Source organism: Rhizobium cauense (assembly GCF_019511525.1).
In the GTDB taxonomy this organism is placed as follows: domain Bacteria; phylum Pseudomonadota; class Alphaproteobacteria; order Rhizobiales; family Rhizobiaceae; genus Rhizobium; species Rhizobium cauense.
The window spans coordinates 1-115343 of record NZ_JAEUAT010000020.1 but is presented as its reverse complement, the minus strand read 5'-3'; the positions used below and the strand labels follow the sequence as shown (position 1 = coordinate 115343).

The window sequence follows — 115343 nt, the reverse complement described above, 5'->3', positions numbered from 1 at the left end:
CGATATACGAAAGTCTATTGAGGCAATGCCAACGTCTAGCTACGCGTGACCTAGATCGCAATTGAGAGCGATCGAAAACCCTCCTACTACTGTGCATCGCGGTCCTTGTTGAACGACGATGTTGGCTGGTCCACTGTCGCGAACACACCGAACATTTGAGTGCATCGAATTCCACACTCCTGCCCTTTTCCTGACCCGAAGCAACAGCCTCGGATGTCATTGCATATCTTGACGGCAGTTGGTTGGTCGGAACGACCATCAGCGGCCCTGTTCGAATTCAGTTTTCGTCGCGAATTTTTGGGGAGAACATCATGCGTAGCTTAATTATGTGCCTGATGCTGGCAACCGCCAGCATGACTGCCACAACATTAGTTTCAGTGCTTCCTGCGCAAGCCGTGTCAACCGTTCACGAAGCACCGGTTCCCATCCACTACCGAACCGCAAAGATCGAGGGTGTTGACATCTTCTACCGGGAAGCCGGTCCTGCTGACGCTCCGGTCGTCCTGCTACTCCATGGTTTTCCGACGTCCTCTCACATGTTCCGGAATCTGATCCCGCTCCTTGCAGACCGATACCATGTTATCGCGCCGGACTATCCGGGTTACGGGCAAAGCGCCTCCCCCGATCGAAGCCAATTTGCCTATACGTTTAGCGGCGTCGCAAATATCGTAGACAAGTTGCTGGATCACCTGGCCGTCAAACGCTACGCAATGTACGTGATGGATTATGGTGCACCTGTGGGTTACCGCCTGGCGCTAAAACATCCCGAACGTGTCAGTGCGTTGATCATCCAGAATGGAAATGCCTATGAGGAAGGACTGAAGGAGTTTTGGGATCCCATCAAGACCTACTGGACCGATGGGTCAGAGAAGAGCCGCGAAGCGCTCTCCAGTCTGGTCACGCTGGAGACGACAAAGTTCCAGTATACTGATGGCATGGAAGACGTGTCGCGCATCAGCCCTGACAACTGGGTTCATGACCAGGCTTTGCTGGACCGGCCGGGGAACAAGGACATCCAGCTTGATATGCTGTATGACTATCGCACCAACGTGCCGCTTTACCCCGCTTTCCAGAGCTTCTTCCGTGAGCGCAAACCACCCACACTCATCGTTTGGGGCAAGAACGATTTTATCTTTCCAGAGGCCGGCGCTCATCCCTATCTCAAGGATCTTCCGGATGCCGAGATTCATATCCTGAACTCAGGTCACTTCCTGCTTGAAGAGAAGCTCGACGTCGCTGCTCCGCTCATCAACGACTTCCTGGATCGCAATATCGCAGGAAAATGACCGCAAGGCGCGGTCGCCGGCGGTGTGACCAGAGTTCCGCCAAGCTGAGGTCGCACCGCCAAAACAGTGGTTCTGACATGCCGTACTTTGGAGATCACCAATGCCTTACCATTTTTTGGATGTTGCAATCACTCCGACTGTGCGGCTGGCCCAATCTGAAATGGGTGCCGATCAGATCTGGTTGGGCGACCATGATCGAGAGTCCGATAGTTTTACTGAAAACGAACTAGCCTTCATCGCTGCTCGAGACAGCTTCTACATTGCATCGGTGTCAGAAACCGGATGGCCGTATGTTCAGCATCGTGGAGGGCCACAGGGATTTCTCAAAATCCTTGACAACAAGACGCTGGCTTTTGCGGACTACAGGGGTAACCGCCAGTATATTAGTACCGGCAATTTTGTCGCAAATGATCGGGCGTGCCTTTTCCTAGTCGACTACCCGCGGCGCGCTCGCCTCAAGATTTACATGCACGTCGAGAAATTGACACTCGATGCCGACCCCGTAATGACCAACCGTGTTTACGATACCGGTTATCGAGCAAAGGCCGAACGGATTTTCCGACTACGACTGGAAGCCTTCGATTGGAATTGTCCGCAGCATATCACTCCTCGTTATACCGAACACGAAGTCGAGAAAGCTGTGACGCCACTGCGTGAGCGCTTGGTTCAGCTGGAATCGGAGAATGCAGAACTGCGTGCTCGGCTCAAGGACCCGGGAGGCAAGTAATGGATGCGGTGAATTTCGCCTGTCAACGGATCAAGGACACTACCATGGATCACCCTTCAGCATCGCCCCAATTGGCACCTGAAGAAGACCTCATCGAAGCGAGGGCATTCATCGACCTCTTCATGCTTACACCCCAGACGGTTATAGACGAGAACGCGTTTCGCTGCATGCAATTGGGTCGAGGTTGCGCAATATCGCTGCCTGCCGCCCCTGCCATCGGTCTTAACCGTATCCTCGGTCTTGCCGCACTCGAGGACCTCGAAAAGGCGTATGAGTGGATGGTTAAGAAGGCGGGCCGTCGCTACCTGCAAATCAACGCTGCAGCTGCTCCTCGACAGACCCACGATTGGATAAGGGAACGGAGGCTCCTTCCCGAGGGCAAGGGATGGGCAAAGCTGCGACGAGCAGCCCCGTCGGCTCCTCTTAGTCATGCCGGCGAGATCACCACCCGAAAGGTCAGAGTTGATGAGGCCGAGATCTTCGGCTCGATGATGTGCGCCGGATTTTCCTTTCCAGCGAGCCTGGCGCCACTTTGGTCTGCGATCGTCGGCAAGATAGGCTGGACCTGTTTCTTTGGTGTGCTGAACGGCAGGTTGATTGCGACCGGCATCATGTATGCTTCAGAAAGATTGGCTTGGCTTGGTGGTGGCGCAACGGTTCCCGAGTTTCGCAATCGGGGGGCACAGAAGGCGCTGATAACCGCGCGTTTGAACGAAGGCTTGCGTCGGGGCGTAAAGACATTCGTCGTCGAAACCGCACAGCCTTCTGACGACGAGCCAAACATCTCACACGCCAATCTTCTCGCGAGCGAATTTGAACAGATCTACACAAGAATGAATTACCGCTTTCCGGATAGCTTGTAAGGCCTTGTCGCCCAGAGGTTGGCAGCCGCTGGCGAGGGCGTCGCGCCGATATCGCGACCGCCACTTGCTCCACCACGCAATCCATGCCTCTATGACACTTAGAGGGATGAGCTTCAACGACATGGCCTCACGCACGAAAATGGCCGCTTAGCGGCGGTTCCAGGCAGGGCCAGCCCCATCCCAAGGCACAACGCAAGACTTGAGGATGGGTCTATTGCGCAAGAATCCAACACGGGTCGGCCCCGGCTACCCACAGGTCGTCGTGCTCGTCGGTGCGACGGGTGACCTGTCACGGCGAAAACTGCTAACTGGGTTGTTCCACCTCACCAATGCGGGTTTCATCCCGGGCTGCCGCATCATCGCCGTCTCCCTCGACGATATAGACGCCGATGGGTTCCGCGCCATTGCCCGTGACTCGCTCGACAAGTTTTTGACGCGTAAGTTCGCGGAGCCCGAGTGGCAAGAGTTCGCGGCGTCGCTTGACTACGTACCACTGGCGGCCGGCGCTGATGCGCTAAGGGAAGCCGTTAGGCGGGCGGAGGAAGCGCTTGGCCCTGAAACAAGGCGCGTGCATTATTTATCCGTGCCACCAAACGCCGCCCTTCCTGCCGTACAACTCCTCGCGCAGGCCGGGCTGACCGAACGTTCACGTATCATCATGGAAAAGCCGTTCGGAACGGACCTCGCCAGCGCCGTTGAGCTGAACAAGAAGCTGCACGAAGTATTCGACGAAAGCCAGATCTTCCGCATTGATCATTTCCTTGGCAAAGAACCTGCGCAGAACATCTTGGCCTTCCGATTTGCTAATGGGCTGTTCGAACCGATCTGGAACCGCAACTTCATCGACCATGTGCAGATCGACGTTCCGGAGACGTTGGGTCTTGCCACTCGTGCTGCTTTTTACGAGACCACCGGCGCCTATCGAGACATGGTGGTGACACACCTCTTCCAGATCCTGGCTTTCATGGCAATGGAGCCACCGACTGCCTTGGAGCCCGCGCCAATATCGGAAGAGAAGAACAAAGTGTTCCGCTCCATGTTGCCGATCGAGCCGCGAGACGTAGTTCGCGGCCAGTATATCGGCTACCGCAAGGAACCTGGAGTCGATCCCGAAAGCGACACTGATACCTTTATCGCCCTCAAATGCGCCATCGACAACTGGCGCTGGGCTGGCGTGCCCTTCTTCTTGCGCACCGGAAAGCGCATGGCCGAGGGGCAACGCATTATCTCGATCGCATTTCGTGAGCCGCCGAAGTCGATGTTCCCAGCAGGCTCCGGCGTGGGAGCCCAGGGACCGGACCATCTTACATTCGATCTCGCGGATGCCTCCAAAGTCTCACTTTCCTTCTATGGCAAGCGCCCTGGCCCGGGCTTTCGGCTCGACAAACTGTCGCTACAATTCGCCATGAGTGAAACCGGCCTCATCGGCGAGGTTCTGGAGGCCTACGAGCGTCTGATCCTCGATGCGATGCGCGGTGACCATACGCTATTCACGACGGCCGAAGGTATCGAGCGGCTCTGGGAGGTTTCCCAACCACTGCTCGACAATCCGCCACCCGTGCGCCTCTACGATCAGGGGGGGTGGGGACCGAAGTCCATCCACCAACTCATTGCCCCGCATGCATGGCGCCTGCCGTTTGAGCGGGCCTGGCGGGATTCGGCAAAGGGAAACTGACGGTCGAACAAAGCTAGGACATTCGACGAGAGTGTCAGTCCCTCCTTGATGAAGGCCTGAACTTCACGACGCAGGATATGAGGCCGAATAGGTGCGACACGACCAGGACACTCCGCGCTCGCGACTTCTGGCCACCCGAGCCGTTACGGGGACGGCACCTGCGTCGCATGGAATTTCGAAGTTGGGCGGAACGAATGGCGGCGCTCCGCGTTTAGCGCGCACGAGGCAGGGGTTTCCCTCACTTTGCTCCTGTCCCGGTCCAGATGTCCCTCAACTCCAAGCCCCGCTTCGCCATCTGCGGGGCTCTTTTCCTGCGATAGCGACGAAGAACGACCACTCCCACGTCCATCTGTTTGTCGCAACGACGGGCGTCGCCGCTGCATAACGCGATAGTTTGCGCGGGATATAGCCCAACCTAGCGGCCGTCTGATCCTTCTTTGGCAATGCCAGTCTCGCGAAGCCGGATTTTGATATACTCGCAAACAGTTGTAATACAAGGGATTAAATCGATGGCTGATGAAACGCATATCACTCATGCATTCGAGGCGACGTTTAAAAGGTCAGCCCGGACGATCGAAGGAGGCGAATCGGTCTTCACTCTTTTAACCGGCGGCCAGGTTCAGATATCCAGAACTGGCGCAGCAGACATGCCAACGTCGGACTTAGCCTGACCGATCTGCCCACCGATTTTGCAAAGCAGGGGGGTGCAGCTTTCGGTGCCGGCATCGATCCAAAAATCGTCAGGCACAGTGTCTTCCTTGAGACAGTCCATGCAAATGCCCAAGCAGTCTGCATCGAAAGCGCTCGTGCTCTTTTGCATCCGGCAACAGTCGCACAAAATCGTCGGGCCTTTGTCGGGGCGCCGTGGGGGGTATATCTCAACAAGCGGTGCAGTGGTGGCATTGGCCGTATCGTTCGGCATAGCAACCTCCTTCAGCGATTAGCCTGGAGATAATAGATGGCCGGCATCTTCGCTAGATGAACGCTCGTTGCCGGTCCTGATTTTTTCGCTCTTTGCGCGGCGCTTCGCCTTTGATCATTCCATGACACAGACGATGCTGACAACGCGCTGGAATGCTGCGTTGTCAGCAGGAAGGTGGCCTCGCGCTGACGGCGCTCGGCCGAACGGTCAGCAAGTGACGACGGCCTGAACGGTTACGCCGCATCGCAGCAATGACCTTCAGCCCCTCAAACGCAATTACTGGCTGGAACATTTCATAGCTATTACGGTTTGGTGTGCGAGGATATAGCATGAGCCCCGCTCTCCCTGTTCTTGGAGAAACGGACGAGTTCCGTTTTAGCTGGCTCAAACAAGTCCTCGTATGAAGAAGCCCTAGCCACACTTGGATCGATTGCCCTGTCGCTGCCAAAGCAGTTGGATCTAGGGCTTCTTCAAGATAACACGTCTTGTTGCTCGAAGCGCTAACCGCGTGTCGACTTCCTTCTGCACGAGTTGCGCTACCGGTGATAGTAGCTCGCAACGTGGTGCAATGACTTCCATCCCGAGCGCAAGGCGCCTTCGAAAACCGATGCACAGCGTTACGCTGCGGACGTGGGGCACCGGTTAGCTCTTTCAGCCCGGTCCAGTTCAGCCGGGGCTCCTGACCCCATTTTTGGCTGCACGTCCAAATCACCCGCATGAGCATCTTCGATCAGTGACCGTCGCGACCGTCCAGTTCCTTCAATGCGGTTTGGATCTCGTCAATCGTGACAGGCTCAGGTGTGCCAGGAAGGTGCCTCAGGCCGGGCATCGAATCCACCGCGTAGAAATCCGAGGCCCATGTCGCAAGGATCGTTCTTTTGTCATCGATCCCTACGGATCCTGCGCGCAAAATGTCAATCGGCCGCTCGACCTGCATCCCCGGAACCAGAACGAGCGGTCCCATCGCCATGGCATCGGTGGCTGCCTGCTGCAACACATTAGTCATGGTTCTACCTCCTCACCGAAGATGTGGATCAGAGTTCGACGCGAGCCGGACGCGGCGATGCTGTTGGGCGCCAGCAAGTCGTGCTTCTCGGCAAAAGCGACAAATAGGCCCCGTGCGGTCTCGGCCTCTATCTCACCACGCACTGCTGCGATGCAGGCCTTCAAGGCTGCGACATGCGCACTGTCTCTCAACCGGGCTGGCCACTCGCAAAGGTGGCGATAGGCTTCCGTCGCACTGCGAATCTCAGCTGGGAAGCCGAGTCCGACGAGAATGGACACAGGGTCTTTGAACATATCGGGTTTCATAACTCGCTCCTTTCCACCCGCAATGTCATGTCACGGGGGGCGCCGTGCCGACGGCGCCCCTTGAACAACTCTAGTCAAGCGGCGCTCTGCGCTTCTATCTGCGCGGGAGCATGTGACGGTGGCAGACCAGCGTCGGAGTGGATGTCAATCTTTCTCGGCTTCAGGGCTTCGGGAATTTCGCGGACGAGATCGATCGACAAAAGGCCGTTCTTCAGCTCTGCAGCATTTACGCGAACATGATCGGCGAGTTCGAAGCGATGCTCGAAGGGTCGGCCCGCGATGCCGCGATGCAAGTAGCCTTCGGACCCCATCTCCTGCTTCTTGCCGCTTACGATCAGGAGATTGGACTGGAAGGTGATGTCGAGCTCATCCTCGGCAAAACCTGCCACGGCGACCGTGATCCGGTAGCTTTCATCATCCGTCTTGACGATATCATAGGGCGGCCAATCGCTGATCGAGCGGGCGCGCTGTGCGTTTTCGAGAAGGCTAAAGACCCGATCAAAGCCAATGCTCGAACGGAAGAGCGGTGCATAGTCATAAGATGTTGCCATAGCCATATCCTCCTTGAAGCAACATGGTACGGAAGCGCCGAAATACTGCGCTACCAGCAAACCAGCCCTGTGGAAAGCAGCTGGCTGGACGTCGATTTGGTTTCGGTGATTTTTGGTTTCAAGGGATCGCTTAAAAAAAAATTTGGCAGCTAGCCGAGGCCTTGGCTTGTTAGCGCCCTGGGGAATATTATGGCAAAGAAATGAACGGCTTGTGCGGGGCTCGTTGTCTCGTACGGGGACGGGCGGAAGAGACGGCTACTGGTTCCTGCCGCTATGGTTTCTCAATCCGTCACACTGTCGAGATTTAGGAGGAATGGCCACCCAGTCGCCTTGAGCGGTCGATTACACGCAATTGAGGATAGTATTCCGAGGGAAAAATCAACGAAGGGAGGGGTGGTTTCCACGCAATGAACCGTCCCATACCGTACGTACCCGACAGATTCCTATTAAAGCTATTATGGGAAAAAGCTTTTGAAGGCATGGTGTGAGCACTTGCCTCGATGCGGTGCTAATAGGCTAAGAAAATCGACGGCTTGACTTTCGGTCATCATGAGTAGCAATCGACGAGCGTCACCTGAGAGAGAAACGTGAACAGGATAGGCTTTGCTTGTGAGTGATAGGGTTGGCAACCTGGGCCGGGTTTCTGTGGCGATCATCGGTCTCATGTATTTTGCCTTCGCTATATCGATAGCCTTGTGGCTTTTAGCGACCTACCGGACAAGCATCGTCACGGGGGAAGAGCGCGTCACGGCAGCATCCAAGATCGTGACCGCCAATGCTATTTGGCTAAATTCGCTGGCACGGGAACGATTGCGGAGAATAGACGACTCCCTTGGCGAGCAAGTCACCTCGGCAAGTCGTAATCGTGTCCATCACCTCAACGCTGCGGTCGCAGATCTGCCTCCCGAAGTTACCACCTATGTCGTGGGCGCGACCGGAACAACGCTCTTCTCGAACGACCGCAACATCAAGCCGATGGATGTTACGGATCGGGACTACTTCGCGAAGTTGCGAAACGGAGCCGATGAGTACGTGTCCTCGATGATGATCAGTCGACTTACTCAAAGACAGATCTTCGTGTTCAGTCGAAGAATTGAACGAAACGGTGTGTTCGCGGGGGTCGCCGTGATCGCCTTCGACGGCAACATTTTGAAACCGGTGTGGGATGCGGCCGCACTGGGCCCGAATTCCACAGTCGGATTGATTCATAGGAACGGCAGGCTTGTCGCTCGCCATCCGGAGCCCGACGGCCCCGTTGACATGAGCAAATACGTTCTTTTCACCGACTATATGCGCAAGAAAACCTCCGGAACGTACACCGCATCTTCTCCGGTCGACAAACGTGAGCGCTTAGTCGCCTACAAGATCATCGAGCGCACACCGTTTGTGGCAATCGCATCCGCCGATATGGGTGTCGTCATGCGGCCGTTCTGGAACGATGCAAAGATCGCAGCCTTGTTGTTATCCCTTGCGACGGGCGCGGTTTTGGTAGCGACCAGCCGCATCCGAAGCCTGAACCGCTTGGAAGCCGCCCACGTCAACGCGCTCACGAGCGCACTGCAGACAAACAAGGAGCTGATGCGCGAGATACATCATCGCGTCAAGAACAATCTCCAGACAGTAATGTCCCTGCTTCGCCTCCAGGGTTTCGAGGCCAAGGCAGTGAATGATCTCAGCGAGCGAATTGCGGCCATGTCCTCAGTTCACGAGCAGATGTACGGGTTCGACGAATTTACATTTGTTCGAGCAAAAGAGTTCATACCTGGATTTGTCAGGAAGATCGTAGGCTTCCACCCGCAACCGATCACTGTCAGTTTCACCATTGATGACATCTCCATCGGTGCCGACGAAGCCACTCCGTTCGCACTGCTTGTGAACGAGCTAATCGTCAACTCCATGAAGTATGCTTTTCCCGGACGTGAGACTGGACATATCTCCGTTGAACTGACGCGATCCTCAGACAAATGCATTCTTGTCGTGGCTGACAACGGCATCGGCATAGAAGGGAGTACAAAGTCCGGAATGGGAACGAGTTTGATCAAGGCGTTTGTTAAACAGCTGCAAGGAAGCTTCCACTACACATATGCCGGGGGCGCAAGGTTCGAAGCTGTGCTAAATCTCGAGGGGAAATAGCAAGCCCTTTTTCCTCGACGAGATGCCAGCCAATCTCCACCCGGCCGGGATAAATGCCGGCCAGGGAGACGTCCAGCGTCAGGTCGTGGTGGCCGCGCAACAGGATTACGGGATCTGCAGCGCGTCGTCATGCTCGAGATCGAAGACGATTCCGGTGTCGTCGCCGATCGGAGGCGTATCTCCATCCATCTGCAGACCGGCGGGTGAGCGTACCTTAATGGCCAAGCGGAACGATCGAGCATAGTCAACGCCAAGCTGAAGATCTCGTCGCAGCCTCTTCCACCATTCTTCAAGAGGACCGACTGAAGACGAAGACATCGGACGCTCGCCGCCGGAGCCGCCCTTGGCATTCTCGACATCGAGAAGATCGTCCTCTCCATCTCGCGCCAGAGCACCAACCAACGAGGCCGAGCACGGTGGATGCGTCATAGCAAGCCTTGCTGCTGGCCACGTCTCCCTCGCCAGCGGACTCTCGTCTTTCTTGAACCTCAAGCAGGAGCTATCCGTTTTTACGTGGGGCCTCCGAGATCTTCTGCGCAATGAGCGCCAATTCGATACGATTCTTCGCGTCGAGCTTTCTGAGAAGCCTCGACACGTGAAACTTCACGGTCCGCAAGGTCGTGCCCGTCTCTGCGGCAATTGCCTGATTGCCCATTCCGCGGCCCACACATTCCAACACGTTGCGCTCCTTTACCGACAGCTCGCTAAAGGGATCGCCATCGGTTCGAGATTGTGTGCGCCCCTTCATTGCGGCGACCAGTTTGGAACCCATGGTGGGCGAAAGATACGTGCTGCCGCGTTGAACGGTCGTAAGCGCGTCTATCAACTCCTTTGCGGCAATCCCCTTTAGAATATAACCCGACGCGCCGGCCTCCAGCGCTTCCAGGACGTCTTCGTCATCCTCCGACACCGTCAGCATCACTACCTTCACATCGGGCCATCGCTCATGGATTTCTCGCGCCGCGGCGACCCCGCCGCCCGGCATCGAAATATCCAGAAGCACGATCGCCGGCTGGTGGAGCGCTACCAGGTCCAGAGAATCCTGCCTGGATGCACCTTCAGCAACAACCCGCAGGTTTTCGTTCAGGGCAATCGTCTGCGACACACCCATGCGAAAGAGCGCGTGGTCGTCGACGACGATGACAGAAGCCGGCTCCGTCATTCAAATCCCTCCTCCAGCTCAAAGTACATCGTCAGCCGAGTTCCAGTGTCCGCACAAACGATCTGCAGGCTCCCACCAAGGCTCTCGATGCGTTGCCGCAAACCATGAAGGCCCATTCCTCCGCCGGTGCGGGCACCTGGCTTGACAAAGCCCGGCGGGGGTCCCCTGTCTGAAACGATCACTGTCATGCTCGCTGCTTTCATCTCGCACCATACCTCCTGACCATTTCCGCCTGCGTGCCTGTAGGCGTTATTTAGGCCCTCCTGCACAAATCGGAAAAGGCAGATCTTCAGTGCCGCCGGAATTTCCCGGTCAGTGCCAACGATCGTGGAGACGACCTCTGTGCCCGACCGACCCTCGTGCATCTTGACCGCACGCCCGATGATGCGACCCGGTGGGAGATGCTCGATGTCCGGCAAAATAAGCGATCGGGCAATTACGCGGATCTCCGCCAAGGCGCTATCGAGCGTCTCCTCGAGTACGGTCAGCGGCGCCTCGCGATCCGGATCGGACCTCGACTGACGGACCTGTTCGACCTGGAGGCGCGCGAAGGAGAGAAGCTGGGCCGGGCCATCATGGAGATCTGCGCCGACGCTGCGCATCAGCTTCTCGTTTCGTTCGGCGAGCTGCATTGATGCGTGCCGTGCGATAGCCTGGAGCTCAGCCAGCTTGTGCGAATTGGCCTCCGCGTCTTCCGCGCGCTGGCGCAAGGCGCCTCGCTGCTCCTCTATGGTGATGCTCCCCCGGCGAACGATCGCGAAAAGGCAGAGCAGGATCGCGCAAGAAGCTAGAGCCACTGACGCCCAACTCACCAGCCGCACGCGCGCCACCTCGTGATCAAGCGTTGCGGGATCCTCCTGGATCTCCGCGACCGCAATGATCCTGCCGGACGAATTGTCACGTAGCGGGCTATAGATCTCCAGGTAGCTCGTCCGGAAATCGCGAGCGATATGCTCACCTGCGTCGAGGTCGGCAAAGGAAAGAGAAACCTCACCCGACAGTGCACCCCGAGCTCCAGGAGGGAGTATGAACCTCTGTCCAATCAGATCCGGTGCTATCGAATAGGCGATCGTTCCATCCGGCGTCCAGATCTCGACATGGGGAAAACGTCCCTGCAACATGGGATCAGCAAAAAGGTCTTGGAGTTTTTTGATATCTTCAGGTGAAAGATCGTCCGCCGAGGCTAGCTTCTGAACGAGCGGTTCCGTCATGCTCTGAACAAAGGTTGCGACCGCACCGGCTTTGCTGCGGATCGCATTCTGCTCGACGATGCCAGAGATGAGATAACCCGATATCGCTGTCGCGAGAAGGATCAAGACGCTGCTTGCACACAGAAATTGAACCGACAGGGGTTGTCCCCTAAACCAACTTTGCGCCCCTTTGAACCACAATCCCTGTCTCCCCGATCGTGAAAGCAGCTATTTGCCGGAACAGACCCAACCACATGATTGCAGGGTTCGCCTGAAAAGTAAAAGTCTGGCTTCGAGAAGCGTTTCACTCTCGCAAAGCCAACCTCTTCGTTACCTCTTGGTGGGCCTCCCCAGGGTGTGCGCAGTAGGCCATAGATCGCCTGAAACAGCCGGGAGGGCTCCACTTAGCTGAGGGTCACGGTTTGGCGCGTTCTGCGATCAAAGCCGCTACCCTGCGGCGTAAAATCGAAAATACTACGTTCAGCAGCTCCATGATATCCGACGGGCCTTGCCTGTTGCCTTCGCCGATTGGCGCATATCGGCATCGGATGCCAAGCGATCCGTCGTTCCCTCATTGACGCGCCGCTGTGGCCGGATTTTTCAATAGCCGTTGCCAGTGCATAGTATTAACGAGGCTGGGAATGCTGAAATCAGTTCTGTCGCGGGCACTGGAGGCGCCCTCGAGCGCAAATCTTTGGGTGCGTCAAGTTCAACCCCGTCATAGCCGAGAACGCGAGAGGGCGGGGGACTTCTCAAGAGCGTCCGGAAAGGGCGCTCGTTTGAAGAAGATGAAACTCACCTCCGAGCCTAGGTCGCAAAGGGCCCGGTTTGGGGGGCCTGCGCCAACAATTCACACTGCCGCCGCCCGTGGGTTCACCAGCCGTCTGCCTCCCATGCTACCCGCGACGAAAACGGCCGTCGGTGGAAAACCGGCGCTGGCCTGCGTCATCTGATGTGCTGAGAGGGAACAAGTACAGACCTCGCAGGTTCCACTCGAACGCCGATAATGCGAGCCGGACGCGCGGAGACATACCGAGTGATGACGACAGCATCCCCATCGACCGCCTCCCTTCATCCTCCGATGATCTATTACGTCAACCCACTTCTTCTTTCCGGGAGGGACCGATGGCTGGAGATCTTCGACCACGCCGCGCTCCTTGGTTTCGATACCGTGCTGTCAGCTCCGCTCTTTAAAAGAACCGCGGATAGCCTTTTCTCCGAAGTGGTCTACGATGAACTCGATCCTGCTCTAGCCCTTCCCGGCGATGCGGAAGATGCGCTTGCGATGCTGGCGGGCGAAGCCGACAGGCGCGGGATCAATTTCATGGTGGACTTGGCGATTAGCGCAGGTGTCGACGGCAATACGGCTTCGCCCGGTCTCGACCCGAGGCGGTCGCCGGTCTCACCGCGACGGAATGCAAACTTTTCTTCCGCGCCTGTAGAAATCGAGGACTGGCAGGCGCGGCTAGCAAGCTATGCGTCCATAGGGATTGCGGGCTATCGCGCTGTCGGACTCGATAGCCTTTCAACCACGGTTTGGCAGCAATTGATCGCTTCCTCTAAGGCTATAGACCCGGCGATCCGCTTTTTTGCGTATACGCCGGGAACTGATTTCGTGCTGCGGAACGCCCTCGTCGGCTGCGGGTTCGATGCGACGTTCTCCTCGCTTGCCTGGTGGGATCTGCGTGAGGGCTGGCTCCTTGATGAGCATCGGTTGCAGCGCTTGATCGGGCCGCAAATCGCCTTTCCGGAAGCCCCCTTCGGGCGGAGGATAGCGCATGGCACCGAAAGTCGCGAGATCCGAGAGCGGAAATCGCTCCGCGCGCTGTATCTGGCAGCCGAGATCGGCGACAGTCTGCTTGTTCCGATGGGCTTCGAGTTTGGCACCATGCTGCCGCTCGATCCGACACACGGACATGGTGAAGGGCTTCGCATCTTGCGGGCCGAAGGCGCCTTCGATCTTACTGGTGAACTGCGCGAGTTAATCTCGGCCCGCAGCAGCGCCGTAAAACACTTTGTCAAGTGCGAGATGATGAACCAGGCGACTGTCATCCTGCAGGCCGATCGGCCTGACGTCAGGAGCGCCAGTGATGTGCAGCTGATCGCCGTCAACAGGGACCTGCGGCGGCCCGCCACCATTACTCGAACAATCCTGACCCGCATCTTGTCCCCCTTCGCGCCAGTTGATGAAACTGCGGCCAGTCGGCGCCTGGAGCCTGGAGAGGCCCGTGTCATCGCCACGAGAGCGCTACCGCCCGTCGTAGCCGACCAAGGACAACTTCAGCTTAGGCATGCAACATCATCGCCTCGTATAGCCATCGAGAAAGTCTCGCCGCAGGTCGACGACGGTCGCTTTCCGGTCAAGCGCATCGTCGGAGAGACTGTCACGGTCGAAGCCGACATATTCGCGGACGGCCACGATCTCCTTTCGGCGGCCCTTCTCTATCGCCCGCGTGGACAGGCGGAGTGGCGGGAAACGCCTATGGTTCTTTTCGAAAACGACCGATGGCTAGGTAGCTTCGCGCTCGACCGCGTTGGTCGCTTCGAGTTCTGCGTCGAAGCGTGGAAAAATCCTTTCGCGATCTTCCGCTACGAGCTTGTAAAGAAGCACGAGGCTCGGCTCGATCTGCGACTGGAGTTGATAGAGGGTGAAGATCTGATCCGGCGCGCAGCGGCGGAGCCGGCCGAGACGATGGCAGACGAAGACCGGGCGGAGCTCGCCTCATTACTGATCAAACTTGAACACACGGAGGGCGTGTCCAAGCTTGACATTCTGCTTGCCCCGCGACTGGCCGAGCTCATGGAGCAAGCCGATCGGCGACCTTTTACCTCCCGAACAAGGACCTATGGCCTGGAGTCGGAGAGGCGCGAGGCTGCTTTTGCTAGCTGGTATCAGATCTTTCCCCGCTCCCAAAGCGGTGACCAAAACCGTCACGGCACGTTTGAGGATGTGATTGCCCGGCTGCCAGCCATCCGCGATATGGGCTTCGACGTTCTATATTTCCCTCCAATCCATCCGATTGGCCGTACCAACCGAAAGGGGCGCAACAATTCGCTGATCGCCGCACCCGGAGATCCAGGCAGCCCCTACGCAATTGGTTCGGACGAGGGTGGTCATGAGGCCATTCATCCCGAGCTCGGTGAATTTGGAGACTTCGAGCATCTCGTCGAGGAGGCGAGGAAGGTGGGACTTGAGATTGCCTTAGACCTTGCAATTCAGGCTTCTCCCGATCATCCCTGGCTGCGTGAGCACCCGGGCTGGTTCGACTGGCGCCCCGACGGCACCATCCGCTACGCGGAGAATCCTCCGAAGAAATATGAAGACATCGTCAATGTTGACTTTTATGCGAAAGACGCAGTTCCCGCGCTTTGGATAGAGTTGCGTGACATTGTCGAGATGTGGGTCGAGGAAGGCGTCCGGCTTTTCCGCGTCGACAATCCTCACACCAAGCCTTTTCCGTTTTGGGAGTGGCTGATTGGGGACATTCGCGCCCGCCACCCAGACGTCATCTTCCTGTCTGAGGCTTTCACACGGCCGAAGATCATGTACCGGCTTGCCAAGGTGGGTTTCTCGCAATCCTACACGTACTTTACCTGGCGGAACGAACGGTGGGAGCTCGAACAGTATATGGTCGAACTTATCACCAGTGAGGCCAGGGAGTTCTTCAGGCCGCATTTTTTTGTCAACACACATGACATAAACCCTGACTTTCTGCAGAACGCTCCACGTGCGGCCTACCTTATCCGCGCCGCGCTTGCCGCTACCCTGTCCGGTCTCTGGGGCGTCTACAATGGCTTCGAGCTATGCGAGGGACGCCCCGATGCCAAGCGCAAGGAATACGCCGACAGCGAGAAATACGAGATCCGTGCCTGGGATTACGATCGTCCGGGCAACATCAAGGCAGAGATAGCGATGCTCAACCGCATTCGCAGGGATAATGAGGCATTACACTCGCATCTCGGCCTGACGCTACTGCCGTCGTCCAACAACAACGTGATGTTTTTCGAGAAGGCCAGCGTTGGTCGCGACAACGTCCTCCTCGTTGCCGTGACCCTTAATCCGCATGCGATCGAGGAAAGCAACGTCGAGTTTCCGTTCTGGCGATACGGACTTGGCGACAGGGCAACGCTTGCATTTGAAGATCTTGTCAGCGGCGAAAGCTTCAGACACAGCGGCAAATGGCACACGATGAAGTTGGATCCGGCTCATTTGCCGTTTGCCATATGGCGCGTCAAGGCAGGAGAGGCGTGAGATGGACAACGTCTTGATGGAAGACAAGGTGACAATGGCCCACGATCCGCTCTGGTACAAGGATGCAATCATTTATCAATTGCATATAAAATCCTTCTACGACGCCAATGGCGACGGCATCGGCGATTTCGATGGCCTGTACCAGAAGCTCGACCATATTGCGGCGCTTGGTGTCAATGCCATATGGCTTTTGCCGTTCTTTCCCTCGCCGCGCCGCGACGATGGATACGATATTGCTGACTACCGCAACGTCAGCCCTGACTACGGCACGCTCGATGACTTTGTCAGGTTTGTAGCTGCCGCGCACGAGCGCAACCTCAAAGTCATCATCGAACTTGTCATCAATCACACCTCCGACCAGCATCCCTGGTTCCAACGTGCCCGGCAGGCCCCGGTTGGAAGCTCTGAACGCGATTTCTATGTCTGGTCCGACAATGATCAGAGATTTCCTGAAACCCGCATCATTTTCCTCGACACGGAAAAGTCAAACTGGACCTTTGATCCGATCGCCGGCGCCTACTACTGGCACCGATTCTATTCACATCAGCCCGACCTCAATTTTGACAACCCGAGAGTGATGGAGGAGCTCGTCGATATCATGCGATTTTGGTTGGAAACCGGAATTGACGGCTTCCGACTTGACGCGATTCCTTACCTTGTCGAGCGCGAAGGCACCAACAACGAAAACCTGCCGGAGACCCACGTGATCCTCAAGCAAATCCGGGCAGCCCTCGACGCTACCCACCCAGGCGTAATGCTCCTTGCCGAGGCAAATCAGTGGCCCGAGGACACGCGGGAATATTTTGGCGACGGCGACGAGTGTCACATGGCGTTCCATTTTCCGTTGATGCCGCGCATGTACATGGCCATCGCCAAGGAAGATCGCTTTCCAATCACCGACATCATGCGCCAGACCCCTGACATTCCAGAGACATGCCAGTGGGCGATTTTCCTCAGGAACCATGATGAGCTCACTCTAGAAATGGTGACCGATGCCGAGCGCGACTACCTCTGGGAAACTTATGCCTCAGACAAACGTGCGCGGATCAATCTCGGTATTCGCCGCCGCCTGGCCCCGCTCATGGAACGCGACCGGCGACGGATTGAGCTGATGAACGGACTGCTTCTGTCGATGCCCGGCACACCAGTCGTCTATTACGGCGACGAGATCGGCATGGGTGATAATATCTATCTCGGCGACAGGGACGGAGTACGCACGCCGATGCAGTGGTCACCGGACCGCAATGGCGGGTTTTCGCGTGCAGACCCGGCACGCCTTGTCCTGCCGCCGGTGGCCGATGCCCTTTACGGTTTTGAGGCGCTCAACGTCGAGGCTCAGGTTGGAGACGCCCACTCGCTGCTGAACTGGATGCGGCGCATGCTGGCGTTACGCGGCCGGCACGCCGCCTTCGGACGTGGCACCTTACGATTTCTGAGACCAAGCAACCGCAAGATCCTCGCTTACCTTCGTGAGCATGGCGATGAGGTCATCCTTTGCGTGGCAAACCTGTCGCGCCTGCCACAGGCTGTTGAACTCGATCTGTCGGCCTATGAAGGCCGCGTCCCGATCGAACTCACGGGCATGTCACCTTTCCCTCCGATCGGGCAGCTCACTTACCTGCTAACCCTGGCACCCTACGGCTTCTTCTGGTTCCAGCTCAACAGTGAGGCAGACGGCCCGGCCTGGCGCACCGCACCGCCGGAGCAACTGGCGGATTTCGTGACATTGGTGTTCCGGCGAAACCTTGCGGAGCTTGTGGAGCAGCCTGAACATTCAGCAACCTTTAGTCGCGATATCTTACCGTCCTACCTTTCCAAGCGACGCTGGTTCGGGGCCAAGGATCAGGCCCTTATTGAAGCACGTCTCGTGTCGGCAACCCCCATACCCTTTGCCGACGGTGTTGTTCTAGGGGAGCTTGAGGCGGTGCTTCCAGATCACATTGAAACCTATCAGCTGCCGCTTGCCGTTGAATGGGACGATACACCGGCCAACGTGCTCGGCCAGCAGCTGTCGCTTGCGCGCATCAGACAGGGTCGTCGGGTCGGTTTCCTCACGGATGGATTTGCGGTCGAGGCGATGGCACGCGGCATCCTGCGGGGACTATGCGACAGATCGATTGTCAGCGGGCGTACGGGACAGATTGAGTTTATGGGAACCGACCAGCTCGACTGCCTGGCGCTGTCCGACGACATGCCGATCCACTGGCTCTCAGCCGAGCAATCCAATAGCTCGCTCATTGTCGGATCACTGGCAATGATCAAGCTGATCCGTCATGTTTTCATCGGCACGCATCCTGAAGTGGAGATGACGCGCTATCTGACCAAGCACGGATACGAACATACCGCGCCGCTGCTTGGCGAGGTCGTGCGCACCGACGGCGAAGGCCGGCGCTCGACACTGGTCATCGTGCAGGGCGCCATTCGCAACCAGGGCGACGCGTGGAATTGGATGCTTTCTAATCTGAGACGGGTAGCCGACGAGATCGTCATCACCGAGGCCGCTGTGGAGTCAGCCGATGAGCAGCTTCGCCCGCTTTTGAACTTTGTGGCTATGGTTGGAGAACGACTGGGCGAGCTGCATGTGCTCTTGTCACAGCCAACGACAGAAGAGGCCTTTTCCCCGCGTCGAGCAAATGACGTCGATGTCGAGACGATCCGTAAGTCGGTCACGGGGGAAGTTGCATATGCTTTCTCCAAGCTCGCCGATCTCGGCGAAGACGTCGATCGGACGATGGAGGTGCAGGTCAGTTCGCTTCTTGAGAAACAGGACGCTATCATAGAACTAGCCAGCGCTCTCGCGGATGCAGCGAGGGAAACATTGCTGACCCGTGCCCACGGTGACTTCCACCTCGGTCAAATCCTCGTCACTGAAGGCGATGCAGTAATCATCGATTTCGAAGGAGAGCCCGCGCGCAATCTTTCTGAGCGTAGGGCCAAGACCAGTCCGCTTCGCGACGCAGCGGGGCTTTTGCGCTCCCTCGACTACCTGTCGGCGACCGCGATGCTTGAAAATGATGCGATATCCGACCATCACGACACGCGTCGACGGGAGGTCATTGCGAAGTTTGGCTCCAGCGCCGAAAAGGCCTTCCTGCACTCCTATGCACGAGCGCTCTCAGCGGCTCCAGATCTTCCAAGCTCTCAGGAGGAGATCGGACGCGTTCTCGACGTGTTCCTTCTGGAAAAAGCCGCCTACGAGATCGCCTACGAGGCTCGCAACCGGCCGAAATGGCTGCCAATACCATTGAACGGTTTCACCAGAATTCTGGCTCGCCTCTCGGAGAGCCGCTCATGACCATAGATTTTGCCGACATTTTCTTCGGTGTGGAGGCCGATGCGATTGGAGCCCTCACCGAGGGACGCCATGGTGACCCCTTCTCCATCCTTGGACCACATGGCACGAATGGCCGTCACTACATTCGGCTCTTTCTGCCGGGGGCGTTGGGCGTCGACATCATCGCGCGGGACAGCGGAGGGCTTCTCGCTTCTGCCGATCTCGTCCATGCGGCTGGCCTCTTCGTGGCTCAGATACCGGAACCGGCCTCCTATAGCATACGGGTACATTGGCCCGATGCCATCGATGTCACGGATGATCCATACAGGTTTGGTCCGCTGCTTAGCGACCTGGATCTTCATCTAATCTCGGAGGGCACGCACTATCATCTGTCGCGTGCGCTTGGCGCCAACCCGATGACGATTGACGACGTCGCCGGTGTACGCTTTGCAGTGTGGGCGCCGAACGCGAGGCGGGTGTCGGTCGTGGGCGACTTCAATAGTTGGGATGGGCGGCGCCATCCCATGAGACTTCGCCCGCAGGCCGGTGTCTGGGAAATATTCATTCCGCACTTGACGGTAGGCGAACGCTACAAGTTCGAGATCATCGATCAAAAAGGCAACGTTCTACCTCAAAAAGCCGACCCGGTGGCCCGGGCGGCAGAGCCGGCGCCATCGACTGCATCAGTGGTTGCTTCGGCCAAGCCCTTCACTTGGACCGACGCTGCCTGGATGGATGCTCGGCGTACCGGTCAGTCCGCAACAGCAGTCAGCATTTACGAGGTGCACGCAGGATCGTGGCTGCGTGACATGAGCGAAGGGGCACGGCCTCTCGACTGGGTCGAGCTGTCTCAGCGAATAATCCCATATGTCCGTGACATGGGGTTCACACACATCGAGTTGCTGCCGATCATGGAGCATCCCTTTGGTGGATCATGGGGCTATCAGCCGTTGGGACTGTTTGCGCCAACCGGCCGCTACGGTACGCCTGAAGATTTCGCTTACTTTGTCGACCGTTGCCATGGCGCGGGGATCGGCGTCATTCTGGACTGGGTCCCGGCGCATTTTCCGTCCGACGTCTGGGGCCTGGCGCGTATCGATGGCACTGCACTCTATGAGCACGAAGATCCGCGCGAGGGGTTTCATCAGGATTGGAACACGCTGATCTACAATCTCGGTCGCAACGAGGTGAAAGGCTTCCTGATCGCCAGCGCGCTGGAGTGGCTCGAGCACTACCATATTGATGGGTTGCGCGTTGATGCCGTGGCGTCAATGCTCTACCGTGACTATAGCCGCGCAGAGGGTGAGTGGATTCCGAACCAGTATGGCGGGCGTGAAAATCTTGAGGCAATTGAATTCTTCAAACACCTCAACAGCATCGTTCACGACCGCTATCCGAACGCACTGATGATTGCCGAAGAATCGACCGCCTTTCCCAATATCACCAAATCGCCTCGAGATGGCGGGCTTGGCTTTGATCTGAAATGGAACATGGGATGGATGCACGACACGCTTCAATACATGTCCGATGACCCTGTCCACCGCAAATATCACCACGGCTCGATGACGTTCGGGATGATCTATGCCTATAGCGAGCGCTTCATTCTACCGTTTTCCCATGACGAGGTTGTTCATGGAAAGGGATCATTGGTTGGAAAGATGCCAGGCGATGATTGGCTGAAGATGGCCAATCTTCGTGCACTGTTTGGGTTTATGTGGGGCCATCCCGGCAAGAAGCTGCTCTTCATGGGATGCGAAATCGGCCAGACAACCGAATGGGATCATGATGGGTCCGTAGAATGGGATATTCTTGACGATCCCGTTCATGCGGGCTTGCAGCGTTTGGTGCGGGATCTCAATCGCATCTACCGCCACTTTCCCTGCTTGCAATACGGCGACGATGAACCCGACGGGTTCGAATGGGCGGTCGCTGATGATTCCGAAAACTCTGTGCTTGCAATGTTACGTTATGACAGGAACCGCAGTTCAGTAGCTCTGGTCATATCTAATTTCACGCCGGTCTCGAGAACCAACTACCGAGTGGGCGTTCCTTTCGGAGGGATTTGGCAGCAGGTTTTAAACACTGACGCTTGTGTCTACGGCGGCACGGGTGCATGCGCTGGCGACTGTTGCAGCGAGGAAATAGAAGCGCACAGTCGTAAACAGTCCCTTCGCCTTGACCTCCCTCCCCTATCGACAACGATATACGTTCACGAGAGAGCCTAATGCTTCGACGATCCGCTTCTCAAGCGTTAGACTGCAATCAATGTTGTAACGGCTGCGCACCGCTTAAGGTCGGCTGTTTCTGTGAAACCGGCATCTAAACCAATTCGCCTCGGGGTTGCAGGTGATCACAAACCTTGAAGCCGGAAGACCTTACCTGCTGCTCCAGGCGATGGGACTTCTCATCATCAGGCTGGGGCTGGTCGAGAATTCTCAAAGGTGGAATATGCGCCGAAGCAAATCATTGCTGCTGGAAGTAAAGATCGAACCCGGCGTCCCGATGAACCCTTTACCTTTTCGGGTTAGATGAGCTCATGTCCATATACATCGGGGTAAAGTGACGGTTCAATGAATGGCGCATCATTTTTTCTGGGGGTGAACTTCATCGTCGCCGCGTCTTTTAGCGCGGTGTTTGTTGTTGTCGCGACCCGCAGCCGCTCTCGCAAGGCAGCGCTCTGGATCGGGGGCGGTTTCGGCGTGGCCTCGCTTTCAGCAATTTGCGAACTACTCGTAGCTTACACCTCTGTGCCGAAGCCCTGGGCCCTCGGCGCGTTCGCTACCGTCTTGATTGGCATGGTGATGCTTGGTGTGGGAATCGGAAAACTTCACGAGAAGCGGATCAGCCCCTGGATTCCCGTCACATTTGTAGGCGCGAGTCTCGTTCTCTCTTATTTTATATACGATCTTCCCCGCGGAACTTTCATCCACACGTTCTTGTACCAAACCCCTTTCGCCATCGTGATCCTGACGACCGCTGCAGCGGTGCTTTCCTTACGCAAACGCTCCTGGATCGTGCGGTTCCTGGGTGCACTGTTGTTTTTGACCGGGATGCATTTCTATGCGAAGGCAGTATTGGCGGTATTCGCAGGCTCCGGCGCGACAGCGCGCGATTACGTCCACACAAACTATGCAATTATCTCACAAAGCCTAACGGCGGTTCTCGTGGTTGCAGTAGGCCTAACGCTCCTAGCAACCCTTACCCTCGAAATGATGGCAGATCAGCGCAACGTTTCAGAGACGGATGCGCTTTCCAGCCTTGCCAACAGGCGCGGCTTTGACCGCATGGTTCAATCCATACTCGCCAGCTGGCCCGATGGCCCTCATGCAATCATCTTTTGTGATCTCGATCACTTCAAGGCGATCAACGACACTTATGGTCACCATATTGGGGACCTGGTGATCCGGGAGTTTGGGCAGCAACTGCGCGGTCGTTCACCAACGGGCGCTGCAGCCGGTCGCATCGGCGGAGAAGAGTTCGCTGTTCTTCTTCCTAACACGGGACTGGATGCTGCGGTCCAGTTCGCCCAGACCCTACGATCTGCCACAATGAGGCTGGCGAATTTACCTGATACAGTTAACGTCACCGCGAGTTTCGGCGTCGCAACGTTTGCTTCGGCCGGCGAATTGACAGAGGCGTACAGAAAAGCTGATATGGCGCTCTACAATGCGAAGAACGCCGGTCGAAACCGGGTAAAGATAATGCAGGCGACGTCCTGAGAATGCTGGAATTTCTGCATCCCTGCAGACGCACGAGCCCTCGTCAAGGACGATTGATGAGAATTGAAGCGCAACGCACCTCGACTTCTGGAAGTGCCGGCTGACCTACTACAAATTGTTGTCAGCCATCACCGAAGCACGATCACGGTCGTGAGAGTCGCCGTCTTTCGGCAAAGGCGTGAGTGGCCATGCAGCCGCCGGTTGCCACAAGCGAAGATAATTCACCGGGTCGAACGGCGTCTGGACCTTCGCATTCCGATCTCAACTCGCCAGTAGATATTCGACCCATCTAGACACGCAGCTCGTCATCAAGCAAACCACAGCTCGAGACCGACGGGTTGCGCCAAAAGGTTTCGGCCGTGACTACCGCTGTCGATCACCTCGTGACGAAAATCTAGAATGTGCTAGCCTTGACGAGATTTACCCTTGGAGGCGGATTTGTATATCAAGACAATAGAACCTGATGAAGCGAAGGACGATATCGCCGCTCTTTATACGTCTGAGATCGCGTCGATGGGGAGGGTCATGCAGGCGACGCAGTGCTGGTCCGCTCGTGCCGATGTCATCGTGCCTATCGAGAGCTTACTTCATCAAATTCGGGACGGGTTCTCACTAGGGCTGCTGAATTTCAGGCTTATCACATTGGTAGCCGCCAAATTCGTGCCGTCGAGCTACTGTTCACACGTTTATTTCCACAGCGTTTCCAGCATGATCGGCCGTGATCAGGCTCTGGCTGTATACCGAGACTTCCGAAAAGCTGGACTGAGCACCCAGCAGGTCGAGATGCTGGCATATGCTGAGCAGATCAGTCGCAATGCCTCAGAGATCACAGATAAAAATATCCAACGCCTGCGCGATGTTGGCTTCACGGACATCAACATAGCCGATATTGCGCTTGCGGCTTCGTATCGCAACTTCATGAGCCGTTACTTCGATGCCGTGGGAGCTACGATTGAGCCAGAATTTCTCGATCCCGACGATGAGGTCAGAAACGAAATATCAGTCGGGCGCAAATCGTAAAAAAAGCCGGATAGTGTCTTCATGCTTGGCCAAGGATAGAGTTCGCGGCTGCATTCCTTACAGCCGCCCTGCCACGAGCTCTCAGAATGTCGAGGCAAAGGGCGGGGATCCGACGACGTCTATCAGTGCTGATAAGGAAGTGAGGACGTTCGCGAGCCAAATGACGCAGCCGGACAAAAGGCACAAATTCAAACTTTTCGTTGAGCGCAGCGGCTTGCTGCTCCCAAGGTCGCGTGCCGTTCAAAAGGCTTTCCGCCTGGAACCGCTTGCCGCGGAGCGACAAACGCGTCTTGCAGGCCAGCGCAGCCGACTTGGGATTCGAGCTTTACGTTGCAGAAGTACGAAACGGGCAATGACTGTCTTAGGAGCTGTTGTCGCCGGCGAGAGATTGCGGAGAATATTTGTGAAAAAGGAATTGCAGCGCGCCTTCGAAGAAGGGCGACAAGCTTATCGTGACGGCAAGCCAATTGATGCCAACCCTAATCTTCCAGCTCATTCCCTGCGGTACACCGCCTGGGAGGACGGATGGCAGGCGCAGCGAAAGGCCGAACAAAAGTGAGCCGGAATTGCCCGATGGCATATCAGCGCGTTTTCGGTTGCAAGATGTTCGCCCAAGATCTGAGAACGAGCCCGGCAATACTTTTAAGTCTGCCAAGGAAGGTTTCCGCGATGCCCATCACACCTTCAGCCAGACATGTTCGACGCCTCCGCGAACTCGCGAGCATGAACTGGCATGTTTGCAAACGTCGCCGAGATCGTCACTAACTGGTATGGTCGCCCGACGAACAAGGAGCTTCTTCCGCCGCTGGTCGACGACGCCATCTACGGTTGGAACACCGGCAGCTTCGAAGGACAAAACGATGTTTCGTGCCCAAGATCGTGGTGGACCAACTTTCTTTGGTACCGCTCAGAAAGGCCTGATGCGGACCCTGTGGCGCCCCCTAGAGAAAGTGATGAATCCTCCCAGGCAACCGAGCCGAATGAGGCCACGGAGGCGGGGATTAGGATCGACTTGACCCGGATTGGCGGTCAGCAAACTCGCATTCGACATAGGCAATTGTGCGCGAGCTAGCCAAGTATTTACCCGTAACCGGAAGACAGGGCGATCACCGACAAAGCGATAAGAAAGCCAGCTATGTCCGGCGTGCGGAGGAGTGAATGCTTAGACCCGCGCTTACCTGGCGCATTACCCCGCGCTGCGCGCCAACTTCACGAGAAGGCAGATTTTCCGAAGAGAGCCGTCGCCGGATCTCAACGGCGATCGTGGTCATATCGTAGGGCTTGGGGTGGAAGGTCGCGTTGCCCTCCAACCCCGCCAAATCGACGGCTCGTCCAGATGTAACGAGAACCGGGACAAACGGTCTCGTCTTCTGAACAAGTTGCGCCAGCTGCACGCCATTAAGTGCACCTGGCATATCCACATCAGTTACAACCGCATCGATATCGTCATTCAAGCCCAGTGCCGCGAGAGCCTCAAGGACGTTCCCGCATTCGATAACGGTGTAGCCTTCGTCGAGAAGGTATTCCGCCAAGGTGAAGCGGATGAGGGGTTCGTCTTCCACGACAAGTATCTTTGCCACTGCTCGCATACTCCGTTTCGGATGTTAGTCAAACGCGTTGGGCGACGAAATCATCTATCGAGTGAGAATTGTATTTGACTATATGTTTAATAAATTGCGAACGATCTCTCCGGGTCGGCTTCTCACCGATGAACGAGACGTTGGATCGACTTTTTTTCTCGGCTACAGACGCGTTGGCCGACGATGTATTGCATAGTGCTCTGTGCGGCTTCTGCGATCACTTTATGCCCGCATTCTGGATAGCGGCGCTGCGGCCATCGTGTCGCCGCGCACGCAGCCGGTTTGAAATCGCCGGTCTTGACCGTGGCGCCGGCCTTGCCCACGATGCCAGCAATCACCCCTTCCTTTTCTCGTATGTCCACCTCGCCGGCGGGCGACGTTAGCTCACTTCGGGTAGTCCTCGCGACGGACCGGACCATGCGCGTGCACCAGAGGTCTTTGCCAAAGCGTCCGGTGGTGCTGATCCTGGTATTGCGGCAGAATTGGATGCAGATACCCCGGTCAGGCATCATAAAGCGCATCCGCTAGACACCTCGCAGAACAGCAAAGCCTTCGGAACCAGGGGACGTTGCTCTCACACTTGTGAGCGACAAGGCTAGTTTGTTTATGAGTCAGCTCAGACGCACACCTGATCTTCTTGTCGCGCAGCCCTACGTCCGCAAATGGCGTTTCTCGAAATGCGCCAGGCCATCAGCAACAATGGAGCTGGAGATGAGAAATCATTCACATCTGGAACTTTCACGCCGGGACTTACTTGTGTCTTCGGCTGCAACAATTGCGGTCACGGGAGTCGCTGCGCGAGGAGCAGCGGCACAGTCCGCGAGGAAAGAAATGGAATTTAAGACGAGTGTCTCCTTTAGTGTAAATGGCAAGATGCGAGATATGGAGGTCGACAACCGAACGACGTTACTCGACGCATTGCGTGAGCACCTCCATCTCACCGGCACAAAGAAAGGCTGCGACCACGGTCAATGTGGGGCGTGCACCGTAATGGTGGACGGACGTCGCATCAATTCCTGTCTCACTCTTGCGGTTATGCACGAGGGTGGCGACATCACGACAATCGAAGGGCTCGGCCAGCCGGGGGACTTGCACCCCATGCAGGCCGCGTTCGTCAAACACGACGGTTTCCAGTGCGGGTACTGTACGCCAGGACAAATTTGTTCCTCCCTGGCGGTCCTCGAGGAAATCAAGTCCAATATCCCGAGCCACGTCACTACCGACCTCTCGGCACAGGCTGAATTGAACAAGTCGGAGATCAGAGAGCGGATGAGCGGCAATATCTGTCGCTGCGGCGCTTACTCGAACATCCTTGATGCCATTTCGGAAGTCGCGGGGATTCAGGCATGAGAGCGTTTACTTGCGAGCGAGTCTCGACTGTCGAGGCAGCGGCCAAAGCTGCCGCAGCAAACCCCGAGGCAAAATTTATCGCAGGTGGCACCAACCTTCTAGACCTGATGAAGTTGGAAATCGAGCGGCCAACACACCTCATTGATGTCAATGGTGTCGGCCTGGATAAAGTAGAAGCAACGCCCAATGGCGGCCTTCGGATTGGCGCACTGGTTCGCAACACCGACCTCGCCAGTCATGAGACAGTTCGGCGCGATTACGGCCTTCTCACCCGCGCTTTGGTAGCTGGCGCGTCCGGTCAGCTGCGAAACAAGGCGACCACGGCAGGCAACCTTCTGCAACGGACCCGCTGTCCGTACTTCTATGACACCAACCAGCCGTGCAACAAGCGACAGCCGGGAAGTGGATGCTCAGCGATCGGCGGCTTCTCACGTCAGCACGCGGTGGTCGGCAGCAGCGACTCCTGCATCGCCACCCATCCAAGTGACATGGCCATTGCCCTTCGAGCACTCGACGCGACGGTGGAAACCGTAAAGGCTGACGGCAGCACGCGCTCGATACCGATCGCGGATTTTCATCGACTTCCGGGAGATACACCACACATCGAGACAACGCTCGAGCAGGGTGAGTTCATTACGGCAGTCGCCTTGCCACCTCCAATCGGAGGCAAGCACATCTACCGCAAGGTACGAGATCGGGCTTCCTATGCGTTTGCGCTCGTGTCGATAGGGGCGGTCATCCAACCAGATGGGACAGGCCAATTCGCCGTCGGGGGTGTGGCTCATAAGCCATGGCGGACGCCGCCTGGCGATGAGAAGCTAAAAGATGGCGCGAGAGCTGCGGCCAGCGAAGCACTCGCTGAGGCACGTCCTACCGAGCAGAACCGCTTCAAGATCGACCTCGTCGAGAGGACGCTTGGCGCGGTGATTGCCGAGGCAAGGGGATAACAACGATGAAATTCGACAAACCTGCTACCCAAAACCCAATTGATCAGATGAAGGTCGTTGGACAGCCCATCCCCCGTATCGACGGCCAGCTCAAGACAACTGGACGGGCGATGTACGCTTACGAATGGCACGACCCAAACATTCCTTACGCTTACGGGTATCCACTAGGAGCCTCGATCGCGAAGGGTCGTATCCGCTCAATCGACTCAAGCAAGGCGAAAAAGGCTCCAGGCGTAATCAGCGTTGTAACTGCGCTAGACGTTGGGAAACGCGAAAAGGGAAAATTCAACACGGCAAACCTGTTTGGCGGTGATGAAGTTCAGCATTACCATCAGGCGGTCGCTGTCGTGGTTGCCGAGACGTTTGAGCAGGCCCGCGCCGCAGCCTCCCTGATCAAGATCGACTACGAAGTCTCGGACGGCAGTTTCGATCTGAAGGCCGCCAAGGACACGGCGGTTAAGCCGGACGAGAAACAGCAGCCTGATACTGCCGTTGGCGATTTCGACGGCGCGTTCAAAGCCGCACAAGTGACCTTGGACGAGAATTACGCTACGCCGGATCAATCGCATTCCATGATGGAGCCCCATGCATCCATTGCGGCCTGGGATAATGAAAAGCTGACTGTTTGGACGTCCAGCCAAATGATCGACTGGTGGCGGTCCGACCTTGCCACGACCCTCGGTATCGACAAAGACGACATTCATCTCATGTCGCCGTTTATCGGCGGTGGATTTGGCGGAAAGCTATTTCTGAGAGCTGATGCCGTGCTTGCTGCTTTTGGAGCGAAGGCTGCGGGTAGACCGGTTAAGGTAGCGCTTCCACGGCCTTTCATTTCGAACAATACGACACACCGTCCAGCCACGATCCAACGCATTCGAATTGGCGCGGGCCGTGATGGGAAGATAACGGCAATCGCTCATGAAAGCTGGTCGGGCGACCAGCCTGGCGGTCAGCTGGAGACCGCGGTAAACCAGACACGTTTGCTATATGCGGGACAAAATCGGATGACCGCCATGCGGTTGGCGACCCTGCATTTGCCGGAAGGCAATGCTATGCGGGCTCCAGGTGAAGCCCCCGGCCTGATGGCGCTTGAAATTGCTATTGATGAGATGGCCGAGAAACTCGGAATTGATCCTGTAGAGTTCCGCATTCTCAATGACACTCAGGTCGACCCGGAAAAACCCGAGCGCCCCTTCTCGCAGAGGAACCTTGTCGGATGTCTCAAGCTTGGTGCGGAGCGTTTCGGTTGGAGCAAGCGCGGTAAGCCCGGTTTGCGGCGGGAAGGGAACTGGCTCATCGGTTTGGGTGTGGCGGCCGCGTTCCGAAACAACCTGCTTTTACCATCCGCCGCACGTGTACGTCTGGGACAAGATGGCACCGTCACGGTGGAAACCGATATGACGGACATCGGGACTGGCAGCTACACAATCATTGCGCAGACCGCGGCTGAAATGCTTGGACTGCCGGTTGATCGGGTCGCTGTACAACTCGGAGATTCCCGTTTTCCCGTTTCTGCGGGTTCCGGTGGACAATTTGGTGCGAACTGTTCCACCTCGGGGGTCTATGCGGCCTGCGTCAAACTTCGCGAGGCTATCGCTCAGAAGCTCGGGTTCAACACCGACGACGTCGTCTTTGAGAACGGCCAGGTGCGGTCCGGCAATCGTTCGGTAGCGCTTGCGGACGCTGCAGGTCCGGACGGTCTTTCGGGGGAGGACGGCATGGAGTGGGGCGACTTGAGCGAGACCCATCAACAATCCACCTTTGGCGCACATTTCGTCGAAGTGGGCGTGGACATAGCCACCGGGGAAACTCGAATCCGGCGAATGCTCGCCGTGTGCGCGGCTGGTCGTATCCTAAACCCAATCACAGCCCGCAGTCAGGTGATCGGAGCGATGACCATGGGGGTAGGCGGAGCGTTGTCCGAAGAACTGGCGGTCGATACGCGTCGCGGCTTCTTCGTCAACCATGACCTCGCTGGGTATGAAGTTCCGGTGCATGCCGACATCCCTCATCAGGAGGTCATCTTCATGGACGAGGCGGACCCGATGTCATCCCCTTTGAAGGCTAAGGGTGTAGGAGAATTGGGTCTCTGTGGCGTTTCCGCGGCCGTCGCGAACGCGATCTTCAACGCCACCGGCGTGAGGGTGAGGCACTATCCTGTTACGTTGGACAAGCTGATCAGCGGGCTGCCAGACGTGGCTTGAGTAGAACCGGGTGGCGGCTCGAGTGCAGCCGCCCACCCGTTAAAAACCGCTGCTGCGTTCTTGCGCAAAAGCCGACTGCATCGTGGAGCCCATCCCAGCCTTTCACCACCGCGGGCGGCTCGGGCGATGTGTCGTTAGTGCTTTCGCGTTTTGGATCCGAGCGATCTCGTCAGCATTGCCTATTGGCCGCCGTCTCGCCTTCTTCGCTCCACTGGCAGGCGACGCTCAGGAATGTCTCCACTACTTTTGGATCAAGGACATGGAATGTGATCCGCTGGGCTTGCCGTTTCAGCTTCCTGCACTGAGAGACAGCCGTGCGCAAGCCAGCTCGCGGCGCGATGCGTCTACTCCGGAGCGTGCCCTTCGAAAGGAGGACCCGCCTGTCAGCTCGCTCGGTCCTTGTCGGGCTTCCCGGCATTATCGGACTGGCCGCTCCGAGCCGGCGGCCGCTCCGTTTGTTCGGTGTCGGATCCATCCGACTGATCCGGCAAAGGGATCGGCTCCAGTTCCATTTCCGGCGGGCTCGGCTTCCACGTCGGCGTGGGGGCCGGTGCGTTGGTTGACTTGTCGCTGGCGTTACTCATGAGGGCTCCTTTCCTGTCGAGGCGAACCGATCGTCGTGGAAAAGGTTCCAGAGAGACATCAGGCATGGAGCAAAAAGATTCCGGAGGATCTTGCGCGGGTACACCGTGCAACGGCTGGAGGTTTGCGTGGTCCCGGAAAAGCCATTCGATCGCACGTTATGAGAGCGTCCACCGACGCTCAAGGCCCCGATCGCGAGGGCCGGGACCGCATATGGCGACGACATGCTACTTCTCGAGCGTCCGTTTTAAAAAGGCGAGCGCCCTTCCAGCGCCTGAAGCCGATACCGTGTGCCCCACCCCAGGCTCGACGCTTAGCTCTACGCTAAAGCCCGCGGCCTGTAGTTGAGCTGCCGCAAGCGTCGAGGCGGCAGCAGGGATTGTCGCATCGTCCTGCCCGTGTACGAGAAGGATCGACGTTTGTCTGTACGCGGCCGAGATCTGCTGGGGTGGAAGAAGGCCAGCGAAGGATACGAGAGCGCCAACCTTCCATCGTCCGGAGGCTACTGCATCGAGCGCAACAATCGCTCCCTGGGAAACCCCAACGAAGGCGACCCTGTCATGAGCATTGGAAAACCCTTGGACGTCGACGATCTTCTTGATCAACGCATCGAATGCTTCGCGCGCGGTTTGGATACACGCCTGGTCGAGCGGATTGCCCTCAGTAGAAAACCACTGACGACCTCTCCAGTGATGCATCGGCGCATCCGGTGTGGCGAAGCGGGTGTTTGGCATGCTGCTGCGCCAGGAGTTCGCAAGCGGCATGAGTTGGGTCCCGGAGGCGCCGATGCCATGGAGACAGATTATAAGGTGTTCTTCGGCGCCCATAGTCTTCCTAAGCAAAACTGTTCCAGGTCGCGCCCGACACTTTGACGGGAGTAGCGCTCTCACGCCGAACCCGCCATGACGCTGCCGCCGGCGGACCTCTGTACCCGGGGATTACGCGGTAGGGGTGCAGACCTTAGATGGGATGTTGGTCTTCGTTCGCCAACGACGTACCGCAGCCAGTACGCTAGCGGACTCTAATATGCACGACATTGAAGGAGTTTCCCGGTCCAACCATATAGAGCGAAACACCCAAGGATGATCAGTTATGGTGAGCAGGCTCAAAAGGACCCTGACAGTGCAACAACGCGCGGCTGCCTTCGAACACACGAACAAGGTCGCGGCCGACGCGGCTGAAGAAGAACGTCGCGTCCGCGAGGAGAAGAACATGCGACTCCGCAAGTTACGCATTGCCAGTGGCGACCAAACTTTGCGCGAAAAGTAGAATCTGACTGGCTCTGGTGGATGCAAGAGCCGTCCACATGTCTTCAGCGGGAAGACCTCGTAGCTAAACCGGGCGAACCGATCGCCAGTGGCGCTGGCAGAGCCTTCCTTTCCTATGACACGCGCAGCGAGCTCATTCTATGCTTTCGAAACGCAGTCATCGCCTCAGGTTTGCATAGAGTTGTTGCAATTCACGGGGTCCTACGCGCCCTGCTCATGACGAACGGGATTTGCTGTCAGCTGAATACGTGCTTTGCCAGGTCTGGCGATCAATCGCAGCTCTTCCTGCTCGAGGCGGTATTAGATCCCTCGGCAGATCGCGAGGTGAAAGGGAACCTCTAGAGCTGTTCCTGGTCGTCTCAGCCTGGTCGCTGGACATTGACGATCCCTGATCTGACGCTAGTTCATCTTCATCGTCAATGACTTGATCAGGAGATGACACATGGAACAGGCAGGTATCGGCTGGATCGCCGCGATCATCATCGGAGGTATCGCAGGGTGGCTAGCTGAGCAATTTATGAAGTCCAATATGGGCGTCATCATGAATATTCTCCTTGGCATCGTCGGAGCTATCGTTGCCAATGCAATTCTTTCGATCTTCGGCATTGTCCTTGGTGGTTGGCTTGGCTACTTGATTGCCGGTTTCGTAGGGGCCTGCATCCTCATCGCAATAGGCCGAATGTTTAGGCGCTGAAGCGAATGAGCGTAAAACAATCCCCTCTCCCAGAGGGTGTTGAGGATCACGGCCCTTTTCAGCGCAGAATGTGGTTCGCCCAGCGTATCGCGTGGGCGATCTTTGCGGTGATCCTCGTCGCATGTCTTCTTGGAGCTTTCGGTCGCGGTGGCTTCCTATCTCGGGCGAGCATCCAGTCTCGAGGGGGGCAAATTGACTATCCTTTCATAACCCGCTGGAATGCACCTGATGATCTGAAACTCACGTTCGCTTCCTCATCAGGAGATCACATCTTCTTTGTGGACAGCCGCTTCTTCGACGCACTCTCTGTCGAGAGGATCGAGCCGCCACAGAAGGTCACGCTGGTCAGGGATGGGCTTACGGGTTATGTTTTTCCCGGCGGACAATCCAAACCTACAAGAGTGACGCTGCGCCTGCAGACACAAAAGCCTGGGCTTCAAAGGATGACTTTCGGCTTCGAAGGCGAGGTTGTCGAACGCTCTATCCTTGTGTTGCCGTAGGGAGGGAAAAGCATGGACGCTGTCATTCGCGGTTTCGCGATCTACTTCACGCTCCTGGTCATCATCAGGCTCTCTGGCCGGCGCACGCTGGCTCAGATGACACCTTTCGATCTTGTGATCGTTCTCGTCATTTCAGAGACAACCCAACAGGCTATGCTCGGCGAGGATTTCTCCATAACAAACGCCATACTTCTGATCTTGACGCTGTTTACGACGGATATTGCCTTGTCCTACGTTAAGCGATGGTCACCAAAGGCAGCGCATGTGATAGACGGAGTTCCGACCGTGCTTGTAACCGACGGGAGCTACGACGAGCGGGCACTACGCGGATGCCGCCTCGATCACGAGGACGTCATGGAAGCCGCCCGCAGCCAAGAAGGAATCCAGAAAGTTGCAGACATAAAGTTCGCAATCCTCGAGGTAAGCGGCAATATCAGCATCGTTCCGAGGGAAAAAACATAGCCAAGCACTCCTACGAACTCTCTCTGCAACCTGACCTCAGAGCTACCCTGTGGGCATCGCCCACCGCCTGATTTCAAAAACTCCCCCCGCTGGCCTGAGGCTGCCCGCGTTCAGACCGAGGCCGATCCGTCGTGCCTGCTACCGTCCTCGCCGTGCGAGCTCGCGCTGGTGGAGACTGGGATCAAAATCGTGCAGCGCACGCCGTCTGTACCGAGCGCGAAGGTAGTTTTGGCCTTGAGCTGATAAGGCAAGGCGTTTTCGATCAGCTCGCGACCTTGGCCGGTTCCAGCTGGCGGTGCGTCTGCTGGCGGCATCGAGACGCCCCTCTCCTGCCAATCGATGTGCAGCCACGGCTGATCGCTCCCGTCCGAGTGCTGCAACGCCCACCGAACGGCGAGTTCGCCGCTGCTCTGGCTGAGAGCGCCGTATTTGACGGCGTTGGTTGCCAGCTCATGGAGCGCCATCGCAAGCGTCTGGACGGTCGATGACCGCAACCGAATCCCCTCGGGACCTTCAAGCAGGACACGATCAACGGCACCATCCATCGCTCCAAGTTCACCTTTGATGAGCTCATCGAAGGTGACGCGGTCATGCTCATTCAGGCGCGACAGTAGACCTTGAACTCGGGCGAGCGCCTCCAGACGATCATTGAAACGCCTCTTGAAGTCACCAAGATCGATGCTTCTTTGAGCGGTGTTATCAGCTACTGAACGGATAACGCCCATGAGATTGCGCGTCCTGTGCTGAAGCTCGGCAACCAGCACTTCCTGTCTCTTGTGAAGGCCACGTATATCGTCAACGTCAGTTGACGTGCCGAGCCATTCAACAATCGTGCCTTGCGAGTTCCGCACCGGCGTGGCGCGGGTGTGAAACCAGCGATAGGTGCTCGTGCCAGCATGGCGGATGCGGTATTCGACCTCGAACCCGCCCGTTTCGAGAGCTTCGGACCAACTCGTCTTTGCCCTGTCGCGATCATCAGCATGCACAGGCTCAAGCCACCCGAAGCCATGACTGTCTTCTTCGCGCTGGCCGGTATACTCCGTCCATTGCGGGCTCGCCCAAGTCCAGTTCCCTCCATCGACTGCGCGCCAGACTAGCTGCGGAATGCCCTCCAGAAGAGCGCGTTGGCGTTGTTCGGCCGCGGCAAGTGCCTGCTCAGTTTCCTTGATCTCGGTGACGTCGTGGCCAATGCCGCCAATGTGGACGACACGCCCGGCATCGTCCTTGATTGGGAAGTCGGTGTTGCGCAACCATCGAATAGCGCCGTCGGCCGGCCGCTGAATGCGGTACTCGAATGTGACCCATTCACCTTCTCGCACACGTTGCAGGTTGGCGGCGGCACGTTCGCGGTCCTCCGGAACGATAAGCTCCAGCCAACCCACCATATTGTCACCGCGAAGGGCAGCTTCGCGATCAAGACCATAGATCGCTTCGAAGGCGGGAGTGAGATATTCCCACTGGAGAGTTTCGGCATCGCGGATCCACAATATATCTTGCGACGCCTCTCCGAACTGACGAAGACGCTCCTCGCTCTCCCGCAGCGCTGCTTCGACGCGAGCGCGTTCGGAAATGTCGACGAATGTGACCACAGTCCCATCGATGCGATCTTCGACCGTCCGGTATGGTCGCAGACGCATCGCGTAGCGCTGGCCGCGCCTGCTTCCCACCTCGCGCTCAATTGGAATTAAGTCCTTCAGGACCTTGCCTGCATCCTCTTGAATGTCGTCGTAGTTAAGCTGATGAGTGAAGTCAGTGATCGCCCGACCGATGTCGTGCCGCGTGATATTGAAGAGCTCAGCGACCGGCGAGGTGAACATCTTGATGCGCATGTCCGCATCGAGGAAAAGCGTACCGATCTCGGTCGCAGCCGATAGATTCTGTAGATCGCTGTGGGCGGCTGATATGCTCTCGAGCTTGCTCTTCAGCTCGGCGTTGACTGTATGCAGCTCCTCGTTGATGGACTGAAGCTCTTCCTTCGAAGTCTCCAGTTCCTCGGCGGTTGAGCGATATTCCTCGTTCATTGACTGCAGCTCTTCGTTGGCAGCGCGAAGCTCCTGCATTGAGGACTCTTGGCCGGTTCGACTTACGAGCAGCGCCTCCTGTGCAGCTTTTAGCTCTGCGTAGAGACGCCGCACCTCGTCGGGTCTGGCTTCAGGAACAACATCGGGTTCCTCTCCGTCCTGAACCTCGCCACCATCAAGGAAAAAAATTAGAGCCTGCGTTGCCCTTTGCGCTTCATTCGTAACGGGCGTCACATTCATCGAGATGCGCCGCCTTTGTTGATCGAAGGTGACAACCGTCGGCAAGGTGGTGGTCGGTTCGCCCTGATCAATGGCGCGCGACAGGGCCAGGCGCAGATCAAGACGCAGTTCGGGCCTGACAACTGCTGGCAGAAGTCTGGAAATTGGCCCGGCAGAATGGAAAATGAAGCGTCCAGCGGTCGGTGAGAGATGAATAATGTTTTGCCCATCGTCGACGAGGGCGCTTGCTGGCGCGTTGTGTTCGAGCGCGGCGACGTGCAAGGCTGCCGGGAGGGCTGCGCGTTCCGTACCCACCGAAGCTGAGCGCTCAGTATGACTGACCTGCTCGGGCGCGGCGAACTGCGGAAGGATCGGCAGAAGGTGGCTTGATTGCGGTCGCGCGCTGTAAATGCGCGCCTGACGGTCAACGGGCGCAAACAGATCGGTCGCGACATCGGCCGTTTCCGCGGAGCCCAAAAACAGATATCGACCAGGTTTGAGGCCGTAGTGGAAGATCGAGCACACCTGCGCCTGAAGACTGCGCTCAAGATAGATCAGCAGATTACGGCAGGAAATTACATCAAGCCGCATGAAGGGTGGCTCTTTCAGGATGCTGTGCTTTGCGAACAAGACACTTTCCCGCAACTCCTTGCGCACGCGAAAATGTGTCCCGTCGTCAATGAAGAACCTGGCTAACCGTTCCTGGGAAACGTCAGCCTCGATTGCTCGTGGATAGCGTCCCTCTCTTGCAGTCGTTAGTGCCTCTTCGTCGAGGTCTGTGGCGAAGATCTGAAAGGGGATCTTCATTTTCTGTCGCGACATCTCCTCGTGTAGCAGGATCGCAACGGAATAAGCCTCCTCACCCGTCGCACACCCGACGACCCAGATGCGAATACTTTCCTCTGTCTGCCGGTCGGCGACGTCGACAAGCGGCTTCATGACCTGTCGCGCCATGGCCTCAAAGGCATGCTCATCCCGGAAGAAGGTTGTAACCGAGATCAGCAGATCGGAGAACAGGTTCTGCGCTTCCTCTGGGGTCGTCAGCAGGTAATCCGCATAGTCAGCGAGGGTATCTTTCCGACACACCTGCATTCGCCTGATGACGCGGCGCATCACGGTGGCGCGCTTGTAGCCGGAAAAATCGTGGCCCGTGCGCGTCCTTAAAAGTGCGACAATGCGGCGCAAATCGTTTGCGGCTCCGATCATGTCAAGAGAGCGAACCGCCTCTTTGCTGTGGGCTACTTCGATCAGATGCTCTGCCAATCGAGCAAGCGGCGCAATGAAATCGACCGCGCCTGTCTCAATGGCGCTTTGCGGCATCGACGGAAAAGCAGCTTCCGACGGGTCTTGAACCATTATGACACCGCCAGCTTCCTTTACGGCGGTTACTCCCAAGGCGCCGTCCGAACCGGCTCCTGATAGGACCATCGCGATCCCGTCCCCGCGAGCGGCAGCAATGGAGCGAAAAAACATGTCGATAGGCGCTCTCTTCGCCCGTGGCTCGGTGAAGGGACGGGCGGTAACGTTGTCTCCGTCGACTACAAGTTCGCGATCTGGCGGAATGACATACACACAATTGGCTCTGAGTGTGGGAGACGCCTCTATTGGTCGCACTGGCATTCTTGTATGTTGCGCCAGCACCTCGCTCAACGCACTCGGTTCATCCGGAGACAGATGAAGGATGATCACGTAAGCCAGTCCGAGATCGGAAGGCAGGTTGCGAAAAAGATCCTGCAGCGCGGCTACGCCGCCAGCCGACGCACCGATGGCGCAGACAGGAACATGCTTTCGGCTAGCAGGAATAAGAAAATCGTCGTCGGTCATCACGCTTGCTCACCTCAATCCTGCACCCTCAGTATCGACTAAATACAAGGTTCGTCAAACCCAAACGAGGTACTACTTAAGGGCGAGAAGGATGGGGGCAGAAGGGAGGGTTGCAGGGATGAACGTCACTCACGGACTGTTCAAGCTCGGCCCGCGCTTCATGAGCCGCGATATCGGTTTCGTTCAGTCCCTGCGACTTCAGCTCCATAAGCTGGACAAGGGCCTGTCGCAGGACCTCAGCCTGGGCCCTGTATTCGTCGGCACGTTGTGCGTAGGTCTCGGCCATCCCGTTTCGACCGGAGACATCAGCGTCGCGTGCCATGCGGGAGACCAGTTCTGCGCGTTCCTCTATGATGCGCAAGGCGACGCGCATGGCTTCGTCGACGACGTCCTGCTGCTGTGATAACAAGGCCTTGCCGGTGTAAGCATGGCCGACCTGGCAACGAAACCGCAGGGGGCGCGCTTCGTCTATCTCCGACATCACGCCGCCGCAATCCGGACAGGTGAGCGCGATGGGATGCCCCAGCTTCTCGATCGTGTCGACTGTGGAAGCGGCACCAGCAGCAATTTCAACCTCGAGGCGCAATTCAGGTGGTGTGGCGACTGGGGGGCCCGCCTCTTCGCCCACCAACCTGGTGATTGCGAGGGCGATATCCTCTTCTGCGCCGCTCAGATCCACAGGTGTTGCTTCCAATGCTGCAATCGGCATGGCAGGAGATGCCGCAATATTCGGCGCCTGGACAAGGGCGATGCCACCGCATCGTTTGATAGTAGCAAGCCCGGATGCGCCGTCGTTCAACATGCCACTCAAGATCAAGCCAATCACCCGGGAACCGGCAGTCAGCGCTGCAGACCGGAACATCGGGTCGATAGCCGGTCGTGCAAGATTTTCCCTCGGCCCGTTGCCCAACTTGAAATGGCCATCGAGCAGAAGCAGATGATGATTGGGTGGGGCGATATAAACCCTCGATCGCTCTATAGGCATGCCGTCCTGTGCCATGATGACGGGAAGAGGACAACCAGACGCGACCGCACTATAGACACCGAGACTTCCGGATGGAACATGTATGACGACAATGACCGCAGCCTTGAGGTCCGTCGGAAGCCGTCCAAGGACGGACGTTAGCGGTTTGATAGAACCCGCTGAACCACCGATCACGACGATATCTCTGTTTGTCATCCGAGCCTCTCCTGAGCTCTAACTCAGATCTCCGCCGAAGGTTGCGTTTTGGGCACTGCCGTCAACGGGTTTGATCAGCGGGAGGAATCTGGCAAAGGAGAGAGCGATGACCATCAGTGTGGTAGGCCAGCGCCTCCGTGACCTGACCGAGCTTGGCTTTGGCTTTTCTTGTCTCCGACACAGTCTTTGGTAACGGGAAACCGCCGGTTATGTGGATTGCGGCCTGGCAGAAACGGTGATGAACCCGCCATATTCCAGTGCAATCAAAAGGGCCGAGGTGTGAAGCGCTTGGCATACGCCGCCGTCCAAAGCTGTTCTCGTAACATCCGCCACCGAGAACCGCTTTAGAAGGACGCGCTCACTGGGATCATCGCTTGGAGCGCGTTTTTGCGTGGCGTTCGTGGCAAGCACGATATGGCTGCGATTGGTTTGGATAGCTGGATTTGGCGCTAGCATCCCGCAGTAGCTCCAGGTTTCTGCTTCAAAGCCGGTCTCCTCCAACAATTCACGCTTCGCTGCCTCTATCGGTGTTTCCCCTTCGTCCAATCCGCCTCCCGGCACTTCCAGCGACATAACGCCAAGTCCATGCCGATACTGCTCGATCATGAGAATTTGGTTGCTTTCATCCAGCGCTATAACGTGAACCCAGTCGGGATAGGAAAGGACGTAGTAAGGTGCAATGACATGGCCTTCCTCGGTGACACACTCGTCAGCCCGAACATTCAGCCATCGATCCTTGTGGACTTGGGTCGATGATTTCACGTGCCATGGTTTTAAACTCACAAGTCACTCCCTCTCATATCGCGGGTGAGCGAGGCGCTCCAAAGCAGCCTGATCGGCTGGAATTTTGAGCCGTGGGTGGCCTTCGCATCGGGTTGGCTCGTGTTCGGTTCGGGCCCTAGCAGACTTGCGGTGGCGGCTCTACGGCATAGTGTCTCTGACCGCGATGGCACAAATAAACCTCCCGCTCCGGGTTAACGTCAATAACGAATCCCGACGAACGGAGCATTGCCTCCATGGCCGACTTATTTGGTATGAACCAATTCGTAGGATCGGACGCGTAGCGGTCCTCGATGAAAAAAAGACTGGGATAGTTTGGCCGGTCAAAGACCGACCATTCCGAGAAATCATAATTTTCCTGCAAGTCGGGAATGGTCTCGTCGCCGCGCTGAAGACACTGAAACAGCAACTGGTCGCCCACCACATGCTCGTGGAGAAGATCGAGAGCCAAGAGCGGATGGCGCAAATGGTAGAAGACGCCCATGAAGATCACGAGATCGAACTTTTCCCGCAACCTGCCCACGTCATAGACCGACATTTGCCGAAGCTCGACGTTGAGACCTGACTGATCAGCGGCAAAGCGAGCCTGGCGAAGATAATGGCCATCGGCGTCGATGCCGACAACGCGACCAGCGTTACGCCGCTTCATCTCAAGTGTATAGAAACCTGCGTTGCAGCCCACGTCCAGGACACTTCGGCCTTCAAGATCCTCCGGGATGGCGTGCTTGAAGCCTTGCCACTTGAAGTTCGGGTAGTCGCCCAGAAAGTGGTGGGGCGCCGTCTGCACACCGCAGATATCGAGGTTGTGAAACCATGGTCCGAGCTCCGCGACCTGTCTTTGTAGCGCGACCTTTTTGCTGTCAGCCATCGCTTCCATGTCACACCGACCCGCGGATTTCGCCGGCTGAACCGGTTGGGGTGGATGAGGCAGGTATTGCATGCGTCTCATGAGGAGCAAGCGCAGCTGAAAACCACGCAGCCGTCTGCTGCAGACCCTCGGCAAGCGGGACCTTCGGCTCCCACCCCAAAAGTTCTCTGGCGCGCAGGATATCTGGACGCCGGCGCTGGGGGTCGTCTTGGGGAAGAGGTCGGTAAACAATTTTGGATGCAGTCGGTACGATGGCCAATACCATCTCTGCCAGCTCATTGATGGTGAACTCGCCGGGATTTCCAAGATTAACGGGCATGCCCGGATTGGGTTCAATATCCATCAGCGACATCAAACCGCTAACGAGATCACTGACGAAACAGAAAGAACGGGTTTGCTCGCCTGTCCCGTAAATCGTCAAGGGTTCACCTGAAATTGCCTGGACCAGCAGGTTTGAGATAATGCGTCCATCGCTCGGCTGCATCCTGGGACCATAGGTGTTGAATATGCGCGCTACGCGCGCGCTTACCGCTCCTGCCCTCAACATGTCGAAACAAAGTGCCTCAGCGGCCCGCTTTCCTTCGTCATAGCAAGCGCGCGGGCCGGTGCAACTGACATTGCCACGATAGTCCTCCCGCTGGGGGTGCTCAGCCGGGTCGCCATAGACTTCGCTTGTAGAAGCCTGCAGAAAGGAGGCACCGTGCTCCTCGGCAAGCTTCAGCAAGTTGCCGGTGCCCGCAACGCACGTCATCATGGTGTGAATAGGATCGGCTTGATACTGCGGCGGAGAGGCGGCACAGGCGAGGTTGTAGATCTGATGGAGCGGCTCATTCATCTCGGCCAGATCACAGATATCCTGTTCGATCAGGCGAAAGTTCGGGTGGTTCATCAGCGGCCTGACATTTTCTACGGATCCGGTTATATAGCTGTCGACGCAAACCACCCTTTTTCCGCGGGCCAGGAGCGCATCACACAGGTGGGATCCCACGAAGCCGGCGCCTCCCGCGACAAGGACGGCCTGACTTTTTCCGTTTCCGGTTTTCTGGAGCATGCACTTTCTCCTCATGCTGAAATCGGTCGGCGGGCCATTGCGCCCGTCGAAAGCGCATTGATGGCAGTTGCCAAGCCTCGAGCGCGCGCCCGACCGGTGTGGCCGGCGAGCACGATTGCCTTTGCCCGCTCGGCCATGATCCTGCGTTCGGTCTCATCTATTCCGGTCACCGCTTTGACCACGTCATCTGACTGTCGTGCGACAACGATGGCTTTCCCCTCGGGCAAAAGATCCCCGAGTCCGCGCCAATCATCGCTGATGATCGGAGTGCCGCACGCGGCAGCTTCGAACAAACGTACGCTGGGTGACCAGCCTGCCTCTACCATATCTGCGCGCGTAACATTCAAGGTGAAGCGCTGACGGCTATAGAAGCTTGAATGCTCGCGCGGGGGTAAATGGTCAATCCGATCAATGTTAGCCGGCCAATCAATATCGCTTGGATATTGCGGACCGGCGACCACGAAACGCAAGTTGGGAAGGCGGCGGGCAGGCTCGATCAGCAGTTTTTCCAGCACCGGCTGGCGGTCCGAACTGTAGGTACCGATGTAGCCGAGGTCCCAGGTAAAGGTTTCGCCGGTGGCAAAATAGCGACTGGCATCCACAGAGCAGTAGAGCGCATTTGCCCGTCGTACTCCATAGTCCTGCTCCAGCCGCTCGAGCACTTCACCGCCTGAAAAGGAAAAGTAAGCGTCGAACAAGGGCATCTGGCGAAACGAAATGTATTCCTCGTCGCCGCGGTTCAGCTTGGCAAGGGTTACCGGTGTATCGATGTCATAGAAGCACAGGCGCCTCGGTGAAAGCGCTTCGATCGCGTCTATCACACCAACGCCGTCCGGGACGTAGGAGCCGATGATGACAGCGTCGGCGGAGCAGAGGTCCTTCCCATACTTGCTGGTAACCTGCTCTACGCGCGAGTAGTACTCAAGTCGGCAAAAATCCGGCTCTGGCAGGTCGCGGTGACTTTTATACCATGGCACGTCGCGCTCAAGGAACAGCACGTCGTGGCCCTCCTCGCTCAGGCCCCGGATCAGAGATCGGAACGTGGTCGCATGGCCATTACCCCAGGACGACGAAAGCGAAAGGCCGAGGAACACGATTTTCAGTCGATCCGTCATCCGACGCCCTCCACCTGCTTTGCCGCGTGCTCTTTGAAGATGGCCTCCACGCTCAGCGAGCGGCTTTCGTAGGTGTGCTCTGCAAGTACCCGTTCCAAAGCCCTGAGCCCGATTTGCGTCGCACGTTCACCTGTCAAGCCCGACAGAATGTCCGACACGTCCTGTCCGTCTCGGGCAACGAGGACTTCCTCGCCAGGCCTAAGGAACAGCTCGATCCCTTCCCAGTGGTCCGTGATCAAACAGGCGCCAGCACCGGCAGCTTCGAAAACTCGAGTGGCCGGCGAATATCCATTCCGCGCCATGCTTTCGCGTGACACGTTGAGGACTGCTTTCGGCGTGGCGTTGAATGCGTTGTGGTCCCGAGTGGAGACGTGCCCGATGTAAGATACGTTTTCTGACATCAGTTTGTCGTGCCAGCCGGAACCACCGAGCATGAACCTCGCCTTCGCAAGCTTTTTCGCCGGCTCCAGGAAGAAATTTTCGACCCGAGCCTCACGATCTGGCAGGCGATTGGCAAGAAAGCCAAGGTCGGCGGCGAAACGTCCATCCTTATCGACAGGATAATGGGTTGTGGGGTCGAGGGCGTTATATATTGGAATGCAATCGCGTGCGCCCAAAGAGCGGTAGGCGTTCACAACGGGATCGCCACCGCCATAAGTCAGCACAAGGTCGATGGCGGCCAGAGCCCGTCTCAATGGATGCTCGGGTGCTGAACGCAGTTCCGCAAGCGTGGCTGGAGCATCGACATCCCAGAAGATCTTCAGCGCGCCACGTCTCGCAGCCAGCAAGACCTGGTCCAGGAGTAGATCATCTTCAAAGCCGACACCGCTTGCCTTAACGACGATATCGGCTTCGGCTGCCCGCAAGGCGACAGCCTTCATCGCTGGTATCGTACCCTCGTAAACGACGACCTGGCACCATTCCGGCGGCTCGATATCGCGGTTCTTCTGCCGGTCAAAGACGTTTGGCTCGTAAAAGGTGATATCATAACCTTTTGCCGCAAGCGCCCGGAGCAGCCCGCGATAGTATGTTGCTGCACCATTCCAGTAGGCGGAAACAAGGCTTGATCCATAGAATGCGATTTTCATGGAGCGACACCTCCCATCGCGGCGTTGACAGCTTCAAGGCGTTGACAACGCGAAGGTAAGAGACGAACGAACCCATGATCGATTGACAGAGGAGCTGATACGTTACGCAGATTGAAGATTGTCCCAGTGACATGTGGATGATCGTTGGAAGGCCTAAGCATGATTTGACGACCTCCCGAGAGACAAGTTTTCCGTCACACGCTTAGTGCCGCACTCAGCGAGGATGGAGAGGAGTTCATCCACACGATGTGAACAGGTGTGGCGGGCTAGAATGGTATCCCGGCCGGAGCGCGCAAGCGAGGCGGCGAAATCGCGGTCTGAGAGGATGTCGCGAAGGCACGCCTTCATTTCCTCTCCATTTCGAGCGACCAGGTAGTCCTCGCCGGTGCGGAACAGGTGCTCCGCGTCATTCCATGGCGCCGAGATGAGCGGAATACCGCAGGCCAACGCTTCGAACGGGCGGATGGTCGGTATGCCCGGCAGGTTCTCGACGTAAGGTCGGCGCGGGACATGTATAGTCACCTTGTGCTGGGCAAAGGCGTAGGGAACACGCCGATTGGCAATCCAGCCGCCAAAAGCGATGCCAGCCTCGTTCAACGCGCGCAACGCGTGCTCGGGATAGCGCACCCCGTGGACCAATGTCTGCAGCTGCAGGTCCATGGCAGGCTTTATGAGGAACTCCATGAGTTCAGAGGAGCGTTCATCGTCGCCCCAGTTGCCAACCCAGATGAGATCACCAGTCTTCTGAACGTCCGGCATCGGCTTGAATATGCTGGTATCTGCAGCCTCGTGCCAGGTGAACACCGTTTCACCCCACCCCGCGCGGAGGTAACGCTGGCGGAGTGTCTCCCCAAACGCGAGGATCCCATCGTACTTCTGCAGCTCCAAAGCCGCGATATCGCGCTCTGAGGACACGGCTCTATGGTGCGTATCATGGAAGAAGAGAGTGAAGGTGCCGCCACTGGATCTTATCCGACCTATCTCTGCAACGAGCGCAGGATCGGTCCACTCATGAACCACCACTACATCGGCATGAGCTAGGCTGGCCTCGTGATCATGGTCGGGACCATAGACTTCCGCGCGAAGGTCGGCGAATGCAGTGGCGAAATCCGCCAGCGCTGCGTCTCCCTGGTCCTGAAGGAGATTTTTCCTGCTCCAGGCATCAACTGGTTCAAAAGCTACCGCTTCATGACCTCGGCGGATGAGGTCACGCATTATCCCGCGAAGGAAATGTGCGTTGCCGTGGTTCCAGTCCGATACAAGTGAATGGGTGTAGAAGACGAACCTCATGATTACTCCGCGGCTGAACGCGTCGGATCGCGCTGAAGCAGTCCCGAATAAAGATCTGCCATTGCCCTGGCCTGTGAACCGGGATCAAAACGGCGCGACCGCTCTGCTGCCTTAAGAACGAGTTCGGCTCGCAACTGCGGGTCCTCGACCAGTTGGTTCACTGCTGCGGCAATGGCCGTGCTGTCGGTCGGGTCGGCAAAGATCGCTGCGTCCCGCCAAAGCTCGTGGTAGGTCGGGATGTCTGCAAGCACCAGAGCAGCATGTGATCTCGCGGCCTCTAGAGGCGCGAGACCGAATGGCTCGTAGATGGACGGCGAGACGAATATCGCAGCACGTCGCATGAGTGACAAGATATCCTGATGAGCCTGCTCGCCGAGGTGTTTGGCATGCCTGATCATGAGGTGCTGCCCGTTAGGACCGTTGTTTGCGCCAGCCATGATCACAGGCCAGATGATCTCCTTAGCTGCCTCGTCTAAAACCCCACCATTCTTGCCGTCATCCCACCACCGCCCGGCGGCAAGGACAAAATCGTCCTTCGACTTGGCTGCTGGTGCCGTGCGGCTGGAATTGTAAACCACGTGAAGTCCCCTGATCTGACCATAGGCATGCTGCAGCATCGCAGCGTGGCTATGGCTCGGGGCCAATGCGATATCAGCCCGGTCGAATCCGCGGCGATTGAGAGCCTTGTGCCACCGCCAATCCTGCGGAAGGTCCTGCCTGCGTACGCCTGCAAACCATGTCGCAACGCAAGAGTGGGACATTGCCGCCACAGGTCGCTCTGTCACCAGCCCATCGGCCTGCGATGGCAAGTTGAGATGGACAAGATCCACATGCTCCTGCCGGCAAAGCTGCCCAAGCCGAGGAGCTACACCAGCCAGCTCACTCTCGCGCTGAACCATCCAGTCAAGCGGTTCATCAATCCAGCGCAGCGTTCCTAGCTTGCTTGCCTCTTGTATCTGCCTGGCAGAAGGTTGTGGCCCGAGGCCCGCAAACACAAAGGTAAAGCCAAGGGGATCGAGCGCTGCAGCTAGATCCATTGCATAGCGCCACACGCCGCCAACGGCATCGACTGTTATGAGCACCCGTGCTGCTCTTGGCGACTTGGACCGGTTCATGCCAATACCTTCTGTTTTTCCAAAGCAACCGAACCGTCACCCAGTCGGTTTTGCACGAGCCAATCCGCAAGGTGCCGAATGCCTTTTCGCCAGTGAACCTCGGCCTTCCAGCCAAGCTCTTTTTCCAGTCCTCGGGTGTCAGCGACGAAGAAGTATTGATCGCCTCGACGCCAATCGCCGAACTGCGTTTGGAGCGGCCGACCGATCAGCGTTTCGATTTCACGTAACACGCTCAGGATGCTCACAGTGTTGTGCGGTCCGCCACCGAGATTGAATGCGCGGCCGTTAACGCTGCCGATTGAGCTGAGCAAAGCGCGGTAGGCAGCCACAGCATCGTCCACGTGCAAGATGTCCCTAACCTGCTTGCCGTTACCGTAGATGGAGATATTCTGTCCAAGGAGTGCTCTGATCAGGAAATGCGCCACCCAGCCCTGGTCCTCAGTGCCGAATTGGCGCGGACCGTAGATACAGCTCATTCGAAGAACAGCTGCCGGCAGGTCAAAGGATTTGGCGTAGTCCAGCACATATTGATCGGCAACACCCTTGGAGCAGCCATAAGGCGTGCAGAAATTGATGGGGCGGTCTTCACCAATCCCGTAATCGCGGATTTTACGGTCTGAAGGGACATACCTATCTCCCATCTCCAGCATCTGGATATCCTCAAGAGCGCCGTAAACCTTGTTGGTGCTCGCGAAGATAACCGGAGCTCTCTTTTCAGATTTGCGCACCGCTTCGAGAACATTGATGGTACCGCGGGCGTTTGTTTCGAAGTCATCGATCGGGTGTACGAGACTGGCAGTAACAGCCGTCTGAGCAGCGAAATGAAAAACAGCTTTGGCGTCGGCAAACGCTGCTTCTATGCTGCGTAGATCTCTTACGTCGGCCAAAACCGGATGGACACGAGGCCCATAGTGCTCCGTGAGCCACGCCAGGTTCTGGTCGACACCCGAGCGTCCAAGATTGTCGAGGATGATTACATCCTCCCCATCCTCCAGGTAGCTCCTGGCAACATTGGAACCGATAAAGCCGCTTCCCCCAGTCACGACGATCGGTGCGGCCCCGGTTGCTACATGGGGTGTTGCCAGACTGGCGACCCGCTCCAGCCTTTCGACCCCGCCCTCAAGCAGCAACCGAGCCAGAAGCTTCGGCTGGTTATCATGGGTGACGGCGCCGAGGTGATAATGACGCGGATCGAACCACAGCCCTTCTTGCACGGGCACGTCGGGCGCCACGTCCTGCCAGGAGTACCAGTACATCCTGTCCGCCTTCACCTTGAGCGCCTTCATAAAACGCCGGGCCTGCTCCATTTCGTCGCTGCGCCAGGTGGAGTAGCCTGTTTCGGTTATCCATATCTGCGCCTGCGGATTGAAGCGGTCCAATATCTTACGCATCTCGCCCAGATGCATGTCCCAGCCACCCCAAGTCCCTTCCTCGCTGTCCCAGGTCCCTGGGAAGCCGTGGAAGCCCACAGCGTCGACGACGCCAAGCACTCCCCGCTCACCCATGAGGTTCAACCAGTATGGATCGAAGGGGCATGGCCCACCGAGAACGGGTTTGAAGCCACGGTGCTTCGCCCAGTACGCAGCCCCGCCCACCATTTCCGAAAACAGGAGAAAATCGGCGTCGTCGCGCCAATCCCAATCGAGAAGATTATTTGGTTCGTTCCAAAGCTCGATGTGGCTAAAGCTCCGGCCATAACGCGTCAGGACATGATCGACGAAATCGGCGTAGGCCTTTAGCTCACGAGGAGCACCGGAGGCGCGTCCGGTTCGCGACATGGACGGCGGCGTGTAATGGATGCAAGGCAGGAGGTCGATATCCCTCCCCAGACGGGGAATCAGCCAATCAAACCATTCTGAACCACCCGGAGCGAGGTACTCCGCCCAAGACAGATGGGTTCGAAGGTAGGTCGCACCACTTGCCAGAATGTCGGGAAGAAGCTGCTCGGCGCGGTCGTACTCGCCGGGCCGAAACCACTCCACGAAACCATAAGACCTTTTCGTCCATTGTGCGCCGGCTGAAGCGGATGAACTCATGATACCAATCCCCGATCTTCCAATTGCCGCTTCATTTCCGCGCCGCGGTCGATCGCACCAGTCGTTCGCACCCAGTGCGCAAAGGGACCGAGTGAATTTTCGAGACGATGCTGCGGCTCAAAGCCCAGAAGCTCGCGTGCTTTCGCGATATCTGCGAAGCAGTTTCTGATATCGCCTGAGCGAGCTCTATTCATTATGTCGGGAGCGATGTTTGGAACGGCCATAGCGTCGGCGAGCAACGTAGCAACTTGCGTGATCGTATAGGCTTGACCGCTTCCTACGTTGATCACATGGCCGGACGCCGCAGGCTTTTCGAGCGCCAGGCGAAAACCGCGGGCAACGTCACGGACGTGAACGAAATCACGGCGCTGTCGACCGTCTTCGAAGATCATCGGAGGCTGGCCATTCGCAAGGCGCGAAGCAAAATTAGCAAGGACGCCCGTATAGGGATTGGACAAAGCCTGGCCCGCACCGAAGACATTGAACAGACGGAGCGCCACAGCTTCGACGCCATAAGCTTCACCAAATAAAAGGACCTGCCTTTCCTGCGAATATTTGGTGAGGGCATAGATTGAAGCGAGATCAACAGGCTTGTCCTCGTCAGTCGGGACGGCAACAAGGTCCTCTCCATCAGGTCCAGTCGCATCCCATCGGCCGGCCTTGATCTGAGCCGCGCCACGTCGCACGAGATCAAGAGACGTGCCATCTTTTCTTTGATATCGTCCTTCGCCATAGACGCTCATGGATGAAGCCACGACAATTCTTTTTATATTCCTGCCGATCATAGCTTCCAAGAGCACAGCCGTTCCGAGGTCGTTGCCGCCGACGTAGCGCGCGATCTCATACATCGACTGCCCAACGCCAACCTCGGCTGCCAAATGAATCACGCCGTCGACATTCTGGAGCGCCTCTTCTACCAGCGCCTTATCTCGAACGTCTCCACGCACGACCTCTGCCGAACCAGGCACCGGAACGTCCGAGCCCGCGTGGACCTGTTCGATCATGGCATCGAGGATGCGAACGCTATAACCATGGTCCAGCAGCTCTTCCGTGACGTGTCGGCCTATAAAGCCGCATCCACCGGTCACCAAAATCTTTGCCATGAAGACCCCATTGTTGCTGACGTTTACCTGTCCAATGGTGCCCGAACCACACCGGCTCGCAAAAGTTCCTGCTTGTATGACTTCTTTGAAGACATCATTGACATCATCAATGAGATCAACCGCCTAGTGAGGCGCGCCGTCGGGCGTTCGCGTCGCTAAACCTCAATAGTCTCAATGCTCTAGATCCACCTTCTTGGAATTTTGATCCCTGTGCCAGACGGGTTTAGGGACAAACTCGCTCAACATTCATCCGGAACTCTTGTCGTCCATTCTAGTTCGGCCGACGAACAATTCCTGTAGTCGGAGACCTCGGACAATGAATGTAGTGATGATCGGTGCTGGCTATGTCGGTCTGACGACCGGCACGTGCTTTGCTTCGTTAGGTTGCAATGTTTGCTGCGTCGACCTCAACGAGGAACGCATCCGAAATCTCAAGCATGGGCAGATCCCAATCTTCGAGCCGGGGCTCGGTGAGTTGGTTGCACAAATGACGGCTGCCGGCAGGCTCGATTTCTCGACAGACCTCGCTGCCGCTGTCAAATCAGCCGACTTTATCTTCATCGCAGTTGGAACACCTGCACGCGCAGATGGGGACATCGATCTCTCCTATGTCGAAGCCGCCGCGCGCCAGATCGGTCGCTTCATCCCGGACGAAGCCATCGTCGTCATCAAATCAACCGTCGTCGCCGGCACCGCTAGAGCCATTGGGCAAATTCTCAAGTCGGCAAAAGGCGGTCGAAATGTTTACGTTGCGTCGAACCCGGAGTTTCTGAGGGAAGGCTCGGCTATCGATGACTTCATGAAAGCTGACCGCATTGTTGTTGGCTCAGACGAGCCAGCTACGGCAGCAGCGATGCGCGAGCTATATCGCCCGTTGATCGAGATGGGCATCCCGTTTATCAGCACAACCACGACCGACGCAGAACTGATCAAATACGCGGCCAATGCATTTCTTGCGTTGAAGATCGGGTTCATCAACGAAGTTGCAAATATTTGCGAAAACGCAGGAGGCAACGTCACTACCGTTGCACAGGGGGTCGGCGCCGACAGGCGGATTGGCCAAAACTTCCTGCAACCGGGGCCTGGGTTCGGCGGGTCGTGTTTTCCGAAGGACACCCGCGCATTCGCGGCTACGGGAAGGCGCTATGGTGCTCCGCAGACATTAATCGAAAGGCTGATCGAGGGGAACGAAGAGCGCAAGGCGATGCTTGCGGATCGTATCCTGGCAGTTCTGACAGAGAAAAGGCGGAGCCGGGTCGCCATACTGGGCATGGCCTTTAAGGCGCAAACAGACGACGTACGCGAGTCTGCCGCGCTAACAGTCGTGTCGGCCTTGACGAAGGCAGGAGTCGAAGTTCGAGGGCACGACCCAAAGGCGCGGGGACCGGCGCAAAGCGTCTTGGGTACAGAGGTAATCTGGCATGAGGATCCTTATGCTGCGGCTCACGGAGCAGACGTCGTGGCCATATTGACAGAATGGGATGACTACCGTGCTCTCGATCTCAAAAGGTTGGCCGACTTGATGAATGGGAAGCACCTGTTCGACTATCGCAACCTCCTGTGCCCAGAGAGCGTAACGCGGCATGGCCTTTTCTATCATGGCATTGGTCGTCCCTTAGTCAAACCACCGTTAGACGACCGGCGGAAAAGCGCGGGGGGGAGCCACCTGTGGGCTGACGTGGCGGCTTCTCCAATTTGAAATAGCGGCACTGGAGGATCAAATGAATATTTCAAATCAACCTCTATCAGGACGTCTAACCGCTGCAGTCATTCCTGCCCCCGGGCAGATCGACATTGTGGAGACGTCGCTTCGACTGCCAGATGCAGGGCAGGTTCGCATCAAGCTCGAGGGATGCGGCGTATGCGCATCAAACCTCACACCTTGGGCCGGACCGGAGTGGATGCAATTTCCGACCGAACCTGGAGGTCTTGGTCATGAGGGATGGGGCCGGATCGACGCAGTCGGAGAGGGCGTCAAGGGATTATCGATCGGAGCTCGTGTGGCGGCCCTTACCTATCACGCTTACGCCAGCCATGATTTTGCCTCAGCCGACATGGTCGTGCCTCTGCCACCCGCTCTGGAAGAGAAGCCATTTCCTGGTGAACCGCTTGGTTGCGCCATGAACATCTTCAAGCGTTGCGATATTGAACCCGGCAAGACGGTCGCCATCATCGGCATTGGTTTTCTTGGAGCACTGTTAACCCAACTTGCGGCTCGCGCAGGCGCACGGGTCATCGCGATTTCGCGACGTCGCCAAGCGCTCGAAGTGGCCAAGCGTATGGGCGCATCAGAGGCAATTGTGATGGATGACCATTGGCGCATCATCGAAGAAGTAAAAAAATTGACGGCTGGTGACTTCTGTCATCGCGTAATCGAGGCGGTAGGCAAACAATGGCCGATTGATCTAGCTGCCGAATTGACTATGGAACGCGGCCGCCTGGTCATAGCAGGGTATCACCAGGATGGTTCCCGGCAAGTCAATATGCAGCTGTGGAATTGGCGCGGTATCGATGTAATCAACGCTCATGAGCGGGATCCAGCTGTCTACATCAAAGGCATGCGCGATGCCGTCGCTGCCGTGATCGAAGGCAGGCTTGATCCGTTTCCTCTTTATACGCATCGCTATCCTTTGGAGCAGCTTGATCAGGCTTTGAATGCTACGCGCGATCGTCCCGACAACTTCATTAAAGCACTGGTGGTCAACTGATGAGCGGCATAGCCCTTCAACATGCGTCCAGCATCTCTTCCAGGCCGACACGCCTTGGCTTTCTCGGCGTAGGCTGGATCGGTCGTAATAGGATGGAAGCTATGCTTGCGACCGGGCATTGTGAGGCTGTGGTCATTGCCGAACCTTCGACAGACATGATGACTGCCGCAGCGAAGGTAGCACCTTCCGCCAGATTCGTTGGTACCTTGGATGAACTCCTTACCGAGGATCTCGATGGGGTCGTGATTGCGACGCCCAGTGCACAGCACGCGGAGCAATCAATAAGGGCGCTGCATGCCGGCCGCGCAGTGTTCTGTCAGAAACCGCTAGGACGCAATACTGTGGAAGTGAAGGCAGTCCTCGCAGCGGCAAAAGCTGCCAACAAACTTCTCGGCGTGGATCTGTCCTATCGCCATACCGAGGGCATGAGGCGCATCAAGCAGCTGCTCAAGGCGGGGGATCTCGGCAATGTCATGGCGATCGACCTGACGTTCCACAATGCGTACGGCCCGGACAAACCCTGGTTTTATGATCGCCTGCAATCGGGAGGAGGATGTGTAATTGATCTTGGCGTCCACCTTATCGATCTGGCGCTTTGGGCAATGGACTTCCCAAAGATCATTGCGGTCTCCAGCCATTTGATGGAGCAGGGAAAGCGGGTATCCCAAGACCGAGACCATGTCGAGGACTACGCTGTTGCGACACTTAAGCTCGCCAGCGGTACCATTGTCCGCCTCGCGTGTTCATGGCGCCTTAATGCGGGATGCGACTGCGTTATCGACGCGAGCTTCTACGGAACCGGAGGTGGCGCAGCCCTGCGCAATATCGACGGCTCTTTCTACAATTTTGTTGCTCATCGCTTCAAGGGCACCACTCACGAGCAGCTCGCGCAGCCGCCGGATGATTGGGGTGGACGCGCCGCGATTGCGTGGGCACAGCAGCTAAAAAAAAGTAGCGAATTTGATCCTGCTGCGGAAGGACTGGTCGCTGTTTCGCAGGCAATTGACCTTATTTACCAGAGTGGCAGCATGACTGGGGAACCCACAGGACAATAGACTTACGGCTTGCCTCTCGGGACCGCGCGTTGTGTCCTGTGGTCAGCCAAGACACGAAGAGTGGCCGGAATGCCGAGGCAACGTATTGAAGATAAGAAAAATCCCGCCTCTTTGAACGGTTTGGTGCTGAGAAGCAACCTGCCCCCATGGATCATCATGGCGCTGCGAAAAGGTAGAATAAAGCGGATGAATGTCCTAGCCACATTGAGTGACGAACAACTAATGGAAATTCCTGGTATCGGATACCGATCCGTTACTCTGATACGGCAAGAACTGAGGCGTCTTTCCGCGCTGCAAGATCGCCATACGCCTGGCGGCTCAAGCTCCTGATCTGATACCAACTGGCCCCCGATATGTAGCGCCCATTTGCAGTCATTTATCCGATACCTCAAGGTGATCCAGCACTGCCTCAGGCGCGACATCCTTCTTCAGCTCGGTCACTTCACCATCTGCTTCAGTTGAAACCTCCAACTTCCGCGCAATGGCCTCCACCATAGTTATCAGACGTGTCGTCTCATGCTCATTTAGCAGGCTGACTTGCAGGTCGAGGTCAGCACGGAGATCATCTTCAGCCGCCATTCGGTTCTGGTTGATCAGTACGAACGTCGAGAGGAAGATTGCCTCGACCGATGCCTGCATTGCGAGGATTACCAGCGAAGGATCCCAGGGCGGCAGCCACGGGATGAGACCCAGATTTGCAGTGATCCAAAGGGTGTAAAAGGCAATGTGTATGTACACAAAAAGCATCGAGCCCGCGAAGCGGCTGATTGCAGCCGCGGCGCGCTCCTGTAGGCTGGCGCTTTCCTGCGTCCGTTGACGACGCCGGGCTATGGCTTCGATATTACGGGCTAGCGCGGGGTTCAAACCATCAGCAGCAGCAGTTGTGGGGCTATCGTCGCCACTTCCCGCTCTTGCCATGGTGGTCACTCCTTCGCCCCTCGATGACGGTTACAACCTGCACATTCAATCCCGCTCGATGAACTTGTTGAAGCGACTTTGCTCACCGTTTTTGGTTTTGTCCTGGTAAAGAAAGGCGAGCTTGTTTTCGTCAAAGATCTGGAAAAACTCATCCCAATCGAGCTCCTCGAATTCCTCTTCCTTCTCACCAAAGTCGATTCGAAGCACGCCGCCCTTTCCCTTCGTGCGGATGACCGACGGTTTGCCATCGCGCGCTTCAATCCACTCTTGGATAGTTTTGTGGTTCGTGGTCGTTTCGGAACTGGACATCGTTTTTCCTTCCCATCATTGGGCTATCAAGCCCGCTGGTCTTCTCCACTCTTGCGTCTCTAACTAAAGTGCCTCGCTGAGGTTCCGATCTGATTTGCCCTAGCTGCATCACCTCCGCTGGAAAGGAGACGGCTCCCTTGCGAGGGCACGCGGTGAGGCGGTTGGTGCAAGGGCTGGAAACCAGCTCGTGCGGAGCCCACCGCGGCGGACGGCGTAGCTCAACGAAAGGTGCCTCTCGCTAGCAAACTGCGCGTGCTCCCGCCGGGGATCCCTGCTCGACCTGTTGCGCCGATTGTGCGCAATCGTACGAGAATCCTACCCGCGGGAACATCGCTAGCGTGTGGAGGTTGTGCGGCCTCCAATCTCAAAAAAGGAAGACTCGATGTTTTACACTGATGGAAAGCTACAGTTTCCTGTGCGCGTGGAAACGCCTGACCCGTTGTTCGCACGGGCTCTACAGCAGGCAATCGGAGGGGTCGAAGGCGAGATTCGCGTTGCCATGCAATATTTCTTCCAGGCGTGCGGCGCCCGCGGCGACCCCAAGTTTCGCGACTTGCTAATGAATACAGCGGCCGAAGAGCTAGGCCATATCGAGATGCTGGCTACCGCCGTAGCACTCAATCTGGAAGGCGCTCCGGTCTCGATCAAGGAAGAGGTCGCAGCCGACCCCGTTGCGAGCGCGGTACTTGGCGGGCTCAATATGAAAAACCTCTTGTCAGCAGGCCTCTCCGCGATGCCAGTCGACTCCGACGGTATCCCATTTAACATGTCTCACATTTATGCGAGCGGAAATATTGCCGCCGACATGACTGCAAACGTCACAGCCGAATCCACCGGCCGCGTTTTGGCAGTGCGACTGTTCAATTTGACGAACGATCCAGGCATGAAGGAAATGCTTTCCTATCTGATCGCCCGGGACACGATGCACCAGAACCAGTGGCTGGCAGCGCTTGAGGAACTGGGCGGTTCGAGCGGCGTCTTCCCCATTCCGAATAGTTTTCCGCAGGAGAAGGAATTGCAGGAGTTTAGCTACGCTTATCTTGGCTTCCAAGCCGATGGTTCCTCCCCCGTTCCCGGCCGCTGGTCGGAAGGCCGCTCCGTCGACGGCAAGGGAACTCTTTCAACGCTATCGCTAGAGCCAATGGGGGAAAAGCCGGATCTCGGTCCCGCGAAACCCGGTAGCGGCGCGCAGAGCGAGCAGCTGTAATTGGCGGCAGGGGGCGGCCCGGTGACGGCCGACCCCTGCACAACCAGTTCAGTAGCTTAGGCGACCCCAGCGATCATCCCATTCAACGTCTTCCACAAGCTCCACCCAGATGACGCCGTCGCGCCGATGTGTGTCGGCGATTGCGAACGCAGCATGCGGCTCCATTTCTTCACCAGGAAAAATCGCATCATGCTCACCCGGGTCGGCTACAGTCCGAACGAAGCCACGTATCTTCCCCCCGGACCGATAGAACTTTATTATCAGGTCGCCCTTTTCTGGCAGCCCCTCGTAAAAGCGCTTATACTCCGTCACAGTCATGTTCATGCTCCTCTTCGCAGCAGTTTGACGAGCTGAAGCAACGCCTACCAAAACGATCAGACAAATGTTCCCATGTTTGGCCGCTACACCTTAGTCAGGAAAGGCTGCTCATCCCCTCCTCCACGTCGGCGCAGGCCACAGCCTTTTGCTTTTGTGCGCGATGACGTACTGCAACTAACCAGCATTTTGCACAATCGTTCCGCGGCAAGGGCTCCGGAGCTTTTGCCAGTCAGGTTTGGCGAATGCATACGCAAAAGATCGCGCTCGCGAGCGAGGTTTCCTGACGTTCGCTGTGGAAGCTACTTTTGTGGACTTGGCTCCGTCCGGAGAGCCCCCACTATTTCGTGACATGGCTTGATCGAACCCCGCGCGGGCGCGATATTTGGCTGGGTCAGTTTCGTACCAAGGCCTCCCGCGACAAGTCCGTGATTGACTGATCTCGCGATGAAGCGCCTAATTCTTGAATTGTAGTTTTGGCGGGAGGCAACCAATGACTACACCGCTTGGACGTGTTCGAGGCTTAGGATCGGCAAAGGGTGGAACGGCAGCCTACGTCTGGAAACAGGCTTCTGGCCTCGCTCTCGGGCTGCTCACGCCGTACATCATCGGCATTGGCATCTTCCTCTTCGGTCGCGACCGCGAATTTGTGATTGCGTCCATCGGCAGCTTCTGGATCGGGCCCGCGCTTTTAGGCTTCATTATCCTCAGCGCCATCCACATGGACATCGGAATGCGGGCAATCATTGAGGATTACGTTCATGGTCATCTGTCGAAGCTAGCGCTCCTTTTCCTCAACTCAGCCTTCACATGGGCAATATGTACGGTCTGCGTGTTCGCAATCCTGCTTATGATGTTCGAGAGCGCGAAGATCTGAACGAAGTGGCACCAAGCTGGCATTACCGGTGTTCAAGTCTCCAGTAACCTTGAATCCTCGGAGCTGCTGGAGATGTCGGATTACCCAGCAATTCGGAGAGGCAAACCGCGCTTCACGCCGCTCGTGCCCGGCCGACCTCTTCAAACCTGGAACTAAAGACGGGGTCCGGGGTTCGGCTGGTCAAACTTGGAGGAACGCCGATGTTACATCACGAGACCCGTGAAATCTTTGTAATAGGCCTCAAGAACGCACATGCCATGGAGAGCCAAGCGTTGAGCATTATGAAGCCGCAGCTTTCCCGGATTGAAAATTATCCGGAGGTAGCGACGAAGCTAGAGCAGCACCTCCGCGAGACGGAAGGGCAAATAGTGCGTATCGAGGAAATGCTCGCTGGCCTCGATGAGAACCCTTCAACGATCAAGGATATGGCTTTGTCACTAACCGGAGCAATGGCCGCAATGAGCCACACGGTGGCAGGCGACGAAATTTTGAAAGATTCTTTCGCCAACTTCGCGTTTGAGAACTTTGAGATCGCTGCATACAAATCATTGCTGACTTTGGCTGAGGCCGGCGGGCACAACGCCGCCGCCCTCTTATTGCAGGCCAACCTTTCCGAGGAGGTTGCAATGGCTAAATGGCTTGACGAGAATATCGTCACCCTCACAACCAAATTTCTTCGCCTGCGCGAAGCTGGCGAGACGGCCAAAGTCTAAGCATTTCTGGGCCGTCCTCTTGATGTGACGAGGTGCAAGGGAAGAGCGCCACAGCTGATGCAATACCGCCCGTCCTATCCGCCCTTGGGGAACATGTACCTCCTGAAGTAGTTGGGCGGGCCTGATGCAGATAGCGATGGCGAATTCCAACACAATGGTTGGAGAAGCAGATCTTACGCACAACGACGACCGCGGCGTTTCGGATTGATCCCCACGCTAAAGGTGCGAATAGGGCAGACGAACAAGGATCATGCCGGCACGGCGGCGGCGAGACCTGGTTGGAGGTGAACCAACGCACTCAGTCATCGTTTTCGAAATGGAGTTGCAAGTGAGCAAGGAAAAGCATGAAAACCAGCTTCACGCCCCGGCAATCATAAGGAAAAAGTCGGCGCCAAAGACGCTGGACCTCGAACAAATCGACTTGAACAGAAACGGCGTTCAAGAAGATGTGATGGTGTCCAAAGGCCGTGCCAGAACGGTCGTAACTACGCTTCCTGACAGCGAGGATGACAAGTGAATTGGTCTTGAAGTGCGAGCCCCTCCGGGCAGAGAGGAAAACAAATGAGCGATTTCTCAGACAAGTTCCCGAAAGAACCGAGCGAAGGCGACCGTGACACGATCGAGCGGGAACTGAAACGGTCCGAAAAAGGCAAAGGTCGCGGTAAGCCTAAAGACGATGTCGCTTCTGAAACTCAGCCTGAAAAAAAGACCGCCCCGACTTCGACCGGTCGGCGTATGTTTGCGAACGGCGACCTAGACCGGGAGACCTAGCTTCGCGGACCATGCGCGACTGTCTTCTCGCGCGATTAAATCATCGCGACGCAACACGTCTCAGCTGGCTGCGGCAGCAGCACAAGGATGCTTGTGCAAAATGCCTCGATGGTTTTCGCTTTAGTCGGCGATCGGGCTAGTTACACTACTGCACAAGCGCTTCCCGCCAACGCGATTGCACATGTTAGGTTCCCAATGCTTTCTCTGGGTTTAAGGGAGCTGCCACGATCAAAAGAAGGAAGATTGCTAGAGGAACGCCAAGGACCGTGCGCGCTTGCCAGCCAGCAGAAGCAGGATCGGGCAATTTGGTGGTCCCAATCGTAGGCGTGAAGTGAAACCGCGGGGAAGGGTTTGCTGTGGAAGTACCCTGAAGCGTCAAGCATCGGACACCGAGGTCTCCCGGCTCCGGAACGCGGGTTGGCGTGAGCGAAGACCGGCTGGAACAAATGAGAATTGTGCCGGTTGGATCGGCGCAAAAACAGGAACGGTGCAATGATTAATCTAGCTTTGGTTTTCGGGACGTTAGCGATGGCTTGTTGGATGCTGGGCGGAGCCGTCGCAGTTTTCGGCACCACCGAGCTTTACCGGCATCACTGGCAACAGATGAGCGATTTCGTTTCACTCGGTTTCAACATTGCCGGGGCGGCCTGCGCAATCGCGATGATATCCTTCATCATCGCTGCATGATGTTGGCAGGTTCTCGGAAGGCGGCGGCCCTTCGCCAGGGTCTACATGTTTCGCTGTAAGGGGCCATGTGGCGCCCTTTGTGGGGAAGAGTGAGGGCCATCTGCTGCGCTTTGCTGCCAATGAGCGCCATGTGCAAAAGCAATTGGTGTCTGAGCGCAAACGCGCATTGTCCCGGTGGAGACGTTCGGACCGCTAGGGTGGAACCCACCTTGAAGTATCAGCGCTGTCGTGATTGCTTGTCCAGCCGCGTAATCGCCCTTATCGCAAGACGCTTGGGGATCTGATAGCGCCGAATCCCAAAGACGACCTGGCCCCTCCGATTTGGGGTCCTGGTTGTCAACTCGAACAAACCGTAACCGCCTCAACGGAAATCCTTATCCGGCATTCAGGGAAGCTAATTCGACCATCACTTCCTTTACATATGCACCATTCAGGTTTGTCAACCAGAGGCCCTCATTTGACCAAGCACACGTCATCTACAGCGTAGTCGCGGAGAAGGACACTTTCATTTTGTCTCGCATTGATTTTAGGGGTTCGCATTCCAGGAAGGCGCCGATGCTCTTCGACCTGTGGTTCCTAGCAAAAGTCATCCATTGCTTTCAGTGGGTGGCGATCGGCGGACAGCAGCCTAGAGCATCAGCGTCGCCCCCGACGCTGTGGCTCAAAGGCAAGGGCGGCGTAAGACCTAAAGACGACGTCAGCACTGCCGGCACCATTCTCGCTCAGCTCGTCGCACGAGCCGTCCCAGTGTACTCTACCAACGTGACTCTTAGCCGCAATATGAGGCGCTCGTTGCGGCCCGAGACTTAACAGGCGACCTTTACGTCGCAGCGCACCGTATTGCAGTGCTGTGGCGTTAGACTACAGCCACGCATTTCTCGCGAAACGACAAGCCCCTCCCCTTGATTGCTCTCGTGCAGGGTTCGTACCGCGAGCTGTTAGTCGCGCCGCCCCTGATCAATGATGTCAATACGACTACCGCCTGGACCTACCGGGAGAGTGACGAAAGTGAACTTGAACCACTCTCTCTTGGAGAAGGGGAGCAATCAGAATTCGCGATCAGCTCGCACACTTCTCCGCCGTTGAAATAGCTGAAGGTCAAACCGGTCACGGTTTATCGTTGATGGACATACGCAATTCAGATAGCCGTACGCAACCACAGTGCCCGCCGCCTTGGGCGCGTTGCTATGAGTCTGGGGAGGAACCCATATGGAAGCTGAGACGGTCACAATTGAAAACCGGAACGACTTTGCCCAATGGGCTATCGAGCGGGCGCGAGCTATTGTTACAGAGCAAGGTGGAAATTTGGCGCTAGCTGCGCGAGACATGGATGAGAAGGCCATAGCAGAAAGCGGTAATGCGCTCGGTAGTGCGATAGTAGAGGCGCTTCTAGAAGTCTTTGACGGGCTCGACCCCGAGGCTCACGAGTGAGCTGTGGCGATATCGCTGCCAGAACACATCTCCCGCACCTGCTAACTTGCATTCCTCTTAGTCTGTGCTCGACGCGACAGGTATAAGACTTTACAGCAAGCCGTTCGTCGCTGCTTGAGGCCAATGCATCACGGCGCGGCAGCCACATAGGCGTCGATCGTAGGGGATATTTAGCGCGAGTGTCTCAGACGTGCTGCGCTCAACCACGCTGCTTGTCGGCGGCGCTTCGGAGAGAGTTGGACGCTGATCTACACAAGACGTGACTGCAATCCGTCATTCAGCCTCCTGCGTTCGCGTTCTGGACGTTACCTTCTCCCGAAAAAATTCAGCCAGGGCAGAATTCAGCTCAACGACCGGATCAGCATCAACCGTGTCGGAATGCGATCAGCTCTCCGTAGGCCCCGACGACGTTCCCTCCCCTTCATCTAAGGCGGTATAGAGGTCGATTTAAACAATGCCATTTCTGATCCTGCCTTCGGTTGAGCGGGTTCTTGACGGCGATCTGAGGATGAGGCGACAATTGAGGTTGGCGCCCGAGATGCGGGCGGAACAACGGCTATTGGTCATCGTTTCAGTGTTAGTTGCAATCAAGCAACCAAACACGGAGGATAACATGTCTGTGAAAATCATCGCCACTTCACTTCTCGCGATTGGTCTAGCCACTTCGGTCTTTGCGCAATCAAACCCGGCGCCCGCGGGCTCTACGATGGACAAGAACCATGGTGATGCGTCGTCTACCACGAACGGCATGAAGATGAAGAAGGTCGATAAGTCGACGACCGGCAGCACGACTCAAAACTTCAACAAAGAAAACTGCAAGTCGGTAGCCGGGAAAGGCTCCCTGCAGACCCAAGGCGGCAACAGCAACACTCAGAACGCCGAGGACACCTGCGCAGACAACAACAACTGATGTCGCGTGCACGCTCTGGGATGGCGTCTGGAAGCGCCATCCTCTGCTACCCACAATGATAGGCAGCAGCGAACGCATCGCGTACCTGGTAGATCCGCCCCTGACATGGTGACACAAACCGCGAGAGCGACGGCTTCCCCGCAAGCATCTGCCCCGCCAGTTTCTTCAATCCGGTGGACAACCGGAACTCGCGCTTGCTGATTCGGCAAAAAAGATTTTGACAGCCGTGCAAACTGCCAAAATAGCACAGAAAATCAGTGAGTTGATTCGCTTCCTGACCCTCTACAGTACCCACGAGCGCGCAATTTAAGCGCCTTTGAGGTCGAACTGGGCATATTAAGCCTTTGTTAACTAAAAACTCCTTGCACCCGCCGGAGAATCGCATCTAAATCACGCTTATGATGCAGATCGCTTGAGAAAAGCGTTATTCCGGAAAATGGCAAGATATGAACATGGCACCAGTCTTCCTCGAAGATCTCGAATTCGACAAGGAAATCCTTGAGCAGGGCGAGTTGATCTCCGACAAGTTAAATCTGCTCCGGCTCGAGCAATACCCTCCGCACGCCTTGAAGGGTCTGCGGCAGTTCTCCCTGGCAGAAGTGGCAGAGTATCTCGGGGTAACCCAAAACCATATCAAAAAGCTCCATCTCGAAGGAAAAGGCCCTGCGCCTCAGGTGTCGGGTTCGGGACGCCGCACCTATACGGCGGGTCAAATGATGGATCTGCGTCGCTACCTCGACAAGCACGGTCGTTCCGATTTCAAAAAATATGTCCCGCACCGCCGCAACGGCGAAGAGCTGCAGGTCATCTCTGTTGTCAACTTCAAGGGGGGCTCGGGAAAGACAACGTCTGCGGCACATCTTGCGCAGTACCTCGCCCTGACCGGGCACCGCGTCCTGGCAATCGATCTCGACCCCCAGGCGTCACTGACGTCCCTACATGGGATTCAGCCAGAGCTTGACCGCAATCCGTCGCTCTACGAAGCGCTTCGCTATGACAGTGAGCGCAAGTCGATCACGGAGCTGATCCGGCCGACCAATTTTCCGGGACTGGATATTGTTCCGGCAAACCTTGAGCTGCAGGAGTATGAATATGAAACCCCGCTGGCCGCATCAAGCAAGAACCAAACGGAAGGCAAGCTCTTCTTCACCCGAATTTCGCAAGCGCTCAAGGAAGTGGACGCACAGTATGACGTTGTTGTCATCGATTGCCCTCCCCAGCTTGGCTACCTCACGCTTACAGCGCTCAGTGCTTCCACAGCTGTGCTGATCACCGTCCACCCACAGATGCTGGACGTGATGTCGATGTCCCAGTTTCTGTTGATGCTGGGGGGAATCCTGGAATCAATCAAGGGAGCAGGTGCTTCGGTCAAGCTGAAATGGTTTCGTTATCTTGTGACGCGCTATGAGCCCACGGACCAGCCGCAAGCGCAGATGGTTGGCTTTCTCCAAGCGCTGTTCAACAAGCGAATGCTGAAGAACCAGATGGTAAAATCCACGGCCATCTCGGATGCAGGTATCACCAAGCAGACCCTTTACGAAATCGAGAAGTCGCAGTTCACCCGCTCGACTTACGAACGCGCGGTGGAAAGCCTGAACGCGGTGAATGGTGAGATCGTTTCCCTGATCCACGGGGCCTGGGGACGAAAGTGACATTTTTGACAGCCGTGCAAATGCCAAGAAAGTTGTTTGCTTTCAGGGAGATGAACACTAACAGCGGAGACCAAAATGGCTAGAAAGAACCTCTTTGCGAGCGTTACGGCGACGTTGGGTGACGAAATCGACCGCGCTGCCGTTCCCGCGTCGGAGGCACGCGCCTCCTACACCCGACGTGGTGCATCCCGCTCAATGATCCAGTCGTTGGACGAGCTTGCTGAGACATCTATGCGGGTCCTCGACGGCGAGACGGTCATCCAGCTTGATCCCAGCGATCTGGATGGTTCGTTCATTGCTGATCGAATTGGCGATGATGATGAGGCCTACACCACGCTGCGGGAGGCAATTCGTCTATCGGGGCAGTCCACTCCCATTCTCGTGCGGCCGCATCCGACGGATGATGGCCGTTATATGATCGTTTTCGGCCATCGTCGCGCCAAGGCAGCCCGGGAGCTGGGATTGAAGGTCCGCGCGGTCGTAAAACAGCTCGCCGACATAGAGCACGTCATCGCTCAAGGCCAGGAAAACACTGCGCGAGCCGATCTGACCTTCATTGAGAAGGCCATTTTCGCCAGCAAGCTGCAAAGGAGCGGAATGTCTCGCGATGTCCTGAAGACAGCGCTGACGGTCGATGACAGCCTGCTATCGCGCATGCTGTCAGTCGCCGACGTCATCCCTGACACCGTACTTGACGCTTTGGGTTCCGCCAAGGGCGTTGGTCGTGACCGGTGGGAAGATCTGAAGAAGTTAGTTCTTAATCCCTCGATTGCCGCGCGCGCCAATCAGGTCATACAGGACGAGGCATTCAACGCTTGTAGCACTGAAGAAGGCAGGTTTCTTTTCTTGCTGGCCGCTCTTAAGAGTTCGGCCAAGCCAGCCCGCCGCAGCAAGCAACAGCCCGCAATCACCGTATGGACCCCGGCTGACCAGTCCGTCAGCGTGCTCGCGACACCGAAGGCCAACGGCTTGGTAATGGAGTTTGGCAGTTCAAAGGGGAAGCTGTTTGGGCAGTGGCTCTCCAGCAACCTGGAAACCCTATTCGAGCAATATTCGAATTCAACCGAGAAACAGCAAACGGGAGATTGAACAGCAAAAGAAAAAGGCCCCCTCAACGTTGCCGCCGTGGAAGCCTTCCTCTGAACTAAGCACTTAGAGAATCGCATTTCCTCGAATCGCAGTCAAGAGTTTTTGGCACCGTTTTGGTGAGCAATTTTCTTTTGCCTTCTGAAAGGTGAAGGAAAATGCACGTTGAACATATCACGACGCCCTTTGGGCGGCGGCCGATGACGCTTGCGCTCTTGAGGAGACAATCTTCTGCCTCTGAGATCAAGCGTGGCAAGACCGCGAACAAATGGAAGATTTTTAGAGATATCTCGGAGGCTCGGGCGGTCCTTGAGTTACAAGACAGGAGCCTTGCTGTCCTCGATGCTCTTTTGAGCTTCTACCCGGAAGGCGACCTGAAAGGGGACGGCCAGCTGGTTGTCTTCCCATCAAACGCTCAACTTTCCCTGCGCGCGCACGGTATTGCCGGCGCAACGCTTCGTCGACACCTGTCTTCGCTCGTGGAGGCCGGCCTGATCGCCCGCAGAGACAGCCCCAACGGCAAACGTTACGCTCGCCGGGGCAGGGGAGGGGACATCGAGGAGGCCTACGGGTTTGATCTGGCTCCCTTGCTTGCGCGCGCAGAAGAGTTCGCATCTATGGCTGCACGCGTCGTTGCCGATCGCATAGCCTTGCGCAGGGCCAGAGAACACCTGACGATCTGCCGTCGCGACATACGCAAACTGATTGGCCTTGCGGTCCAGGAAGGTGTCGAGGGCGATTGGGAGGCGCTTCAAGAGCTTTGCACCAGCCTTCTCGGACAACTCCCGCGGTCCGCGTCCACCGAAGATGTCAACAGGGTCTTGAAGGCTTTGGGAGCCCTTCAATCAAAGCTCATCAATACCTTGAATTCTCATCAAAATCCCGATGATTTGAGCACCGATGATGCTCACAGTGAGCACCACATACAGAGTTCTAACACTGAATCTCAAATTGAATCTGAAACCCACGAGCCGGTTAATCGACCAACGCTTGCCAAGGCTTTGACAACACCTGGGGAACCCTTGCCCTTAGCAATGGTCCTTAGAGCTTGCCCAACTATTATTTCCTATGGACCGACCGGCGCGATCCATAACTGGAGTGACCTGAGGAGCGCTGCCACTGTGGTTCGATCAATGCTCGGCGTTCCTGTCTCGGCTTTCGATGACGCTTGCCAGGCGATGGGGACAGAGAATGCATCAATAACGGTTGCCGGGATCTTGGAGCGCAGTGACGTCATAACGTCAGCGGGTGGGTATCTGCGCGATTTGACTCGGCGCGCGAAGCGGGGCCAATTTTCAACCGGACCGATGCTGATGGCGCTGCTGCGAGCTCAAATGGGAGGAAATCGTCCCGACAGGATACTCCGCGCATGACGCCAATGCGGATCCAGAAGATGTAGACATTTGGCGGGCAGCCGGCCTTCTGTAGAAAACGCGGCCAACTTCCGCTATAAGAGAGGCTCGATAGATTCGAAAGCGCGCCCCACTTCACGATGCCCTTTGGGCTAGCAATTTTTCAAAAATGGCAATGTCCTTGCTCGGTATCAGCAACAGAAGTAAACCCCTCGTTCACTTCCGAAACGATCGTTTTTGTAAGCGACCGCAATCCCATAGGGAGGACCGATTTTCGTCTTGCAGACGACAGCTAAGGCCACTCTCAGGGGCTGGCACGCTGTCTTCTTGGGAAACACCGATTTGGCGCAATCTCGGCAGTAAATATAACAGTTCGCGCTATCTTAGCTGATGGACACGTGATGATTTCGTTCATGCGCATGTGGGGCGGATTTACCCGATTACGGTGGCGGATCGACCGATGAGGTCTACGTAGCGACAGCTGCGGCGGGAACCTTCTCATGCAGACGGCCGTTTGGGGAAAAAGGAGAATACAATGCCTACATCAGTGCCAAACCCCGCCGAGACGCCTCGGGGTCCGACGCCTGCTCCTGGGATACCGGACAGGACGAAGGAGAAGCCTCCACTCACCCCTGCGCAGGATCCTTCTGATACCAAAAACCCAAACGATCCTCCGTTAGACCCGGCACTGCTTCCGGTGGGGGATCCGGCGGGTGCGGCGTAGCGGGCGAAGCGTTGGTTACGTCAGAGGCACGTCAACCTCGAGAATCTGGTCCAGGATCTCCTCCTCGACTCTCCTGAGCGGAGGAGCGAATGGGACCTGTCGCGATACCTGTTTTGCCATGCGTGGCATCAGAAACAATTCTCACTTTGAGGTCAGTGCTTGAACACGTGTCAGGTGCATTCGAAGCTCTGGTAACAGTTTCCCAGCCAGTCTCTTCAGCGCGCCGTCCGGACCTGTCTCGGCGTAACTCCTGAAGAGTTCGACAGCCTCCTGGTGGGCAATCAGCTGAGTGGAAAGGTAGGCTTGGTCGAGATTGGCAGCGTCACTTTCCGCTAGTGCATCAAGCTTTTCCTGATGACTTTCATCGAGCCCTTGAGGAACATTCACGCCGTCCTCCTTTGCGGACGCCTCGAGGGCAGGACCCGCGTTGCCGTGATCAGTAAGCATGTCCGAGGCGTATTGCTTCGCAGGCTCCGCTCGACCTTTGGCCACCTCGACCTTGGCCGCCTCAATTTCAAACCTGTTGGCCGAGAACGCGCTTGAAGCGAAGTTTGTCGCCCTCTGCGTTGAAGCCTGACCGTCAGCAAAGGCCGGAGTTGAGAGAAGCATAAGCATGGCAACAAGAGAAGGGTTTCTCATGGGATCCTCTTTGAACCGAGATCTGCTCGAACCGTCGAATGTGAACTATGTTCCGTCTCTCTCCCGTCTCTGACGCGCAACCCGGAACTTTCATGGAGAAGCAAAGTTGAAAGGCAGGAGGATGTGCACATGGATCAGGGAAAATCTGATAAACCATTCGTAATCTGGGTCGGCGTGTTGGTTGTCGTCGGCCTGGCTATCGCAGTTGGCTCGCTGACGGCGTCCTATTTTGATCCGCCTACTAACAGGCTGATCCAAGCAAGCAAGGCGCCATGATGAAAGAACCTAAGACTGGCGCTCAAGTGCGCGGTAGCATCCAATCCGGCGACAGCGGAGATATACGTCCCGGCTTCGATCCCGGGGCGGCACCAATGGAAACTGATGCGGAAGCTGGAGGTCATCCCGTGACACCCCAAGAGGCAGCCATTGCCCTTGAAGATCGCGCCGGGTTGAGGCCTGACCGGCAACGGAATTTCGACGTTGCGATGCGAGATCCCGAAACGGGAGGGACAACTTCGCAGACCGGACGTCTGTCGCCTCTGATCATAATAGTAGTAATGCTTGTCCTGATCGCCGTGAGTCTCGCGATAGTTGCCGGGCTTTACCGCTAGCTCAGCAACGCTACGATGTCAGTCGCAGATACGGATGGCTGCGATCGGTACGTGGGACTGTGGCTGCTCATTGCCAAATGCGCCCGGCGTGCCAATTCATTTCTAACAGCCGTACAAAACGTTGCTCGCCTTGGCTGGGCGAGCGTGGACCAGGCGCAGCATAGCCTCGGGAAGAATCATAAAGGGAAAGTAATTCTCGTGCATTCTCGACATCCCGGCGCGAAATTCCTTCGCGAAGATGCATTCGCGGCGCTCAAGAGATTTGCTTCGATCAAATCCGATTTCGAACATATAATGCCAAACGTGATCCTCTATCAGCCTAAAGAAATGCCGCGCGAAGATGAGGAGGTCGCGTCACGGGCCGGAAAGTGATGCAGTCGCAAGGGATGTCGACATCGGTTTTCCAAGGCTGGTAGCCGCTATTCCCGTCATGCAGGTCCAGGCGTTGAGGCGATGCACATCTGTGCGCGAGCGTTAAGACCCGTGTCTGGGCCGATCCCGATCAGCCAAACTTGCAGGTCCATCTGCTCCACGCGGAGCTGTTCAACGAACTCGTGCATCGAGGTTGGTCCCGCCGAGCTTCGCGAAATAATACGACGCCAGGCGTCAACCTATTGGGGCTCTCGCGCGGAGCGGTCCTCAAGCTCGTCGCGGACGTAGAGCCTCTAGCCACCGGAAGACGAAATCCTTGCTTTCAGATAGAAACAAATCCGGCCAGGGCTTTGAAGGCGACGCTCGGTCAGGGACAGACGTGAATCAGCCAGCATCTGACCTCGCATGTCCATGCCTTTCCCCGCCCTTATTCAGAAAGGCGGGGCCCGATACCGAGATAATCTTTGTTCTATTTTCCCCGGGTGGTACGGCAGCTCGTCCATATTGCTAACGCGAGGCGACGATCTCGTCCTGATCCGCTCGCACCCGTGCGAGCACCCCTCCTAACGCATCCTGCCTTCGTTCATGTCTCTGGGATCATAGTTTAGGTCCCATTCCTTCACAGGCTTCCTCCCAGGTGGCGACTTGTGTTCTGTCGCATCTTCCGATCCCGTGACCACCGTCGGTTTGGCGCTATGCACGCCTGTGGCCTTGCGATCTCCAATTGATTTGGCGAATTGCCCCTTGGCGTCCTTTTCGACATCGGTCATTTTACTCGCCTTTTTGCTTTAGCCCGTCTGATATCTTCTTGACCTCTGGATCGGCATTGGTCTCTCCATTGGCGTCCTGCGCGCGGTCCGGATAGTCCTGGGCTGGCAAATACCCTCGCGGCCTGTTTTCGGGCGGGCCTTCCCACCGCGGAGACTGATCTGTGGTGCCTGGCGCACCGTCCTTAGGCGTGTTCATTCCCATAGCAATTACTCCTTCTGAGAAGCTAACACTCGTGACGAACGGATGTTCCGATCGGCCATTGCTGGTCACCGGGCTAACCGAGCGAAAATTTGTGCTGTGCGTCTTTGTCATTGAATGGGCTACACAAGCGCAAGCGCTAAGCGACCGGCGGAACCACCACCGCGGTCGCACCTCCTCTACGTATCCGACTTTGGACCCCGTTCGTCCTGCATTGCCCCGGCGATTTCTTTAACGAGCGGCAAGGCGGCGAGTTCGTTCAATGGTACGGAGAGCTTCGGCTTCCAGTTTGGATAATCGCCACTCGTGCCGGGGATGTTTGTCGGCCGCTTTTGCCCCGTCATGTCCGCCAGACGGACTGCGGCCAACACGGAGGGCGTCTTGGCAATGAAGCGATGAGCGCTCACAATCAGATCTTTCAGCTTCTCGTCGCTTGCAGAATTTGGCGGCAAACGGGCCGGTGGGTTTGTGCCGGCCTCGTCGAGCGCGTCCTTCAAGTCCTTGCGTTCGCGTTTGCGCTCCGCAACATGCTCCTCGCTAATGTCGGGAGGCACTATCTTATGTTCCGCCCGCGCTTCGATGTCGGCGCCACGCCACCAGCCCGCGAGGGTCTGATGGTCGTGTGTAGAAATGCAAGCAAGCGACAGCCGAGGGTAACTGTCAGCTGGTTTGAAGCCGCGGTCTTCTCTCTCGTAGGAGAGGATGCGATAAGAAAGGACGCGCGCTTTGGCCAGATCGTCCTGCAGCCCTTCCGGCAGCATGCCCAAGTCCTCACCAATCACAAGGCAGCTGAATTCAGCCGACGATTCAGCGAGAATACGCAGCAGCTCGTCTTGCGGGTATTCGACATAGGCGCCGCTGTCGGGAGAGCTCTCCAATGGAACGAGGAACAGACGACGCAAAGCCGCAACGTGATCGATCCTGATGGCGCCGGCGTAACGCATTGCAGCGCCTACCATTCTCAGATAAGGCGCATTGGTGCCTGATGCGATTGCTGCGGGATGTAGAGCCGCCAGATGCCAATCCTGTCCGTCAATAGCGAAGGGGTCAGGGGGACTGCCAACTGTTGCACCGGAAATGTAGGCATTGGGTTCACTCCACGTGGCTGACCCGTCTACCGCCTCTCCGACTGCCAGATCGAGATAGAGGCCTATTCGAAGGCCGGCGGTTTTCGCGACATCGGCCGCAAGGGTCAGTTGTGAATGAGCAAGCCACTGCAGCCACATGTGAAAGCGGATGATGTCGGCATGCGCATCTGCAAAACTGTGCACCTCTGCACTATCTGCTTGCTGAAATACGACCGGCCAGGTTTTCCAGCCAGCACCATACCCATGCTTTCTCATGAACGGCGACAAGGTCTCAAAAAGTGCATGCCGTCGCAGGACCTCTCCTCCATTCTTGATGAATGCGTTGAAAGACAGGCTGCTATCTGCGCTACGCCCGAAGGCCTGCCTTGCCTGCCAAATATCCCGCAAAGCCCACATTTTTGTTTCCGCGACCCCGACATAGTCGACGAGATCGGTTCGTCGAAGTTCCTGTAACCGCTTTGCGAGCTCGGGACTGCTCCGGAACCCTGGAACCTTGTCGACAGCAATATAAAGTGGATTCAGCATTTGTCGGTTTGACGGCTCATATGGGCTGCACCGGTCAGGGTCGGCCATGAACGGTGCGTGCAGCGGGTTGAGGCCCACAAAGTCGGCTCCGAGGGATTGGGTCACCTTGATCATTTCGATGAGGTCTTCGAAGTCCCCGATGCCCCAATTGCGCTCGGACCTTAGTTCGTAAAGCTGCAGAGAGATGCCCCAAACGCGGCGCCTGTCGAGAAAATCCGGCAGATAGGCTTGCGGAATGTCCATTGACTGCCGCCTCTTCACCAGTCGCTGAGGGAGATCTCCCGCCGCGAGGACAGCGAGGATCTTCTGCTTTGTCTCGTCAGTGATCGGCACATCCACATTATCGGGACTTGGCCTTTTCAGGCTGATACCATGGCTTTTGGCCTGACGGTCTAGGTGTGAATTCATTGAGATATTACTTTCTACATCACATCGCTCAACGTCGCGGGGTGGTCCATATCCTCGAGCCGGGAGCTAAGAAATCACCGGCCAGACCTGACGAAAAGATCCGATCAATTTCGGGACCGTTAGTTCATTAACAGCTGGATTTAGTTGAAGTTCCTGGTAGCGATCGCGATCGCTTCATCTTGGCCTAAACCATCATCACGAACCTTCAATGAGCAAACGAGGGTCGTTCCTAAATATCCCATAGGAGGAGCGTAAAAACAGCGCACCGTGTTTTCGTCGGGAAACAGGCAGAGGTGATAGAGCCCATCTGGGGAGCTGATCGCTTTTGACTGCGGTACCGAAAAGACATGCAGCCGTGTTGCGAGGCGATGTTCTCCTGGCTTAAGGGTCAGGCGGTAGCCGTTACCGCGCGGACGAACAGACGACGAGGGTATTGGCTGGCAATCGCCTGTGTGGTTGTTTCCATTGCAGCAGTAACCAGCATACTTAAATCCGCTTGGAGCGTCGTGTGCGTGGGACGCGGAAGCGGCAAGTACGACTATCACGATTGGCATTATCCGCATGAGAGCCTCGCTTTATCAGGCGATTGCTGGTCGAGGAACACCAGGACGACGCTCCTTCCAGTCTGCCCTAACCTTGACCCATCGTCAGGGTTCCAATCGCTCACGGCGTCTCTTTGGCAAGGGCCGCAACCCTGCGACGGTAAAGCCTCGCAGTATCACCTGGTCCGGCATCCGCTCCGTGTGAGCGCGAGACTTCGAAAAAAAAGGAAGAATCTCATTGAAATGAGGTGGTCCAACGACTGGAGCGATGGCAGAATTCCATGACCAGGCCCAGAAATGATAAACGTCGAGTTGCCGAACCTGAAAGATGATGCACGTAGGCCCAAGTTCAGTTCCGGGTCAGTTTATTTCTCGTGCTTGCCTGGCACGACGGCACTGACAATTTGTTGGAGTGTGCCCCGAACGAGCCCCACCTCATTCGGGTCACCTTTGACAAGCGTGCTAGCGAAGTTGCGGGCCTGTTTCAGGGTCAGGTGAGGTGGAAGTGGCGGGACCTCCGGGTCCGTTTTGAACTCCAGAACGACAGGCCGATCGGCCTTGAAAGCACGGTCCCATGCGGGGCCAACGTCATCGGCCGTATCGACGAAAATTCCATCCAATCCGATTAACTCCGCGAATTTGTGGTACGGCACATTGGGGATGGACTGAGACGCTTCGAATTTAGGATCACCCTGCATGATCCTCTGCTCCCAAGTCACCTGGTTGAGGTCCTCGTTGTTAAAGACACAGACGACGAGACGGTGGTCATTCCAATGGCGCCAGTATTTTTCGATGGTAACGAGTTCGGCCATGTTGTTCATTTGCATAGCGCCATCTCCAACGAGGGCGACAACCGGTCGATCTGTCTGCGCAAATTTCGCCGCAATGGCGTAGGGCACGGCCGCCCCCATGGATGCCAGCCCTCCCGACAGCGAAGCCATCATGCCGCGCCTAATCTTGAGGTCGCGCGCGTACCAATTTGCGCAGGATCCAGAGTCACAGGTGATTATCGCACCATCAGGAAGCCGAGGAGATAGCTCCCAGGCGACCCTTTGAGGATTGAGGGGTTTTGCATCGGCAAGCGCCCGCTTCTCGAGCAACTGCTCCCACGCCGTTACGTTCTTCTCGATCTTTTTGCGCCAGTCGAATCCTTTCTGGCGCAAGAGTGGAAGGAGGGCGGTCAGCGTTTCCGAGGCATCGCCAACCAGATTGACATCCATGGGATAGCGTAAGGAAAGCATGGCCGGGTCTATGTCGATTTGGACGGCCTTGGCTTTTCCTTCCTCGGGTAAAAACTCCGAGTATGGAAATCCTGACCCGATCATCAGCAACGTGTCACAGTCGTTCATAAGATCAGACGACGGTTTCGTACCCAGGAGACCGATAGATCCCGTCACCCAAGGGAGGTCATCCGGCAATACAGCCTTGCCAAGAAGAGCCTTTGCCGCGCCAGCACCGAGCCTGTCGGAAACGGCGATGACCTCCTCGGTCGCCTGCAGAGCGCCTGCTCCGACCAAAACGGCGGTCCGCTCGCCTTCGTTCAGCACGTCCGCTGCTGCTTGCAGGTCGACCATGTGGGGAACCACGCGCGGTTTCCTAAATCCTGCTCCGGAGTGGACCGTCCCATGAATGCGCGCTGGGTCCTCGTAGTCGACATCTTGAAGGTCGTTCGGCAAAATCACGGCAGTCACTGTTCTTTTCGCGATTGCTATCCGGATCGCACGATCCAGCAAATGACGAACTTGTGCCGGTGTCGCCGCCTGATAGACAAACTCGCGAGCTACGTCTTTGAACAACGCGGCAAGATCCACCTCTTGCTGGTAATGCCCTCCGATTGCATCCCGTGCCTGCTGACCCACAATGGCCAGCAGCGGCTGATGGTCGGCGCGGGCATCGTACATTCCGGTTACAAGGTGAGTGGCGCCTGGTCCCGACGTGGCAATGCAGACGCCGAGATTGCCAGTAAATTTTGCGTAGGCGCAAGCCATGAATGCAGCCATCTCCTCATGGCGTGCTTGGACAAAACCGATTTTGCCATCCGCGCGATTGAGCGCGCCGAAGACGCCATTGATCCCATCGCCGGAGTACCCGAAAATGCGGTTGACCCCCCAAGCAGACAAACGCTGCACGACAAAGTCGCCAACAGTCTGTGTCATCCTCAATCTCCTTCTGCCCCAGTTCGCCCAGAACAATCGTGAAGCTGCGCAATTGAAAGATGTCGACTTGGCAATCGCAGGCCTGGCCATGCGGTTTTGAGCCCTGATGCGGCACCAAGTGCACTGTTCAATCCCGCTAAGTGGGGAGGTGCAGCGCGAGCTACTCTTTTTAGAGAGCGTGGCGGCAGGACGGTTTCATCTTCTTCTTCTAGAAGAGTTTGGTGGAGGCCGAGACCTCCACCAAAATGATCCAGCTACTGGTTGTCTGGGCAGGCTTCGCTTACTGAGGCGCCACCGCTGCCGCCCTGTGTCGCAACCGCACCTGGGGCGGCCTGCGGCGGGCAACGTGTCCGGTCTACTGTTCCGGTGGAGTTCGTGTTGGTGCCCATGGTGCTGTTTGTGGCATTAGGATCAACCACAACAGGCGCGCTGGTGCCGGTTTGCGTCTGGACATCGCCACCGGCACCACCGCCGGCATCCTGACCAGGGGTCTTATCGTTTGCCATGTTATTCGGTACCGGATTGGACTGGGCAAAGGCTGAAGTCGCCATTCCAACTGACAGCAGCGCTGCGGCTAGAAGCTTCATGTTCATGAGAGTTCTCCTTGGTTTCGCTTGTTACAAAACCGGAACCCTGACCAATCAACCTTGTTCCCTGCGCCTGTCCCGAAAACTACCTTTGACACGTCGAAAGATTGAATTGCGTGGAATCTGCTTATGATACCGGCGTGGGTACATGGGCTATGAACTCGAACTCTTCCGGCGCAAAGTGCTGCTCACAGCCGGGGATCACGAGACTGAAAAACTCTGGTGTTGGACCGAAAACCGAAGACAACATGGCGATCTGCAAGGACGGGTTTTCTGAGGCCGACTTCTGTCTAACCCAATAATATTCATTCGGTACCAGTTCATCCATTGTGACAAGGCTTTCTCTCGCGACTCAAAGGGAAAGCTAGCCCAGAACGTGGAAGCGTTTCGGTTTCGTCCGTAAACGTACCGATTATGCTTGATTAAGATCCATCCCCTTGATCTTCCATGCGCTCACACGACGGTTGCAAGATGATCGGCAAGCCGCATAGCCAGTGCGACGGCGGGTAAGGTGGGGTTTGCTTGCCCAGACGTCGGAAATACTGAGCTGCCAGCGATGTAAAGGTTCTCGAGGTCGTGGACACGACAATTTTCGTTCACGATGCCCGTATTCGCCTTCGAAGACATTCGGGTCAGCCCTATCTGGTGGTAGCCGTCCACTGCCTGCTCCCTTACCCACTGCTCCATAGTCTCCATAGGCCTCAGGTATGTCATTGTGCCGAACCCGGTGCGGATAAGCCAATCATTCATCGCATCGTGCGCTCGAATCACCGAAGCGAAGTCTTCGGTCGCAAAATTGAAATCAACGTTCAAACGGCGGCAACCATATTCGTCCCGCTTATGGCTTAAACTGACGCGGTTGTGCGCCGCGGCAAGCTGTTCCGAATGATACCGCATGACGTAGGTGTTGCTGGGACTGATATGGACCGTCCGGGGACCATTTGCGGGCGTCAGTCTGCGTCTCGCCATCCCAACGCCGCCAACGATCGTTTGCCAGGGATCGGCGAATGCGTTCTTGAAATGAGCCTTTAACGCCTCCTGCGTTAGCGAGTGGGGCTTCGGCGCAGTACGGCAAGATTTTGAGGCGGCATGTCGTATAAGGTGCAGTAAAGAGCCTGCCCCATTTCCATTCAACACCTCATCTGGCGTAGGACTGTCGGGCCAGAATGCAATATTTAATAGGTGGCGGTGACGCTGGACATCTTTGCTCGGCTTCAAGCGATGGCGATAAACGGTTCCTGTCGGAGAGGTCTTGAAAAAATGGCGCTCAGCCAAGTGCGACGACGCGAATCGTATCGCGGAAATTTCTCCAGTCAGATGCCCCATATAGTACCGTCCAAGTGGTCCGCTATCGCCGCAAAAAAGCTGAGGGTGTGTGCACTGCGCTTCCAGAAGTAGCCGCGCGTTTTCTCGCCCGCCCGCGGAAAGAACAAAAGCCGGGGCGGTCAGCTTGTGGCGCGCTCCATGCTTGATGCAGTCCAAGGACAAAATTCTACCTCGCTCGCGCTCAACATTTAGAGCCAAGATCGTACACTCACTAACAACGACGAGATCGTGAAGTGTGGCAATCACGCTGCGATTTGCATGCGCCGTGTTTTTAATGCGTGCCCAAGTCTCCAGCGACACGTCAAAATCTGATACTTCATTCTTGACAGGAAGCAGGTCGATCTCGGCGGTCAGGAAACTTCGGGCTGCGGAATAGTAAGGCCTGATTTCTCCGTGTCCTATCGGCCACTTTCCCTCAGAGACATGCTCGCGTTCATCGAAGTCGATGTCATCGAGTTCGACGCAGCGACCACCCCAGCGCAGTGTCGAGCCGCCCACCGCACGCACTACCGTCGCATCTGAGTGACCATGATACTCCGGATTGAGCGAAGCGAGTTGGGACAGCGCCTGCGCTTGGAGGTTGCGCGAACTGCGTCCAGATTCCAAAAGCAGCACCCGAAGCCCTTTGTTTGCGAGCGAAATTGCTAGCGCAAGCCCAACAGGACCGGCTCCCACAACGCAGACTTGGCACCAGTTCTCGGGCACACCACCCAAATTCCCAAGCATCTTCGGGCGTCCCTTTTTAGGCTAACACTTGCCTTGGAACTTCGTAGATGCTGGAATGGTTCCAGCAATCACATCCTGTCGTTGCACGAGACCGCGTTGTCCTTTCTGGAAATTCCAACGCCTATTTCCCCTAAGCTTCCCGCGGCTTCAGATTTCCTGGCGCCTTCGAGCGCCGCCTGAGCATGGCCGACCAAGGCATCGCGATCAGCCGGGGGAAAGCAAGAGCGTCAGGTGATGTCCTTGGCTCGATTGCTACCGCCATTGCGGGCGCCAATGATCGAAATTGCAACTGCGAACGCCAGGTCTTCATCACCAAGCGGCTTTACCACGCACGCCGATTTTTGGAAGCGGGGAGGCAGGAAGTGTCTATCGTAGCCCGTCACAAAGACAAACGGGATGCCCCGTTCGGTGAGCTCGTCGGCCAACGGAAACACCTTCTGAGCGTTGAGGCTGACATCCAGGATGGCAATATCGACAGGTTTTTGCTCAAGTGCGGCAAAACCGTCATCGAGGTCCGGAAACGGACCCACAACCTGACTACCCTGATATTCCATGGCAACGCGCATCGCGCTTGCTTGAAGACTGTCATCTTCAACGATCAGCACGTTCTTTCCAATGAGGTCGGCAAACAACATATACGCCTCCCGCGCTATGCGTGCTGCGATTCATGCTGAATTTGAACGACCCGTCAATAAGGTTTGGCTAAAACATTTGCTGGGTCACACAGCGTACCAATCTCAGTGCGTCGAGTGTGGCTTGACGAAAGAGGCCGGGATTGGGAACCCGGCCTCTTTTTTCGGCCATTAGGCGCAAGGGAGGGTACTACGCCATGACCCGTTAATGCCGCCTCATCAACGCGGGCAGGATGCGACATACCTCCGGCCATATCGGTCTCGGTAGTAGCATTGACCTGGCTGACCGGCGACATTGCCGATTACGGCGCCTGCGACGCCGCCGATTGCGGCTCCGACGGCGGCCCCGCGAACGTTGCCTGTGGCAACGCCGCCAATCACAGCGCCCGACGCCGCCCCGATGCCAGCTCCTTGTTGGGTTGGCGTGCATCCGGCCAAAGTCAGTGCGGCTACAGCCAGTATCATAACGCGTCTCATTTGGTTTCCTTTCTAGCTTTGAAGGTCAACAGGAAGTGCTCTATCTGCTGAGAAGGGGGGAAAGTTCGATCTTGCCATCTTGGGCGGCGTGTTGTTTTCATCGGGGTTGGGAAGGGGAACCTCGTCGGGCAGTCGATCTGGATCTGGTTCCTTGATCGGCGGGTCAGGCCTCAGAGGCGGTGGCATTGGCGGGCTTATTGGCTCCGCTGGACCAATGGGCTCACCAGGCATGCTAGCGCTGATTTTCTTCCGGTCATTTGTTCCGGTTCCAGCGTCAATTACGTTGGAACAGTACGTCGTTGTCCCCTGTGCGCCGATGAGATTGCGCATTCGGTTGATATAGGAACGGGAGATGTTGGGCATAGAGCTCATGTTCTTTGTGGCATCGGGGCGTTCAGACGAGGGGCGGGGAGCGCACCTGCTGTATACATGGGATGATCCCTTTCACGGACGGACCAGAAACGTCACTCCTGGCCCTTTGTTCCCGCCATCAATGATCGCTGATGGAAGGTAGGAATACCTCGACTTCAGCGCGTTTCTTGCGGTCAAGCGTCTGGATATATTTTTGCCAGAAGGCTTCCGCTTCCGGCGTATCCTCGTCCCATGTGCGGGTGTCCACAATGTTGTCGTCGATCTTGGCGAGCCGTTTGCCTCCGAGCCGAAGGTATTCTTCAGCGAGCTTCCTTGATTGCGTCTTCTCCATTCAAGCCCTCCTTTTTGCAGGGTAACAAGATAGCGGCTTCGTTGTTCCACCCTGGCCCAGCGGGTGGCTGTCCGACAGCCGCGCCTCGCCATGGCTCTTAGCTATCGAAGTCGCTAGCGGATCCTCTTCCCGTTGACGGCGGCTATCAGCCTTGCGTCAGGGACCGGCTTTGGAAGAAACGAGACGCCAGGGCCGAGCTCTGCCTTCGCGAGCTTAACGATGCCTGACATGATGATAATCTTGGTCCGCGGCCAAAGTGAGCGAACGCAAGTTGCCAGACCCAACCCGTCCACGTTCCCGGGCATGGTCATATCCGTGATGACCGTGTCGAACCTGTTATCCTTTAGCAGGCCGATTGCCTCTCTCGCGTTTTCGGCCTCGGCAGTTCTGATACCGGCACGTTCAAGTGCCTCCATGGTTCGATGGCGTGCAGCCACTTCCTTATCCACGAGGAGAACTCTGGCCGCAGATGTCTGGGATGACGCGACAAGAGGTACAAGGGAATGCTTCCTGGCAAGCACTTCACGGCCATCAGATGATGCCTGCGTGCGTTCAAGCAGGTTTCGTTCTGCAACCGCAATCATCCAGTGATCCTGGTCTCGGCCGGATGGTCGTCCAGCCTCCTCCCACAACGCGTACGCTCGCTTGCTTATCCATTCGAACCGATTATCAGACATGATACACCTCCGCAGCTGACGAACATCGGAGAGCTGTTTTGGTTCCTGGGCAAAAATCCTTTCCATTTGGTCGGATCAGCCAAAGTCAGTTCAGTAAGGAACCACGGCTCGAAGCCTTCGCCTTGGCGCAGCAAGGCCAAACTCTGCCAAATTTGAAGACGCGCCGGGAACATCGCTCGAGAAACTTGGTTGGATAAACAGAGCAACCAAGATCGGTCAGACTGATGAAGCCTTCCGAAGATCCCGTAGTGGCTACAGCCACGTCGCCTGCCGAAAGAAAAACAAAGCGGAAGGCCGCCAATTTTCTGGTATTACTAATCGGGGGAGTGGCTGCCTTGTTCTTTTTCCTCTACCTCTGTATCGCGGTATGGGCTTGGCTGGGTTCCCCGTAGGGCCGGTTCAAGCACCTGATCGCGAATAGCCTTTCCCCATCTTGTCGGAACTACAGGCTCCTCGCGTCGTTCCCTCGGCGGGTATCAATTCACAGGGACTTGCGATGGCACAAAAAGACATCCTGACTGAGCCTTCAGATACCTTTGCTCGGCGTCTCTCCGAAATGATTGACGATGAGCTATTCGAAACAATGGAGGTTCTTGAAGATGCAAGCGAGGCTCGGCAGAACGAGCTACTTCAGGAAGTGCTGTTTCGAATCGCTCTGACTGAAGACGAAATAGAGCGACGTTATCCTGGTCAATTATTGGTTCCGTATCGTGACTGGAAACACAATCGGGGGCAGCGCTGAAAGCTAACGAGGGTCGTACCGGTCTGTACGTCATCGTACGGAAGTGGCCTGACTAGGCTTTTTTTCGTGGAATCGCAGCAGCATAGTAAGGCGAGCCCGTAGATATTCACCTTTGGCGCTCTAATTAAGCGGTGTTCCAAGGGGAGGGCTATTCGTGTCCACAAGCGAGCACCAGCGTGCGATCAATCCTTTAGATGGCGCCGCAGGGCGGCAGCTTGACCCTGTCACATCAGAGGAAGCCGCAGCACTGCTCGACGTCCTGCTCAATGTTCGCCGGGGTGATTTCTCCGTGCGCATGCGCTCGGACTCCACGGGCAACACAGGAAAGATTGCCGACGCGCTCAACGAGATCATTTCTGCAAATCAACGGCTTGCACAACAGCTTGACCATGTGGGGGAACTGGTCGGACGGGCGGGAAGAACCAGGACCCGGGTCCGGCTTGGCCTACCAGACGGCTCCTGGGCTGATATGGAGGGATCGATAAACCAACTGATCGAGGACCTGTTGTGGCCCACCACCGCCGTTACCCGCACGATCACTGCTGTGGCAAAGGGGGACCTGCTTCAGACAGTTCCTCTCGACGTTGATGGTCGCCCGCTTCAGGGCGAATTCCTGAGGTCCGCCGGCATCGTCAATACGATGATCAAGCAGCTTAACCTCTTCACGTCAGAAGTGACCCGTGTGGCTCGGGAAGTCGGCACGGACGGTAAACTTGGTGGCCAGGCTCAGGTGCCAGAGGTTACAGGCGTTTGGAAAGACTTGACCGAAAGCGTCAATTCCATGGCCTCCAACCTGACGGCTCAGGTGCGAAACCTTGCGGACGTCACGATCGCGGTTGCCAACGGAGATCTGTCGAAGAAAATAACGGTGGATGTCCGGGGGGAAATTCTTCAGCTGAAGGAGGCGATCAACACCATGGTTGATCAGCTGCGCTCCTTCGCCTCCGAGGTCACTCGTGTTGCGCGCGAGGTCGGGACCGAAGGCAAACTCGGCGGCCAGGCTCTCGTGCCTGGTGTGGCGGGGACCTGGAAAGACCTGACGGACTCGGTGAACGCCATGTGCGGTAACTTGACCGCACAGGTGCGTAACATCGCCCAGGTGACGACAGCCGTCGCGCGTGGAGACCTTTCTCGCAAGATCACAGTCGACGTCTCGGGCGAAATATTGGAGTTGAAAGAGACGATCAACACGATGGTGGACCAGCTTAACGGCTTTGCCGGTGAAGTCACCCGGGTGGCGCGTGAAGTGGGGACAGAGGGGCGGTTAGGCGGGCAGGCCCAGGTTCCAGGCGTTGCCGGGACCTGGAAGGACCTGACGGACAACGTGAACTCCATGGCCTCGAATCTGACTGCCCAGGTTCGAAACATCGCGGAAGTGTCGACCGCCATCGCCAGCGGCGATCTTTCGAAGAAGATCACGGTGACAGTTTCAGGAGAAATTCTTGAACTGAAAGAAACGATCAATACCATGGTGGACCAGCTCAATGCGTTCGCGTCGGAAGTCTCGCGCGTGGCACGCGAGGTCGGCACAGAGGGTCGCCTAGGCGGACAGGCCAATGTGCGAGGCGCTGCAGGCACCTGGAAAGATCTAACGGAAAACGTCAACTCCATGGCAGGCAACCTCACCGCCCAGGTGCGAAACATCGCGGAGGTCTCCACAGCCATTGCGAATGGGGATCTGTCAAAAAAGATCACGGTCGACGTGAAGGGCGAAATTCTTGAGCTGAAGGAAACGATCAACACGATGGTCGATCAGCTCAACGCGTTCGCCTCGGAAGTCACCCGCGTTGCCCGTGAGGTTGGCACTGAGGGCAGGTTAGGTGGACAGGCAAACGTGCGCGATGTTGCTGGTACCTGGAAGGATCTGACGGATTCAGTCAACTCCATGGCTTCAAACCTCACCGGGCAAGTCAGAAATATTGCGGAGGTTGCAACCGCTGTTGCTCAGGGCGACCTGTCGAAGAAGATCACTGTCCCAGTGTCCGGCGAGATTCTTGAGCTTAAGGAAACCCTCAACACCATGGTAGACCAGCTAAACGGGTTTGCTGGGGAGGTTACGCGCGTGGCGCGCGAGGTCGGAACAGAAGGCAGGCTGGGAGGCCAGGCAAACGTGCTTGGTGTCGCGGGAACCTGGAAGGACCTGACCGACAGCGTGAATTCGATGGCCGGCAACCTAACGGCCCAGGTTCGCAATATTGCGGAAGTCTCGACAGCAATCGCCAACGGTGATTTGTCGAAAAAGATCACTGTTTCGGTGTCAGGCGAGATTCTAGAACTCAAGGAGACGCTGAACACCATGGTGGATCAGCTGAACCGCTTCGCGTCGGAGGTGACGCGCGTTGCGCGTGAAGTCGGAACGGAGGGCAAGCTTGGTGGGCAGGCTCAGGTTCCGGGTGTTGCCGGAACGTGGAAGGATCTTACCGAAAACGTCAACTTCATGGCGTCGAACCTGACGGGCCAGGTGCGCAATATCGCGGAGGTGACCACCGCTGTTGCTCGCGGTGACCTGTCGCGCAAAATCACGGTCGACGTAAAGGGCGAAATCCTTGAGTTGAAGAACACCATCAACACGATGGTAGACCAGTTGAACGCGTTTGCCGGGGAGGTGACGCGTGTTGCGCGTGAAGTCGGAACCGAAGGCAAGCTTGGTGGCCAGGCGCAGGTATCGGGTGTTGCCGGCACCTGGAAAGATCTCACCGATAGCGTCAACTCCATGGCAGGAAACCTCACAGCTCAGGTTCGAAATATCGCCGAAGTGGCCACGGCAATCGCCAATGGCGACCTGTCGAGAAAAATCACCGTCGACGTCCGCGGCGAGATTCTCTTGCTCAAGGATACACTGAACACAATGGTTGATCAGCTTCGCTCATTCGCGGGCGAGGTGACCCGGGTGGCTCGCGAGGTGGGCACGGACGGGCGACTTGGAGGTCAGGCCGTCGTTCCAGGCGTTGCCGGCACCTGGAAGGATTTGACCGACAATGTGAACCTTCTGGCCGCCAATCTGACCACGCAAGTTCGCAATATCGCGGAAGTCACGACCGCAGTTGCTCGGGGCGACCTGTCTCGCAAGATCACCGTCGATGTAAAAGGCGAGATCCTCGAACTTAAGAATACAATTAACACGATGGTGGACCAGCTCAATGCCTTTGCCGGCGAAGTGACACGCGTGGCGCGCGAGGTGGGCACCGAAGGAAAACTTGGAGGGCAGGCACAGGTGCCAGGCGTGGCTGGGACCTGGAAAGACCTTACCGACACCGTCAACGTCATGGGCGCCAATCTTACCGAACAGGTCCGCGGCATCGTCAAGGTGGTCACCGCTGTTGCAAATGGCGACCTCAAGCAGAACCTGACAGTGGCTTCAAAGGGAGAGGTAGCGGCCTTGGCCGAGACGATCAACAATATGACGAACACCCTCGCAACATTTGCCGATCAGGTTACAAGTGTCGCTCGCGAGGTTGGTGTCGAAGGTCGACTGGGTGGGCAGGCGAATGTTCCGGGCGCCGCGGGGACCTGGAAGGACTTGACGGGCAATGTCAATCTTCTTGCCGCAAATTTGACGACGCAGGTGCGCGCCATTGCTGAGGTCGCAACGGCTGTGACGAAGGGGGATTTGACGCGCTCGATCAAAGTCGAGGCTCGCGGCGAGGTAGCGGAGCTCAAAGACAACATCAACACGATGATTGACAACTTGCGCCTGACCACCGACCGAAACACCGAACAAAACTGGCTTAAGACCAACCTTGCCCGTTTTACCAACATGCTTCAGGGGCAGCGCGACCTAACCCTGGTCGGCAAGATGCTTCTGTCGGAGCTTGCGCCGCTGGTGGGCGCGCACCAAGGCGTCATCTATCAAGTCGAAGTCGATGCGGAGCGCCCCGTTCTTTCTCTGCTTTCTGTATATGCGCAAGGAATGGGGACGTCCCACCCGCAACGTCTTGAATTTGGCCAGGGGCTGGTTGGGCAGTGTGCGAGCGATGCACGGGCGATTGTCATCACCGATCTGCCTTCCAATGTCGTTCCGATCACGTCTGGCGTGTTTTCGACCTTACCGAGGAGCGCCGTTGTCCTTCCGGTTCACTTCGAAGGCCAGGTGAAGGCCGTCATCGAACTGGCCTCAGCAGGCTCGTTTACTGAACTGCAGCTGTCATTCCTCGATCAACTGACAACTTCGATCGGGATCGTGTTGAATTCCATTGAGGCAACCATGCAGACGGAGGGGCTTCTCAAGCAATCGCAGCAGCTTGCCGCCGAGCTCCAGACACAGCAGCGCGAACTACAACAGACCAACGAACAGCTGGAGCAGAAGGCCCAACAGCTCGAAGAACGAAACTTCGAGGTGGAGGCGAAGAACCAAGAAATTGAGCAGGCCAGGCGGGCGCTTGAGGAAAAGGCGACGGAACTTGCCCTGACGTCCAAATACAAATCTGAGTTCCTGGCGAACATGTCGCACGAGCTGCGCACACCGCTCAACTCAATCCTGATACTCGGTCAGCAGCTGGGCGAAAATCCTGAGGGCAACCTGTCAACTAAGCAGGTTGAATTTGCAAAGACTATTCATGGTGCCGGCACTGATCTTTTGAACCTGATCAGCGATATACTTGATCTATCGAAGATCGAGTCTGGCACGGTTTCGGTGGATGCCGAAGAGATCCGCATCTCCCACATCCTTGACGTGATGGCTCGACCGTTCAGGCACGAGGCGGAAAATCGCGGATTGTCGTTTTCCGTCGAGATTGGGGCAGATGTCTCGGACAGCATCATGACAGATGCTAAGAGACTGCAGCAGATCCTCAAGAACCTGTTATCGAACGCGTTCAAGTTCACTGCCGAAGGCGGCGTGAAGCTTGGAGTGTCAATGGTTACCGGCGGTTGGTCAGCTGACCACCCATCGCTTCAGAACGCATCCTCCGTGATCGCCTTCGAGGTCTCCGACAGCGGCATCGGAATCGCTCTGGAAAAACAGCGAATCATCTTCGAAGCGTTCCAGCAGGCAGATGCCTCAACAAGCCGCAAGTACGGAGGGACCGGACTTGGGCTAGCGATCAGCCGCGAACTTGCGAACCTTCTTGGAGGGGAGATTCAGCTTCGTAGCAGCCCAGGGTCAGGGAGCGCGTTTACTCTATTCTTGCCGCTCTCGTATGGCGGGGCTAGCGGGTCGAGGATAACAGCCGAACAAAGCAATGTGATTCAGCTTTCCGAAATTGCAACAAATCGGCATGGTAACAAGCCGATCGAGAAGCTCATTGACGACCGCGATGAGGTCGTTGCGGGTGAGATGGTTCTCCTCGTCGTAGAAGATGATCCTCATTATGCACGTGTGCTCATGGATCTTGCGCATGATCGGGGCTTCAAGGTCATAGTCGCTCAGCGCGGTAGTGACGCGCTCACGCTGGCGCAAGATTATCTTCCGACGGCGATATCGCTGGATATCTTTCTGCCGGACATGCTTGGTTGGAGCGTGCTCAGCCAACTCAAGCAGAACGTGGCCACGCGTCATATCCCGGTGCAGATCATTAGCTTGGACGATGATCGCCAGCACGGCCTGACGAGGGGTGCTTTTGGTTTCCTCAGCAAGCCAACCGACTCGGACGGGCTGGGCGAGGCCCTTTCTCGATTGAAGACATACGCGCTTTCGCGTCGCAGACGTCTGCTTGTCGTCGAAGACAATGAGGCAGAGCGTGTCAGCGTCATGTCACTCCTTGGGCACGAAGATATCGATATCGAAACCGTCGGGTCTGGCAGCGAGGCCCTTGCCGCCTTGAAACGCGAGCCCGCGGACTGTGTCGTCCTCGACCTGACCTTGCCAGACATGTCCGGTTTCGAGGTGCTTGAACAGATTCGTGATGACATTGACATCGGAGAAGTGCCGGTCGTCGTTTTCACGGGTAGGGAATTATCGCCAGAGGACGACAGCCGCCTGCATAGCATGGCCCGCAGCGTCGTCGTCAAGGGTGTGGAATCGCCGGAGCGACTGCTGGACGAGACGGCACTTTTTCTGCATCGCGTAGTCGCTGAGCTGCCCCCGGAAAAGCAGAAGATGTTAGCCGATCTACATACGTCGGACGAAGATCTTGTGGGCGAAGTGGTCCTCCTCGTTGATGATGATGCTCGCAACATCTTCGCGCTCAGCAGTGTGCTGGAGAGGCGCGGCATGAGGGTCTTCACGGCAACGACCGGAAGTGAAGCGCTCGAGGTTCTAGAAAAGAATGAGACGGTTGCGCTTGTCCTCATGGATATAATGATGCCAGGAATGGATGGGTACGAGACAACGGCGGCCATTCGAGCTCAGCCCCGATTCCAAAGGCTGCCGATCCTTGCTCTTACGGCAAAAGCCATGAAGGGCGACCGCGAGAAATGCCTCGAAGCGGGGGCTTCCGATTATCTCGCAAAGCCGGTCAATACCGAGCAGTTGCTGTCTGCGTTGCGCATGTGGCTGCACCGGTAGGAGGCGAAAATGGACAGCGTGAACATCCTGCTGGTGGACGATCAACCTGCAAAGCTCCTGAGCTACGAGGTCATCCTCGAGGACCTCGGAGAAAATCTTATCAAAGCCCAATCCGCCAGAGAGGCTCTGGAACACCTCCTGAGACACGACATTGCCGTGATTCTGGCCGATGTCTGCATGCCGGAGCAGGACGGGTTCGAGCTCGTCAGCATGATCCGTGAGCATCCCCGCTACCAGAATACTGCCATTATCTTCGTCTCCGCAGTGATGATGACGGAACCCGACAGGTTGCGTGGTTATGCTGCTGGCGCTGTTGACTATGTCTCCGTCCCAATCGTGCCCGAAGTACTTCGTGCCAAGGTCCGCGTCTTCACTGAGCTTTACCGCAAGACAAGAGAGCTTGAGCGGCTAAACAGCGATCTTGAGCACAGGGTGCGCCAGCGCACGTCGGAGCTTGAGGCATCATCCGCCGAACTGCGAAAATTGAATGAAGAGCTCGAGCTTCGCATTGAAGAGAGGACTCGTGAGCGTGAGGAGGCACTTGCGCAATTATTCGAAGCGCGGAAGATTGATTCAATCGGTCAGCTAACCGGAGGCGTTGCTCATGACTTCAACAATCTCCTCATGGCGATCCTCGGAAGTCTAAGCCTGTTGAAGAAGCGGCTACCCGACGATGAACGCAGTGAGCGGTTGCTATCGAACGCCGTTCAGGCGGCGGAGCGAGGTGCTGCGTTGACGCAGCGCCTGCTCGCATTCGCGCGCCGCCAGGAGCTCAAGCCGACAACCGTCGATTTCGTCCAGCTCTTTTCAAATATCAAGGACTTACTTTCGAAGGCAGTCGGGCAAGGGATCGACATCCACCTAGAGGTAGCATCGGATCTGCCTAAAATTCTTGTTGATGCCAATCAACTCGAGTTGGCGCTACTGAACCTGTTTGTCAATGCTCGAGATGCGATGGATGGCGCGGGCACCATCAAGCTCAGTGTCAACGCGGCAGAGCCAATTCATGAAAGAAAGCAGGGCGCCTTTGTGAAAATCCGCATCAGCGACAATGGAGGGGGTATGGATCCCGAAACGCTGGCAAAAGCGACAGAGCCCTTCTTCACAACGAAAGGTCCTGGGAAGGGAACGGGACTTGGTCTGTCGATGGTGCAGGGACTTGCCGTGCAGTCAGGCGGATCGCTCGAACTGGCGAGCGAGGTGGGAACTGGAACCTCCGTTACCGTGTGGCTGCCGGTCGACACTGGTACAGGGGAGCACGTCGTGAACGACAAAGTGGGTCACGAAGAGGAAGCGGTCGTTGGACCTGGCGAGACGCTGACCGTACTTGTGGTTGATGATGATCCGCTGGTGAGCATGGGAACCGTGGCAATGCTGGAGGACCTAGGGCATACCGCCTGCGATGTGACATCGGCCTCCCAAGCTCTTCAGCTACTGGCTGAAGAGCAAAGCTTCGACGTGATCATCACCGATCATTCAATGCCGGGGATGACCGGTGCGGAGCTGTCACGAATCATCGCAACTTCGTTTCCTGACCTTCCGGTAATCCTGGCGTCGGGCTATGCCGAGCTGCCTGACAATCAGGGCCCCGGCGAGCTGATTAGATTAACGAAGCCATTTACTCAGAACCAGCTTGAACAGGCTATTCAGAGGGCGACCGGACTGAGAGCATCTGCCGCCTAGATGAGGAGGATTTCCAGCTGCTTTCAGGGCACTTCACCTCCTGCTGTGATTTGTTTAGGACATATACAGGTTGGAGCCGGGCTACCTCGGTCCTGAGAGGGAAAATTTATCTATGACAATCGATGGTGGAATAAGAAAATCACCTACGGGCATCGCAGGATTCGACGAGCTTACTCTAGGAGGCGTTCCTACGGGACGACCGACACTCGTGTGCGGAACGGCCGGCTGCGGCAAGACGCTTTTTGCCTCAACGTTTCTTCTCAACGGCGCACGTGATTTTGACGAGCCCGGCGTTCTTGTCACATTTGAGGAGCGGCCGGTCGATATCATCAACAACGTTGCCTCGCTTGGCTTCGATGTGCAAGCTTTGATCGATGAGGGAAAGCTTTGCATCGAACATATTGCAATTGACCCAGCGGAACTGGAGGAGATCGGAGACTATGATCTTGAAGGCCTCTTCCTGCGCCTGGAACTGGCAATTGACCAGGTAGGAGCTAAACGGGTCGTCCTTGACACAATCGAAAGCTTGTTTTCCGCCTTCGCCAACCCTGCCATTCTTCGCGCTGAAATTAGACGCCTGTTCGACTGGCTGAAGGACAAGGGGGTGACCACCATCATCACCGGGGAGCGAGGCGACGGCTCGCTGACGAGGCAGGGCCTGGAAGAATACGTTTCGGACTGCGTCATTTTATTGGATCATCGCGTCCACAACCAGATTTCGACCCGCCGCCTGCGTATCGTCAAATACCGCGGCACCGCTCACGGGACCAACGAGATCCCGTTCCTCATTGACCAGGATGGATTCAGCGTGCTGCCCATCAGTTCTCTGGGGCTAAACCACAAGGTTTACGAAGAGCGAATCTCTTCGGGCGTAGTTGACCTTGACGCTATGTTGGCGGGGGGCGGTTTCCACCGTGGCACCAGCATCCTTATCAGCGGTGTTGCGGGGTCCGGGAAGAGTTCGCTCGCGGCGTCCTTTTGTTCGGCGGCATGCCGGGCCGGTGAACGTGCTCTTTACTTCTCATTTGAAGAGTCGGTCGACCAGACGGTTCGTAACATGCGATCGATCGGCATCGATCTAAAGCCTTGGCTTGACAATGGCGCCTTGCGGTTCGTGGCCGTACGGCCGACTTTTTACAGCCTTGAAATGCACTTGGCCGTCATGCTTCGCGAGGTCGCCCGCTACAGGCCTTCCCTCGTTGTCCTCGACCCGATCTCTGCCTTCACGGGCAGCGGCGAGACCTTGGAGGTCCAGTCGATGCTGCTTAGAATGGTGGACTTCTTGAAGTCGCACGGAACGACAGCGGTCTTTACGCATTTGATGCACGCCCAAACCGGCGTGACCGAGACCGACGCCGGTCTCTCTTCCCTCATGGATGCATGGATCTGGCTCCTGAACCGCGAGATCGGGGGCGAATTTAACCGGGAGCTTTACCTTCTCAAGGCGCGCGGCACTGCCCATTCCAATCAGGTGCGAGAGTTCGTCATGGCCGAAGATGGCATCTCGCTGCTTCCGCCCTATATCGGTGACGGGCGAGCCCTAACCGGGTCACTGCGTCATTCGGAGGAAGCCAAGGCGCGCCGCGCGGAGGTGGACCGTAAGGCAGCGGTTGCTCGAAAAGCGGAGATCCTGCGGCAACGGCGCCGTAAGGCGATGGCGGAGATCGAGGCCCTTCAGGCTGAGCTTGACGCTGATGAGGCGGAACTTTCTGAGGTCATGGAGGCAGAAAAAGCCTACCATGAGCAGGCTGCCTCGGACAGGAAAGACATGGAAAAAAGTCGACGGATGATGGGCTAAGGAATGGAACAAACAGCAGAGAATAAGGGCCCGAAGAAGCTCGTGCTTTATGTGGCGGGCCAGACGCCGAAATCGCTTGCCGCAATTCAAAATCTTGAGCGCATTTGCGAAGAGAACCTGCCCGGAAAGTACGTGGTCGAAGTCGTGGATCTGCGAAAATCGCCGCATTTAGCGCGCGAGCACGGAATCGTTGCTATCCCAACGCTCGTACGTGAACTGCCCACGCCAATCCGCAAGATCATAGGAGACCTCTCGAACTCCGAGAAGGTGCTCGTCAATCTTCAGGTCGGAGACGGAGAATGAGTGGCAGTACAGGCCAAATGAACGACCTGACCCAGATTGAGCTGAAACAAAGGTTAGAAGAAGCAGAAGAAGTCATTCGGGCAATTCGGGCAGGTGAGGTTGACGCACTGGTCATCGGTGACCAGGCAATCGGCGAAGAGATCTTTACGCTCGAAGGCGGAATTGAATCTTATCGCTCGTTCATGGAAGCTATGAACGTCGGTGCCGCGGCCTTTGATACCAAGGCAAACCTTCTCTATGCCAATCAGGCACTGTGTGAGCTTGTCGGTTCCTCTCCCGAAGCTATTTTGTCGAATGGTCTGTTCAGTCTCCTCGATGCAACAAATGCGGCGATTATCAGAGACGTTGTGTTTTCGGCCGGTACCGAACGCAATCAACGCGAAGTCAAGGTCGGCCCGGCCAATGATATACGCCATCTCCTGCTCACCGCCGGTAGGATGAGACTTGGCACGAGCAATGCCGTTGCGGTCAGCTTTACAGACATTACCGGTTCGATTGTCGCCGAGCAGCGAAAAGAGGCGGAGCGGACCGCCCTAGCAATCATGGCGTCGGCTGCTGAAGCTGTTGTCGTGTGTGATCTGCGAGGTTTGGTGACGCACGCCAATGCAGCGGCCGTCAGCCTGGCCAACACAGATCCCGTCGGCCTGTCGTTCAATGCAGCCTTCGCACTCGATTTCCGTGGCGCCACCGGCCTTATGCAGGGGGAGGATTTCCTAGAGGTCGCAGCTGGAGGACAGGCCGTTCAGGGTGTTGAAGCTTTGGCCGCGCATAGCCGGCCGGCAAAGGACGTCCTTGTGTCTGCAGCGCCACTCGTTGTGGGCGAAGGCCGTGTGACGGGTACGGTCGTTACACTGGTCGATCTTTCCCGCCGTAAGGCGGCAGAAAAGCAACAGCTCTTGCTCATGGGCGAACTCGATCACCGGGTCAAGAATACTCTCGCCCTTGTCGTATCGATCGCCAATCGCACAGCGTCGACCGAAGAAACGATTGATGGATTTCGCAGGGCCTTCTCTGGCCGCATCCATGCATTGGCTGCCACCCACAACCTTCTCGCCGACAGGTCTTGGGGATCCATTCGGCTCGGCGAGATGGTGATGGCAGAACTCGCTCCCTTCGTCGCGGACTTGCACGCGAAATTGAAGATTGAGGGCGACGAGATCGACATCAGGCCACGCGCTGCCGTTGCGCTTGGGCTTGTCGTTCATGAACTGGCGACGAATGCTGTGAAATATGGGGCGCTGTCGACTGAGACAGGGCGAATTTCGGTCATAGTCACCCGCGGGTCTCCAAGCATCAAAATCTCCTGGATAGAAAGTGGAGGGCCTGTTGTCCGGGAGCCGACCAAGAAGGGGTTTGGCGACACCGTCATTTCCCGCAGTCTGCAATATTCACCGAACGGCGGCGCGGAAGTGACCTACAAAGCGGAAGGGGTTAAGTGCGAAATCCGCATTCCTGCAGAAGATGTTGAGGAGGCCATTGCCATCTGATGTCAGCCTGAAGCTATCGATACGGCGGGAACCTATGCCCTTGGAGCAAGTTCTGCAGGGGGTGAAGGTGCAAAGGAGACCACCGGTGACCGTAATCCATATTGATAAGTATTCTGAGTCTGGACCAGATCAATCCTTCATAAGGCACGACAGCGAAGGTCGACGCCTTTATTGTTTTGCCCTTGAATACCAGATGGGCGATGGGAATTGGACCGCTAACGTTTGGGCCTATTCCCATGAGGATGCCGAAGCTCGGGTTACTGCGATGAAACAATCGTTGATGGTCTGCGGACAGGTTTTCTGTGAGGTGCCTGCGTAATCAGGCTGCCTGCCTTATCGCCCTCGCGTCCAGGTGAACCCAGTAAGACACAGGACGCCAAGAAAGAGCGCGCTGCCAAGCCTCAAAGGAAAGGAATACCTCTTGCGCTTAGCGGACGTTGCTGCCTCTAGGGCGTGGGCTATTTCGTCGACCTCTACTCGTAAACGATCAATTTCCTCCTGAGCATAAGCCAATGCGGCCTCACGACCAGCTCTGTGAAAGCCTGCTCTCGAAGGAGGGTTCGAGGTACTCAGTTCCTCCTCGTCAATTGGGACCCAGCCGTCTCGATTCTGTGAGCCTTGCATTTTCATTACCCTATGATGTGGCCGCCCGTGAGCGGCGGTGAACCGAGGTATGCCAGACGGCTCCGATGCGGCTATGTGCGCCGCGTTGTGTCATCAGAGATTTCTTCGAGAGCTACGCCGGCAAGTTCTTCCTGACGAACAGCAATATCGCCTAGCGAAAGGACGCCGCAGATCTTCCCCGAGGCATCGAACACAATGAGGCGGCGCATCTGCAACTCCGACATCCGGTAGGCAGCCTCGCTTAGATCGTCGTCCTCCAGGCAACTTTCCACTCCCGTTGTCATGATCAACGAGACGGGCTCTTCCGCATCCAGACCCTCCGCCACTGCGCGTATGACGATGTCTCGATCGGTCACCACGCCAAGCCCTTCATCGTTGAAGATAGGGATGATCCCGGTATCCACTTCAGACATCAGTTTCGCAACATCGCGGATTGTTGCGTCAGGGTCGGCCGTTACGACCTGTTTGCTCATGACATCTTTGACTTTCATGGTCTCCTCTCCCTTCACGTCCTGAAAAACTTCCACAAGAGGCAGATGTTCCGTGCGCGGCGTCGGCTGGCAGATCGGAGCTCGGCTGCGGATCAATGCACACGCGACCTTGGCGACCTAGCCACGGCTCAAGCTCGCCCTTCGGCGCAAGAGCCTGCCAATCGTCTCGGGCCTCAGGCGTGAGCCAATGTCAGAAGGGGCCACCGCATGGGCGGATGTGTCCGCCACCGTACCCAAAAACACGCGCAACAACAGGATGTTATACAGCCGCAACCGACAGATGAACATGGTGTGTGCCGACGCCGCTGACACCGACGTAAATTGAGATCTATGTCCATTCCTAACCAAACAATGTTGCAGAATCGGCTCCTGGCCCGTCTACCCGATGAGGAATTTGCAAACATCATGCCTGCCCTTGAGGAGGTCCCGCTCCACCAAGGTTATGTTATTGTCAAAGCGGATCGTCCGATCGACTATGTCTACTTTCTCTGCAGTGGAATAGGGTCGGTTATTACGGTCTCCTCGGGCCGACAGCGAGCCGAAGCTGGAATGTTTGGCAGGGAAGGGTTCTCACCGACCTCAGCAGGTGTAGGCGGCACGATCAGTGTTCATGAAGTGTTGATGCAGGTCGAGGGGCACGGCTATCGCATGCCTTTGGACGCCACACTCGCCGCTATCAAGCATAACCCAACCTTTGCGAACCTTCTTGCTCGTTTCATACAGACCTTCGCGTCGCAGATTTCCTACACTGCGTTGTCGAACGTGAACTATCAGATTGACATCCGTCTGGCCCGTTGGTTGTTGATGTCACACGATCGCGTTGATGGCGATGAGATAGGGCTTACCCATGACTTCATCTCATTGATGCTTGGTGTTCGCAGGCCGAGTGTCACGACCGCGTTGCACATCCTTGAAGGGAAACGGCTGGTTCGTTCCGAGCGCGGCCGTATCACGATCCGCGACAGAAAGGGGATGGAGGAGTTTGCTGGAGATTCGTACGGGAGGCCTGAGGAAGAGTACCGGCGCCTGATCGGTAGCTTTTGAACCGGCACTAGGTCTTCTGTGACCCCTACACGCCTGTCCTTTCAGATTCATTCTTAGAAGAGGTTTGCCATAAGCCGCCGGTATTCCTCCTCAGGCTTTCCATAGGCGTCACGCGCAAACTCTTCCATCGCAGGGCGATTGCGCATTATGATGTTACCTCGCTCAGATTTGATGAAACCATTTCCTTCCAGGATATGCAGCGAAGTCGTTACACTTGGGCGTCGAACCGCAAGCATCAACGAAATAAACTCGTGCGTTAGCCCGATCTCGTTGCCTGAGACCCTGTCGTGGCACATTAGGAGCCATCGCGCGAGCCGCTCTGTCACGTCATGCATGGCATTTGAGACAGCGGTGAAGGTCAATTGAATGGAAAAAGCCTCGATGGAGCGTATCATTACCTTCGAAAAATTTTTGTTTTCTTCCATCCAGTTGCGAAACCTCTCGTAATTCATGCGATAAGCTTCCGAGCTGAGCTGGACAACCACATCGTGAGGGCTGATTTCGGCGTCGGCGACCGCAGAGGTTGGAACGTAGCCTTCGGAGCCGAATATTCCAGCTTCCGCTTGATTGCCTTCAGGTGTGGTCGCTATTATGGAACCGATGCCTGAGGTCAAGAAGTAGATATGGGCGATCGGTTCTCCGGCATGGGCCAACACCGTACCACGCTCAAGTTTTACGAGGTCGAGGTCGTTGACGATCTCGGAATAATCGCGCTCAGGGAGAATTTGCAAGAGCTTGTTGGTCATAGACAACCGCGGCGGCGAAGCCATTGCCTTATCCTCTCGGTAGTGGTTACTCGGGCTCCTTCTGGTGCCTTGGTTCTGTTAACCGGAAACCCGTACCAATGTTCCCTTATAACGCCACCGGCGACTTAGAGTGATGAGGTGACGGCCTAGCTATCACCGTCGGCGTGGATATCGCCAAGCAAGTTTTTCAGGTTGACGGTGTCGATCAGGATGGAAGCGCCGTTTTACGCAGGAAGCTCGTCGAGCAGAGGTATCCGGGCAAGTCGCTGCCACACTAAAGTCCACGCCAACGGAGGTCGTCCATACATGCCCTTCGTGCACCACTTGCAAGCCCCATCGCGGCGGGAACAAGAGCCCTGCCATGAAGCCACACATACTGTCCGAAAGCGTACTTTCGATCATCGCGAGGGAACCGCCTCTCGTCTCGCTGGTTGGTCCCGTACGCCGCTCACTGAGGGCGGACCTGGGCCAGATCGTGGGGCCCCGCGCCAATGTGGTGCCGGGCCAAGGAGGGTGCAGTGCAGGGAGTCGAATGGGCCATTCTTTTGGGTATTTTGACGCTAGCTTGTTGGATGGGAGCAGGCGTCGCTGCTATTCTTGGAACTGACGATGAACTTCGCCATGGCAATGCGCGGAAGGCAACGGTCTTCGCTACTCTTGGCCTCGGTGGAGCCGGCATTGCATGTGCGATCGCGATGGCAGCGATCATGGTCGTGGCATGACGAGTGCCACAGTTCTACCACTGACAGCATGGGCGGGCCTGACGCTCGGAGTGGGGCTAGGCGGCTTCTTCGATGGCATAGTCTTCCATCAGCTACTTCAATGGCATCACCTTCTAAGCAGCTGGTATCCAAATAAAACATTGCAGAATCTGACGCTCAATACCTTCTGGGATGGTGTTTTCCATTCGGCCACATATCTCGTGCTGCTTGCCGGAGTCTTCATACTTTGGCGATCGGGACGACAAGGTCATTTCAGGCGGGGGACCAAGAAGCTGATCGGGACAATGGTCACTGGTTTTGGGCTGTTCAACATTCTGGAAGGTTTCATCAATCACCTGATTTTGGGCATTCATCACGTCAACGAGACAGTTGCCAGAGACAACTGGATCCTTTGGGATACAGCCTTTCTGGTGTGGGGTGTGGTGATGTTGGTCGGCGGCTGTTTGATAGCGAGGCGAGCGTGAGCGAGCGTAGCAAGGTGATTTGGCAGGAAGTGCGAACCGCGACTGTCTGGGCGGCCTTCGGCCTGGGCTTGATCTTAGCAACTCGCCCTGTCTGGATTTATCTGGTCGTCGGCGCTCAGCCCGACGCACTGTTGCTTCGTTGCTTGGAGCTAAGCTTGTCCTAGGCAAACCTCAACTGCGACCGATGAACAGCGCATCGCCCTGGGTGCGCCATACCTTCGCCGTTCCGTCGGCGTCGGAACAAGTGTGAATGAACTTGGTTGGTGCGCAAACCGAGGCAAGATAAAGGCTCTGAGCAATTCGCGGGAGAAGCAAATGGAAAGAATGCAGAGCAGAGGTTTGCCGAGCTCCACCTACCAGCGCCGTCATGTGGTCATCATCGGTGGCGGTTTTGGAGGGCTAGCATGTGCTCTTGAGCTGGGAAACGCGGACCTAGAGGTGACTGTGATTGACCGCCGAAACCATAACCTGTTCCAGCCTCTCCTCTATCAGGTTGCAACGGCGGCCTTGTCTCCAGCCGACATAGCCGAGCCAATTCGAAAGACGCTTGCGCGGTTCAAAAACATCCAGATGATCATGGGCGAAGTCACCGATGTGGAGCCTTCTGGGAAGAGCGTCCAGTTGGCGGATGGCGCGACCGTTTCCTATGATCAGCTTGTGATTGCGACAGGTTCTCAGTACAATTACTTCGGCAATGACCATTGGCAGGCTGTTGCGCCGGGGCTGAAGACAATTCACGAGGCGCGCGAAATCCGGCACCGGTTGCTTCTCGGATTCGAGCGGGCGGAACGAGCGACCAGACCCTCCGAAAAACAAGCTTTGCTGACAAGCATTGTTATCGGCGGTGGTCCAACAGGGGTCGAAATGGCTGGTGCAATCTCTGAACTTGGCCGTTTCATGATCAGCCGAGATTTCAGGAATCTGCAACCCGACCATCTAAGGGTGCTTCTTGTGGAGGCTGGTCCTCGCATCCTGGCCGCGTTTCCCGACCACCTATCGGCGTATGCCTCAGGTTATCTGGAAAGGATTGGCGTCGAGGTCCGCACCGGTTCACGCGTTGTCGACATCAATAGTGAAGGCGCGATGATAGATGGCGAATTCATTCCCGCAGCATCGATCGTTTGGGGCGCCGGTGTGAAGGCATCTGAAGCACACCGGTGGCTCGGTTTGGAGGGAGTGGCAGGCGGACGCATTCCGGTAAACGACTGCCTCCGCGTCCAGGGATTCACCGATATCTACTCATTAGGAGACACGGCCGCGATGAGAGGCTTGGACGGTAACTTGCTGCCAGGGCTGGCCCAGGTCGCCAAGCAACAGGGCACTTATCTTGGAAGGCTGCTGCGCAAGGGAACTGTAACGAAAAAGTTCGAATTTCGAAATCGAGGCAATACGGCCGTGATTGGCCGCAACGCTGCTGTTTTCGACTTCGGCAGCTGGACGTTGAAGGGGCGGTTTGCTTGGATACTGTGGGCTTTCATTCACGTCTATCTTTTAATAAATCTCGAGAAACGCCTGCTTGTGAGCATCCAATGGATCTGGCGTTATATTACGCGACAGCGTGGTGCTCGCATCATTGACGAGAGCACCTACCGCGCGCCAAGCGGCGATCAGGCAGCCACGCCATCAAACGCATCCGAAACAATTGGACCGGGACTAGACAGTTGTCGGCGGAAAGAACCGGGTTGAATCGACAGCCGTTTCTTCTCTTTCCCAAGGAAACTTTTGGCCCAGTGGAGGTTCTCGCCTCCTTTGGTTCGATCTGGTACAACGCGAGAAACTACAATGAAAATGCGCTATGTGTTCGTGGCGGCGGTTCTGGCTGCAATAGCGACGGTCGTCGCGTTAGGATCGTTTCCGTCGTGGCACGAGGATCGGGTAGAGGGCCAGCCCTCGCCGCACGCCTTGGACCCAACCCAATGATTGTTGGCGAGCTTTGCTTCAAACCCGCGGTCACTGGTGTGCCCGCCGCTACATAGCCAAAGTTGTGCTATATTAGCCCCGGGTGAGGCGAAGCCACAGCTGGTTGGACAAGAAGCATGGCGCCTACTTTTCTCGAGGGCTTTTGAAAGTTGAGGAGGAACGAGCAGCAAGAGTGGTACGAAAGCGTACATTCGAACATTTTCACAATCTTAATGGGCAGGGCAATACACTCATCGTTGGAAACACCGAAATGGATCTGCAATGCCCCTGAAGAAGTCCTCGCTCGCTTTTAGTCTGGCGCTTTCCCTTCTCTGCGCGTCACTCATCATCGGCACCATCTACGCGACGATGATATGGGCAACCAATCAATCAGATCTCTCGGCTGTTCATCGGCAGGACAGACTTGTTGAGCTTGTCGTTAGTAAATCAAAAGATGCGGTGGCGCATGATCAGGAGAGTGCGACGGTATGGGACGACGCCGTAAGAAAGGTTGCCCAGCATGACAAGGAGTGGATCGACGCCAATCTTGGGCGATGGATGCATTCCTATTTTGGCCATAACGGCGCTTTTGTCGTCGCTCCTGATGGACAACTGATCTACGGTTTTTCAGATGATGAGTCTGACGAACTGAAGGCATACCGTGGGGTATCTGACGCCGCGACGAAGTTGGTTGAGAGTCTGCGCAGGCGGCTCGCAGAGGGAGACACGACAGGCACGGACGATCACACCTTGAGTATCGGGGAAGCCGACATCGTTCGCATCAATGGGCGCCCTGCAATCTTGAGCATAAAACCTATCGTCTCCGACAGCGGCCAACTGTCTTTAGGGTCAGACACGCAATATATCCACATCGCTCTTCGTTATCTCGACGGCGATTTTGCGGACGCAATGGGGCGTGAATACTTGCTCACTGATATGAGGTTTGAGTGGCATCGCGAGGACGATCCGGGGCGGCGCTATCTGCCTGTGACGTCAAAGTCCGGCGATGTGATTGGCTTCTTTAGCTGGGCCCCCTTCACGCCAGGCAGGGCGGCCCTGCGCGCAACCGAACCCGCCTTGATGGTTGGAGGCGTAATCATTTTGGTTGGCACCGCCGGTCTCGTCCTTGCCTTGCAACGCCGTTCCCGCCGCCTGAAGGAGAGTCAGGGCAGGTTGATGCACCTTGCGCACCATGATGCCTTAAGCGGGCTCCCTAACCGAGCCTCTTTTGATGCCATTGTTGCACGAACACTTGCTCGGTCGGAAGGCGCCGTACTATTTCTCGACCTCGACCGTTTCAAGAAGGTCAACGATACATTGGGACACGCCATCGGCGACCAGCTAATCCGCGAGGTCGCCGCTCGCCTCAAAACTACGGCGGGAAGCGGTGTTACGGTCGCTCGCATAGGAGGCGACGAATTCACAATTCTCGTTGCGCCGTGTACGCCAACGGCTATTGAAATGCTCGCAGAAAAGCTGATCTCCGCAATCCGCCAACCTTTCACGATCGAAGGTCAGCCCATCGTGATCGGGTTGAGCATCGGTGTAGCCTTTTCCGCAGGTGCTGCGGATACGTTGGACGTTTTGAGACGTGCCGACATTGCTTTGTATCAAGCGAAAGCAGCGGGTCGAAATCGGTATGCGATTTTTGGCTCTCAGATGGATGAAATGATCAAGTCTCGACGGGAGCTTGAGTACGACCTGCGTTCGGCCCTCAAGTCGAGAGACCAGATCGAGGTTCATTACCAGCCTATTTTTTCCGCCGCCGATGGCGGTCTTATAGGGGTGGAAGCGCTCACCCGATGGCGCCATCCCACAAAAGGGTTTGTGCAACCCGATGTTTTTATTGGCATTGCGGAGGAGGCGGGCATTATCGGGCAACTCGGGGAACTAGTTCTGGCAACGGCACTTGCAGCAGCCAGCCGTTGGCCGGCTCTCTCCCTCGCCGTTAACGCGTCTGCCCTTGAGTTGCGCGACCCGGGATATGCTTTACGCGTCACGTCGGCGCTCGAACGTGCGAGCTTCAATCCTGCGAGACTGGAAATCGAGATCACAGAAAGTACCGTTTTAGAAAATGAGCAGGCTTGCCAGCGCAATATTGATTCTTTGAGAAGGCTTGGTGTTCGGTTCGCGCTTGACGACTTCGGCACTGGATTTTCGTCTTTTGGCCGCCTCCAGCAAGTAGCGGTCGACCGCATCAAGATTGACCGATGCTTTGTCAGCGGATCACCCGACTTGTCGAACAACGAGGCCATTGTTCAGGCAATTATTCATCTCGCCCATGCTCAGGGCATGAAAACGACCGCCGAAGGTATCGAGACTGACGAGCAACGCGCTTGGTTGCGGGAACTGGGGTGTGACGAATTACAGGGCTATTTGCTTTCCAGGCCGGTGAAGTCAGGCGACATAGACGAGCTTTACCGTAATGATAGTGAGCAACGTCAAACTGGCAGCTCATAGATCCGAGGGTCTTCAGAGAAGAACGCTATGACGGGAACTTTGCCGGTCCCTCAAGGTTTCTCTTCGTGCGAAACGGAATCGCCGACCACACGGGAAATGCCATGCTGAAATCACTACTAAGCGAAATTGTTGGCGTCCCTCAAGAGCCGACCGAGGGGCCCCCGAGCCTTCGCTCCTTCCGTCACAAGTGTCATGTTCTGGTGGTGTTTGGAGGATCAGCCGATCAGCGACCGGAAGAGCAGGAGCGGTTATTGACAAATCAGCAGGTTGCGCTCGAGACGCACGGTATTGCTCTGTTACGCGTAGCCGGTGGAGGCGTTTTCTCCAGCCTGGAAACAATTGTCGATATAAGTGCTGATGAGCTCCGGTCCGAACTGGACGGCCCATCACAGGAGGAGTTTGAAGCCGTTCTCGTGAATAAAGCAGGAAAGGTTACCATGCGTTCCAAGGCGCCAGTAAGCCTCCCCTACGTCCTCGATCTTATTGACAGACTAGCGTGACCCATCACCTGTCACCTTCCTTTCGAAGGCGAGGAGGATAAGTCGACTGAGTCAGCGAGTCTTTCGAAGATTCTGATCTACATAACCTTTTGCGGAGGAGAGAATGAACGTCATGATCGTCGAAGACGAATACCTAATCGCGATGGATTTGCAATCCATCGCCGAAGGAGAGGGGCACCGCAGTGTCGGCCCCCTTTCTACCATGGAGCAGGCTCTTGCTTATGCCCCCAAGGCAGATATTGCGTTGGTTGATCTGCGGCTTGCGGATGGGCCGACCGGGCCTGCACTTGGACGCAAGCTGATTGACCGATTTGGACTGGAAGTCATCTATATCACGGGAATGCCCGAAAAACTTGGTCCGGGAATTGAGGGCGCCTGCGATGTGGTTACAAAGCCATTTACTCCGGAGCAAGTTTCGAAAGCACTCGCACGGGCGTCCCGCAGGCGTGAGAGAAGGCGCGACAGGATCCGGATCTTTCAGTAGTAGGCCTCAAGCATCAAACGACTGCTTGGTCTGTTTGGCCAGTTCTTGTTCTGCTCGAAGCCAGTGCTCGTTGTGCCTGTCGTGCGGGCGGCCCTCCTCTTCCCAGAAATGATAAGCGAGGTGCCGGATCCGGTCCCGTTCGGCCTTCACATGACCGAAGGATTGGGAAATGGCATTTTCCGCGAGCTCTTGGCGCTGCCTTTCCGATCGAGGGGTGTCTTCGGCCCGTGCGTCGTCAGTCGCGTCTTCTAGACCGGTATCCTGCTTCACTACCATTAGTACCTCCGCCTGTTTGCCCGCTAACCGCAAACCGCCAACGCTTGCAGATGTTCCAGGCGTTGGCAGGTCTTGCGGCGCCGTTACACGTATCAAGAGCTGTTTCAGGTGCAAAGCTTCCGGCATCTGAGCAGATCACTTGGCACCGTGGAGCAGGCGCCAAGGCCATTCTGGTTTTGTATGGGCCTGGATGGGAGTGGCGCTTCAAGCCACGCGTTCGATCCCTTTCGCCATGCTCACTGTTCCACAAGGTTGGCGATACCATCCCGTCATCACAGCTCAGGCGTCTGCTACAATCGCCGACATGTTTCCGGGGCGATTTCCATGGATGGCGGTGGGGAGTGGCCAGGCCTTGAACTTACCGTTACGGGGGGATCGGTGGCCGTCGAAGCAAGAGCGAAATGAAAGGCTTGAGGCGTCCGTGAGCATAGGGTGATAGGGGTGGTTTGATATGACGCGGCGCGCCTATATCTGCAAATGCTTACTACTGAAGGTCACTCAGCGGCATTCAGGGCGCTCCGCTCCCACTCGCACCTTATACAGGCACTTCGACGGCGGTGAGATAATCGTGGGCATGTCTTTTTCCCGTGTCAATCAGTCGGCGATACTGGCGCTCTGGCTCACCGTAGGCATCGCCTGCATAGTTCTCTAGGCCTGTCCGATTGCGCACGCTGACAATCCCGGGGACGACGCCGAATTGCGAGTATAAAAGCTTGCTCAGTGTAAGCCGCGTGCAGAGTCGCAGAATTTCCATGCCTTCTGGCCAGATTCCGGGCAGGCGCATCCAGCAAAGGGCTTGGTGATCATCTGCAACTCGCGTTCCAGATGCCCCCTGTTTGAGCAATTCTATCTCGGGATAATCGATATGAGGAGAACATCGGCAATTGGCACCCATTCATACCAACCTGATGAGGAACCGATTGTTCGGCCGCGCGAAAGCGTCTTTTCAACACTGAAAGTCCATCGAGGGCACGAGCAGAAGATACTCGATCTCTTCCAGAATTTGAACGATGCTCCGCACGAGGAGCTCGTGACGACGACGTGGATCGCCAAGCCCTCATGGCCGGCGGCCCGGTTTGATGCCCCTTCGCCAGGTGTCGACACTCCTCCAAGTCGGACGCGTTGGATATTCTCTAGGCAGCGCCTCGGTGGGGCGAGGCCCTGACTGACTGGCCACGCGCCCCCCTCGAAAGGGAGGTCGACCCACAGTTCCAGCCACACATCTGTCACGCGGTAACAGCAGTTTGAGCTGATGCATGTAAGGATGTTTGAGGGTTCGTCGAGACGAACCGAAACGTCATCGATCACTTCGAGAGCGCACGTCTTCGCGCTTCGGCAGAACTTCCTTGGGGAGCCTGCTTTTCTTCTGCTCAATCGACACTAAATCTAAAAAACGAGCAAAAGACGAGGGATAATGGTGACGGCAGCTGAATATAAAGCCGAGACTGGTATCGAAGGTCTCGACGAAATTTTGGGCGGCGGGCTCTCAAGGGGCCACGTCTTCCTGCTTGAAGGAAGTCCCGGAACTGGCAAGACGACAATTGCACTACAGTTTCTTTTGCAAGGAGCTCGGCAGGGGGAAAGGGGGCTATACATTACACTGTCGGAAACGGAGCATGAGCTGCGGCAGGGGGCTGGTTCTCATGGGCTGACCATCGATGAGACGATTAAAGTCTTCGAACTCGTTCCCCCCGAAAGTATTCTCGATGACGCGCATCAACAAAGTCTTCTTTATTCGGCGGATCTCGAGCTCGGCGAAACCACAAAGATGATCTTCGAGATGTTCGAACAAGTCAGGCCTGACCGCGTCGTGCTCGACAGCCTTTCTGAAATAAGGTTGCTCGCTCAGGGGTCATTGCGTTACAGGCGCCAGATTCTTGCGCTGAAGCATTATTTTGCTCATCAGGGTGCGACGGTGCTGCTATTGGACGATTTGACGGCAGATGTGCTGGATAAGACAGTCCACAGTGTTGTTCATGGGGTTGTGCGACTAGAGGAGCTGGCACCGGATTATGGTGCGGAGCGACGGCGTTTGCGAGTTATTAAATATCGCGGCCAAGCGTTTCGCGGCGGCTATCACGATTTCGCCATACGAACAGGCGGAGTGTCGGTTTTTCCCCGCCTTCGCGCAGTCGAGCATCGCTCCGAGTTCGATCGACAAGCCGTCGGAAGTGGCAACTCGGAGCTTGACGCGCTTTTAGGGGGAGGGATCGAAAAAGGTTCAAGCACCCTCATTCTCGGCCCTGCTGGAACAGGCAAGAGCCTCTTTGGAATGAACTTCGTCGACTCGGCCATCAAACGTGGAGAGAAGGCGGCGGTTTTCGTGTTTGATGAGGAGCTAGGTCTGCTCTTCAATCGCCTGAAGCCTCTTGGGATCGATCTTGAGGACATGCGGGAAGCGGGCGTGCTACACATAGAGCAGGTCGATGCCGCAGAGCTCTCGCCAGGTGAGTTTGCGCACCGCGTTCGAGAAAGGGTGGATTTCGCGCAGGCAAAGACGGTCTTCATAGACAGTGTCAACGGCTACCAGGCGGCTATGCCGGAGGAAAACTCCCTCGTCCTGCACATACACGAGCTACTGCAGTACCTAAACCGGCAGGGAGCCAGCACGTTCCTGACGGTCGCTCAGCATGGGCTGGTCGGCGACATGAAGGCACCGGTCGACGTAACCTATCTTGCTGATACTGTTCTCCTGTTGCGTTATTTTGAAGCGTTTGGGAAGGTTCGGCGAGCTGTGTCCGTGATCAAGAAGAGAACCGGTGCGCACGAGGATACGATCCGAGAGTACACCATCTCGGGTGCCGGTCTTCGCCTCGGCGGTCCGTTGAGAGAATTCCAAGGCGTTCTACGTGGGGTTCCGACATTTCTAGGGCAGGCCAAGCCGCTGCTCGACGAGCAGGAGGGCAAACAAAATTCCTGAAACTATACCCTTCGCATTGGTCTACACGCCTGGTGGACGTGACGCTGACGTTGCAAAAACTCTACTTGCCGAGGTGGGGATAGAAACACGAACTGCAACGAGCATAGACGAATTCGTAAAGCTATTGTCGGACGTGACGCTTTTCGCGATCGTGACCGAAGAGAGCCTTCGCCTTGATGATATGCGGCCAGTCCACGATTGGACATCTACCCAGCCATCCTGGTCCGATCTTCCATTCATAGTGCTGACCCGGCGCAGCATGGGCTTGGAGCGGAATCCCACCGCCGATAGACTGGTAAGGCTGCTTGGCAACGTCTCGTTTCTCGAGCGTCCCTTCCATCCGACAACTTTTGTAAGCGTCGTTGAGACGGCTCGCCGCGGACGGTTGCGACAATACGAGGCACGGACCAGCATTGAAGAGCTCAACGAGAGCGAGCTTCGTCTCCGAACGGCCCTATTGGCCGGTCGGTTGGGCGCTTGGGAGCTCGAGCTTGCAGGGTTTGCACTTGTCGCCTCTGACGTCTGCAAGGCGTTGTTTGGACGAAAACCTCAGGACGAGCTGAGCTATCATTCCCTTGTTGAGGGGATACTACTTGATGATCGCCAACGCATGGAAGACGCGGTAGCCCACACTATGGCCTCCGGTTTGGACTTCGAGATCGAGTTTAGGCACCGATGGCCTGATGGGACACCGCATTGGGCTGAGATGCGCGGCAGACTCGTGCGCGAACGCGACGGTCGGCCGGCAAGAATAGTTGGCGTTTCCTCGGATGTTACATCCCGGAAGGTGTTGGAAGAGCGGCTAAGGGCAGAAAACGATTTGCTCGAGCAGCGGGTTGAGGAACGGACGCGCGATCTGAGGGAGGCGCACGAACGGCTCCTTGCTGAAACGGAGCAGCGCGCCAAGGCTGAGGAACGGATGCGCCAATCGCAGAAGCTGGAGGCGCTCGGACAACTGACCGGCGGCGTCGCGCATGACTTCAACAACTTGCTGATGGCTGTTCTTGGCAACCTGGAACTCGCCGAAAAGCGTGTGGATTCAGATCCAAAGACAGTCCGGCTTATTCGCGGTGCGATGGACGGTGCACGAAGAGGGGCATCCCTGACTCAAAGGCTTCTTGCTTTCGCAAGGCAGCAGGAACTCGAAGTGCGGCCAGTTGACCTTGCCGCTCTCGTTGATGGTATGCTCGACCTTCTCAAGCGCTCTGTAGGATCCACCATCGATATCAGGACTGAGTTTGAGGGGACTGTCCCGCCTGTTCTCGCAGATGCCAATCAGGTGGAGCTTGCGCTCCTCAATCTGGCTGTAAACGCTCGCGATGCCATGCCAGAGGGCGGCACTGTGGTTATAGGTCTTCGTTCCTTTGAGGACTATCGCCCGGCCGACGAACTTCCGGCTGGATGCTACGTGTGTCTTAGCGTCAGCGATTCTGGAACGGGTATGGACGAGGCGACGCTGCAAAGAGCGGTCGACCCCTTCTTCTCGACGAAGGAACTTGGAAAAGGAACAGGCCTCGGACTTTCCATGATACATGGTCTGGCGTTGCAACTGGGGGGCGCTCTCAGGCTTTCAAGCAAGCTGGGAGAGGGGACTTCGGCAGAGTTCTGGCTACCTGCTACCAGCGTTACAGTCAAAGAGGTTATTATGGCACCGAGCCAGGAGTCTTGTAAAACATCGACGCCACTTTCCATCCTCGTCGTCGACGATGATGCGCTTATCGCGATGAGCACGGTCGACATGCTTGAGGATCTCGGACATATGCCCATCGAGGCGAATTCCCCGTCCGACGCGCTGGCTGTCGCTAGATCCGACGTTAAGATCGACCTAATGATAACTGACTATTCGATGCCTCAGATGAACGGAGCCGAACTCGCAAGAGAGATTCTTGTGATCCGTCCGGGGCTCCCGATAGTGGTAGCGACAGGGTATGCGGATCTCCCTCCGGGAGCTGGGATCAATCTGCCCCGGTTGAGCAAGCCCTACACGCAGCAACAGTTGGCGTCGCAGATATCGACTTTGTTCGCAGTGGTCAGTTAGACGCCGAAGTAAGGAAGCACTATTGCAGTTCCATCATCAGATGGCGACGCGCGCGGTTAACCCGGCTCTTGATCGTACCGATTGGACAGTGGAAGTGCTCGGCAGCCTCTTCATAGCTGCGGCCATCGATGAAAATGAACTCGAACGCCGATCGGTACTTCTCAGGTAGGTTTGAGCAAGCAGTTTCCAGTTCGTGGCCGCGTAGCCTCCATTCCTGTTCCGGCTGTACACTCTCATGTGAGGATATGCATTCGGCCGTGCCCACCGCTTCGCGGCGCGCTATCCGGTACCGCGTGCAGAACGTGTTTCGCATAATCGTGAACATCCAGGATTTGAGCCTCGTACCCTCCTGAAAATGGTGAAGATGGGCCAGGGCCCGCACAAGAGTCTCCTGGACCAAATCGTCAGCGTCGTTCTGATTTTGATAAAACGTCCGGGCGAAGGCCCGTAGAGCCGGGATTACCTCGACAATCTGTCTATTTATCGATCCGGCTGATTTTCCTGCGGTCATCATCTCGTCCCCGCAAATCGCATGCGAGGAAAAGCGTTGCTGAACGGTTAAGTTCCGAGAAGTTTGATACCGTACGGTATCGCACCGTCGCTATTGAAATTTTCTCGAGGGCAGGAAGAGGGCAGCAGCGATCTCTGCTAACGCCGTTGGCTTTTCGCACAGATGGTACCCGCCGAACTTTTCGGGTATGTTTGCATCAATATAGGCAGTCGCGAACACGAAAGGGACGGACTCGTTGTGCAAACGGTCTGCGATCGGAAAAACCGTTTCGCCTTCCAGCCTGATGTCTAAAATTGCCGCGTCGATTTGCTCGTCGTCGATCATGGACATGCCAATATCAACAGATGGAGCCGGTCCTATGACGTAGGCTCCGGCAGCCTCGAGCGCTTTGCGTGTCTCGTCGGCGATGAAGAACTCATCCTCAACAATGAGAATTCGCTTTCCTGCCAGCAGTTTCAGGTAAGACTGCGCGTCGTTCCGATCCCTAGTTCTCAACGAAAGCCCCCCAAGGTAAGACCGCCCTGTCTCCTGCTACTGATCGACCGTCTAACCGTAACGCACAGCGATTGTTCCCGAACGGACCTGCGCTCGCCGGAGGTAAGGTGTCTATGGATTCGTCCTCTAACATACGTGCTCTTCTGGAAGTACCTTACTGTACAGAGGTTATTTATTGACGTCTAATATAAGGCGGATAGGATTGCGATGGTCATTTAAAGGGTTTGGGCGATGTTTGGCAGAAGCATTAAGGATTCTGACATGGTGATGTTGTCCCGCTCGGTTCAGGGTTGGTACAAATATTTTGACGTCAAACCGGACGAAAGAGCATCAGAAGTGCTCTGCAGTGCGGCAATCGACCTGTTCAACTTAGGGCACCTTACCGAGGATGAACTGGTAGCTGAATTAATCTCCAGATATCCCGGACCCGCGGCGGTCCTCGTTAACTCTCCTACATCTGCATCCACACATTGAGGCGCTTCAAGAAGCTTAACCATTGCTTGCAACGCCCATCTCGGCCGTTCGCTGCAAAGGGTGAACGTTCCGCCGCGTTGCATCCTTTTGCTGCTATAGGCGTTATGATTTCAGTTTAACACCTGCGATCGAGGCCTTTCCAATGAGAACGAATGCAACTGCCCTCATGGTCTTGTATATGGGCGCACTCGGCTTGGTAGCGCTTGGTTCGCGCAGAAACGCTGATGATCGCGCCTACTCGACCACCTACGACGATAAAGAACGGGGGAGAAATGCTACCGTCCCCGAGGCAATTCCTTGGAAGGGGCTTCGCGATGTCGGCTATCGATTGTTCCATGAGGTTCTCGACGATCGTGTTACACTGATTGCCGGTGGCGTGACTTTCTATCTCCTCCTTGCACTCTTTCCTGCTCTTGCGGCTCTTGTCGCGATCTATGGATTGATTGCAGACCCTGCAACCATGGCCGATCATCTGCGCGAGCTCTCAGGCCTTTTGCCCCCGGGCGCTTTCGATCTTCTCGCCGAGCGGATAAAAAGCCTTGTGGAGACGCGCAGCTCCACGCTTGGAGTTACCTTTTTTGTCGGCTTGGCGGTTGCCCTATGGAGCACTCATAGCGCCACGCTGGCTATATTCGACGCCATGAACGTTGCTTACGAAGAGAAGGAAAAACGGGGCCTTATCAAACTTAACGCTCTTGGCCTATGTTTCACAATATGCGCAATGTTGGCTGCTGCAGTCATGATAGGACTGGTTGCGATTATGCCTGTTGCACTTTCCTATCTCTGGCTGGATCAGTTCAAGGAACATCTCGCACTTTTACTTCGGTGGCCGCTTCTCCTTCTCGTGGCCGGTTTGGCAACCACTGCAGTCTATCGCTTCGGACCAAGCCGGGAACCGGCAAAGCTTCGGTGGATGACGTGGGGCGCTGTCGTCGTTACCCTGTCGTGGTTTGCAATGTCTGTCGGTTTCTCTTTCTATCTCAATCACTTCGCAAACTACAGTGCGACCTACGGCACGCTGGGAGCTCTGATCGGGTTTCTAGTGTGGACATGGCTTTCGATCGTCATTCTTATTGTTGGCGGTGAGCTGAACGCGGAGTTGGAACATCAAACAGCTGAGGACACCACAACCGGACCCCCGCTGCCTATGGGGTCTCGGGGCGCTTATGTCGCCGACACGCTCGGTGAGGCAGTCGTGTAACTTCACAGAGACGGGGGCAGCTTGAATCAAGGGGCCAAAAACTGCGCGTGTTGGAAACTTTCGGCAGGGTCTGATGTTCTGCTTTCGTCAAGACGGGAGTTGTCAATGACGACCTTAATTATCCTTGGATTGCTGTTGATTCTCATTCCCAGCGCAAGACTGCTTCTTTTCGCGTTGGTAGGTTACGCAAGCCTGGCCCTCGAGGAGAGGCGAAACCTTGCCATCCTGAGGAAGGCTATCAGGCGGCGCCATGATGACCCATAGAAGTCGTCGCCTCGCAGTTCTTTCGTCTCGTGATTTCTACCTGCTAGGGTTTTGGAGTGCCACCGCGGACGATCAGAGCAACTGGACCCGAGGCCAGTACGTCAGAGACCATCAGCCGGTCTGGGTCCAGCGCGCGGCTGGCTATAATATCGCAAACAGGATGATCAAGGCCCCGGGGAAGCGAAAGGGCGGTGTCGTCCCAGAAATCGCTGGGGGCGGCGTATGATCCGGTTGCGATCTGGCCCAGCATGAACCGGGAGGCAACGGTAACAGCGAAGTTACCGCCTGGATCAAGCCGAGCAAAGGCTATGACGTGACCGCTTCTTCTCCCCATGGCTGCAAGCGGCAAATAGCGTCCCCGACCAAAAAGGTCAGGGTACTGCTGGCGCAGACGCAGTCCCACTTGAACGATACGTTGTTTCAAATTGCCAAATTCCAGCTCCCACTTCTGCCGGTCGAGCGCTGACTTCAGGCGCAGCATGTCAAGCGGTCGCCGGTTGTCGGGGTCGACCAGGCTGAAGTCGCCTAGTTCCGAGCCCTGATAGATGTCCGGAATCCCTGGTGCGGTCAGTTTTATCAGCGTTTGCGACAGACTATTGACGTGACCGGCGGCGATCAGTGGACGAAGTACTACATTGAAATCCTTCGCAAACTCAGGGGACTGGCCGCTCAACCCTGACGCGTATTTCTTGACTGCATCCTCGTACACGGTGTCGGGATCATTCCAATTCGTCGAGAGCTTGGCCTCACGAAGCGCCTTTTGCGTATACGCGACAAAGCGATCCACCAATTTGTCCGTTGATGGTGTCTCACACGGCCAGCAGCCCGCCAGAGCCTGGTAGAGCATCCATTCCAGCTCTCGGTCCGGGATCTCGTCACTCTTGAATTTCCGGTTCATGGAGCTCCATCGCTTCAGCCCTTCACACCACGCATCAGGCGCCTCGCTCAGCGCATATAGACGAGCGCGGGCATCCTCACCCCGCTTGGTATCGTGGGTCGACGTCGCGGACAGTCCATTGGGCTGGCTTTGAAGTCGTGCCTCCATAAGGGCGTGGAAGGTGTCAAGACCTCCAGGTGGCTGATTTGGCTCTCCTCCGACTTCGTTCAGCGCGAGACTAGCATTGTGGCGGTAGAAGAGCGTGTCCTCCATTGCCTTGGCCATGATAGGACCGCTCAGTTGCTGGAAGCGCTTTCGCAGCTCAACCTGTGACCCGTCTTCCAGCACAGCCGCGAGCCACTCCAAGGCCTGCGGAGGGTCGCAATGGACCTTTGCCTTGTCCACTGCATGCCGCAGAATCGTCGCGTCGCCGGCGTTCAACGATCCAACTTGGCCGTACGTACGGTAAACCGGAAACGCGATTAGGAGCTCACGGATTGCACGAGCGACACTTTTTTGGTCGAATCCATGCGATGCTTTCATAGCTATGCGGACAAGAGCGTTCTTTTCTCCTTCGAAGTTTCGGTCGATCATAAGCGCCTTTGCAGCGCGCAGTTCGTCCTCGAAACCTCTCGAATGGGCGCTCAGTTCCTGGTAGCGGGATTGGAGTATCCTAAATCCGCGCGGTTCAACGAAAAGATTGGACAGGGCCGTAATAAATTCATAGCCCGTTGTACCCTGGATGGGCCACTCGGTGGGGATCTGCTCTCCTGGCCCGAGGATCTTCTCGGCTACGACATACACATCGGGTCCGACCGCCTGACGCAGTCTCGCGAGATAGCCTGCTGGATCAGCCAGACCGTCAATATGGTCGAGACGAATGCCTTGGACCTGCCCGGTGGCGACGAGTTCCAGGATGAGGCGGTGGCTTTGCTCAAAAACATCTGGTTCTTCAACCTTTAGGCCCACCAGCCCGGTAACTTCGAAGAATCGGCGGTAGCTGAGATGGCGAGACGCCGTCTTCCAGTTGGTGAGCTGCCAATGCTGGCGGTTGTGAACGGCGTCAAGTCCCGAGATGGATTCCGGATCGGGAATGGTATCAATTGACCCTGGCGCAAGCGGAAGGATGGTATCGAAGTAGGAGAGGCTCGGATTGCCGTGCTCATCCCGGATGAGGCGAATTTCGCCCGATTGTACTGCATCGAGGAATGGCTTGCCTAAGATAGGCAGTGTGAGCTTTTCACTCCAATCAATATCGAAATACGTTGCAAAGGAACTCCTCGTTCCGAACTTCAAGACGTCCGCCCACCATGGATTCTCGGTCGACGCGGCCATGTGATTCGGGACAATGTCGACGACCAAAGACAGCCCGGCCTCGGCGAGCTTGCGGCAGAGCTGGTCGAAGCCGGTGCGGCCACCCAAGGCGGGGTCGATTTCGTTACAGTTGGTGACGTCATAGCCGTGGGACGACCCTTCGACCGCGGTCATGATCGGGGAGGCATACAAATGGCTGACGCCAAGGTCCCGAAGGTAGGGGATAAGGCCTTCGGCCCGTTCGAAAGTCATGCCTTGGCGAAACTGTAGTCGGTAGGTACCCGTTGGAATTATCAAGACAAGATCCTCCATGAAACCGACCAGGGTCCCATCGATCCCGTAGAGATCAAGCCTAGCCGGAATATGCTTTCGCCTTGCTCCTCGCTTTCGGTATGAATTGTCCCGTCCGAAAGATTGCAGTCCAGGCGAAGGTGTCGGTTATCGGTAAGGCGCCAGGTCACCGTAACCAACCCCTCCTCGCTGCTCATAAAGGAGCCACTGTGGGCCCCAATCTTTCTAAGCAAGGGTATGATGCGCGCTCGCCTGACGGCTAATAGGCTTTGGTAGAAAGCAAGGTTTTCGGCGGCCGACGTTTCCACGAGGCGCGTCCAGTCGAGTTTAGCCGCTTCGAACGTCGCTTGGGAGGTGGGATCAGGTAGCTCGTCGGTATCGAACCCTGGAAGTCGGGCGAGTTCCTCGCGCCGTCCTTGCCGCACCTTTTCATTTAGATCCGCCTCGAAATCGCAAAAGTAGGGGAACGGTTCGCTGGCATTCCATTCCTCTCCCATAAAGAGCATCGGTATTTGCGGTGACAGCATGTAAGTAGCCGCAACAGCTCGCCGTATATCAACCGGGAGGGACGCTAGCGCGCGGTCTCCCAGCGCCCTGTTTCCGATTTGATCGTGATTTTGGATGAAAGACACGAACGCCGTCGGAGGAAGAGCAGCACTGGGCTTGCCACGTTCCTTGCCTCGATACGGCATTTTTTGGCCCTGAAAGACAAAACCCTCTGCAAGTGCTCTGCCGACAGCCCTATCGTCATCATAGTCGGCGTAGTATCCGAATGTTTCGCGCGTTGCTTTGACATGAAGAGCGTGGTGGAGGTCGTCGTTCCATTGAGCGGTAAAAAGATTGACATTTCCCCTGGTGTCTCGTGTCAGAAGACTGCTGTCGTTGTCTTCGTTCTCGAGGATAAGGTGGACCATTCTGTCACCGGCGGCTTTCGCGAGCCGCTCGGCAAGGTCGTGTAGGACATGGCTTGCGCTGCGATCATGAATTGCGTGAACTGCGTCAAGACGAAGTCCATCCAGTTTAAACTCGGATATCCAGTAAACAGCGTTCTCAATGATGAACTGGCGCACGTGACTGCTGCTTGTGTCATCATAGTTGATGCCGTTTCCCCAGGGTGTCTTATGGCTATCGGTGAAAAGAGGGGCATAGGCAGCCATGTAATTGCCGTCAGGGCCGAAATGATTGTAAACAACGTCGAGGAAGACGCAAATATTGCGCTCATGCGCCGCGTCGACAAGCATCTGCAGTTGTTCAGGCCGGCCGTAAGAGCTATCGGGCGCGTAGGGAAGCACGCCGTCATAACCCCATCCCCACCGGCCTGGAAAGTCTGCTATTGGCATGATCTGGATGGCTGTCACGCCAAGCCGCTTGAGATGATCCAGGCGATCGAGAGCCGCGACATATCCTCCAGCCTTTGTGAAGGCGCCAAGGTGTAGTTCATAGATGACAATCTCTTCCCAGGGTCGGCCTTTCCAATCGTGCTTCTTCCAGCGAAAACCGCTGAGATCAACGACCTCGCTTGGCCCGTGAACGTCATTTGGCTGATACCTCGACGCGGGGTCTGGCACGACGAGACCGTCATCCAGAACAAAACTATAACGAGAGCCCGGTCGCGCACCCGGGGCCGTGTACTGGTGCCAGCCTGTCGGCGACCGCGCCATTGGATACTCGCCCTTCCCATGAAGCCTAAGCTTTACATTGCTCTTGAAAGGCGCCCATAGCCGAAACTGCGTACCGTTCTTGGTTGGAACGGGACCGAAGGTAAAGTTGCTCAAGGTCGTCCTCCTTGCGCGTTAAGATGCCAGTGCGTCCGGCCAGCTATTGTCCCGCCCGCAAGAGGACCAGGCTGCGAGAGGGCAGCTTGTATTCCTCGGCGGTAATGGATCCCTCTTTGGCGGTCGGATCTGCCGTCGACACAAGCAACGTCCACGCCGTGTCGTCGGGAAGTGAGAAGGGAACGTCGCCATCGTGTGGGTTAAACAGCAGCAAAACGTCTGTCATTTCGTCTGCGGAGCCGTTGGGTTGCGACAACCTCAGGCCAATTGTTGTACTGCCCGGATCCGACCAGTGCTCCTCACTTTGTACACCTCCGGTCGGATTAAGCCAGGTGAGATGCATGCCGTCTCGCCAGCTTCCTCGCCTGAAGATTGAGTGTTCCTGGCGAAGCGCGATCAGGCGCCTGGTAAATTCCCGAAGCTGTTCGGCGCTTGGTGGCAGGTTGTCCCAATGGACCCAACTCAGATCGCTGTCCTGGCAGTATCCATTGTTATTGCCCATTTGGCTGCGCCCGAATTCGTCGCCAGCAAGCAGCATGGGTGTACCGTGAGAAAGGAAGAGGCTTGCCAGGAAGTTTCTTTTTTGCCGGTCACGAGCCGCATTGATAGCTTCGTCGTCAGTCGGGCCTTCAGCCCCGTAATTGAAGCTTCTATTGTCGTCATGGCCATCCTGGTTGTCTTCGCCGTTCGCCTCGTTATGCTTTTCATTATAGGAAACGAGATCATTGAGTGTAAAACCATCATGGGCAGTGATGAAATTGACGCTCGCCCAGGGTCGGCGGCCGCGCAAATCATAGATGTCGCCCGATCCCAAGATACGAGCGGCGAACTCCTGCATCGTCCCGTCCTCATCTTTCCAGTAGTCGCGAAGAGTATCGCGGTACTTATCGTTCCACTCCGCCCATCCGGGAGGAAATCCGCCGACCTGGTAGCCGCCAGGGCCGATATCCCATGGTTCTCCCACGAGCTTCATTTTAGCAAGAATCGGGTCCTGCCCGATGGCGTCAAAAAAGCCGCTGCGCTGGTCGAAGCCCTTCGGTTCCCGCCCCAGAATCGTTCCAAGGTCGAAGCGAAAACCGTCGACATGCATGCTCTGAGCCCAATATCGAAGCGAGTCCGTCACCATTTGCAGAACGCGCGGATGGGAGGTGTTGACGGTATTGCCGGTGCCGGTGTCGTTTATGTAGTAGCGCGCCTGTCCCGGGAGGGTGCGATAGTATGAGAAATTGTCGATACCCTTGAATGAAAGGGTGGGGCCAAGCTCATTTCCTTCAGCAGTATGATTGTAGACGACGTCGAGGATGACCTCAATGTTGGCATCATGGAAGGTCCGGATCATGTCACGCAAACCGGCAAGCCCTCGAGGTCCATAATAGCGCGATGCTGGCGCAAAAAAGCCGAGTGTGTTGTAGCCCCAGTAGTTTTTCAGTCCCTTGTCGAGCAAGTGAGAATCGTCGGGAAACCAGTGAATGGGCAAGAGCTCGATCGATGTAATGCCGAGACTTTTGACATATGACACAACGTCTTTATGAGCCAAGCCTTCAAACGTTCCTCGAAGCTCCGCCGGAACCGCCGGATGCAACTGGGTGAAGCCCTTGACATGTGTTTCGTAGAAAATCGTTTCAGACCAGGGTATCATTGGTCCGGGTTCTTTTCCTCTGTCGAATTGGACAGGATCTACGACACGGCATTTGGGCATCGAAGGGGCACTGTCGGTCTCGTCGAATGCAAGGTCCTTTTCCTCATCGTCCATTCGATAAGCAAATTGAGCCTGGCCCCACTTTATTTCTCCAACAAGCTCGCGCGCATAAGGGTCTACAAGAAGTTTGTTTGGATTGAACCGGTGTCCATTTTCGGGGTCATATGGACCGTGCACACGATAGCCGTACAAAGCACCCGGTTTTAGTCCAGGGATAAAACCATGCCAGATCTCGTTGGTATTCTCGGGCAGGTCAATGCGTTCGATCTCAGTTCCATCGTCAGAAAACAGGCATAATTCCACCCTTTCCGCGTGGGCGCTAAAGAGTGCAAAGTTAACCCCGCCGTCGTCGGGATTAGCCCCGAGCACGGTGTGATCGCCGGCCTGGATAGAACTGCTATAATTGGTCATTGGAGGTCCTTTAGGGCGAACTGAACACACAGAAACCCCTGGCGGGCTTGTTAGGTTCCTGGAAAGCGACCGCGCTTTGAGCTATGAGCCTCTATCGCACCCGGGATGGGCGAACGCTGTTCGCCAGGAGTTCTTGTATCGTCGCGAAGTCGCCAAAGAGCCTGTAAAGATTCTGTTCCTGCTTCGTGTCCAGTCCCATTTCCTTCGCGAATTCGGCTACGCTCCACACAGGTCTGTTGGCATGCCTTATGATATCAAGGGGATTGGAGTGCTCCCCGTTTCGCCGGACAGGTCAGCTATTGAGATGAAGCGTTGATGAACTCCCTTGGGGAAGCCATCTTCAGCGCTGAATGTGGATGGATTTCGTTGTAATCCTCGATCCATCCGTCG

Annotated in this window: 97 protein-coding genes and 4 pseudogenes; 54 read left to right on the top strand and 47 right to left on the bottom strand. The window is 56.4% G+C overall.

Annotated features, from left to right (window positions below):
• Positions 1-311: 311 nt before the first annotated feature.
• The 4 genes from JNB88_RS27660 (at position 312) to zwf (ending at position 4551) form a co-directional block, all read left to right on the top strand.
• Complete coding sequence (locus JNB88_RS27660; RefSeq protein WP_220358247.1) at positions 312-1286, top strand: alpha/beta fold hydrolase; 975 nt, start codon at positions 312-314, stop codon at positions 1284-1286.
• A gap of 100 nt (positions 1287-1386) precedes the next feature.
• Positions 1387-2013, top strand: a complete 627-nt coding sequence (locus tag JNB88_RS27655; RefSeq protein ID WP_220358246.1) for a pyridoxamine 5'-phosphate oxidase family protein — start codon at positions 1387-1389, stop codon at positions 2011-2013.
• A gap of 44 nt (positions 2014-2057) precedes the next feature.
• Positions 2058-2876, top strand: coding sequence for a GNAT family N-acetyltransferase (locus JNB88_RS27650; RefSeq protein WP_220358245.1), 819 nt, complete (start codon positions 2058-2060; stop codon positions 2874-2876).
• Positions 2877-3081: 205 nt separating this feature from the next.
• Positions 3082-4551, top strand: a complete 1470-nt coding sequence (gene zwf / locus JNB88_RS27645; RefSeq protein WP_220358244.1) for a glucose-6-phosphate dehydrogenase — start codon at positions 3082-3084, stop codon at positions 4549-4551.
• A 619-nt stretch (positions 4552-5170) separates the two neighbouring features.
• On the opposite strand, the gene JNB88_RS27640 is transcribed toward zwf, so the two are convergent.
• The 4 genes and pseudogenes from JNB88_RS27640 to JNB88_RS27625 all read right to left on the bottom strand — a co-directional run bounded on the left by JNB88_RS27640 (position 5171) and on the right by JNB88_RS27625 (position 7335).
• The gene (locus JNB88_RS27640) at positions 5171-5473 is read right to left on the bottom strand and encodes a hypothetical protein (RefSeq protein ID WP_220358243.1); all 303 of its coding nucleotides are present in this window, start codon (positions 5471-5473) and stop codon (positions 5171-5173) included.
• Between the two features lie 730 nt (positions 5474-6203).
• Positions 6204-6479: a hypothetical protein gene (locus tag JNB88_RS27635; protein ID WP_220358242.1), complete on the bottom strand. Its 276-nt coding sequence runs from the start codon at positions 6477-6479 to the stop codon at positions 6204-6206.
• Between the two features lie 12 nt (positions 6480-6491).
• Positions 6492-6784: pseudogene (locus JNB88_RS27630) on the bottom strand (DUF982 domain-containing protein).
• A 74-nt stretch (positions 6785-6858) separates the two neighbouring features.
• Positions 6859-7335, bottom strand: coding sequence for an Hsp20 family protein (locus tag JNB88_RS27625; protein ID WP_220358240.1), 477 nt, complete (start codon positions 7333-7335; stop codon positions 6859-6861).
• 1125 nt (positions 7336-8460) lie between these two features.
• On the opposite strand from JNB88_RS27625, the gene JNB88_RS34445 reads away from it, so the two are divergent.
• Positions 8461-9468, top strand: coding sequence for a histidine kinase dimerization/phosphoacceptor domain -containing protein (locus tag JNB88_RS34445; RefSeq protein WP_420832223.1), 1008 nt, complete (start codon positions 8461-8463; stop codon positions 9466-9468).
• A gap of 105 nt (positions 9469-9573) precedes the next feature.
• Here JNB88_RS34445 and JNB88_RS27615 read toward each other — a convergent pair whose 3' ends face one another.
• The 3 genes from JNB88_RS27615 to JNB88_RS27605 form a co-directional block, all read right to left on the bottom strand.
• Complete coding sequence (locus JNB88_RS27615) at positions 9574-9897, bottom strand: hypothetical protein (protein ID WP_220358238.1); 324 nt, start codon at positions 9895-9897, stop codon at positions 9574-9576.
• Between the two features lie 70 nt (positions 9898-9967).
• Entirely contained in the window at positions 9968-10630 is a 663-nt protein-coding gene (locus tag JNB88_RS27610) for a response regulator (RefSeq protein WP_220358237.1), read from the bottom strand.
• Positions 10627-11946 (bottom strand): sensor histidine kinase, encoded by a 1320-nt coding sequence (locus JNB88_RS27605; RefSeq protein ID WP_223217353.1) that lies wholly within the window; start codon positions 11944-11946, stop codon positions 10627-10629. The genes JNB88_RS27610 and JNB88_RS27605 overlap by 4 nt, the downstream gene beginning before the upstream one ends.
• Positions 11947-12859: 913 nt before the next feature.
• On the opposite strand from JNB88_RS27605, the gene JNB88_RS27600 reads away from it, so the two are divergent.
• The 7 genes from JNB88_RS27600 (at position 12860) to JNB88_RS34710 (ending at position 25157) form a co-directional block, all read left to right on the top strand.
• Positions 12860-16072 carry an alpha-1,4-glucan--maltose-1-phosphate maltosyltransferase gene (locus JNB88_RS27600; protein ID WP_220358236.1) on the top strand — a complete coding sequence of 1071 codons (3213 nt, stop codon included), beginning with the start codon at positions 12860-12862 and terminating at the stop codon, positions 16070-16072.
• Between the two features lie 16 nt (positions 16073-16088).
• Positions 16089-19367 carry a maltose alpha-D-glucosyltransferase gene (gene treS / locus JNB88_RS27595; protein ID WP_220358272.1) on the top strand — a complete coding sequence of 1093 codons (3279 nt, stop codon included), beginning with the start codon at positions 16089-16091 and terminating at the stop codon, positions 19365-19367.
• Positions 19364-21571, top strand: coding sequence for a 1,4-alpha-glucan branching protein GlgB (gene glgB, locus JNB88_RS27590; protein ID WP_220358235.1), 2208 nt, complete (start codon positions 19364-19366; stop codon positions 21569-21571). Before treS ends, glgB begins: the two co-directional genes overlap by 4 nt.
• A 345-nt stretch (positions 21572-21916) precedes the next feature.
• Positions 21917-23065 (top strand): GGDEF domain-containing protein, encoded by a 1149-nt coding sequence (locus JNB88_RS27585; protein WP_220358234.1) that lies wholly within the window; start codon positions 21917-21919, stop codon positions 23063-23065.
• Positions 23066-23503: 438 nt separating this feature from the next.
• Positions 23504-24085, top strand: coding sequence for a carboxymuconolactone decarboxylase family protein (locus JNB88_RS27580; protein ID WP_220358233.1), 582 nt, complete (start codon positions 23504-23506; stop codon positions 24083-24085).
• On the top strand, positions 24018-24644 hold the full coding sequence (locus JNB88_RS27575) for a ribosome modulation factor (RefSeq protein ID WP_220358232.1): 627 nt from the start codon (positions 24018-24020) through the stop codon (positions 24642-24644). The genes JNB88_RS27580 and JNB88_RS27575 overlap by 68 nt, the downstream gene beginning before the upstream one ends.
• 174 nt (positions 24645-24818) lie before the next feature.
• Positions 24819-25157: a lysozyme family protein gene (locus tag JNB88_RS34710; RefSeq protein ID WP_220358231.1), complete on the top strand. Its 339-nt coding sequence runs from the start codon at positions 24819-24821 to the stop codon at positions 25155-25157.
• A gap of 61 nt (positions 25158-25218) precedes the next feature.
• Here the strand turns inward: JNB88_RS34710 and JNB88_RS27565 are convergent, their stop codons facing one another.
• Both JNB88_RS27565 and JNB88_RS27560 read right to left on the bottom strand, forming a co-directional pair.
• Positions 25219-25674 (bottom strand): response regulator, encoded by a 456-nt coding sequence (locus tag JNB88_RS27565; protein ID WP_220358230.1) that lies wholly within the window; start codon positions 25672-25674, stop codon positions 25219-25221.
• Between the two features lie 113 nt (positions 25675-25787).
• Entirely contained in the window at positions 25788-26177 is a 390-nt protein-coding gene (locus JNB88_RS27560; RefSeq protein ID WP_220358229.1) for a hypothetical protein, read from the bottom strand.
• A gap of 199 nt (positions 26178-26376) precedes the next feature.
• Between JNB88_RS27560 and paoA the strand changes: the two genes are divergently transcribed.
• Genes paoA through paoC form a run of 3 tightly spaced genes read left to right on the top strand, consistent with a single transcriptional unit; the run spans position 26377 to position 30166 of the window.
• Positions 26377-27015 carry an aldehyde dehydrogenase iron-sulfur subunit PaoA gene (gene paoA / locus JNB88_RS27555; RefSeq protein WP_420832222.1) on the top strand — a complete coding sequence of 213 codons (639 nt, stop codon included), beginning with the start codon at positions 26377-26379 and terminating at the stop codon, positions 27013-27015.
• Complete coding sequence (locus tag JNB88_RS27550; protein ID WP_220358228.1) at positions 27012-27962, top strand: FAD binding domain-containing protein; 951 nt, start codon at positions 27012-27014, stop codon at positions 27960-27962. Before paoA ends, JNB88_RS27550 begins: the two co-directional genes overlap by 4 nt.
• A gap of 5 nt (positions 27963-27967) precedes the next feature.
• Positions 27968-30166, top strand: a complete 2199-nt coding sequence (paoC, locus tag JNB88_RS27545) for an aldehyde oxidoreductase molybdenum-binding subunit PaoC (protein WP_220358227.1) — start codon at positions 27968-27970, stop codon at positions 30164-30166.
• Positions 30167-30549: 383 nt separating this feature from the next.
• Here paoC and JNB88_RS27540 read toward each other — a convergent pair whose 3' ends face one another.
• Both JNB88_RS27540 and JNB88_RS27535 read right to left on the bottom strand, forming a co-directional pair.
• Complete coding sequence (locus tag JNB88_RS27540; protein ID WP_220358276.1) at positions 30550-30750, bottom strand: hypothetical protein; 201 nt, start codon at positions 30748-30750, stop codon at positions 30550-30552.
• A 225-nt stretch (positions 30751-30975) separates the two neighbouring features.
• Positions 30976-31575 carry an alpha/beta hydrolase gene (locus tag JNB88_RS27535; RefSeq protein ID WP_220358226.1) on the bottom strand — a complete coding sequence of 200 codons (600 nt, stop codon included), beginning with the start codon at positions 31573-31575 and terminating at the stop codon, positions 30976-30978.
• Positions 31576-32458: 883 nt separating this feature from the next.
• Between JNB88_RS27535 and JNB88_RS27530 the strand changes: the two genes are divergently transcribed.
• The 3 genes from JNB88_RS27530 to JNB88_RS27520 are packed head-to-tail and all read left to right on the top strand — an operon-like array spanning position 32459 to position 33672.
• Complete coding sequence (locus JNB88_RS27530) at positions 32459-32710, top strand: GlsB/YeaQ/YmgE family stress response membrane protein (RefSeq protein ID WP_220358225.1); 252 nt, start codon at positions 32459-32461, stop codon at positions 32708-32710.
• 5 nt (positions 32711-32715) lie between these two features.
• A complete protein-coding gene (locus JNB88_RS27525) occupies positions 32716-33210 on the top strand; it encodes a hypothetical protein (RefSeq protein ID WP_220358224.1) in 495 nt (164 codons plus the stop codon).
• A 12-nt stretch (positions 33211-33222) separates the two neighbouring features.
• Positions 33223-33672 (top strand): DUF421 domain-containing protein, encoded by a 450-nt coding sequence (locus JNB88_RS27520; protein WP_220358223.1) that lies wholly within the window; start codon positions 33223-33225, stop codon positions 33670-33672.
• Between the two features lie 110 nt (positions 33673-33782).
• On the opposite strand, the gene JNB88_RS27515 is transcribed toward JNB88_RS27520, so the two are convergent.
• The 11 genes from JNB88_RS27515 to JNB88_RS27465 all read right to left on the bottom strand — a co-directional run bounded on the left by JNB88_RS27515 (position 33783) and on the right by JNB88_RS27465 (position 49362).
• Complete coding sequence (locus JNB88_RS27515) at positions 33783-37736, bottom strand: chemotaxis protein CheB (protein ID WP_220358222.1); 3954 nt, start codon at positions 37734-37736, stop codon at positions 33783-33785.
• 76 nt (positions 37737-37812) lie between these two features.
• Complete coding sequence (locus JNB88_RS27510; protein WP_220358221.1) at positions 37813-38916, bottom strand: chemotaxis protein CheB; 1104 nt, start codon at positions 38914-38916, stop codon at positions 37813-37815.
• A 207-nt stretch (positions 38917-39123) separates the two neighbouring features.
• Complete coding sequence (locus tag JNB88_RS27505; protein ID WP_338111051.1) at positions 39124-39678, bottom strand: NUDIX hydrolase; 555 nt, start codon at positions 39676-39678, stop codon at positions 39124-39126.
• 136 nt (positions 39679-39814) lie between these two features.
• Entirely contained in the window at positions 39815-40564 is a 750-nt protein-coding gene (locus JNB88_RS27500) for a TIGR04290 family methyltransferase (protein WP_420832221.1), read from the bottom strand.
• A gap of 10 nt (positions 40565-40574) precedes the next feature.
• Complete coding sequence (locus JNB88_RS27495; protein WP_220358218.1) at positions 40575-41615, bottom strand: UDP-glucuronic acid decarboxylase family protein; 1041 nt, start codon at positions 41613-41615, stop codon at positions 40575-40577.
• An 11-nt stretch (positions 41616-41626) separates the two neighbouring features.
• Positions 41627-42730, bottom strand: coding sequence for a CgeB family protein (locus JNB88_RS27490; protein WP_220358217.1), 1104 nt, complete (start codon positions 42728-42730; stop codon positions 41627-41629).
• Positions 42727-43818, bottom strand: a complete 1092-nt coding sequence (locus JNB88_RS27485; RefSeq protein ID WP_220358216.1) for a CgeB family protein — start codon at positions 43816-43818, stop codon at positions 42727-42729. Before JNB88_RS27485 ends, JNB88_RS27490 begins: the two co-directional genes overlap by 4 nt.
• 153 nt (positions 43819-43971) lie before the next feature.
• Positions 43972-45108 (bottom strand): CgeB family protein, encoded by a 1137-nt coding sequence (locus JNB88_RS27480; protein ID WP_220358215.1) that lies wholly within the window; start codon positions 45106-45108, stop codon positions 43972-43974.
• A gap of 2 nt (positions 45109-45110) precedes the next feature.
• The gene (locus JNB88_RS27475) at positions 45111-46223 is read right to left on the bottom strand and encodes a glycosyltransferase family 4 protein (RefSeq protein WP_220358214.1); all 1113 of its coding nucleotides are present in this window, start codon (positions 46221-46223) and stop codon (positions 45111-45113) included.
• Positions 46220-48259 carry an NAD-dependent epimerase/dehydratase family protein gene (locus JNB88_RS27470; RefSeq protein ID WP_220358213.1) on the bottom strand — a complete coding sequence of 680 codons (2040 nt, stop codon included), beginning with the start codon at positions 48257-48259 and terminating at the stop codon, positions 46220-46222. The genes JNB88_RS27475 and JNB88_RS27470 overlap by 4 nt, the downstream gene beginning before the upstream one ends.
• A complete protein-coding gene (locus JNB88_RS27465; protein ID WP_220358212.1) occupies positions 48256-49362 on the bottom strand; it encodes an NAD-dependent epimerase/dehydratase family protein in 1107 nt (368 codons plus the stop codon). Before JNB88_RS27465 ends, JNB88_RS27470 begins: the two co-directional genes overlap by 4 nt.
• Positions 49363-49678: 316 nt before the next feature.
• On the opposite strand from JNB88_RS27465, the gene JNB88_RS27460 reads away from it, so the two are divergent.
• From JNB88_RS27460 to JNB88_RS27450, 3 genes are read left to right on the top strand one after another with little or no spacing between them, the layout of a single operon-like run.
• A complete protein-coding gene (locus tag JNB88_RS27460) occupies positions 49679-51061 on the top strand; it encodes a UDP-glucose dehydrogenase family protein (RefSeq protein ID WP_220358211.1) in 1383 nt (460 codons plus the stop codon).
• 22 nt (positions 51062-51083) lie between these two features.
• Entirely contained in the window at positions 51084-52070 is a 987-nt protein-coding gene (locus JNB88_RS27455; protein WP_220358210.1) for an MDR/zinc-dependent alcohol dehydrogenase-like family protein, read from the top strand.
• Positions 52070-53125 (top strand): Gfo/Idh/MocA family protein, encoded by a 1056-nt coding sequence (locus JNB88_RS27450; protein ID WP_220358209.1) that lies wholly within the window; start codon positions 52070-52072, stop codon positions 53123-53125. Before JNB88_RS27455 ends, JNB88_RS27450 begins: the two co-directional genes overlap by 1 nt.
• A gap of 372 nt (positions 53126-53497) precedes the next feature.
• Here the strand turns inward: JNB88_RS27450 and JNB88_RS27445 are convergent, their stop codons facing one another.
• A complete protein-coding gene (locus tag JNB88_RS27445) occupies positions 53498-54043 on the bottom strand; it encodes a DUF1003 domain-containing protein (protein ID WP_220358270.1) in 546 nt (181 codons plus the stop codon).
• A gap of 45 nt (positions 54044-54088) precedes the next feature.
• On the bottom strand, positions 54089-54352 hold the full coding sequence (locus tag JNB88_RS27440) for a hypothetical protein (protein ID WP_220358208.1): 264 nt from the start codon (positions 54350-54352) through the stop codon (positions 54089-54091).
• A gap of 382 nt (positions 54353-54734) precedes the next feature.
• Here JNB88_RS27440 and JNB88_RS27435 point away from each other — a divergent pair, with 382 nt between their 5' ends.
• Positions 54735-55559, top strand: a complete 825-nt coding sequence (locus tag JNB88_RS27435; protein WP_220358207.1) for a manganese catalase family protein — start codon at positions 54735-54737, stop codon at positions 55557-55559.
• Positions 55560-55607: 48 nt separating this feature from the next.
• On the opposite strand, the gene JNB88_RS27430 is transcribed toward JNB88_RS27435, so the two are convergent.
• Positions 55608-55877, bottom strand: a complete 270-nt coding sequence (locus JNB88_RS27430) for a hypothetical protein (RefSeq protein ID WP_220358206.1) — start codon at positions 55875-55877, stop codon at positions 55608-55610.
• 490 nt (positions 55878-56367) lie between these two features.
• On the opposite strand from JNB88_RS27430, the gene sdhD reads away from it, so the two are divergent.
• From sdhD to JNB88_RS33870, 11 genes are all read left to right on the top strand, one after another.
• Positions 56368-56751 (top strand): succinate dehydrogenase, hydrophobic membrane anchor protein, encoded by a 384-nt coding sequence (gene sdhD / locus JNB88_RS27425; protein WP_220358205.1) that lies wholly within the window; start codon positions 56368-56370, stop codon positions 56749-56751.
• Positions 56752-56951: 200 nt separating this feature from the next.
• Positions 56952-57464 (top strand): ferritin-like domain-containing protein, encoded by a 513-nt coding sequence (locus JNB88_RS27420; RefSeq protein ID WP_220358204.1) that lies wholly within the window; start codon positions 56952-56954, stop codon positions 57462-57464.
• 328 nt (positions 57465-57792) lie between these two features.
• On the top strand, positions 57793-57981 hold the full coding sequence (locus tag JNB88_RS27415; RefSeq protein WP_220358203.1) for a hypothetical protein: 189 nt from the start codon (positions 57793-57795) through the stop codon (positions 57979-57981).
• 44 nt (positions 57982-58025) lie between these two features.
• The gene (locus JNB88_RS27410) at positions 58026-58235 is read left to right on the top strand and encodes a hypothetical protein (protein WP_220358202.1); all 210 of its coding nucleotides are present in this window, start codon (positions 58026-58028) and stop codon (positions 58233-58235) included.
• Positions 58236-58727: 492 nt separating this feature from the next.
• A complete protein-coding gene (locus tag JNB88_RS27405; protein WP_220358201.1) occupies positions 58728-58922 on the top strand; it encodes a hypothetical protein in 195 nt (64 codons plus the stop codon).
• Positions 58923-60131: 1209 nt separating this feature from the next.
• The gene (locus tag JNB88_RS27400) at positions 60132-60353 is read left to right on the top strand and encodes a hypothetical protein (protein WP_220358200.1); all 222 of its coding nucleotides are present in this window, start codon (positions 60132-60134) and stop codon (positions 60351-60353) included.
• 613 nt (positions 60354-60966) lie between these two features.
• Positions 60967-61263 (top strand): hypothetical protein, encoded by a 297-nt coding sequence (locus JNB88_RS27395; RefSeq protein WP_220358199.1) that lies wholly within the window; start codon positions 60967-60969, stop codon positions 61261-61263.
• Between the two features lie 446 nt (positions 61264-61709).
• Positions 61710-62915 carry a plasmid partitioning protein RepA gene (repA, locus tag JNB88_RS27390; RefSeq protein ID WP_220358198.1) on the top strand — a complete coding sequence of 402 codons (1206 nt, stop codon included), beginning with the start codon at positions 61710-61712 and terminating at the stop codon, positions 62913-62915.
• 75 nt (positions 62916-62990) lie between these two features.
• The gene (repB, locus tag JNB88_RS27385) at positions 62991-64004 is read left to right on the top strand and encodes a plasmid partitioning protein RepB (protein WP_220358197.1); all 1014 of its coding nucleotides are present in this window, start codon (positions 62991-62993) and stop codon (positions 64002-64004) included.
• Between the two features lie 155 nt (positions 64005-64159).
• On the top strand, positions 64160-65374 hold the full coding sequence (repC, locus tag JNB88_RS27380) for a plasmid replication protein RepC (RefSeq protein ID WP_220358196.1): 1215 nt from the start codon (positions 64160-64162) through the stop codon (positions 65372-65374).
• Between the two features lie 514 nt (positions 65375-65888).
• Complete coding sequence (locus tag JNB88_RS33870; RefSeq protein ID WP_223217352.1) at positions 65889-66077, top strand: hypothetical protein; 189 nt, start codon at positions 65889-65891, stop codon at positions 66075-66077.
• Between the two features lie 141 nt (positions 66078-66218).
• Here JNB88_RS33870 and JNB88_RS27375 read toward each other — a convergent pair whose 3' ends face one another.
• On the bottom strand, positions 66219-66716 hold the full coding sequence (locus JNB88_RS27375; protein ID WP_220358195.1) for a DUF4142 domain-containing protein: 498 nt from the start codon (positions 66714-66716) through the stop codon (positions 66219-66221).
• A gap of 129 nt (positions 66717-66845) precedes the next feature.
• Here JNB88_RS27375 and JNB88_RS27370 point away from each other — a divergent pair, with 129 nt between their 5' ends.
• The 3 genes from JNB88_RS27370 to JNB88_RS27360 are packed head-to-tail and all read left to right on the top strand — an operon-like array spanning position 66846 to position 67699.
• A complete protein-coding gene (locus JNB88_RS27370; RefSeq protein WP_220358194.1) occupies positions 66846-66992 on the top strand; it encodes a hypothetical protein in 147 nt (48 codons plus the stop codon).
• Positions 66989-67327 (top strand): hypothetical protein, encoded by a 339-nt coding sequence (locus tag JNB88_RS27365; RefSeq protein WP_420832220.1) that lies wholly within the window; start codon positions 66989-66991, stop codon positions 67325-67327. The genes JNB88_RS27370 and JNB88_RS27365 overlap by 4 nt, the downstream gene beginning before the upstream one ends.
• Positions 67328-67342: 15 nt before the next feature.
• The gene (locus JNB88_RS27360) at positions 67343-67699 is read left to right on the top strand and encodes a hypothetical protein (protein ID WP_220358193.1); all 357 of its coding nucleotides are present in this window, start codon (positions 67343-67345) and stop codon (positions 67697-67699) included.
• 563 nt (positions 67700-68262) lie between these two features.
• Here JNB88_RS27360 and JNB88_RS27355 read toward each other — a convergent pair.
• The 11 genes and pseudogenes from JNB88_RS27355 to JNB88_RS27310 form a co-directional block, all read right to left on the bottom strand.
• Positions 68263-68469: a hypothetical protein gene (locus JNB88_RS27355; RefSeq protein ID WP_220358192.1), complete on the bottom strand. Its 207-nt coding sequence runs from the start codon at positions 68467-68469 to the stop codon at positions 68263-68265.
• A gap of 1 nt (position 68470) precedes the next feature.
• Complete coding sequence (locus JNB88_RS27350) at positions 68471-68671, bottom strand: hypothetical protein (protein WP_220358191.1); 201 nt, start codon at positions 68669-68671, stop codon at positions 68471-68473.
• Between the two features lie 176 nt (positions 68672-68847).
• Positions 68848-70689 carry a 4-alpha-glucanotransferase gene (malQ, locus tag JNB88_RS27345; protein WP_220358190.1) on the bottom strand — a complete coding sequence of 614 codons (1842 nt, stop codon included), beginning with the start codon at positions 70687-70689 and terminating at the stop codon, positions 68848-68850.
• A gap of 233 nt (positions 70690-70922) precedes the next feature.
• Positions 70923-71252, bottom strand: a pseudogene (locus tag JNB88_RS33865) (hypothetical protein); the annotation flags it as partial.
• 344 nt (positions 71253-71596) lie between these two features.
• Positions 71597-73387 (bottom strand): thiamine pyrophosphate-requiring protein, encoded by a 1791-nt coding sequence (locus JNB88_RS27340; protein WP_220358189.1) that lies wholly within the window; start codon positions 73385-73387, stop codon positions 71597-71599.
• Positions 73388-73641: 254 nt separating this feature from the next.
• On the bottom strand, positions 73642-73980 hold the full coding sequence (locus JNB88_RS27335) for a hypothetical protein (RefSeq protein ID WP_220358188.1): 339 nt from the start codon (positions 73978-73980) through the stop codon (positions 73642-73644).
• Positions 73981-74427: 447 nt separating this feature from the next.
• The gene (locus tag JNB88_RS27330) at positions 74428-76026 is read right to left on the bottom strand and encodes a GMC oxidoreductase (RefSeq protein WP_220358187.1); all 1599 of its coding nucleotides are present in this window, start codon (positions 76024-76026) and stop codon (positions 74428-74430) included.
• A 227-nt stretch (positions 76027-76253) separates the two neighbouring features.
• A complete protein-coding gene (locus tag JNB88_RS27325; RefSeq protein ID WP_220358186.1) occupies positions 76254-76661 on the bottom strand; it encodes a response regulator in 408 nt (135 codons plus the stop codon).
• 216 nt (positions 76662-76877) lie between these two features.
• Positions 76878-77135, bottom strand: coding sequence for a YMGG-like glycine zipper-containing protein (locus JNB88_RS27320; RefSeq protein WP_220358185.1), 258 nt, complete (start codon positions 77133-77135; stop codon positions 76878-76880).
• 490 nt (positions 77136-77625) lie between these two features.
• On the bottom strand, positions 77626-77838 hold the full coding sequence (locus tag JNB88_RS27315; RefSeq protein ID WP_220358184.1) for a hypothetical protein: 213 nt from the start codon (positions 77836-77838) through the stop codon (positions 77626-77628).
• Between the two features lie 113 nt (positions 77839-77951).
• Complete coding sequence (locus JNB88_RS27310) at positions 77952-78581, bottom strand: response regulator (protein ID WP_223217351.1); 630 nt, start codon at positions 78579-78581, stop codon at positions 77952-77954.
• 430 nt (positions 78582-79011) lie between these two features.
• Between JNB88_RS27310 and JNB88_RS27305 the strand changes: the two genes are divergently transcribed.
• From JNB88_RS27305 to JNB88_RS27280, 6 genes are all read left to right on the top strand, one after another.
• Entirely contained in the window at positions 79012-79257 is a 246-nt protein-coding gene (locus tag JNB88_RS27305) for a hypothetical protein (RefSeq protein WP_220358183.1), read from the top strand.
• A gap of 181 nt (positions 79258-79438) precedes the next feature.
• Positions 79439-85702 carry a HAMP domain-containing protein gene (locus JNB88_RS27300; protein ID WP_338111053.1) on the top strand — a complete coding sequence of 2088 codons (6264 nt, stop codon included), beginning with the start codon at positions 79439-79441 and terminating at the stop codon, positions 85700-85702.
• A 9-nt stretch (positions 85703-85711) separates the two neighbouring features.
• The gene (locus tag JNB88_RS27295) at positions 85712-87385 is read left to right on the top strand and encodes a response regulator (protein WP_220358182.1); all 1674 of its coding nucleotides are present in this window, start codon (positions 85712-85714) and stop codon (positions 87383-87385) included.
• Positions 87386-87497: 112 nt separating this feature from the next.
• Positions 87498-89183, top strand: coding sequence for a circadian clock protein KaiC (kaiC, locus tag JNB88_RS27290; RefSeq protein WP_222858157.1), 1686 nt, complete (start codon positions 87498-87500; stop codon positions 89181-89183).
• Positions 89184-89186: 3 nt separating this feature from the next.
• Positions 89187-89486 (top strand): circadian clock KaiB family protein, encoded by a 300-nt coding sequence (locus tag JNB88_RS27285; RefSeq protein ID WP_220358181.1) that lies wholly within the window; start codon positions 89187-89189, stop codon positions 89484-89486.
• Positions 89483-90973 carry a sensor histidine kinase gene (locus JNB88_RS27280; protein ID WP_223217350.1) on the top strand — a complete coding sequence of 497 codons (1491 nt, stop codon included), beginning with the start codon at positions 89483-89485 and terminating at the stop codon, positions 90971-90973. Before JNB88_RS27285 ends, JNB88_RS27280 begins: the two co-directional genes overlap by 4 nt.
• 695 nt (positions 90974-91668) lie before the next feature.
• Here JNB88_RS27280 and JNB88_RS27275 read toward each other — a convergent pair.
• Positions 91669-92088 carry a CBS domain-containing protein gene (locus JNB88_RS27275; RefSeq protein WP_220358180.1) on the bottom strand — a complete coding sequence of 140 codons (420 nt, stop codon included), beginning with the start codon at positions 92086-92088 and terminating at the stop codon, positions 91669-91671.
• A 330-nt stretch (positions 92089-92418) separates the two neighbouring features.
• Here JNB88_RS27275 and JNB88_RS27270 point away from each other — a divergent pair, with 330 nt between their 5' ends.
• Entirely contained in the window at positions 92419-93132 is a 714-nt protein-coding gene (locus JNB88_RS27270) for a Crp/Fnr family transcriptional regulator (RefSeq protein WP_220358179.1), read from the top strand.
• 53 nt (positions 93133-93185) lie between these two features.
• On the opposite strand, the gene JNB88_RS27265 is transcribed toward JNB88_RS27270, so the two are convergent.
• The gene (locus JNB88_RS27265) at positions 93186-93902 is read right to left on the bottom strand and encodes a Crp/Fnr family transcriptional regulator (RefSeq protein ID WP_220358178.1); all 717 of its coding nucleotides are present in this window, start codon (positions 93900-93902) and stop codon (positions 93186-93188) included.
• 494 nt (positions 93903-94396) lie between these two features.
• Here JNB88_RS27265 and JNB88_RS27260 point away from each other — a divergent pair, with 494 nt between their 5' ends.
• The 6 genes from JNB88_RS27260 to JNB88_RS27235 all read left to right on the top strand — a co-directional run bounded on the left by JNB88_RS27260 (position 94397) and on the right by JNB88_RS27235 (position 100407).
• Positions 94397-94600, top strand: coding sequence for a hypothetical protein (locus JNB88_RS27260; protein ID WP_223217361.1), 204 nt, complete (start codon positions 94397-94399; stop codon positions 94598-94600).
• Positions 94597-95064, top strand: a complete 468-nt coding sequence (locus tag JNB88_RS27255) for a DUF2243 domain-containing protein (protein ID WP_220358264.1) — start codon at positions 94597-94599, stop codon at positions 95062-95064. Before JNB88_RS27260 ends, JNB88_RS27255 begins: the two co-directional genes overlap by 4 nt.
• A 315-nt stretch (positions 95065-95379) precedes the next feature.
• A complete protein-coding gene (locus tag JNB88_RS27250; protein WP_220358176.1) occupies positions 95380-96750 on the top strand; it encodes an NAD(P)/FAD-dependent oxidoreductase in 1371 nt (456 codons plus the stop codon).
• A 495-nt stretch (positions 96751-97245) separates the two neighbouring features.
• Complete coding sequence (locus tag JNB88_RS27245; RefSeq protein WP_220358175.1) at positions 97246-99423, top strand: putative bifunctional diguanylate cyclase/phosphodiesterase; 2178 nt, start codon at positions 97246-97248, stop codon at positions 99421-99423.
• A gap of 101 nt (positions 99424-99524) precedes the next feature.
• Positions 99525-99923 (top strand): DUF4174 domain-containing protein, encoded by a 399-nt coding sequence (locus tag JNB88_RS27240; RefSeq protein WP_220358174.1) that lies wholly within the window; start codon positions 99525-99527, stop codon positions 99921-99923.
• 103 nt (positions 99924-100026) lie between these two features.
• A complete protein-coding gene (locus JNB88_RS27235) occupies positions 100027-100407 on the top strand; it encodes a response regulator (RefSeq protein ID WP_220358173.1) in 381 nt (126 codons plus the stop codon).
• A 6-nt stretch (positions 100408-100413) separates the two neighbouring features.
• Here JNB88_RS27235 and JNB88_RS27230 read toward each other — a convergent pair whose 3' ends face one another.
• Positions 100414-100683 carry a DUF2934 domain-containing protein gene (locus JNB88_RS27230; RefSeq protein ID WP_220358172.1) on the bottom strand — a complete coding sequence of 90 codons (270 nt, stop codon included), beginning with the start codon at positions 100681-100683 and terminating at the stop codon, positions 100414-100416.
• Positions 100684-100813: 130 nt separating this feature from the next.
• Between JNB88_RS27230 and JNB88_RS27225 the strand changes: the two are divergent.
• A pseudogene (locus JNB88_RS27225) lies at positions 100814-101113 on the top strand (LLM class flavin-dependent oxidoreductase); the annotation flags it as partial.
• 105 nt (positions 101114-101218) lie between these two features.
• Here the strand turns inward: JNB88_RS27225 and JNB88_RS27220 are convergent.
• The gene (locus JNB88_RS27220) at positions 101219-101437 is read right to left on the bottom strand and encodes a hypothetical protein (RefSeq protein ID WP_220358275.1); all 219 of its coding nucleotides are present in this window, start codon (positions 101435-101437) and stop codon (positions 101219-101221) included.
• Between the two features lie 660 nt (positions 101438-102097).
• Here JNB88_RS27220 and JNB88_RS27215 point away from each other — a divergent pair.
• The 3 genes and pseudogenes from JNB88_RS27215 (at position 102098) to JNB88_RS33850 (ending at position 105641) form a co-directional block, all read left to right on the top strand.
• The gene (locus JNB88_RS27215) at positions 102098-103603 is read left to right on the top strand and encodes an ATPase domain-containing protein (protein WP_220358170.1); all 1506 of its coding nucleotides are present in this window, start codon (positions 102098-102100) and stop codon (positions 103601-103603) included.
• 181 nt (positions 103604-103784) lie between these two features.
• Positions 103785-104396: pseudogene (locus JNB88_RS33855) on the top strand (PAS domain-containing protein); the annotation flags it as partial.
• A gap of 126 nt (positions 104397-104522) precedes the next feature.
• The gene (locus tag JNB88_RS33850; RefSeq protein WP_223217356.1) at positions 104523-105641 is read left to right on the top strand and encodes an ATP-binding protein; all 1119 of its coding nucleotides are present in this window, start codon (positions 104523-104525) and stop codon (positions 105639-105641) included.
• A 19-nt stretch (positions 105642-105660) separates the two neighbouring features.
• Here the strand turns inward: JNB88_RS33850 and JNB88_RS27205 are convergent, their stop codons facing one another.
• Both JNB88_RS27205 and JNB88_RS27200 read right to left on the bottom strand, forming a co-directional pair.
• Positions 105661-106152, bottom strand: a complete 492-nt coding sequence (locus JNB88_RS27205; RefSeq protein ID WP_220358169.1) for a sigma-70 family RNA polymerase sigma factor — start codon at positions 106150-106152, stop codon at positions 105661-105663.
• Between the two features lie 90 nt (positions 106153-106242).
• Positions 106243-106647 carry a response regulator gene (locus JNB88_RS27200; protein WP_222858155.1) on the bottom strand — a complete coding sequence of 135 codons (405 nt, stop codon included), beginning with the start codon at positions 106645-106647 and terminating at the stop codon, positions 106243-106245.
• Between the two features lie 616 nt (positions 106648-107263).
• Between JNB88_RS27200 and JNB88_RS27195 the strand changes: the two genes are divergently transcribed.
• Positions 107264-108322 (top strand): YihY/virulence factor BrkB family protein, encoded by a 1059-nt coding sequence (locus tag JNB88_RS27195; RefSeq protein WP_220358168.1) that lies wholly within the window; start codon positions 107264-107266, stop codon positions 108320-108322.
• A gap of 307 nt (positions 108323-108629) precedes the next feature.
• Here JNB88_RS27195 and treY read toward each other — a convergent pair whose 3' ends face one another.
• The 4 genes from treY to JNB88_RS27175 form a co-directional block, all read right to left on the bottom strand.
• The gene (gene treY, locus JNB88_RS27190) at positions 108630-111074 is read right to left on the bottom strand and encodes a malto-oligosyltrehalose synthase (protein WP_220358167.1); all 2445 of its coding nucleotides are present in this window, start codon (positions 111072-111074) and stop codon (positions 108630-108632) included.
• Entirely contained in the window at positions 111071-112843 is a 1773-nt protein-coding gene (gene treZ, locus JNB88_RS27185; RefSeq protein WP_220358166.1) for a malto-oligosyltrehalose trehalohydrolase, read from the bottom strand. Before treZ ends, treY begins: the two co-directional genes overlap by 4 nt.
• Positions 112844-112886: 43 nt before the next feature.
• A complete protein-coding gene (glgX, locus tag JNB88_RS27180) occupies positions 112887-114953 on the bottom strand; it encodes a glycogen debranching protein GlgX (RefSeq protein ID WP_220358165.1) in 2067 nt (688 codons plus the stop codon).
• 296 nt (positions 114954-115249) lie between these two features.
• The coding region (locus tag JNB88_RS27175; RefSeq protein WP_220355436.1) for an integrase core domain-containing protein at positions 115250-115343 on the bottom strand (94 nt) is incomplete at its 5' end.

What these genes read in the sequence shown, in the direction of transcription:
- JNB88_RS27660 (WP_220358247.1), top strand. Translation starts at nt 312, where the DNA reads ATGCGTAGCTTAATTATGTGCCTGATGCTGGCAACCGCCAGCATGACT.
- JNB88_RS27655 (WP_220358246.1), top strand. Translation starts at nt 1,387, where the DNA reads ATGCCTTACCATTTTTTGGATGTTGCAATCACTCCGACTGTGCGGCTG.
- JNB88_RS27650 (WP_220358245.1), top strand. Translation starts at nt 2,058, where the DNA reads ATGGATCACCCTTCAGCATCGCCCCAATTGGCACCTGAAGAAGACCTC.
- zwf (WP_220358244.1), top strand. Translation starts at nt 3,082, where the DNA reads ATGGGTCTATTGCGCAAGAATCCAACACGGGTCGGCCCCGGCTACCCA.
- JNB88_RS27640 (WP_220358243.1), bottom strand. Translation starts at nt 5,473, where the DNA reads ATGCCGAACGATACGGCCAATGCCACCACTGCACCGCTTGTTGAGATA.
- JNB88_RS27635 (WP_220358242.1), bottom strand. Translation starts at nt 6,479, where the DNA reads ATGACTAATGTGTTGCAGCAGGCAGCCACCGATGCCATGGCGATGGGA.
- JNB88_RS27625 (WP_220358240.1), bottom strand. Translation starts at nt 7,335, where the DNA reads ATGGCAACATCTTATGACTATGCACCGCTCTTCCGTTCGAGCATTGGC.
- JNB88_RS27615 (WP_220358238.1), bottom strand. Translation starts at nt 9,897, where the DNA reads ATGACGCATCCACCGTGCTCGGCCTCGTTGGTTGGTGCTCTGGCGCGA.
- JNB88_RS27610 (WP_220358237.1), bottom strand. Translation starts at nt 10,630, where the DNA reads ATGACGGAGCCGGCTTCTGTCATCGTCGTCGACGACCACGCGCTCTTT.
- JNB88_RS27600 (WP_220358236.1), top strand. Translation starts at nt 12,860, where the DNA reads ATGACGACAGCATCCCCATCGACCGCCTCCCTTCATCCTCCGATGATC.
- treS (WP_220358272.1), top strand. Translation starts at nt 16,089, where the DNA reads ATGGAAGACAAGGTGACAATGGCCCACGATCCGCTCTGGTACAAGGAT.
- glgB (WP_220358235.1), top strand. Translation starts at nt 19,364, where the DNA reads ATGACCATAGATTTTGCCGACATTTTCTTCGGTGTGGAGGCCGATGCG.
- JNB88_RS27585 (WP_220358234.1), top strand. Translation starts at nt 21,917, where the DNA reads ATGAATGGCGCATCATTTTTTCTGGGGGTGAACTTCATCGTCGCCGCG.
- JNB88_RS34710 (WP_220358231.1), top strand. Translation starts at nt 24,819, where the DNA reads ATGTTTGCAAACGTCGCCGAGATCGTCACTAACTGGTATGGTCGCCCG.
- JNB88_RS27565 (WP_220358230.1), bottom strand. Translation starts at nt 25,674, where the DNA reads ATGCGAGCAGTGGCAAAGATACTTGTCGTGGAAGACGAACCCCTCATC.
- JNB88_RS27560 (WP_220358229.1), bottom strand. Translation starts at nt 26,177, where the DNA reads ATGATGCCTGACCGGGGTATCTGCATCCAATTCTGCCGCAATACCAGG.
- paoA (WP_420832222.1), top strand. Translation starts at nt 26,377, where the DNA reads ATGAGAAATCATTCACATCTGGAACTTTCACGCCGGGACTTACTTGTG.
- JNB88_RS27550 (WP_220358228.1), top strand. Translation starts at nt 27,012, where the DNA reads ATGAGAGCGTTTACTTGCGAGCGAGTCTCGACTGTCGAGGCAGCGGCC.
- paoC (WP_220358227.1), top strand. Translation starts at nt 27,968, where the DNA reads ATGAAATTCGACAAACCTGCTACCCAAAACCCAATTGATCAGATGAAG.
- JNB88_RS27540 (WP_220358276.1), bottom strand. Translation starts at nt 30,750, where the DNA reads ATGAGTAACGCCAGCGACAAGTCAACCAACGCACCGGCCCCCACGCCG.
- JNB88_RS27535 (WP_220358226.1), bottom strand. Translation starts at nt 31,575, where the DNA reads ATGGGCGCCGAAGAACACCTTATAATCTGTCTCCATGGCATCGGCGCC.
- JNB88_RS27530 (WP_220358225.1), top strand. Translation starts at nt 32,459, where the DNA reads ATGGAACAGGCAGGTATCGGCTGGATCGCCGCGATCATCATCGGAGGT.
- JNB88_RS27525 (WP_220358224.1), top strand. Translation starts at nt 32,716, where the DNA reads ATGAGCGTAAAACAATCCCCTCTCCCAGAGGGTGTTGAGGATCACGGC.
- JNB88_RS27520 (WP_220358223.1), top strand. Translation starts at nt 33,223, where the DNA reads ATGGACGCTGTCATTCGCGGTTTCGCGATCTACTTCACGCTCCTGGTC.
- JNB88_RS27515 (WP_220358222.1), bottom strand. Translation starts at nt 37,736, where the DNA reads ATGACCGACGACGATTTTCTTATTCCTGCTAGCCGAAAGCATGTTCCT.
- JNB88_RS27510 (WP_220358221.1), bottom strand. Translation starts at nt 38,916, where the DNA reads ATGACAAACAGAGATATCGTCGTGATCGGTGGTTCAGCGGGTTCTATC.
- JNB88_RS27500 (WP_420832221.1), bottom strand. Translation starts at nt 40,564, where the DNA reads ATGGCTGACAGCAAAAAGGTCGCGCTACAAAGACAGGTCGCGGAGCTC.
- JNB88_RS27495 (WP_220358218.1), bottom strand. Translation starts at nt 41,615, where the DNA reads ATGCTCCAGAAAACCGGAAACGGAAAAAGTCAGGCCGTCCTTGTCGCG.
- JNB88_RS27490 (WP_220358217.1), bottom strand. Translation starts at nt 42,730, where the DNA reads ATGACGGATCGACTGAAAATCGTGTTCCTCGGCCTTTCGCTTTCGTCG.
- JNB88_RS27485 (WP_220358216.1), bottom strand. Translation starts at nt 43,818, where the DNA reads ATGAAAATCGCATTCTATGGATCAAGCCTTGTTTCCGCCTACTGGAAT.
- JNB88_RS27480 (WP_220358215.1), bottom strand. Translation starts at nt 45,108, where the DNA reads ATGAGGTTCGTCTTCTACACCCATTCACTTGTATCGGACTGGAACCAC.
- JNB88_RS27475 (WP_220358214.1), bottom strand. Translation starts at nt 46,223, where the DNA reads ATGAACCGGTCCAAGTCGCCAAGAGCAGCACGGGTGCTCATAACAGTC.
- JNB88_RS27470 (WP_220358213.1), bottom strand. Translation starts at nt 48,259, where the DNA reads ATGAGTTCATCCGCTTCAGCCGGCGCACAATGGACGAAAAGGTCTTAT.
- JNB88_RS27465 (WP_220358212.1), bottom strand. Translation starts at nt 49,362, where the DNA reads ATGGCAAAGATTTTGGTGACCGGTGGATGCGGCTTTATAGGCCGACAC.
- JNB88_RS27460 (WP_220358211.1), top strand. Translation starts at nt 49,679, where the DNA reads ATGAATGTAGTGATGATCGGTGCTGGCTATGTCGGTCTGACGACCGGC.
- JNB88_RS27455 (WP_220358210.1), top strand. Translation starts at nt 51,084, where the DNA reads ATGAATATTTCAAATCAACCTCTATCAGGACGTCTAACCGCTGCAGTC.
- JNB88_RS27450 (WP_220358209.1), top strand. Translation starts at nt 52,070, where the DNA reads ATGAGCGGCATAGCCCTTCAACATGCGTCCAGCATCTCTTCCAGGCCG.
- JNB88_RS27445 (WP_220358270.1), bottom strand. Translation starts at nt 54,043, where the DNA reads ATGGCAAGAGCGGGAAGTGGCGACGATAGCCCCACAACTGCTGCTGCT.
- JNB88_RS27440 (WP_220358208.1), bottom strand. Translation starts at nt 54,352, where the DNA reads ATGTCCAGTTCCGAAACGACCACGAACCACAAAACTATCCAAGAGTGG.
- JNB88_RS27435 (WP_220358207.1), top strand. Translation starts at nt 54,735, where the DNA reads ATGTTTTACACTGATGGAAAGCTACAGTTTCCTGTGCGCGTGGAAACG.
- JNB88_RS27430 (WP_220358206.1), bottom strand. Translation starts at nt 55,877, where the DNA reads ATGACTGTGACGGAGTATAAGCGCTTTTACGAGGGGCTGCCAGAAAAG.
- sdhD (WP_220358205.1), top strand. Translation starts at nt 56,368, where the DNA reads ATGACTACACCGCTTGGACGTGTTCGAGGCTTAGGATCGGCAAAGGGT.
- JNB88_RS27420 (WP_220358204.1), top strand. Translation starts at nt 56,952, where the DNA reads ATGTTACATCACGAGACCCGTGAAATCTTTGTAATAGGCCTCAAGAAC.
- JNB88_RS27410 (WP_220358202.1), top strand. Translation starts at nt 58,026, where the DNA reads ATGAGCGATTTCTCAGACAAGTTCCCGAAAGAACCGAGCGAAGGCGAC.
- JNB88_RS27405 (WP_220358201.1), top strand. Translation starts at nt 58,728, where the DNA reads ATGATTAATCTAGCTTTGGTTTTCGGGACGTTAGCGATGGCTTGTTGG.
- JNB88_RS27400 (WP_220358200.1), top strand. Translation starts at nt 60,132, where the DNA reads ATGGAAGCTGAGACGGTCACAATTGAAAACCGGAACGACTTTGCCCAA.
- JNB88_RS27395 (WP_220358199.1), top strand. Translation starts at nt 60,967, where the DNA reads ATGTCTGTGAAAATCATCGCCACTTCACTTCTCGCGATTGGTCTAGCC.
- repA (WP_220358198.1), top strand. Translation starts at nt 61,710, where the DNA reads ATGAACATGGCACCAGTCTTCCTCGAAGATCTCGAATTCGACAAGGAA.
- repB (WP_220358197.1), top strand. Translation starts at nt 62,991, where the DNA reads ATGGCTAGAAAGAACCTCTTTGCGAGCGTTACGGCGACGTTGGGTGAC.
- repC (WP_220358196.1), top strand. Translation starts at nt 64,160, where the DNA reads ATGCACGTTGAACATATCACGACGCCCTTTGGGCGGCGGCCGATGACG.
- JNB88_RS33870 (WP_223217352.1), top strand. Translation starts at nt 65,889, where the DNA reads ATGCCTACATCAGTGCCAAACCCCGCCGAGACGCCTCGGGGTCCGACG.
- JNB88_RS27375 (WP_220358195.1), bottom strand. Translation starts at nt 66,716, where the DNA reads ATGAGAAACCCTTCTCTTGTTGCCATGCTTATGCTTCTCTCAACTCCG.
- JNB88_RS27370 (WP_220358194.1), top strand. Translation starts at nt 66,846, where the DNA reads ATGGATCAGGGAAAATCTGATAAACCATTCGTAATCTGGGTCGGCGTG.
- JNB88_RS27365 (WP_420832220.1), top strand. Translation starts at nt 66,989, where the DNA reads ATGATGAAAGAACCTAAGACTGGCGCTCAAGTGCGCGGTAGCATCCAA.
- JNB88_RS27360 (WP_220358193.1), top strand. Translation starts at nt 67,343, where the DNA reads ATGTCAGTCGCAGATACGGATGGCTGCGATCGGTACGTGGGACTGTGG.
- JNB88_RS27355 (WP_220358192.1), bottom strand. Translation starts at nt 68,469, where the DNA reads ATGACCGATGTCGAAAAGGACGCCAAGGGGCAATTCGCCAAATCAATT.
- JNB88_RS27350 (WP_220358191.1), bottom strand. Translation starts at nt 68,671, where the DNA reads ATGGGAATGAACACGCCTAAGGACGGTGCGCCAGGCACCACAGATCAG.
- malQ (WP_220358190.1), bottom strand. Translation starts at nt 70,689, where the DNA reads ATGAATTCACACCTAGACCGTCAGGCCAAAAGCCATGGTATCAGCCTG.
- JNB88_RS27340 (WP_220358189.1), bottom strand. Translation starts at nt 73,387, where the DNA reads ATGACACAGACTGTTGGCGACTTTGTCGTGCAGCGTTTGTCTGCTTGG.
- JNB88_RS27335 (WP_220358188.1), bottom strand. Translation starts at nt 73,980, where the DNA reads ATGAACATGAAGCTTCTAGCCGCAGCGCTGCTGTCAGTTGGAATGGCG.
- JNB88_RS27330 (WP_220358187.1), bottom strand. Translation starts at nt 76,026, where the DNA reads ATGCTTGGGAATTTGGGTGGTGTGCCCGAGAACTGGTGCCAAGTCTGC.
- JNB88_RS27325 (WP_220358186.1), bottom strand. Translation starts at nt 76,661, where the DNA reads ATGTTGTTTGCCGACCTCATTGGAAAGAACGTGCTGATCGTTGAAGAT.
- JNB88_RS27320 (WP_220358185.1), bottom strand. Translation starts at nt 77,135, where the DNA reads ATGAGACGCGTTATGATACTGGCTGTAGCCGCACTGACTTTGGCCGGA.
- JNB88_RS27315 (WP_220358184.1), bottom strand. Translation starts at nt 77,838, where the DNA reads ATGGAGAAGACGCAATCAAGGAAGCTCGCTGAAGAATACCTTCGGCTC.
- JNB88_RS27310 (WP_223217351.1), bottom strand. Translation starts at nt 78,581, where the DNA reads ATGGAAAGGATTTTTGCCCAGGAACCAAAACAGCTCTCCGATGTTCGT.
- JNB88_RS27305 (WP_220358183.1), top strand. Translation starts at nt 79,012, where the DNA reads ATGGCACAAAAAGACATCCTGACTGAGCCTTCAGATACCTTTGCTCGG.
- JNB88_RS27295 (WP_220358182.1), top strand. Translation starts at nt 85,712, where the DNA reads ATGGACAGCGTGAACATCCTGCTGGTGGACGATCAACCTGCAAAGCTC.
- kaiC (WP_222858157.1), top strand. Translation starts at nt 87,498, where the DNA reads ATGACAATCGATGGTGGAATAAGAAAATCACCTACGGGCATCGCAGGA.
- JNB88_RS27285 (WP_220358181.1), top strand. Translation starts at nt 89,187, where the DNA reads ATGGAACAAACAGCAGAGAATAAGGGCCCGAAGAAGCTCGTGCTTTAT.
- JNB88_RS27280 (WP_223217350.1), top strand. Translation starts at nt 89,483, where the DNA reads ATGAGTGGCAGTACAGGCCAAATGAACGACCTGACCCAGATTGAGCTG.
- JNB88_RS27275 (WP_220358180.1), bottom strand. Translation starts at nt 92,088, where the DNA reads ATGAAAGTCAAAGATGTCATGAGCAAACAGGTCGTAACGGCCGACCCT.
- JNB88_RS27270 (WP_220358179.1), top strand. Translation starts at nt 92,419, where the DNA reads ATGTCCATTCCTAACCAAACAATGTTGCAGAATCGGCTCCTGGCCCGT.
- JNB88_RS27265 (WP_220358178.1), bottom strand. Translation starts at nt 93,902, where the DNA reads ATGGCTTCGCCGCCGCGGTTGTCTATGACCAACAAGCTCTTGCAAATT.
- JNB88_RS27255 (WP_220358264.1), top strand. Translation starts at nt 94,597, where the DNA reads ATGACGAGTGCCACAGTTCTACCACTGACAGCATGGGCGGGCCTGACG.
- JNB88_RS27250 (WP_220358176.1), top strand. Translation starts at nt 95,380, where the DNA reads ATGGAAAGAATGCAGAGCAGAGGTTTGCCGAGCTCCACCTACCAGCGC.
- JNB88_RS27245 (WP_220358175.1), top strand. Translation starts at nt 97,246, where the DNA reads ATGCCCCTGAAGAAGTCCTCGCTCGCTTTTAGTCTGGCGCTTTCCCTT.
- JNB88_RS27240 (WP_220358174.1), top strand. Translation starts at nt 99,525, where the DNA reads ATGCTGAAATCACTACTAAGCGAAATTGTTGGCGTCCCTCAAGAGCCG.
- JNB88_RS27235 (WP_220358173.1), top strand. Translation starts at nt 100,027, where the DNA reads ATGAACGTCATGATCGTCGAAGACGAATACCTAATCGCGATGGATTTG.
- JNB88_RS27230 (WP_220358172.1), bottom strand. Translation starts at nt 100,683, where the DNA reads ATGGTAGTGAAGCAGGATACCGGTCTAGAAGACGCGACTGACGACGCA.
- JNB88_RS27220 (WP_220358275.1), bottom strand. Translation starts at nt 101,437, where the DNA reads ATGGAAATTCTGCGACTCTGCACGCGGCTTACACTGAGCAAGCTTTTA.
- JNB88_RS27215 (WP_220358170.1), top strand. Translation starts at nt 102,098, where the DNA reads ATGGTGACGGCAGCTGAATATAAAGCCGAGACTGGTATCGAAGGTCTC.
- JNB88_RS33850 (WP_223217356.1), top strand. Translation starts at nt 104,523, where the DNA reads ATGCGCCAATCGCAGAAGCTGGAGGCGCTCGGACAACTGACCGGCGGC.
- JNB88_RS27205 (WP_220358169.1), bottom strand. Translation starts at nt 106,152, where the DNA reads ATGACCGCAGGAAAATCAGCCGGATCGATAAATAGACAGATTGTCGAG.
- JNB88_RS27195 (WP_220358168.1), top strand. Translation starts at nt 107,264, where the DNA reads ATGAGAACGAATGCAACTGCCCTCATGGTCTTGTATATGGGCGCACTC.
- glgX (WP_220358165.1), bottom strand. Translation starts at nt 114,953, where the DNA reads ATGACCAATTATAGCAGTTCTATCCAGGCCGGCGATCACACCGTGCTC.